Source organism: Microbacterium sp. GXF0217 (assembly GCF_054798195.1).
The window spans coordinates 394,236-508,509 of sequence record NZ_JBSJZG010000002.1; the positions used below are offsets into that span (position 1 = coordinate 394,236).

At 69.2% G+C, this 114,274-nt stretch carries 99 protein-coding genes and 1 tRNA gene (1 of these 100 running past the window's edge); 49 read left to right on the forward strand and 51 right to left on the reverse strand.

Translation table 11 applies throughout. From position 1 onward, the window contains the following. Positions 1–153 precede the first annotated feature (153 nt). The gene (locus tag ACWAT3_RS05175) at positions 154–1,698 is read right to left on the reverse strand and encodes a molybdopterin-dependent oxidoreductase (protein ID WP_460796443.1); all 1,545 of its coding nucleotides are present in this window, start codon (positions 1,696–1,698) and stop codon (positions 154–156) included. Between the two features lie 151 nt (positions 1,699–1,849). Here ACWAT3_RS05175 and ACWAT3_RS05180 point away from each other — a divergent pair, with 151 nt between their 5' ends. Next, entirely contained in the window at positions 1,850–3,076 is a 1,227-nt protein-coding gene (locus ACWAT3_RS05180) for a DUF1593 domain-containing protein (RefSeq protein WP_460796445.1), read from the forward strand. Positions 3,077–3,091: 15 nt separating this feature from the next. Here ACWAT3_RS05180 and ACWAT3_RS05185 read toward each other — a convergent pair whose 3' ends face one another. Further along, the gene (locus ACWAT3_RS05185) at positions 3,092–4,450 is read right to left on the reverse strand and encodes an MFS transporter (RefSeq protein WP_460796446.1); all 1,359 of its coding nucleotides are present in this window, start codon (positions 4,448–4,450) and stop codon (positions 3,092–3,094) included. Beyond that, positions 4,447–4,887 carry a MarR family winged helix-turn-helix transcriptional regulator gene (locus ACWAT3_RS05190; RefSeq protein ID WP_460796447.1) on the reverse strand — a complete coding sequence of 147 codons (441 nt, stop codon included), beginning with the start codon at positions 4,885–4,887 and terminating at the stop codon, positions 4,447–4,449. Before ACWAT3_RS05190 ends, ACWAT3_RS05185 begins: the two co-directional genes overlap by 4 nt. Positions 4,888–4,969: 82 nt before the next feature. On the opposite strand from ACWAT3_RS05190, the gene ACWAT3_RS05195 reads away from it, so the two are divergent. Genes ACWAT3_RS05195 through ACWAT3_RS05210 form a run of 4 tightly spaced genes read left to right on the forward strand, consistent with a single transcriptional unit; the run spans position 4,970 to position 9,655 of the window. Further along, positions 4,970–6,508 carry a glycoside hydrolase family 43 protein gene (locus tag ACWAT3_RS05195; RefSeq protein WP_460796448.1) on the forward strand — a complete coding sequence of 513 codons (1,539 nt, stop codon included), beginning with the start codon at positions 4,970–4,972 and terminating at the stop codon, positions 6,506–6,508. Positions 6,509–6,510: 2 nt separating this feature from the next. After that, on the forward strand, positions 6,511–7,527 hold the full coding sequence (locus ACWAT3_RS05200; RefSeq protein WP_460796450.1) for a LacI family DNA-binding transcriptional regulator: 1,017 nt from the start codon (positions 6,511–6,513) through the stop codon (positions 7,525–7,527). Further along, positions 7,524–8,339, forward strand: a complete 816-nt coding sequence (locus ACWAT3_RS05205) for a DUF6807 domain-containing protein (RefSeq protein ID WP_460796451.1) — start codon at positions 7,524–7,526, stop codon at positions 8,337–8,339. Before ACWAT3_RS05200 ends, ACWAT3_RS05205 begins: the two co-directional genes overlap by 4 nt. Then, positions 8,336–9,655, forward strand: a complete 1,320-nt coding sequence (locus ACWAT3_RS05210; protein ID WP_460796452.1) for a serine hydrolase domain-containing protein — start codon at positions 8,336–8,338, stop codon at positions 9,653–9,655. The genes ACWAT3_RS05205 and ACWAT3_RS05210 overlap by 4 nt, the downstream gene beginning before the upstream one ends. Positions 9,656–9,694: 39 nt before the next feature. Here the strand turns inward: ACWAT3_RS05210 and ACWAT3_RS05215 are convergent, their stop codons facing one another. The 8 genes from ACWAT3_RS05215 to ACWAT3_RS05250 form a co-directional block, all read right to left on the reverse strand. Continuing rightward, a complete protein-coding gene (locus ACWAT3_RS05215; RefSeq protein WP_460796454.1) occupies positions 9,695–11,161 on the reverse strand; it encodes a deoxyguanosinetriphosphate triphosphohydrolase family protein in 1,467 nt (488 codons plus the stop codon). 96 nt (positions 11,162–11,257) lie between these two features. Continuing rightward, the gene (locus tag ACWAT3_RS05220) at positions 11,258–12,193 is read right to left on the reverse strand and encodes a carbohydrate ABC transporter permease (RefSeq protein ID WP_460796455.1); all 936 of its coding nucleotides are present in this window, start codon (positions 12,191–12,193) and stop codon (positions 11,258–11,260) included. Then, positions 12,190–12,657 carry a hypothetical protein gene (locus ACWAT3_RS05225; protein WP_460796456.1) on the reverse strand — a complete coding sequence of 156 codons (468 nt, stop codon included), beginning with the start codon at positions 12,655–12,657 and terminating at the stop codon, positions 12,190–12,192. Before ACWAT3_RS05225 ends, ACWAT3_RS05220 begins: the two co-directional genes overlap by 4 nt. Continuing rightward, positions 12,654–13,946 carry a glycoside hydrolase family 28 protein gene (locus tag ACWAT3_RS05230; RefSeq protein ID WP_460796457.1) on the reverse strand — a complete coding sequence of 431 codons (1,293 nt, stop codon included), beginning with the start codon at positions 13,944–13,946 and terminating at the stop codon, positions 12,654–12,656. Before ACWAT3_RS05230 ends, ACWAT3_RS05225 begins: the two co-directional genes overlap by 4 nt. Position 13,947: 1 nt before the next feature. Continuing rightward, entirely contained in the window at positions 13,948–15,465 is a 1,518-nt protein-coding gene (locus ACWAT3_RS05235) for an extracellular solute-binding protein (protein WP_460796459.1), read from the reverse strand. Position 15,466: 1 nt separating this feature from the next. After that, positions 15,467–16,993 carry an extracellular solute-binding protein gene (locus tag ACWAT3_RS05240; protein WP_460796460.1) on the reverse strand — a complete coding sequence of 509 codons (1,527 nt, stop codon included), beginning with the start codon at positions 16,991–16,993 and terminating at the stop codon, positions 15,467–15,469. After that, positions 16,990–17,679 carry a YesL family protein gene (locus ACWAT3_RS05245; protein WP_460796462.1) on the reverse strand — a complete coding sequence of 230 codons (690 nt, stop codon included), beginning with the start codon at positions 17,677–17,679 and terminating at the stop codon, positions 16,990–16,992. The genes ACWAT3_RS05240 and ACWAT3_RS05245 overlap by 4 nt, the downstream gene beginning before the upstream one ends. Next, a complete protein-coding gene (locus ACWAT3_RS05250) occupies positions 17,679–18,662 on the reverse strand; it encodes an ABC transporter permease (protein ID WP_460796464.1) in 984 nt (327 codons plus the stop codon). The genes ACWAT3_RS05245 and ACWAT3_RS05250 overlap by 1 nt, the downstream gene beginning before the upstream one ends. A gap of 253 nt (positions 18,663–18,915) precedes the next feature. Here ACWAT3_RS05250 and ACWAT3_RS05255 point away from each other — a divergent pair, with 253 nt between their 5' ends. From ACWAT3_RS05255 to ACWAT3_RS05270, 4 genes are read left to right on the forward strand one after another with little or no spacing between them, the layout of a single operon-like run. Next, complete coding sequence (locus tag ACWAT3_RS05255) at positions 18,916–19,656, forward strand: copper homeostasis protein CutC (RefSeq protein ID WP_460796466.1); 741 nt, start codon at positions 18,916–18,918, stop codon at positions 19,654–19,656. Positions 19,657–19,708: 52 nt separating this feature from the next. Further along, the gene (locus tag ACWAT3_RS05260; protein ID WP_460796468.1) at positions 19,709–20,587 is read left to right on the forward strand and encodes an alpha/beta fold hydrolase; all 879 of its coding nucleotides are present in this window, start codon (positions 19,709–19,711) and stop codon (positions 20,585–20,587) included. Between the two features lie 37 nt (positions 20,588–20,624). After that, positions 20,625–21,674 carry a lipoate--protein ligase family protein gene (locus ACWAT3_RS05265; protein WP_460796470.1) on the forward strand — a complete coding sequence of 350 codons (1,050 nt, stop codon included), beginning with the start codon at positions 20,625–20,627 and terminating at the stop codon, positions 21,672–21,674. Next, positions 21,671–22,609: a DNA-methyltransferase gene (locus ACWAT3_RS05270; RefSeq protein ID WP_460796472.1), complete on the forward strand. Its 939-nt coding sequence runs from the start codon at positions 21,671–21,673 to the stop codon at positions 22,607–22,609. The genes ACWAT3_RS05265 and ACWAT3_RS05270 overlap by 4 nt, the downstream gene beginning before the upstream one ends. Positions 22,610–22,630: 21 nt before the next feature. Here ACWAT3_RS05270 and aztA read toward each other — a convergent pair whose 3' ends face one another. Further along, the gene (aztA, locus tag ACWAT3_RS05275; protein ID WP_460796474.1) at positions 22,631–23,299 is read right to left on the reverse strand and encodes a zinc ABC transporter ATP-binding protein AztA; all 669 of its coding nucleotides are present in this window, start codon (positions 23,297–23,299) and stop codon (positions 22,631–22,633) included. Positions 23,300–23,353: 54 nt separating this feature from the next. On the opposite strand from aztA, the gene aztB reads away from it, so the two are divergent. The 4 genes from aztB to ACWAT3_RS05295 all read left to right on the forward strand — a co-directional run bounded on the left by aztB (position 23,354) and on the right by ACWAT3_RS05295 (position 27,583). Next, positions 23,354–24,199, forward strand: coding sequence for a zinc ABC transporter permease AztB (gene aztB, locus ACWAT3_RS05280; RefSeq protein WP_460796476.1), 846 nt, complete (start codon positions 23,354–23,356; stop codon positions 24,197–24,199). Further along, positions 24,196–25,401 (forward strand): hypothetical protein, encoded by a 1,206-nt coding sequence (locus ACWAT3_RS05285; RefSeq protein WP_460796478.1) that lies wholly within the window; start codon positions 24,196–24,198, stop codon positions 25,399–25,401. Before aztB ends, ACWAT3_RS05285 begins: the two co-directional genes overlap by 4 nt. Beyond that, a complete protein-coding gene (locus ACWAT3_RS05290; protein WP_460796480.1) occupies positions 25,398–26,306 on the forward strand; it encodes a metal ABC transporter solute-binding protein, Zn/Mn family in 909 nt (302 codons plus the stop codon). Before ACWAT3_RS05285 ends, ACWAT3_RS05290 begins: the two co-directional genes overlap by 4 nt. Before the next feature lie 74 nt (positions 26,307–26,380). After that, complete coding sequence (locus tag ACWAT3_RS05295; protein ID WP_460796482.1) at positions 26,381–27,583, forward strand: hypothetical protein; 1,203 nt, start codon at positions 26,381–26,383, stop codon at positions 27,581–27,583. A 29-nt stretch (positions 27,584–27,612) separates the two neighbouring features. Here the strand turns inward: ACWAT3_RS05295 and ACWAT3_RS05300 are convergent, their stop codons facing one another. Together ACWAT3_RS05300 and ACWAT3_RS05305 are read right to left on the reverse strand one after the other, a co-directional pair. After that, positions 27,613–29,079, reverse strand: coding sequence for a carboxylesterase/lipase family protein (locus tag ACWAT3_RS05300; RefSeq protein WP_460796484.1), 1,467 nt, complete (start codon positions 29,077–29,079; stop codon positions 27,613–27,615). After that, positions 29,076–29,672, reverse strand: coding sequence for a TetR/AcrR family transcriptional regulator (locus ACWAT3_RS05305; protein WP_460796486.1), 597 nt, complete (start codon positions 29,670–29,672; stop codon positions 29,076–29,078). The genes ACWAT3_RS05300 and ACWAT3_RS05305 overlap by 4 nt, the downstream gene beginning before the upstream one ends. Positions 29,673–29,797: 125 nt before the next feature. On the opposite strand from ACWAT3_RS05305, the gene ACWAT3_RS05310 reads away from it, so the two are divergent. The 4 genes from ACWAT3_RS05310 (at position 29,798) to ACWAT3_RS05325 (ending at position 35,677) form a co-directional block, all read left to right on the forward strand. Then, a complete protein-coding gene (locus ACWAT3_RS05310; protein ID WP_460796487.1) occupies positions 29,798–32,053 on the forward strand; it encodes a glycoside hydrolase family 3 C-terminal domain-containing protein in 2,256 nt (751 codons plus the stop codon). A gap of 96 nt (positions 32,054–32,149) precedes the next feature. Continuing rightward, the gene (locus ACWAT3_RS05315) at positions 32,150–33,298 is read left to right on the forward strand and encodes an ROK family transcriptional regulator (protein ID WP_460796489.1); all 1,149 of its coding nucleotides are present in this window, start codon (positions 32,150–32,152) and stop codon (positions 33,296–33,298) included. After that, complete coding sequence (locus ACWAT3_RS05320) at positions 33,295–34,227, forward strand: polysaccharide deacetylase family protein (RefSeq protein ID WP_460796491.1); 933 nt, start codon at positions 33,295–33,297, stop codon at positions 34,225–34,227. Before ACWAT3_RS05315 ends, ACWAT3_RS05320 begins: the two co-directional genes overlap by 4 nt. A 97-nt stretch (positions 34,228–34,324) precedes the next feature. After that, positions 34,325–35,677 (forward strand): MFS transporter, encoded by a 1,353-nt coding sequence (locus ACWAT3_RS05325; RefSeq protein WP_460796492.1) that lies wholly within the window; start codon positions 34,325–34,327, stop codon positions 35,675–35,677. A 99-nt stretch (positions 35,678–35,776) separates the two neighbouring features. On the opposite strand, the gene galE is transcribed toward ACWAT3_RS05325, so the two are convergent. The 3 genes from galE to galT form a co-directional block, all read right to left on the reverse strand. Continuing rightward, on the reverse strand, positions 35,777–36,754 hold the full coding sequence (galE, locus tag ACWAT3_RS05330) for a UDP-glucose 4-epimerase GalE (RefSeq protein ID WP_460796493.1): 978 nt from the start codon (positions 36,752–36,754) through the stop codon (positions 35,777–35,779). A 69-nt stretch (positions 36,755–36,823) separates the two neighbouring features. Beyond that, positions 36,824–38,005: a galactokinase gene (gene galK / locus ACWAT3_RS05335; protein ID WP_460796495.1), complete on the reverse strand. Its 1,182-nt coding sequence runs from the start codon at positions 38,003–38,005 to the stop codon at positions 36,824–36,826. A 142-nt stretch (positions 38,006–38,147) separates the two neighbouring features. Further along, the gene (gene galT, locus ACWAT3_RS05340) at positions 38,148–39,326 is read right to left on the reverse strand and encodes a galactose-1-phosphate uridylyltransferase (RefSeq protein WP_460796794.1); all 1,179 of its coding nucleotides are present in this window, start codon (positions 39,324–39,326) and stop codon (positions 38,148–38,150) included. 143 nt (positions 39,327–39,469) lie between these two features. On the opposite strand from galT, the gene ACWAT3_RS05345 reads away from it, so the two are divergent. Further along, positions 39,470–40,426, forward strand: a complete 957-nt coding sequence (locus tag ACWAT3_RS05345) for a LacI family DNA-binding transcriptional regulator (protein ID WP_460796795.1) — start codon at positions 39,470–39,472, stop codon at positions 40,424–40,426. A 9-nt stretch (positions 40,427–40,435) separates the two neighbouring features. On the opposite strand, the gene ACWAT3_RS05350 is transcribed toward ACWAT3_RS05345, so the two are convergent. From ACWAT3_RS05350 to ACWAT3_RS05385, 8 genes are all read right to left on the reverse strand, one after another. Further along, positions 40,436–42,655: a beta-galactosidase gene (locus ACWAT3_RS05350; RefSeq protein ID WP_460796496.1), complete on the reverse strand. Its 2,220-nt coding sequence runs from the start codon at positions 42,653–42,655 to the stop codon at positions 40,436–40,438. 100 nt (positions 42,656–42,755) lie between these two features. Next, complete coding sequence (locus tag ACWAT3_RS05355) at positions 42,756–44,042, reverse strand: ABC transporter substrate-binding protein (RefSeq protein ID WP_460796498.1); 1,287 nt, start codon at positions 44,040–44,042, stop codon at positions 42,756–42,758. Between the two features lie 15 nt (positions 44,043–44,057). Further along, on the reverse strand, positions 44,058–46,133 hold the full coding sequence (locus tag ACWAT3_RS05360) for a beta-galactosidase (protein WP_460796500.1): 2,076 nt from the start codon (positions 46,131–46,133) through the stop codon (positions 44,058–44,060). A gap of 49 nt (positions 46,134–46,182) precedes the next feature. Beyond that, on the reverse strand, positions 46,183–46,836 hold the full coding sequence (locus tag ACWAT3_RS05365) for a DUF624 domain-containing protein (protein WP_460796502.1): 654 nt from the start codon (positions 46,834–46,836) through the stop codon (positions 46,183–46,185). Positions 46,837–46,839: 3 nt separating this feature from the next. Continuing rightward, on the reverse strand, positions 46,840–47,775 hold the full coding sequence (locus ACWAT3_RS05370) for a carbohydrate ABC transporter permease (protein ID WP_460796504.1): 936 nt from the start codon (positions 47,773–47,775) through the stop codon (positions 46,840–46,842). Then, on the reverse strand, positions 47,772–48,767 hold the full coding sequence (locus ACWAT3_RS05375; RefSeq protein WP_460796506.1) for a carbohydrate ABC transporter permease: 996 nt from the start codon (positions 48,765–48,767) through the stop codon (positions 47,772–47,774). Before ACWAT3_RS05375 ends, ACWAT3_RS05370 begins: the two co-directional genes overlap by 4 nt. Before the next feature lie 80 nt (positions 48,768–48,847). Beyond that, a complete protein-coding gene (locus tag ACWAT3_RS05380) occupies positions 48,848–50,143 on the reverse strand; it encodes an ABC transporter substrate-binding protein (RefSeq protein ID WP_460796508.1) in 1,296 nt (431 codons plus the stop codon). A 272-nt stretch (positions 50,144–50,415) separates the two neighbouring features. Continuing rightward, positions 50,416–51,417, reverse strand: a complete 1,002-nt coding sequence (locus tag ACWAT3_RS05385) for a LacI family DNA-binding transcriptional regulator (RefSeq protein ID WP_460796510.1) — start codon at positions 51,415–51,417, stop codon at positions 50,416–50,418. 104 nt (positions 51,418–51,521) lie between these two features. Here ACWAT3_RS05385 and ACWAT3_RS05390 point away from each other — a divergent pair, with 104 nt between their 5' ends. From ACWAT3_RS05390 to ACWAT3_RS05405, 4 genes are read left to right on the forward strand one after another with little or no spacing between them, the layout of a single operon-like run. Next, positions 51,522–53,042: an alpha-N-arabinofuranosidase gene (locus ACWAT3_RS05390; protein ID WP_460796511.1), complete on the forward strand. Its 1,521-nt coding sequence runs from the start codon at positions 51,522–51,524 to the stop codon at positions 53,040–53,042. Further along, positions 53,039–55,309, forward strand: a complete 2,271-nt coding sequence (locus ACWAT3_RS05395) for an alpha-L-arabinofuranosidase C-terminal domain-containing protein (RefSeq protein WP_460796513.1) — start codon at positions 53,039–53,041, stop codon at positions 55,307–55,309. Before ACWAT3_RS05390 ends, ACWAT3_RS05395 begins: the two co-directional genes overlap by 4 nt. After that, positions 55,279–56,298: a glycoside hydrolase family 43 protein gene (locus ACWAT3_RS05400; protein WP_460796514.1), complete on the forward strand. Its 1,020-nt coding sequence runs from the start codon at positions 55,279–55,281 to the stop codon at positions 56,296–56,298. Before ACWAT3_RS05395 ends, ACWAT3_RS05400 begins: the two co-directional genes overlap by 31 nt. Next, entirely contained in the window at positions 56,291–57,229 is a 939-nt protein-coding gene (locus ACWAT3_RS05405; RefSeq protein ID WP_460796515.1) for a glycoside hydrolase family 43 protein, read from the forward strand. Before ACWAT3_RS05400 ends, ACWAT3_RS05405 begins: the two co-directional genes overlap by 8 nt. 133 nt (positions 57,230–57,362) lie before the next feature. Here ACWAT3_RS05405 and ACWAT3_RS05410 read toward each other — a convergent pair whose 3' ends face one another. Beyond that, positions 57,363–58,430 (reverse strand): LacI family DNA-binding transcriptional regulator, encoded by a 1,068-nt coding sequence (locus ACWAT3_RS05410; RefSeq protein WP_460796517.1) that lies wholly within the window; start codon positions 58,428–58,430, stop codon positions 57,363–57,365. Positions 58,431–58,594: 164 nt separating this feature from the next. On the opposite strand from ACWAT3_RS05410, the gene ACWAT3_RS05415 reads away from it, so the two are divergent. The 10 genes from ACWAT3_RS05415 (at position 58,595) to ACWAT3_RS05460 (ending at position 72,677) form a co-directional block, all read left to right on the forward strand. Beyond that, positions 58,595–64,897, forward strand: coding sequence for a rhamnogalacturonan lyase family protein (locus ACWAT3_RS05415; RefSeq protein ID WP_460796518.1), 6,303 nt, complete (start codon positions 58,595–58,597; stop codon positions 64,895–64,897). 105 nt (positions 64,898–65,002) lie between these two features. Next, positions 65,003–65,422: a DUF4383 domain-containing protein gene (locus ACWAT3_RS05420; RefSeq protein ID WP_460796520.1), complete on the forward strand. Its 420-nt coding sequence runs from the start codon at positions 65,003–65,005 to the stop codon at positions 65,420–65,422. Positions 65,423–65,435: 13 nt separating this feature from the next. After that, entirely contained in the window at positions 65,436–66,035 is a 600-nt protein-coding gene (locus ACWAT3_RS05425) for a hypothetical protein (protein ID WP_460796521.1), read from the forward strand. A gap of 217 nt (positions 66,036–66,252) precedes the next feature. Continuing rightward, positions 66,253–67,413, forward strand: a complete 1,161-nt coding sequence (locus ACWAT3_RS05430; protein ID WP_460796523.1) for a Gfo/Idh/MocA family protein — start codon at positions 66,253–66,255, stop codon at positions 67,411–67,413. Further along, entirely contained in the window at positions 67,413–68,582 is a 1,170-nt protein-coding gene (locus tag ACWAT3_RS05435) for a dihydrodipicolinate synthase family protein (RefSeq protein ID WP_460796524.1), read from the forward strand. Before ACWAT3_RS05430 ends, ACWAT3_RS05435 begins: the two co-directional genes overlap by 1 nt. After that, positions 68,579–69,436, forward strand: a complete 858-nt coding sequence (locus ACWAT3_RS05440; protein WP_460796526.1) for a sugar phosphate isomerase/epimerase family protein — start codon at positions 68,579–68,581, stop codon at positions 69,434–69,436. The genes ACWAT3_RS05435 and ACWAT3_RS05440 overlap by 4 nt, the downstream gene beginning before the upstream one ends. A gap of 80 nt (positions 69,437–69,516) precedes the next feature. Next, complete coding sequence (locus ACWAT3_RS05445; protein ID WP_460796527.1) at positions 69,517–70,272, forward strand: sugar phosphate isomerase/epimerase family protein; 756 nt, start codon at positions 69,517–69,519, stop codon at positions 70,270–70,272. Between the two features lie 72 nt (positions 70,273–70,344). Then, on the forward strand, positions 70,345–71,379 hold the full coding sequence (locus tag ACWAT3_RS05450; protein ID WP_460796529.1) for a LacI family DNA-binding transcriptional regulator: 1,035 nt from the start codon (positions 70,345–70,347) through the stop codon (positions 71,377–71,379). Between the two features lie 3 nt (positions 71,380–71,382). After that, positions 71,383–71,574 (forward strand): hypothetical protein, encoded by a 192-nt coding sequence (locus ACWAT3_RS05455; protein ID WP_460796530.1) that lies wholly within the window; start codon positions 71,383–71,385, stop codon positions 71,572–71,574. After that, positions 71,571–72,677: a glycerate kinase gene (locus ACWAT3_RS05460; RefSeq protein WP_460796532.1), complete on the forward strand. Its 1,107-nt coding sequence runs from the start codon at positions 71,571–71,573 to the stop codon at positions 72,675–72,677. Before ACWAT3_RS05455 ends, ACWAT3_RS05460 begins: the two co-directional genes overlap by 4 nt. Before the next feature lie 117 nt (positions 72,678–72,794). Here the strand turns inward: ACWAT3_RS05460 and pgm are convergent, their stop codons facing one another. After that, complete coding sequence (gene pgm, locus ACWAT3_RS05465) at positions 72,795–74,438, reverse strand: phosphoglucomutase (alpha-D-glucose-1,6-bisphosphate-dependent) (RefSeq protein WP_460796534.1); 1,644 nt, start codon at positions 74,436–74,438, stop codon at positions 72,795–72,797. Positions 74,439–74,501: 63 nt separating this feature from the next. Between pgm and pheA the strand changes: the two genes are divergently transcribed. Further along, positions 74,502–75,452 carry a prephenate dehydratase gene (gene pheA, locus ACWAT3_RS05470; protein ID WP_460796535.1) on the forward strand — a complete coding sequence of 317 codons (951 nt, stop codon included), beginning with the start codon at positions 74,502–74,504 and terminating at the stop codon, positions 75,450–75,452. 24 nt (positions 75,453–75,476) lie between these two features. On the opposite strand, the gene ACWAT3_RS05475 is transcribed toward pheA, so the two are convergent. Next, a complete protein-coding gene (locus ACWAT3_RS05475) occupies positions 75,477–75,686 on the reverse strand; it encodes a methyltransferase (RefSeq protein ID WP_460796537.1) in 210 nt (69 codons plus the stop codon). A 153-nt stretch (positions 75,687–75,839) separates the two neighbouring features. Next, the gene (locus tag ACWAT3_RS05480) at positions 75,840–76,886 is read right to left on the reverse strand and encodes an LLM class flavin-dependent oxidoreductase (RefSeq protein WP_460796539.1); all 1,047 of its coding nucleotides are present in this window, start codon (positions 76,884–76,886) and stop codon (positions 75,840–75,842) included. A 172-nt stretch (positions 76,887–77,058) separates the two neighbouring features. On the opposite strand from ACWAT3_RS05480, the gene ACWAT3_RS05485 reads away from it, so the two are divergent. Beyond that, positions 77,059–78,825 carry a cation:proton antiporter gene (locus ACWAT3_RS05485; RefSeq protein WP_460796541.1) on the forward strand — a complete coding sequence of 589 codons (1,767 nt, stop codon included), beginning with the start codon at positions 77,059–77,061 and terminating at the stop codon, positions 78,823–78,825. A gap of 165 nt (positions 78,826–78,990) precedes the next feature. Here ACWAT3_RS05485 and ACWAT3_RS05490 read toward each other — a convergent pair whose 3' ends face one another. Continuing rightward, a complete protein-coding gene (locus ACWAT3_RS05490; RefSeq protein WP_460796542.1) occupies positions 78,991–80,412 on the reverse strand; it encodes a dicarboxylate/amino acid:cation symporter in 1,422 nt (473 codons plus the stop codon). 212 nt (positions 80,413–80,624) lie between these two features. Then, positions 80,625–80,972: a hypothetical protein gene (locus ACWAT3_RS05495; RefSeq protein WP_460796544.1), complete on the reverse strand. Its 348-nt coding sequence runs from the start codon at positions 80,970–80,972 to the stop codon at positions 80,625–80,627. A gap of 684 nt (positions 80,973–81,656) precedes the next feature. Between ACWAT3_RS05495 and ACWAT3_RS05500 the strand changes: the two genes are divergently transcribed. Continuing rightward, on the forward strand, positions 81,657–83,243 hold the full coding sequence (locus ACWAT3_RS05500; protein ID WP_460796546.1) for an HNH endonuclease signature motif containing protein: 1,587 nt from the start codon (positions 81,657–81,659) through the stop codon (positions 83,241–83,243). A 263-nt stretch (positions 83,244–83,506) separates the two neighbouring features. Here ACWAT3_RS05500 and ACWAT3_RS05505 read toward each other — a convergent pair whose 3' ends face one another. The 5 genes from ACWAT3_RS05505 to ACWAT3_RS05525 are packed head-to-tail and all read right to left on the reverse strand — an operon-like array spanning position 83,507 to position 86,298. Beyond that, positions 83,507–83,737 carry a helix-turn-helix domain-containing protein gene (locus tag ACWAT3_RS05505; RefSeq protein ID WP_460796548.1) on the reverse strand — a complete coding sequence of 77 codons (231 nt, stop codon included), beginning with the start codon at positions 83,735–83,737 and terminating at the stop codon, positions 83,507–83,509. Beyond that, complete coding sequence (locus ACWAT3_RS05510) at positions 83,734–84,477, reverse strand: hypothetical protein (RefSeq protein WP_460796549.1); 744 nt, start codon at positions 84,475–84,477, stop codon at positions 83,734–83,736. Before ACWAT3_RS05510 ends, ACWAT3_RS05505 begins: the two co-directional genes overlap by 4 nt. After that, entirely contained in the window at positions 84,477–85,082 is a 606-nt protein-coding gene (locus tag ACWAT3_RS05515; RefSeq protein WP_460796551.1) for a hypothetical protein, read from the reverse strand. Before ACWAT3_RS05515 ends, ACWAT3_RS05510 begins: the two co-directional genes overlap by 1 nt. Continuing rightward, entirely contained in the window at positions 85,082–85,687 is a 606-nt protein-coding gene (locus tag ACWAT3_RS05520) for a hypothetical protein (RefSeq protein ID WP_460796553.1), read from the reverse strand. Before ACWAT3_RS05520 ends, ACWAT3_RS05515 begins: the two co-directional genes overlap by 1 nt. After that, positions 85,687–86,298, reverse strand: coding sequence for a hypothetical protein (locus ACWAT3_RS05525; protein ID WP_460796555.1), 612 nt, complete (start codon positions 86,296–86,298; stop codon positions 85,687–85,689). The genes ACWAT3_RS05520 and ACWAT3_RS05525 overlap by 1 nt, the downstream gene beginning before the upstream one ends. 271 nt (positions 86,299–86,569) lie before the next feature. Here ACWAT3_RS05525 and ACWAT3_RS05530 point away from each other — a divergent pair, with 271 nt between their 5' ends. The 4 genes from ACWAT3_RS05530 (at position 86,570) to ACWAT3_RS05545 (ending at position 90,973) form a co-directional block, all read left to right on the forward strand. Beyond that, positions 86,570–89,098: an ATP-dependent Clp protease ATP-binding subunit gene (locus ACWAT3_RS05530; RefSeq protein ID WP_460796556.1), complete on the forward strand. Its 2,529-nt coding sequence runs from the start codon at positions 86,570–86,572 to the stop codon at positions 89,096–89,098. Between the two features lie 127 nt (positions 89,099–89,225). Next, positions 89,226–89,723 (forward strand): amino-acid N-acetyltransferase, encoded by a 498-nt coding sequence (locus tag ACWAT3_RS05535; protein ID WP_460796558.1) that lies wholly within the window; start codon positions 89,226–89,228, stop codon positions 89,721–89,723. Then, entirely contained in the window at positions 89,723–90,370 is a 648-nt protein-coding gene (locus ACWAT3_RS05540) for a hypothetical protein (RefSeq protein ID WP_460796560.1), read from the forward strand. The genes ACWAT3_RS05535 and ACWAT3_RS05540 overlap by 1 nt, the downstream gene beginning before the upstream one ends. Positions 90,371–90,565: 195 nt before the next feature. Next, positions 90,566–90,973 (forward strand): dehydrogenase, encoded by a 408-nt coding sequence (locus tag ACWAT3_RS05545; RefSeq protein WP_460796562.1) that lies wholly within the window; start codon positions 90,566–90,568, stop codon positions 90,971–90,973. 92 nt (positions 90,974–91,065) lie between these two features. On the opposite strand, the gene radA is transcribed toward ACWAT3_RS05545, so the two are convergent. Next, positions 91,066–92,436, reverse strand: coding sequence for a DNA repair protein RadA (radA, locus tag ACWAT3_RS05550; protein WP_460796563.1), 1,371 nt, complete (start codon positions 92,434–92,436; stop codon positions 91,066–91,068). Between the two features lie 87 nt (positions 92,437–92,523). Between radA and ACWAT3_RS05555 the strand changes: the two genes are divergently transcribed. Both ACWAT3_RS05555 and ACWAT3_RS05560 read left to right on the forward strand, forming a co-directional pair. Then, complete coding sequence (locus tag ACWAT3_RS05555) at positions 92,524–93,159, forward strand: helix-turn-helix domain-containing protein (RefSeq protein ID WP_460796565.1); 636 nt, start codon at positions 92,524–92,526, stop codon at positions 93,157–93,159. A gap of 37 nt (positions 93,160–93,196) precedes the next feature. Beyond that, positions 93,197–93,655, forward strand: coding sequence for an SRPBCC domain-containing protein (locus ACWAT3_RS05560; protein ID WP_460796567.1), 459 nt, complete (start codon positions 93,197–93,199; stop codon positions 93,653–93,655). Positions 93,656–93,685: 30 nt separating this feature from the next. Here ACWAT3_RS05560 and ACWAT3_RS05565 read toward each other — a convergent pair whose 3' ends face one another. After that, positions 93,686–94,462: a hypothetical protein gene (locus ACWAT3_RS05565; protein WP_460796569.1), complete on the reverse strand. Its 777-nt coding sequence runs from the start codon at positions 94,460–94,462 to the stop codon at positions 93,686–93,688. Between the two features lie 141 nt (positions 94,463–94,603). Between ACWAT3_RS05565 and ACWAT3_RS05570 the strand changes: the two genes are divergently transcribed. Together ACWAT3_RS05570 and ACWAT3_RS05575 are read left to right on the forward strand one after the other, a co-directional pair. Continuing rightward, the gene (locus ACWAT3_RS05570) at positions 94,604–95,647 is read left to right on the forward strand and encodes a hypothetical protein (RefSeq protein WP_460796571.1); all 1,044 of its coding nucleotides are present in this window, start codon (positions 94,604–94,606) and stop codon (positions 95,645–95,647) included. A gap of 58 nt (positions 95,648–95,705) precedes the next feature. Continuing rightward, positions 95,706–95,795: transfer RNA gene (locus ACWAT3_RS05575), tRNA-Ser, on the forward strand. A gap of 143 nt (positions 95,796–95,938) precedes the next feature. Here ACWAT3_RS05575 and ACWAT3_RS05580 read toward each other — a convergent pair. After that, a complete protein-coding gene (locus ACWAT3_RS05580) occupies positions 95,939–96,409 on the reverse strand; it encodes a GNAT family N-acetyltransferase (RefSeq protein ID WP_460796572.1) in 471 nt (156 codons plus the stop codon). Positions 96,410–96,571: 162 nt separating this feature from the next. On the opposite strand from ACWAT3_RS05580, the gene ACWAT3_RS05585 reads away from it, so the two are divergent. Then, complete coding sequence (locus ACWAT3_RS05585; RefSeq protein WP_460796574.1) at positions 96,572–97,183, forward strand: DUF1349 domain-containing protein; 612 nt, start codon at positions 96,572–96,574, stop codon at positions 97,181–97,183. A 10-nt stretch (positions 97,184–97,193) separates the two neighbouring features. After that, on the forward strand, positions 97,194–97,943 hold the full coding sequence (locus ACWAT3_RS05590) for an alpha/beta fold hydrolase (protein ID WP_460796576.1): 750 nt from the start codon (positions 97,194–97,196) through the stop codon (positions 97,941–97,943). A gap of 149 nt (positions 97,944–98,092) precedes the next feature. On the opposite strand, the gene ACWAT3_RS05595 is transcribed toward ACWAT3_RS05590, so the two are convergent. Next, entirely contained in the window at positions 98,093–100,162 is a 2,070-nt protein-coding gene (locus ACWAT3_RS05595; protein WP_460796577.1) for a bifunctional lysylphosphatidylglycerol flippase/synthetase MprF, read from the reverse strand. 102 nt (positions 100,163–100,264) lie between these two features. Then, positions 100,265–101,095, reverse strand: a complete 831-nt coding sequence (locus ACWAT3_RS05600) for a helix-turn-helix domain-containing protein (protein ID WP_460796579.1) — start codon at positions 101,093–101,095, stop codon at positions 100,265–100,267. 71 nt (positions 101,096–101,166) lie between these two features. On the opposite strand from ACWAT3_RS05600, the gene ACWAT3_RS05605 reads away from it, so the two are divergent. After that, the gene (locus tag ACWAT3_RS05605; RefSeq protein WP_460796580.1) at positions 101,167–101,979 is read left to right on the forward strand and encodes a phytanoyl-CoA dioxygenase family protein; all 813 of its coding nucleotides are present in this window, start codon (positions 101,167–101,169) and stop codon (positions 101,977–101,979) included. A 19-nt stretch (positions 101,980–101,998) separates the two neighbouring features. On the opposite strand, the gene ACWAT3_RS05610 is transcribed toward ACWAT3_RS05605, so the two are convergent. Next, complete coding sequence (locus tag ACWAT3_RS05610; RefSeq protein WP_460796582.1) at positions 101,999–102,790, reverse strand: DNA/RNA non-specific endonuclease; 792 nt, start codon at positions 102,788–102,790, stop codon at positions 101,999–102,001. Positions 102,791–102,949: 159 nt separating this feature from the next. On the opposite strand from ACWAT3_RS05610, the gene ACWAT3_RS05615 reads away from it, so the two are divergent. Next, positions 102,950–104,095, forward strand: a complete 1,146-nt coding sequence (locus tag ACWAT3_RS05615; RefSeq protein ID WP_460796584.1) for a calcium:cation antiporter — start codon at positions 102,950–102,952, stop codon at positions 104,093–104,095. 39 nt (positions 104,096–104,134) lie between these two features. Here ACWAT3_RS05615 and ACWAT3_RS05620 read toward each other — a convergent pair whose 3' ends face one another. The 6 genes from ACWAT3_RS05620 to ACWAT3_RS05645 all read right to left on the reverse strand — a co-directional run bounded on the left by ACWAT3_RS05620 (position 104,135) and on the right by ACWAT3_RS05645 (position 110,335). Next, positions 104,135–105,196, reverse strand: a complete 1,062-nt coding sequence (locus tag ACWAT3_RS05620; RefSeq protein ID WP_460796586.1) for a Gfo/Idh/MocA family protein — start codon at positions 105,194–105,196, stop codon at positions 104,135–104,137. Further along, positions 105,193–105,930, reverse strand: a complete 738-nt coding sequence (locus ACWAT3_RS05625) for a cupin domain-containing protein (RefSeq protein ID WP_460796588.1) — start codon at positions 105,928–105,930, stop codon at positions 105,193–105,195. Before ACWAT3_RS05625 ends, ACWAT3_RS05620 begins: the two co-directional genes overlap by 4 nt. Further along, positions 105,927–107,060 (reverse strand): Gfo/Idh/MocA family protein, encoded by a 1,134-nt coding sequence (locus ACWAT3_RS05630; protein WP_460796590.1) that lies wholly within the window; start codon positions 107,058–107,060, stop codon positions 105,927–105,929. The genes ACWAT3_RS05625 and ACWAT3_RS05630 overlap by 4 nt, the downstream gene beginning before the upstream one ends. 71 nt (positions 107,061–107,131) lie before the next feature. After that, on the reverse strand, positions 107,132–108,445 hold the full coding sequence (locus tag ACWAT3_RS05635) for an ABC transporter substrate-binding protein (RefSeq protein WP_460796591.1): 1,314 nt from the start codon (positions 108,443–108,445) through the stop codon (positions 107,132–107,134). A gap of 41 nt (positions 108,446–108,486) precedes the next feature. Then, positions 108,487–109,395 (reverse strand): carbohydrate ABC transporter permease, encoded by a 909-nt coding sequence (locus ACWAT3_RS05640; protein WP_460796592.1) that lies wholly within the window; start codon positions 109,393–109,395, stop codon positions 108,487–108,489. Continuing rightward, complete coding sequence (locus ACWAT3_RS05645) at positions 109,385–110,335, reverse strand: carbohydrate ABC transporter permease (protein ID WP_460796594.1); 951 nt, start codon at positions 110,333–110,335, stop codon at positions 109,385–109,387. Before ACWAT3_RS05645 ends, ACWAT3_RS05640 begins: the two co-directional genes overlap by 11 nt. A 146-nt stretch (positions 110,336–110,481) precedes the next feature. Between ACWAT3_RS05645 and ACWAT3_RS05650 the strand changes: the two genes are divergently transcribed. Both ACWAT3_RS05650 and ACWAT3_RS05655 read left to right on the forward strand, forming a co-directional pair. Beyond that, positions 110,482–111,477 carry a LacI family DNA-binding transcriptional regulator gene (locus ACWAT3_RS05650; RefSeq protein ID WP_460796596.1) on the forward strand — a complete coding sequence of 332 codons (996 nt, stop codon included), beginning with the start codon at positions 110,482–110,484 and terminating at the stop codon, positions 111,475–111,477. A gap of 31 nt (positions 111,478–111,508) precedes the next feature. After that, positions 111,509–112,750, forward strand: coding sequence for a hypothetical protein (locus tag ACWAT3_RS05655; RefSeq protein WP_460796597.1), 1,242 nt, complete (start codon positions 111,509–111,511; stop codon positions 112,748–112,750). Here ACWAT3_RS05655 and ACWAT3_RS05660 read toward each other — a convergent pair. The 3 genes in view from ACWAT3_RS05660 to ACWAT3_RS05670 are tightly spaced (each overlapping or abutting the next) and all read right to left on the reverse strand, a layout consistent with a single transcriptional unit that may run on beyond the window. Continuing rightward, on the reverse strand, positions 112,682–113,167 hold the full coding sequence (locus ACWAT3_RS05660; RefSeq protein ID WP_460796599.1) for a hypothetical protein: 486 nt from the start codon (positions 113,165–113,167) through the stop codon (positions 112,682–112,684). The genes ACWAT3_RS05655 and ACWAT3_RS05660 overlap by 69 nt on opposite strands. Further along, positions 113,167–113,724 carry a hypothetical protein gene (locus tag ACWAT3_RS05665; RefSeq protein ID WP_460796600.1) on the reverse strand — a complete coding sequence of 186 codons (558 nt, stop codon included), beginning with the start codon at positions 113,722–113,724 and terminating at the stop codon, positions 113,167–113,169. Before ACWAT3_RS05665 ends, ACWAT3_RS05660 begins: the two co-directional genes overlap by 1 nt. After that, a protein-coding gene (locus ACWAT3_RS05670) for a hypothetical protein (protein ID WP_460796602.1) crosses the window boundary here: on the reverse strand, positions 113,721–114,274 show its 3' portion. The gene runs 106 nt beyond the window's last position; only the last 554 of its 660 coding nucleotides appear in the window; its start codon lies beyond the right edge, outside the window — the gene reads right to left on this strand; its stop codon occupies positions 113,721–113,723. Before ACWAT3_RS05670 ends, ACWAT3_RS05665 begins: the two co-directional genes overlap by 4 nt.

Here is a 114,274-nt window from a genome sequence, read left to right on the forward strand (position 1 = left end):
GCGTTCGGTCTCCCACTCGTCGATGAGCTGCGGCATCCGCCGCGACAGGAAGCGGAAGAACTCCGACATCCTCAGCCGCGTCGCGGTGCTGGCTCGTTATGCCCTCACCCGGCCGGGTGCAGCTCGCGGCGGCGCATCAGCACGAGGCGATCCTCACGAAACTTTGACGGTGATGGTGTGCCAGCCTGTCGCGCCGTCGGGTGCCGGCGGTGCGGACGCCTCGGTCTGGGTCGTATCGTCGCCGCCGATCGCCCGGCACCGGATGCGGTGGTCGCCGGGTTCGGCGCTCCACGGCATCCGCCACTGCACCCAGGTGTCGTCCGAGATCGCCGGGGCGAGCTCGGCGCGCTGCCAGTCGCCGTCGTCGACCTGCACCTCGACGCCGGAGATGCCGGTGCGCGGCTGCCAGGCGACGCCGGCGATCACGGAGTCGCCGGACTCGACGTCCCGGCCCGAGCGGGGCACGTCGATGCGCGACTGCAGTTTGATCGGCCCGCGCTCCGACCATCCGCGATCGGTCCAGTACGCCCGCGCGCTGTCGAAACGAGTGACCTCGAGATCCGTGACCCACTTCGTCGCCGAGACGTAGCCGTACAGTCCCGGCACGACCATGCGCACGGGGAAGCCGTGTGCGAGGGGGAGCGGTTCGCCGTTCATGCCGATCGCGAGCAGCGCATCGCGACCGTCCGTGAGCGCCTCCAGCGGCGTGCCTGCCGTGAAGCCGTCCGCCGAGGTCGACAGCACCATGTCGGCGTCCGCCGAGGGCTTCGCCCTCGCCAGCAGCTCGCGGATCGGATACCCCAGCCACACCGCATTGCCGATCAGGTCGCCGCCGACCTCGTTCGACACGCACGACAGCGTGACGGTCGTCTCGATCAGCGGCAGCGCGAGCAGCTCGTCCCAGGTGAGCTCGATCTCCTCCGCCACCATCCCGTGGATGCGCAGCCGCCAGGATGCCGGGTCGACCGTCGGCACGACGAGCGCGGTGTCGATGCGGTAGAAGTCGCTGTTCGGCGTGATGAGCGGCGACAGTCCGGGGACCTCGAGCGCGGCGCCGGCCGGCGGGCTGGGCGCCGGGATCGCCGGGCGTGGCAGGCGGAGGGAGTCCCGCACGCTCGTGACGACCGTGGATCCGGCGCGAGCGATCGATCCGGCCACGGCGAGAGCGACCCCGAGCACGGCCGTGCCTCCGGCCCAGGCGAGGAAGCGGCGCCGGGTGGGGAGCTCGGCGTGCACCGCGGCATCCGGAGTCGGACGGCCGGGAAGGATGCCGATGAGCAGGTGCAGCGCCCACGCGGCCGCGATGCCAGCCGACAGGGAGGGCAGCCACGCGAGCATCCCGGCCTCAGGGCGGGTGAGAGCGAGACCCGCGACAACCGCACCGATCAGGACGACGGCGATCACTCCGCTGCGTCGCCAGCGCGCTTCACAGAGGCCGGCGACCGCGGCGGCGGCGATCAGCACGATGCCGATGCCCACCCGCAGCGCGTCCTTGTCCGCTGTGCCGAACCAGGCGATCGCGGTGTCCTTCGCCCACGCGGGTGCGGCGTCGATCAAGGCGCCGCCCACAACGGCGAACGGGCTCGATGAGGCCGCGACGAACGCCGCCAGGAGTTCGCCGGCACCGACTCCGGCGGCGGCCGCGGCGATGCCGGCGAACGCGGCCAGCAGTCGGGGGTGCGGCGCAGAATCGGTCACAGTCCTCAGGCTACGAGCACTGCGGCGTCCCGCGGGTGCCGGTCGCGGAATCGTAAGAACTCCGGCAGGCGATCGTGACGCACCGGCGTCTCGTCGTCACCGTCCGGTACGCTCGCGGTAACCGGTTTCCGAGTGAAAGGACCGGAAGACGATGCTGTCGACCGACCTCCCCCGTCCGACCGAGCGTGCCCGAGTGGTGGTGACGACCGACATCGGCGGCACTGACCCTGATGACTTCCAATCGATGGTGCATCTGCTGCTGTACGCCGACGTGTTCGACATCGAAGGGCTGATCTCATCGCCCTACGGCAGGGGGCGAGCCGCCGACATCCACGCCGTGGTGGACGCGTACGAGAGCGACCTCCCCCGCCTGCGCCGCCATGCCGCCTATCCAGGCGCCGACGCGCTGCGGGCCGTCATCGCCCAGGGAGCGCTCGCACTGCCGTCGGACTCCGGCGTGGACGCACCGACGGAGGGCTCGGAGCTGATCGTCCGTCGCGCTCGTGCGGAAGACGATCGACCGCTGGACGTCCTGGCCTGGGGCGGCCTCGAGGACATCGCGCAGGCGCTGCACGACGCGCCCGACATCGCCGACCGCATCCGGGTGCACTGGATCGGCGGGCCGAACAAGACCATGGGGGTGGATGCCTATCACTACATCGAGCAGCACCACCGCGGCATCCGATTCATCGAATCGAACACGACCTACCGGGGCTTCTTCCTCGGGGGGAGCGGGTCTCTCGCACCGGAGCGTTTCGTCGCCGAGCACGCCGCGGGGCGCGGTGCGCTCGGCGCCTTCTTCGCTCGGCAGCTTCCGCAGGCGAAGATGGGGGACACCCCGACCGTGACCTGGCTGCTGGGCGGCGCGCGCAGCCCTGAGGCCGACAGCTGGGGCGGACGCTTCGTGCGGCTCTGGGATGGGCGGAGGGCCGTCGTGCATCACCCGGCCTCGTCGTCGCACGACGTGGTCGAGGCGTACGGTGTGGTCGAGCTCCTCGTGGATGCCCCGGTCGACCTGCCGGACGACCACGTCACCGATCTCATGGTCGACGGCAGGACCCAGGGGCCGTTCGCCCCCGCCATCGACGTCGGAGGGAAGCTGCGCTTCCGGTTCGCCCCGCGCGACGCGCGGGCGATGGGGTACGTCGTCCGCAGTACGCACCCGGCCCTCGACGGGCTGACCGGGTCGTTCCTGAGCGCCCTGCCTCCCGAGGATCGCTGGCGACGGGCGTCATCGTCGTACGCGCACTGGTGGTGCGACGATCAGTCCGCGGAATTCGTCGAGCGCGGGATGCCGGGCTCCGGCACGCTCAGCCCCTGGAGGGATGCCGCGATGGCCGACTTTGCGGCCCGGCTGGATCGGTGCCTGCCGGGCTGAGCCGACGCCGCGGCGTCAGTCGTGCTCGCGCCGCTCCTGACGGATCGGCGTCGTCGCGGCGACCTCGTCGCTGAACTCGCTGGGCTCGACGCGGATCACTGACAGCGGTCGCGTCTCGTCGAGCGTCAGGAGGAAGCGCGCGTCCTCGCGCCGGTGGAGGCGGCCGGAGACGAGCATCCACCCGATGCCGATCGCCATGGCGAGGAGGCCGGCGAACCCGCCGACCGCGATCGCCGCACGAGGGCCGAACGCGTCGGTGATCCACCCCGCGATCGGAGCACCGACCGGTGTCGAGCCCATGATGACCGCCATGTAGAGCGCCAGCACTCGACCGCGCAGAGCGGGGTCCGTCGTCGTCTGGACGTAGCCGTTCGCGGTCGTCATCATCGTGACGATCGTGAAGCCGACGAATACGAGCGACGCGGCGTAGGTCCAGTACGACGGCATCGCCGCCGAGATGAGCGAGATCACGCCGAAGCCGCCGGCAGCGATCACGAACACGCGGATGCGCGCCCTGTCGCGCCTCGCCGCGAGCAGCGCCCCCGCGAGCGAGCCGATCGCGAGCACCGAGCTGAGCAATCCGTAGCCGTCGGCCTCGCGCCCGAACTCCAGCGCCATGGTCGAGGCGAAGATCGGGAAGTTCATGCCGAACGCGCCGATGAGGAACACCATCACGAACGTCACCGCCAGATCGCTGCGCCGCCAGGCGTAGCGGAACCCCTCGGCGATGCCGCCGCCCTTGCGGCTGTTCGCCCGGGGGATGAGCTCGCCGGAGCGCATGAGCAGCAGAGCGACGAGCATGGCGAGGAAGGTCACAGCGTTCGCGACGAACACCCAGCCGGTGCCGACCGCGACGATCAGGATGCCGCCGATCGCCGGCCCGAGCAGCCGCGCCATGTTGAACGAGGCCGAGTTCAGTGCGACCGCGTTCGACGCGTCGTCGATCGAGACCATGTCGGAGACGAAGGCCTGGCGCGCCGGTGCGTCGAACGCGTTCGTGACGCCGAATCCGAGGGCGAAGCAGAACATCAGCGGCAGGGTCATGACGCCGGTGAGAAGAAGGGCGGCGACGCCGAGCGCGAGCAGCATCAGCGTGATCTGGGTCACGAGCAGGATCCGGCGCCGGTCGAAGCGGTCGGCGACCCAGCCGGTCAGGCTCACCAGCACAAGCGGCGGGCCGAACTGCAGCGCCATGGTCACGCCCATCGCTGTGGCGTCGTTGTCCGTGAGCTCGGTGAGCACTACCCAGTCCTGCGCGGTCGCCTGCATCCATCCGCCGACGTTGGAGACGAGCGCGCCGAGGAACCAGATGCGGTAGTTGAACGTCGAGAACGAGCGGAACATCGCCGGGGTGCGGCGTGCGGGGGTGCTCATCGCTCGGCCACCTTCCGCATCAGAGCGCTGGCTTCGCGCAGCGTCTGCAGCTCGGCCTCGGTGAAATCGAGCTCGGCGAGTGCGCCGGAGAGCGCGGCATCGCGCTTGCGCACGGTCGCCGTGACGACGTCCGTCCCGGTCGTCGTGATCTCCACCTGGACCCGACGGCGATCCTCTTCGTCCTGTACGCGGGTCACGTAGCCGTCCTCGACGAGGGCGGCGACGGTCGCCGACATGGTCGGTGCGGTGACCCGTTCGCGCTGGGCGAGAGCGCCGACCGAGAGCGGGCCGTTCATCTTCAGGCAGGCGAGCACAGCGAAGTGGGCATCGCTGACGTGGTCGTCCGCGCGTTCGCGGCGGAGGCGGCGCGCCAGCCGGAAGGTGGCGAGGCGCAGATCGGTGGCGGTGTCGTGTAAGGATTCGTCCGAGGCAGTCATTGCTTAGGTAGTCTAACTAAATTTCGGATGCCGCGGGTGCTCCACTTGGACAGGAACCGGTTTCTCGACTACCGTGAGGGAGATGACACTCGTCGAAGACGCGAGCCAGTATCGCAACCCGATCATCGATGCCGATGTGCCGGATCCGGACGCCATCCGCGTCGGAGACCGCTTCTATCTCGTGGCGTCGAGCTTCCATCGCGCTCCGGGACTGCCGATCTTCGAATCCGAGGATCTCGTCACCTGGACGCGCATCGGCTACGCCCTCGAACGCAACGAGCCGGCGGCATGGTTCGCCCTGCCGCGGCATGGCGGGGGAGTGTGGGCGCCTTCCATCCGGCACCACGACGGGACGTTCTTCGTCGTGTACCCGGATCCCGACCAGGGGATCTTCGTCGTCACCGCCCAGGACCCGGCGGGGCCCTGGACGCCGCCGCGCCTGCTGCTTGCCGGCCTCGGATTGATCGACCCGTGCCCGCTGTGGGCCGAGGACGGCCGCACGTACCTCGTGCACGGGTGGGCGCGATCGCGATCGGGGCGCAAGAACGTGCTCACGGTCGTCGAGGTCGACGAGCAGCTCACCGAGACCAGGGGCACAGCGGCGGACGTCATCGACGGTGATCGCCTGGACGATTTCCGCACGCTGGAAGGACCCAAGTTCTATCAGCGCAACGGCGAGTACTGGATCTTCGCTCCGGCGGGTGGCGTGGCCACCGGCTTCCAGGCGGTGTTCCGCGCCGACAACCCCTACGGACCCTACGAGCACCGCATCGTGCTGGCGCAGGGGGACACTCCGGTCAACGGTCCGCATCAGGGCGCATGGGTGGACGACGGCGAGGGCGGCCACTGGTTCCTGCACTTCCAGGACCGCGGCGTGTACGGCCGGGTGCTGCACCTGCAGCCCATGGCGTGGCAGGACGACGGCTGGCCGGTCATGGGTCAGGCGGTCGCGGGTGGCCCGGCGGAGCCGGTGCTTCAGCATCCGTCCCTGCGCGGTGCCCCGCAGGGCATCCGGACGCTCGCTCGACCGGACGACTTCGCCGGCGGCATCCCGAGCACGCACTGGCAGTGGGAATCCGACCCGGATCCGAATGCCGTGGTCGGGCGCGGGCACGACGCCTGGAGCGACGACGCGCTCACGCTGCGGGGCAGCGTCGATGGCGGCAACGTGCGCACCCTTCCGCGCGTGCTGTCCCAGGCGCTGCCCGGCCAGCCGTCCACGGCGCGCGTCGACGTCGAGCTGGCGTCCACGCTGCCGGGCGACCGCGCCGGCATCGCCGTGCTCGGATACACGTACGTCTGGGCTGGTGTCCGGATCGGCGGGCAGGGTCCGGAAGCCGTCGTCGCGGTCCGAGAGCGCGACGACCAGCAGGAGCGCATCCTGCTGCACGCGCCGCTCGCAGGCCCTCGCGCCGTCGTCGTGCTGCAGACCGACGAGGAAGCGCGCGTGCGCATCAGCCTGACCGCCGATGGCGCACGCTTCGACGTCGACCCGCAGTTCCAGGCGACCGAGGGGCAGTGGGTCGGCGCCGGGGTCTCGCTGTTCGCGGCCGGCCGCTACGGTAGCGGTGGGGCTGTGGGCCGATTCCGCGGCTTCGACATCACGATGGGGGATGCGTGACGATGGCGACTCGACGAGTGCGGACGGCGCCGACCAGGACGACGACGATCAACGACATCGCTCAGACGGCTGGGGTGTCGAAGGCGACGGTCTCGCGGGTGCTCAACGGCATCCCGACGGTCAACGCCGAGATCGCGCAGCGCGTCCGGCAGGTGATCGACGAGCTCGGCTACACGCCGAGCCAGACCGCCCGATCGCTCTCGCTCGGCGTCAGCCGGACGGTCGGCGTGCTGGTCCCCGACCTCGGAAACCCCATGTTCCACCAGGTGCTGCACGGCTTCAACAGGGCGGCCGCCGCAGACGGCTATCACGTGGTCGTCACCGATTCGTTCGAGGATGCCGACGGCGAGCCGGATCTCGCCAGGGACCTGCGAGACCGCACAGACGCGGTCGCGCTGTTCTCCCCCCGCATGACCAGGCCCGATCTGCTCGAGCTGCTGCCCCGGATCGGACCGGTCGCGGTGTTCAACCGCACCACGGGCAAGAACGCCGGATCCGTGCTCATCGACTACCACGAGGGCGTGATCGTGCTCGCGAAGCACCTCATCGGCCTCGGGCATCGCCGGATCGCCTTCCTCGCCGGCCCAGCGTACGCGCGCGCGAACTGGGAGCGCGAGCGCGGTCTTGCGGAGATCCGCGAGAACGAGCCGGATGTCGAGATCATCGACGTGCCGTGCGGACACTCCTTCGAGGACGGCTACGACGCGTGGCCGGCACTGCGCGCCACGGGCGCCACCGCGGTGATCGCCTACAACGACGTCGTGGCGCTCGGCCTGTTGGGTCGGCTGTCGGAGGAGGGCGTCGCCGTCCCCGCAGAGATGTCCGTCGCCGGATTCGACGACATCCCGTTCGCGCGCTACTCGTCGCCGTCGCTCACGACCATGACCTCTCGGCTCGGCGAGATCGGCGAGCAGATCTGGGCCGTACTGCGCGCGGAGATGACGGCGGATCCGGAGCGCGAACCGATCATGTTCTCGCCCGAGCTGGCGCCGCGCGGAAGCACGAGGGAGCGGGCATGAGCATCGAGCTGCTGCGCCGTGGACCGGCCGTGGTGGAGTACCACGACGGCGCCGGAGTCGCCCCGCTGCTGTCGCCCCGGCCGTATCTTCTGGCCACGACGCCCTCCGGCACGCCGGTCACCGAGTTGGAGCCGGAGGATCATCTGCACCACCTCGGGCTCAGCGCTGCGTTCCCCGATGTCGACGGCACGACCTTCTGGGGCGGCCGCACCTACGTGCGCGACCGCGGCCCCACCCTGCTCGCGAACCACGGCACGCAGCAGCCACAGTCGCGCACCGTCCAGGACGGCACCGTCGAAGAGCTGCTGGTCTGGCTGAATCCGGACGGAGACGTCCTGCTCGAGGAGCAGCGCACGATCTCGGCGCGCGCACTGGACGACGCGTGGTCGATCACCTGGACCTCGGAGCTGCTCGCACGCGACCGCATCGTCACGTTCGGCAGCCCGCAGACGAACGGCCGCGATGGCGCGTTCTACGGGGGGCTGTTCTGGCGCGCGCCCTTCCCGTCGGCTCGTGTCCGGACCGCCGATGGGGCAGGAGTCGAGCTCGCGCACGGATCGCGCTCGCCCTGGATCGCACTCGAGGCCGACGACGCGGCCCTGGTCGCCGTCAGCACCAACGGCATGCCCTGGTTCGTGCGCGCTGAGGGCTACGTGGGATTCGGCCCGGCGATGGCCGTGGACGGACGGTGCCGGATCGAGCAGGGCGACACGCTGCGTCTCGACCTGGCTGTGTCGGTCTCCGATCGGGCACCGGCGGATCCTGCTGCCATCGCCGAGACACTGCTCGCGGGCATGCGGGACCCGGTGTGAGCGACCCGCTGCGGACAGTGCTCGCCGAAGCCGCGGCCGCCGGGATCACGTTGCATTCGCTCGAGGTCTCGATCTCCGGGCGCACGGTGATCCGATCCGGCATCGCGCCCTTCGGCCCCGACGTGCCGCACCGGCTGTACTCGGTCTCGAAGACGTTCACCGGTCTCGCCGTGCTGCTGCTGGCCGAGGAGGGCCGGCTGCAGCTCTCCGATCCCATCGCGACGCACTTCCCGGAGCATGCGCCAGTCCAGCCGTGGCTCGCGCAGACGCGCATCGACGACATGCTCGCGATGGTGGGCCCGCACAGCAGGACCACGTACGTCGAGGCATCCGACTCCTGGCTGCCGTCGTACTTCCAGGTGCCGCCGACGCATCGGCCGGGGGCTCTGTTCACGTACGACACCAGTGCGTCCTACGTGCTCGCCGCCCTCGTCGAGCGGCTCTCGGGTTCGACCCTGCTCGAGTACCTGCGCCCGAGACTGTTCGCGCCACTCGGCATCGGCGAGAACGCGCGCTTCCTGACCGGCCCCGAGGGCATCAGCCACGGCGGCTCCGGCCTCATCATGGCGCCGGCGGATCTGACGCCGATCGCCGAGACGATCAACGGCGGCGGGCTCTTCGGCGGCAGGCGCATCCTGCCGGAGCGGGTCGTCGCCCGGTTGATCGAGCGCCGCAGCGATCCGGCCACCCAGACGTGGGGCGCGGCTCTGCGGGCCGGTTACGGACGACAGGTCTGGCTGCCGGGCGGGCGCGCATGGATGATGTTCGGTCTCGGCGGGCAGATCGTCTACGGCGATCCCGACCGTGCGATCGTCGCCGTCGTCACGGCCGACTCCACTCCGCTGGTCGGCGGCGACCAGCGGCTCGCGGACATGCTCCTGCGCGCCCTCGCCGGATTGGATCCGGATGCCGTGACCACCGCCGAGCTCGTCGCACCCGCTCCCGTGCACGTCGAGGAGAACACTCGCCCTGTGCAATCCACGGCCGTACTGCTCACCGGAGAGGAGGCGCCGGTCGAGCTCACGATCGAACTCGACGGTGCCGGCGGACGCGTGCGGTGGGATGCCGAGCACGACGTTTCCTTCTCCACCCTGCAGCCGACGGCCGTGCGCTCCGTGCTCGGCGAAGCGGTCGTCACGGCCGGATGGAGCGCGGCCGGTGTCCTCGACGTGCACGCGAGCGCGGTCGGCGACGACATCGCGACCGTCCGCCTGCGACTGGTCGTCGCGGACGACGGCATCCTGACCGTGCTGGCGCAGGGCCACGGGCCGGCGATCGGCCCGTCCTGGACCTGGCGCGGGAGCTACCGGATCTGATCGGCGCCGGCCGTCCTGACGCGGGTGCGCGACCCGGTGCTACAGGCCCTGTCCGGCATCCCACAGCCGTTCGGTCTGCCCGGCGAGCAGTGCGTCGAGCGAGCCGGCCTGGGCGTCGGTGAGCGAGGCGACGTAATCGATGATGCCGCGGCCGCGGGCCAGACGATCATGGTCCGCACCGGTGTCCGGGCCGCCGAGGCGCCGGTGGTCATCCCTCGCGAGCTCCACCAGGTCGATCAGGCGGCGCGGCGCACGCCGGGCGTCGGCCGGGTCGTCGAGCCAGGCGGAGAACCCGTCTACGAGCCGTTCGAGCACGCTGGCCTGGCCGCGCTGGTAGACCGCCAGGTCGGGGCGCTCCAGGATGAACCGCTCGTGCAGGAACTTCAGCACCGCGACCTCGTGCCACGCGCGCTGGTCGAGGCCGACATGTCCGGAGCGGAGGTGCGGATGCCGGTGCACCTCGACCGAGGTCTGCAGCCGGGAGATCCACTCCGTGGTGAAGCGGGCGAGGGCGCGTTCGGTCGCGAGCGATCCGTCGAACGGCTCGGAGAGCAGCCCGTCGATGACCTCGGCCTTGACCCTGGCGACGGCCTCGTTGAACGCGTCTGGATCGGCGATCCAGGCGTCCTTCTCCTCCAGGCGCCGCCAGAGCAGCTCCAGCGAGTGCCCCGGCGTGCGGGCCTCAGTGCGCAGTACGGCGGTGTCGACCGTGCGCAGCCGGGCGAGGTCGCGATGCCAGGCGCGGAACTCAGCGGACAGCGTCACCGCGTTCAGCAGGCCGGCGCGGTAGAAGTCGTCGAGATCGTGCAGCGAATAGGCGATGTCGTCCGAGATGTCCATGATCGAGCACTCGACGGTCTGCTGCCCTCGTTCGATCAGCGGGTAGGCCGCGAGCGCGAGCCTGGCGTCCTGCTCGTCGACCGCGTAGAAGTTGAACTTGCTCCTGCCGCCGCGGCGCTCTCCGCCCTCTCCGCGCAGCCACGGGTACTTCAGGACCGCGGCCCGTACGGCGGAGGTGAGGTTGAGACCGACACCGGGGCGGTCGTGCTCGTCGAGGCGGGTGATGATGCGGAAGGTCTGCGCGTTCCCCTCGAATCCCTCCGCCAGTCCGAAGCGGCTGCGCGCCAGGCGATCCAGGGTCTGCTCACCCAGATGCCCGAACGGCGGATGCCCGAGATCGTGCGCGGCTGCCGCCGCCTGCACGACGACCGGGTGCGCTCCGCCGAGTTCGGAGGCGATCCGCCCGGTCTCGTCGTCACGGGCGGACAGATGCGTCGCGATCGCCCTCGCGACGGCCGCGACCTTGATCGAGTGCGTGAGTCGATTGTGCACCGCGAGCCCGGCGCCCGTCTGCGAGATCACCTGCGTGACGGCGGAGAGGCGGGAGTAGTACGGCGAGAACCGGATGCGCTCGACATCCACGCGGAAGTGCGGATGCCCCTCGGTCTGCTGGAACTCGTCGAGCGTCTCCGGCGCACGTCGCGCCTGGCGAGGATCTTCCGTCATCGGCCCAGTGTGCCATGCCGTGGCGTGCTCGCGATGATCGAGCAACCGGGCGCCCCGCCGACGCTCATGGTCGACGGGGACGATCCGGGCGGATGCTCAGCCCTTGACCGAACCGACCAGGGCGCCCTTGACGAAGAAGCGCTGCACGAACGGGTAGATGAGGAGCATCGGCAGCGTGGCGACGAAGATCACGGCCATGCGGATCGACTGCGCCGGCGGCACGATGTCGACCGCCGACTCGCTGGCGTTCAGCCCGCTGGCCACGATCACGATCTGACGCAGCAGCACCTGCATGGGCCACAGCTCCGAGCTGTTGATGTACAGGATCGCGCTCTGATACGTGTTCCAGTAGTAGACCGCGTAGAACAGGCCGATGGTGGCGATCGAGGCCAGCGACAGCGGAAGGACGATGCGCCAGAAGACGCCGAACTCCGAGCAGCCGTCGATGCGGGCCGCCTCCTCCAGGCTCTCCGGGATGCCCTGGAAGAAGCTGCGCATGATGACGAAGTTGAAGGCGTTGATCGCCACCGGGATGATCAGCGACCAGAGCGAGTCGATCATGCCCAGGCTCTTGACGACGATGAATGTCGGGATCATGCCACCGGCGAACAGCATCGTGAACAGCACCATGAAGTTGATGACCCTGCGGCCCTTCAGGTGCTTCTTCGACAGCGCATACGCCATGAACGCGGTCAGCACGAGCGAGATGAACGTGCCGCCGATCGTGACGATGGCCGAGACGCCGAGCGCGCGGAAGATCGTCGGCGTGGACAGGATGTAGCGGTAGGCGTCGAGGCTGAACGTCTCGGGCCACAGGATGAACGGGCGCGTGGCCAGTTCGCCTGGGGTCGCGAGCGAGCTCGCCAGCACGTTGACGAACGGCAGCACGCAGATCAGCGCGAAGGCGATCAGGACGATCGCGTTGACGATCGCGAAGACGCGGCGACCCGGTGTGACGCGGCGCTTGTTGCGGGCCGCGCGGCGCACCTGAATCGGAATCGTCGCGCTGGTGACGGGTACCGTGTTGGTCATTTCGAGCTCCCGGGGGTGGGCGTGCGCACCGCGAACAGCGCTGCGGAGAGGAAGAACAAGAAGGCGACGGGGTACAGCACGAGCTGCGTTCCGAGGAGGCAGGCCAGCCCTGCACCGGCGAACCACCAGCCCGTCGAGCGGCGGCGCGGGCGATACGTGGCGAAGAACCAGCCGACAGCGCACAGCAGGGCGATGAGGACGAGCGAGAACCCGAACCAGGCCGCGAGCGTGTTCAGCACGGTGTGCGCGTCGGCCGCCGGTACGTCCAGCCCTGCGGCGCCGAGTGCGGGGAGAACCGTCTCCTCGAGGGTGTCGGAATCCGCCCGGGTGATCACGAGCGCGAAGCCGCCCTGCAGCACGGCCGCGGCGGCGAATCCGACCGCGGCGATGATCAGCTCGATGCGGCGGCGGAAGGGAGCGGCGGCGTTGTCCTGGGGCTTCGGCGTCTCGGTCATGACAGTCATACCAGCGCACCTCCGCGCGTTTCCAGGCTCGCCGTGCCGTCCGTCACCAGGACGGGTCCGACAACGCCCTCGACGCGCAGGCCGGTGATGCGCAGGCCGGTCGCGAACTGCGCATGCACACCGGCCGAGGCCATCGCAGGGACGCCGTCGGCCATCGCGGGGACGGCCGGCACGGCATCCGGTGCGAACGAGACGACGAAGTCGTCGAGGGTGAGGTCGTCGACGGGGGCCTCGGGCAGGCCGGACACCCAGGCGGCGCAGGACGTGACATTCGTCGCGGTGATGTGGGCCAGATGGATGCCGCGGAAGCGCGGTGTCCCGGCATCCACCGGCTGAGCCGTGCGGTCGGACACGATCGGCTCCTTGCCCTCGGGTCCGCAGAAGTAGAAGGGGTTGATGACGAGCGGGCACATCACGGAATCCATCACGATGTTGGAGACGCGCACGTCGGCGACGGTGCCGCCACGGCCCCGTCGTGACTTGATGCGGATGCCGCGGTCGGTGCCCTGGAACACGCAGTTGGAGATCACGACGCCCCTGACGCCGCCGGACATCTCGCTGCCGATCACGACGCCGCCGTGGCCGTGCACCATGGTGCAGTTCGTGATGGTGATGTTCTCGCACGGCACGCGGTCGAGAGACTTCTCGCTTCCGGCCTTGATCGCGATGCAGTCGTCGCCGACATCGATGTGGCAGTCGCTGATGCGCACGTTCCGGCACGATTCGGGATCGATGCCGTCGGTGTTGGGCGAGTCGGCGGGGTTGAGGATGCGGATGCCGGAGATCCGCACGTCCTCGCAGAGCAGTGGGTGCACCGTCCAGGCCGGTGCGTTGCGCAGGGTCACCCCGGAGATCTCCACGCGCTCGCTCCGGTGGATGCCGATGAGGGTGGGGCGGGGGTAGGCGAGCGAGCCGCTGCGATGGGCGTCCCACCAGCGCTGACCGCTGCCGTCGATCTCACCGCGGCCGGTGATGGCCACATCGACGGCATCGCGTGCGTAGATGCACGGCGAGTGGATGGTGGTGGCAGCGCCCTCCCACCGGGCGGCCACGGGCGGGTAGAGGGCGGGGTCGGGGACGAAGCGCAGCACCGCCCCTGCCTCGAGGTGGAGTTCCACGCGGGAGCGCAGGCGCAGAGCGCCGGTCTCGTGCACGCCGGGTGCGATCGTCACGCGTCCGCCGCCGGAGTCGGCTGCCCGGTCGATCTCGGCCTGCAGCGCACGGGTGGTCCGCTGCACGCTGCTCGTGCCGATTCGAACGGTCTCGCTCTGCACCTGCGTCCCGCTCATGTCAGTTCGTCTCCGCGTAGGAGGCGCTGAGCTCTTCGATGATGGTGTTCAGCCCCTGGCCGTCGAGCTTCTCGATCGCCGCCTCGTAGCCGGCCATGTCGAGCTGGCCGACCATGTACTTGTTGTACGCGTCGTTCGCGGCCTGCTGGATCGTCGACCAGCTCTGATCGAACGCGTCGGACGACAGCGGCAGAGTCGGGTCGACCACCGCGAACTCGGTGTTCTCAGCGATCTTCTCGTTGCCCTCGTCGACGTACGGCGTCGAGCTCTTGAACGTCACGACGTTGTCGCTGGGGCGCGAGGACGAGTACGGCTGCACCTCTTGCTCCCACTTCGGCTGGTCGGCGATCGTGACGACGCCGTCCGCGTCGACCGTGTAGTGCTCGTCCTCGATGCCGTTCGTCATGAGCGTGAACGCCTCTTCGTCGAGCAGCTTGTCGATGAACGCGAGCATGCCTCGGAGGTCATCCTCGGTCTCGACCTGGCTCTTCGACATCGCCAGCCAGCCGCCGAAGCCGCCGTTGGTGTCGGAGAGGATGCGGCGCGGCACGTCCTCGAACGTCATGTCGTTGATCAGCGCCCACGACATCGGCGTGTTCGGGTTGGAGCTGACCGCGAGGTTCATGTACCCCTTCGGCTCGAACAGACCGGTCACGACGATGCCGCCCTTGCCCTGGGCGATCGCGTCGATCTGGTTCTGCTTCTGCATGGTGACGAACTCGCCGTTGATGGCGCCCTGCTCGTAGAGTCCGCGGTACCACTCCATGGCCTGCTTGAACTCATCGGTCTGGAAGGTCGGGATGACCTCGTCGTCCTCGACGACGAAGTTGTTCCCCGCGCCGAAGTAGCCGGCGAGGCTCTTGAAGCCGAGCTTGAAGCTCTCCAGGCGATCGAGGAAGCCCGTAGTGTCGTCCTTCCCGTTGCCATCAGGGTCCTGCGTCGCGAAGGCCACGGCGACCTCGCCGAGCTCTTCGATCGTGTGCGGGACCTCGAGTCCGAGGTTGTCCAACCAGTCCTGCCGGACGATCACGCCGTACCGGGCGATCGGCTTCTGGAACGGCACGCCGTACAGGTGGCCGTCCACGCGGGCGGACGCGATCGTCTGGTCATCGATCTTGGACAGGTTCGGGTAGTCCTCGAGGTACGGCTCGACGTCCCAGAACTGACCGGACTTCAGCGCCTGGCGCACCGACGTGTTCGTGATGTTGGTCAGCGAGGTGATGTCGGCGAGCGAGTCCGACGCGAGCGCGGCGTTGATCTTCTCATCGGCGGAGGCAGCAGGCACCCACTGGAAGTCGAGCTCGGCCCCTGTGGTCTCCTCCAGGGCGGTCTGGATGGGACCGTCCGCATCCGGAGTCGTCGGCGTGTGCAGGATCGCCATCCAGGAGATCTCCTCGGGGATCTCGGCGGATCCGCCGCCCTCGGAGGATGCGTCGCCGGATGCGCCGCATCCGACGAGGGCGAGTGCGGCGACGGCAGCGGACGCAGTGACGAGCGTCAGTCGGGAACGAGCGCGCATGTCAGTTGTTCTCCGCGTAGGAGGCGCTGAGCTCTTCGATGATGGTGTTCAGCCCCTTGCCATCGAGGTCGGCGATGGCCGCCTCGTAGCCGGCCATATCGAGCTGGCCGACCATGTACTTGTTGTACGCGTCGTTGGCGGCCTGCTGGATCGTGGACCAGCTCTGGTCGAACGCGTCCGAGGACAGCGGCTGGGTCGGGTCGATCACCGCGAACTCGGCGTTCTCAGCGATCTTCTCGTTGCCCTCGTCCACGTACGGCGTGGAACTCTTGAACGTCGTCACGTTGTCGGACGGGCGCGACGAGTTGTACGGCTGCACCTCCTGCTCCCACTTCGGCTGGTCGGCGATCGTCACGATGCCGTCGGCGTCGACCGTGTAGTGCTCGTCCTCGATGCCGTTGGTCATCAGCGCGAAGGCGTCTTCATCGAGCAGCTTGTCGATGAAGGCGAGGATGCCCTTGAGTTCTGCCTCGTCCTTCACCTGGCTGGTCGACATGGCCAGCCAGCCGCCGAATCCGCCGCCCGTGTCGGAGAGGATGCGGCGCGGCACGTCCTCGAAGGTCATGTCGTTGATCAGCGCCCATGCCATCGGCGTGTTCGGGTCGGCGCTGGTGGCGAGGTTCATATAGTTCTTCGCCTCGAACAGACCCGTCACCACGATGCCGCCCTTGCCCTGCGCGATCGCATCCTGCTGGTTCTGCTTCTGCATCGTGACGAACTCGCCGTTGACCGCGCCCTGCTCGTACAGCCCGCGGTACCACTCCATGGCCTCTTTGAACTCGTCGGTCTGGAACGTCGGGATGACCTCGTCGTCCTCGACGACGAAGTTGTTCCCCGCCCCGAAGAAGCCGGCCAGCGTCTTGAAGCCGAGCTTGAAGCTCTCCAGGCGGTCGATGAAGCCGGTCGTGTCGTCCTTGCCGTTGCCATCCGGGTCGTCCTGGGTGAAGGCCACGGCGACCTCGCTGAGCTCCTCGATCGTGTGCGGCGCTTCCAGGCCGAGATTGTCGAGCCAGTCCTGACGGACCAGGACGCCGTAGCGCGCCACCGGCTTCTGGAACGGGACACCGTACAGGTGTCCGTCGACGCGGGCGGAGGCGAGCGTCTTCTCGTCGATCTGGGAGAGGTTCTCGTAGTCCTCGAGGTACGGCTCGACATCCCAGAACTGACCGGACTTCAGGGCCTGTCGCACCGAGGTGTTGGTGGAGTTCGTCAGCGACGTGATGTCGGCGAGCGTGTCCGACGCGAGCGCGGCGTTGATCTTCTCGTCCTTGGAGGCATCCGGTACCCACTGGAAGTCGACCTCGGTGCCGGTGTACTCGGCGAGTGCCGTCGCGATCGGGCCATCCGCTTCCGGAGTGGTGGGGGTGTGCAGCATCGCCATCCAGGTGATGCTCTCCGGGGTGGTGACGTCGCCGCTGCTGCCTTCGTTGCTGTTCGCGGGGGCGTCGGACGCTCCGCACGCGGTGAGCGCGAGCGATGCGACGGCGACGGAAGCGACGGCGATTCCGAGCCTGGAGTGATTCCTCATTCTGATGTTCCTCTCGCAAGGTGGAGACGGGCCTGCACGGTCGCGCCGGCCCTGGGGGGTGAGGTCTGAGTGGCGGTGTCAGCGGCATCCGCGGCGAGCTGCCGGAAGACGATGCGCGTCACGAAGCCGACGGCGGACGCCGGGATCCCGATGCCGAACAGGACGAGCAGCGGGAGCGCGAACGAGGTCAGCAGCCACACCGTGACGCCGACCGCGGTGGCCGCGAGGATCGTCCAGTGCAGCGAGCCGACGCCGATCATGAGAGCCGCGGCGAGCTGGCGGGGGATGCCGCGGACGTCGGTCGCGGCCATCACGGGGAAGACGTAGCCGGCGATCACGCAGATCACGACGAGAGCGGCGACGTTGCCGAACTGCAGCAGCCAGGTCGACGCGGCGAAGATGTTCGTGATGACGATGGCCGCCGCGGCCGTGAGGATCCAGCCCATCGCCGCCGAGTGCCAGTAGTGCGCGCGCAGGTGGCCGATGAAGGCGCGGGTGACCGGCGGCGTCTCGCCGAAACGGAACCAGCGGTCGATGTAGGCCGCGACGGCGTACGAGGCAGGGCCGATGCCGAACACGACCAGGCCCAGCGCGGTCGCGGCGATCCACAGCAGGTTCAGGTACGCGATCCGGTAGACGCCGCGCAGGAACAGGTTGATGCGCATGAAGCCCTCGAACGAGAACATCAGAACACGCCTTCCTCGCCGAACTTCTTCGCGAGCCGGTTGGCCATGATCACGAGGACGAGACCGACCAGACCCTTGAAGAGGCCGACGGCGGTGGCATAGCTGAGCTGGCCGTTCTGGATACCCGCCGTGTAGACGTACGTGTCGAAGATCTCGCCGACTTCGCGGTTGAGCGAATTCAGCATGAGGAACATGTGCTCGAAGCCGAGCTCGAGGAAGTCGCCGATCGACAGGATGAACATCACGATGATGGTGGGGCGGATCGCGGGGAGCGTGATGTGCCAGGTCTGCAGCCAGCGCCCAGCGCCGTCGATCTCGGCCGCCTCGTACAGCTGGAGGTCGACCGCGGTCATGGCGGCGAGGTAGATGATCGTCCCCCAGCCGGCGCTCTTCCAGATCTCCTGCACCGTGTACAGCGGTCGCAGCCAGTTCGGGTCCGTCAGGAAGGGAACCTGCTCCAGGCCCCAGGACTCGAGCAGGTTGTTGATGCCGCCGCCGTCGGTGGTCAGCAGCACGTAGAACAGCGAGACCACGATCACCCACGACATGAAGTGCGGGAGGTAGATGACGGTCTGGATGCTGCGCTGGAACACCCGCGTGCGCACCTCGTTCAGCAGCAGCGCGAGGATGATCGGCACGGGGAACGCGAACACCAGCAGCAGGAGGGAGATGATCACCGTGTTGGTGAGCAGCATCATGAAGGTGTCTTCGGTGAAGAACCGGATGAAGTGCTCGAACCCGACCCAGGGGCTGCCGCCGATGCCGCGGAACGGCGAGTAGTCCTGGAACGCGATCACCAGACCGCCCATGGGCACGTACTTGAAGACGATGAAGTACACGATGCCCGGCAGAGCCATGAGGTACAGAGCCTTGTGGCGCCAGACCTGCTGCCACCACGGGCGGGCCGGGTAGACGGGAGGCGGTGCATCCGTCGTGTCCGGGACATTCGGCTGCGCGGTCTGGGGAGCATCCAGCACGGTCATGCCTGCATCCGCATCATCGCGAGTTCGGTCCGCATTCGAGGCCTCTTCCTGCGCTCATCATCGAGTTCGGGTGGCGGTCGCCAAGAGAGAAAACGCTTCTTCGGTAACCGGTTTCCCGAGACTAGCACGGGACGCGTTCGGCAACAACCGTTCGTTGCGACCGTGATTGAAGCGATGACCTACAACGTTAGAGCGGAGACGGCGAGGCCCGCGGCGTGCCGCACCGTCGGCCGGTCCCTGACGGCACGGGAGAATGGATGCCGTGACCCCAGCTCTCGAACTCGCCGTCCAGGACGTCGCCGGTGCGCGCATCGCCGGAGAGGTGGGCGCCGCACGCGTCGAACTCACGCAGGGCCTGGCGCTCGGCGGGCTGACGCCGTCGCCGGCGACGCTCGAGCTCGCGCTTGCCGAAGCGGCAGACGGCGGACCGGAGGTGCACGTGCTCGTGCGTCCGCGAGCCGGGGGCTTTCACTACGACGCCGATGAACTGGCGGTGATCGAGCACGATGTGCGCTTCGCCGTCTCCGCCGGCGCGGCCGGCGTCGTGATCGGCTGCCTTGACGCGTCCGGCCGGATCGATCGGGACGCGATGGCCCGGCTGGTGGATGCCGCGGGCGACGCGTCCGTGACCCTGCACCGTGCGATCGACGTGACAGCGGACCCGGTGGCCGCGATGCGCACAGCTCGCGAGCTGGGGCTCGCCCGTGTGCTCACCTCCGGTGGTGCGTCGGCGGCGATCGACGGCATCGACGTCCTCCGGCGCCTGGTCGAGGAGGCGGCGGGCGGGATCGAGATCATGGCGGGGAGCGGCGTGGACGCGGCATCCGTCGTCGAGATCGCGGCGACCGGCGTCGATGCGGTGCACTTCTCCGCCAAGCGCACCGTCAGCGCTTCCGGCGGCGTCCGGATGGGGTCGGCCGCGGACGGCGTCGGCGGCCATGAGGTCACCGACCGAGCGGCCGCGTTCGCTGTCCGAGCGGCGCTCGGGCTCTGACGCGAGTCGCGAGGGTGGGACAGCGGGCGGTCGCGTCCGTAGACTCTCTGCCATGGCCGACCCCCGAAACGCCGCGTCCCGCACTGCCGAGTACACGGATGTTCACGGCGTCACGATCGTCTACGACGTTCATCCGGCCGAGGGCGAGCTGCGCGGTGCCGTGCAGCTGCTGCACGGCGTCGGCGAGCACGCCGGACGCTACGGAGAGCTGATCGCGGCGCTGAACCGCGCCGGCTTCATCGTCTATGCCGACGATCATCGCGGACACGGACGCACCGGCATGCGTCAGCACGGCGACGCCGCGAAGCTCGGCCGCCTCGGCAAGGGCGGACTGCACGCCGCGAAGGACGCGATCTGGCAGCTCACCGGCATCATCCGCGACGAGAATCCGGACCTGCCGCTCGTGCTGTTCGGCCACTCGTGGGGGTCGTTCCTCGCGCAGATGCTGGTGAACGAGCACCCCGAGGCGTGGGATGCCGTCGTGCTGTCCGGGTCGGCGCTGCGGACCCCGTTGATGCTCAACGCGGCGCCGCTCAACGCCCGGTGGGAGGGCGAGAACGCCACCGGCTACGAATGGCTCAGCCGCGACGCCGCGGTGTGGGAGGAGTTCGACGCCGACCCGCTCACCACGAACCAGCCGCTGTTGAAGCTGTTCGGCCCCGTCGAGGCGCTCAAGCTGTACGGCCGGCCGAAGAAGCACCTGGGCCGCGACATCCCGATGCTGCTCATGGTCGGACGCGACGACGCCGTCGGCGGCCCGCGGAGCGTGCACCGCCTGGCCGATGAGTACCGCGAGCGCTCCGGGCTCACCGATGTCACGACGCTCGTCTACCCCGACGCGCGCCACGAGATCTTCAACGAGCTGCAGCAGGGCTCCGTGCGCGCGGATCTGCTCGCCTGGCTCGACAAGCACATCCCCGCTCGCGGGTAGCGGCTCGCCCCGCCCCGCCCCGGCGTAGGCTGGGAACGTGCATGGTGAGTACAAAGTCCCTGGTGGCAAGCTCGTCGTCGTCGACCTCGAGGTCAAGGACGGACGCATCGACGGATTCCGGCTGGCCGGCGACTTCTTCCTCGAGCCGGACACGGCGCTCGACGACATCGACGAGGCCGTCAACGGCCTGATGGCGGAGTCGGATGTCACGGCGATCGCCGCCGCGGTCCGCAGCGCGCTTCCCGACGGGGCCCAGCTCCTCGGCTTCACACCGGAAGCGGTCGGCACCGCCGTCCGGCGCGCCCTGGTCACCGCACCCGGCTGGCAGGACTTCGACTGGGAGATCGTGCACGAGAAGGCCGTGTCCCCGCGCATGAACCTCGCGCTCGACGAGGTGCTCACCGCGCGGGTGGGCGAGGGACGTCGCCGCCCGACCCTGCGCATCTGGGAGTGGGACGAATCCGCCGTCGTGATCGGCTCGTTCCAGTCGTACCGCAACGAGGTCGACCCCGAGGGTGCCGCGCGTCACGGCTTCGACGTCGTTCGTCGCATCTCCGGCGGAGGGGCGATGCTCATGGCCGCCGGCCAGATCATCACGTACTCGCTGTACGTCCCGGCATCCCTCGTGCAGGGCCTCACGTTCGCCGATTCGTACGCCTTCCTCGACGACTGGGTGCTGCAGGCGCTGCGGTCGCTCGGCATCGACGCGACGTATCAACCGCTCAACGACATCGCCTCCCCGACCGGCAAGATCGGCGGCGCGGCGCAGAAGCGTCTGGCCAACGGCGGCGTGCTCCATCACGCCACGCTGTCGTACGACATCGACGGGCAGATGATGACCGAGGTGCTGCGCATCGGCCGCGAGAAGCTCAGCGACAAGGGCACGACGTCGGCGGCCAAGCGCGTGGATCCGCTGCGCAGTCAAACCGGGCTCTCCCGCGCCGAGATCATCGAGCGCTTCACGGACACCTTCCGGTCCCTGACGAAGGCCGAGACCGGAGCGATCACCGCCGAGGAGTACTCCGCCGCCGAGGCGCTCGTGGAGTCGAAGTTCTCGACCGACGCCTGGCTGCACCGGGTTCCGTGACCCCCACGCCCCCCTCCGCGGATCCCGCCCCGCCGCGCCCCGATGCCGTCGGCTCCGTCTCGATCGTGCACGGAGACAGCCTTGAAGTCGCGAAGACACTGCCCTCGGCATCCTTCGCACTCGTCTACCTCGACCCGCCGTTCAACACCGGTCGCACTCAGGAGCGGCAGGTCGTCACGGCCCGCCGGTTCGCCGAGCAGCCGGAACTCGACATCGAGATCCCCGTCGCGGAGGAACCGGCCGAGCGGGAGATCCGGCACGGTTTCCACGGGCACGCGTACGAACGCGTCCGCGGCATGCTGCGCGCGTACGACGACCGCTTCGACGACTACGGCGCGTTCCTCATGCCGCGGCTCGAAGAGGCCTGGCGGCTGCTGACGGCAGACGGCACGCTCTACCTGCACCTCGACTATCGCGAGGCGCACTACGCCAAGGTCATGATGGATGCCGTCTTCGGCCGCGATGCGTTCCTCAACGAGCTGATCTGGGCGTACGACTACGGCGCGAAGTCCCGCCGCCGGTGGCCGACCAAGCACGACACGATCCTCGTCTACGCCAAGACCCCCGGCGCGCACTACTTCGACTCGGATGCCGTGGATCGCGAGCCCTACATGGCGCCGGGTCTGGTCACACCCGAGAAGGCCGCCCGCGGAAAGCTGCCCACCGATGTCTGGTGGCACACGATCGTGCCGACCACGGGGCGGGAGAAGACCGGGTATCCGACGCAGAAGCCGGAGGGCATCCTGCGGCGCATCGTGCAGGCGTCGAGTCGACCGGGCGACCGCGTGCTCGACCTCTTCGCCGGCAGCGGGACCACCGGCGCCGTCGCGTCGGCCTTCGGCCGCGACGCCGTGCTCGTCGACGACAATCCGGAGGCGATCCAGGTGATGCAGCGGCGGATGCCGCACGCCGCTGTCACGCCCTTCGTCCCCTGAGCGAGGGCGGCTGGTGCTCGCTCAGCCGACGAGAGCCGCGACCAGCCCGTCCTCGAGCAGGAGCCGATCGTCGATGCGGTGGAACTCGCCGGGGTCGTGCGTGACCGCCACCACAGAAGCGCCGGTCGACGCCAGCTGGTCGACGGCATCCGCGACGATCGTCCGCGAGTGCGCATCCAGCGCCGCCATCGGCTCGTCGAGCAGGACGAGATCGGCGCGCTGAACGAGTGCCTGCGCGAGCAGCGCCCGCTGACGCTGGCCACCGGAGAGGGCACCGATCCGTCGCCGTGACAGATCGGTGAGGCCGACGGCTTCCAGGGCATCCGCCACGGCGGCGCGGTCGGCACGCCTGGCCGGGCGCCAGGATCCCAGCCGCGCCCAGGTGCCCATCGAGACGAGGTCGGTCACGGTCAGCGGAAGGTGCGCGGGAAGCGGCGTCGACTGCGGCACGAGCGCCGTGCGGATGCCCGGCCGGACCTCGACCGATCCGCTGTGCGGAGCGAGGAGTCCTGCGGCGACGCTCAGCAGCGTCGACTTGCCCGATCCGTTCGGCCCGGAGACGACGAGCAGCCTTCCCGCGAACGCGTCCACGTCGATACCGCGCAGCGCGGGGTGCCCATCGTGGTCCACAGCGACGCCGCGCATCGACAGCACGCGGGTCGTGGGCAAGAGCGGTGTCGACGACTGCATGTCGTCATTATTGCAGATGATAATCGTTCTCAATAACTGCTACAGTCGCTCCCTGTGACTCTCCTCGACCCCTTCGCCATCGCGTTCGTGCAGCGCGCTCTGCTCAGCGGCTGCCTGGTCGCCGTGATCTGCGGCGTCGTCGGCACGTGGGTGGTGCTGCGCGGAATGGCCTTCCTCGGCGAGGCCATGGCGCACGGCATGCTCCCCGGCATCGCCGTCGCGACGCTCCTCGGGCTCCCCGGCATCCTCGGTGCCGCCGTCAGCGCCGCGGGAATGTCCGTCGGGATCGGCGTGCTGCAGCGCCGCGGCCGATTGTCCGCCGACACGAGCATCGGGCTGCTGTTCGTCGCGAGTCTCGCGCTCGGCGTCATCATCATCTCGGCCTCGCGCAGCTTCGCCACGGACGCCACCGCGATCCTGTTCGGCGACATCCTCGCCGTCTCGATCGAGGACATCGCGATGCTCGCGCTCGTCGCCGTCATCACGCTCGCGGTCGCCATGCTTGGACACCGCGCCTTCGTCGCGCTCACGGTCGACCCGCGTCAGGCGCAGCTGCTCGGGCTGCGGCCGCGGCTCGCGCACGTGCTCCTGGTCGGACTCATCACTCTCGCTGTCGTCGCCGCATACCAGGCGGTGGGCTCGCTGCTCGTGGTCGGCATGCTGCTCGGCCCGGCGGTCGCCGCGGGGCGGTGGACCTCGCGCATCCCCACCACCATGGCGCTCGCCGCTGCGATCGGCTGCCTCGCCGTCGCCGCCGGGCTGCTCATCTCCTGGTTCGCCGGCACCGCGGCGGGCGCGACGATCGCGTTCGCCGCGATCCTCGCCGCCGCCGTCTCCGCCATCGCCCACCGATTCGTCAGCGCTGGTCATCGACGTGACCTCGCAGAAAGGACCCCATGAGATTCCGCTTCGCCGCCGCATCCGGCATCCTCCTCCTGGCGCTCGCCGGGTGCGCCGCACCCGCTGAGCCCGCCGTTCCGCCGTCGTCGACGAGCGCAGCGGAGGAAGACGGGCACGGCCAGATCGAGGGGGCTCGTGAGCTGGCGGAGCCGGCCCTCCACCTCACCTCGATCGATCCCGCAGGGACCGTGCACCACCTCGACCTCCTCGACGAGGAGACGACCGAGCTGGCCGAGATCGAACCGGTCGAAGACGTCGTGACCGATGGGCGATACCTCTTCGGCATCCGAGACGGGTCGGTCACCGTGATCGACGGCGGCGTGTGGACCTGGAGCCACATCGACCACTTCCACTACTACGAAGCGCCGGCGCGCGTCATCGGCGAGATCGTCGGCCACGGGGCGCCGACGGTGGTCATGGGCGAGGTCGGCGTCGGGGTGCGCTTCGACGACGAGGCTGTCCTGATCGACGCCCCCGCTCTGCCCGACGGCGAACTCGAGGAGCTCTTCCGGATCCCGGCCGCCGACGGCCAGGGACTCGTCGTCCCGTTGGACTCCGGCGCCGTGATGACGGGTGCCGCTGGCGCCAGCGCCGGATCGCTGAGCGTGGTCGCCGCCGACGGCACGGTGGGCGGGAGCATCCCGTGCGAACGCGCGAGCGGAACGATCACCACGGTGGTCGGCGTCGTGATCGGCTGCGCGGATGGCGCCGTGATGTTCACGGGCGGCGACCCGGACGCGGTCGAGCGCATCCCGTACCCGGCCGACGCCGCCGCCGCGGCTGTCGACTTCGCCGCGCGCGAGGCGCGTCCCCGCGTGGCGGCGATCGCCGGCGAGACCGGTGTCTGGATCCTCGACACCCGGCAGCGGACCTGGACCCTGCATGATGCCGGCGAGCCGATCGTGCAGGTCGCCGCGATCGACGACGAGGACGGCCGCGTGCTGGTGCTGACGGCCGGGGGCGCCGTGCTCGTCCTCGCCGGCGGAGAGGTCGTCGCGCGGACGGAGCCGCTGGTGGCGGCATCCCTCGCGGATGCCGAGACCGCCGATCGCGTGCGCTTCGTCGTCGATCAGAACCGCGCCTATCTGAACGGACCGGCCGAGCAGACGCTGTGGGAGATCGACGCCGCCGACGACGCGCGCATCGCCAGGACGTTCGCGACGGCGTACACGCCGCTGCATCTCGCGGGGACGGGCCGATGATGCTCGCGCGGCGGACCGCGGCGGTCGTCGCGGCGATCGTGGCGGTCGCCGGCCTCGGCGGATGCGCCGCCGCCGAACCGGACCGGCCGAGCGTCTACGTCACCACCAACATCCTCGGCGATGTCGTGTCCGAGATCGCGGGGGAGCACCTCGACGTCGTCACATTGATGGCGCCGGGCGCCGACCCGCACTCCTTCGAGCTCGCCGCCCAGCAGGCCGCCGGCATGCGGTCGGCCGACCTCGTCGTCGCGAACGGGCTCGGGCTCGAAGAAGGTCTGTCCCACCACGTCACCGCGGCGGCCGACGAGGGCGTCGAGGTGCTCTTCGCGGGCGACCACGTCGAGACGGTGGAGTACGCCGACGGTGCGGGCCCCGACCCGCATTTCTGGACCGACCCGTCGCAGATGCTGCGCGTGGTAGATGCGCTCGCTCCCGTGCTGGCCGAACTCGCGGGCGATGCCGCGCCCCACGTGCAGGCCGCGGCGGAAGGCTACCGTGCGAAGCTCGCCGAGTTGGACGACGAGATGGAGACCGCGCTCGGGGCCGTGCCGGCAGAGCGCCGGGCGCTCGTCACGAACCATCACGTCTTCGGCTACCTCGCCCGTCGCTACGAGGTCACGCTGCTCGGGGCTGCGATCCCCGGCGGAACGACCCTCGCCGCTCCCAGCCCCGCCGATCTGCAGAGCCTCGTCGACGCGATCGATCAGGCGGGCGTCCGCACGATCTTCGCGGAGTCGTCCTCGCCCGACCGCCTCGTGCAGGTGCTGGCCGACGAGGCCGATCGAGACGTCGCCGTCGTCGAGCTCATCACCGAATCGCTCGCCGCGCCCGGCGAACCGGGCGACACCTACCTCGACATGATGCGCGTCAACACTGCGCGGATCGCCGAGGGCCTGACCCCCTGAATCCACGCCCGACAGGGCACCTCGCCCGCAAAGGGCACCCACCCCGCCCGACAGGGCGACGAAAGGAAGAGAAGATGACACAGCTCACACGAACGGCGCGCCTGGTCGCCGGCGTTGCCGGCGCAGCGCTCCTGCTGGCCGGATGCGCAGGTCAACCGGCATCCGACAGCTCGGGCGATACCCCGGCCGAGCAGCCGACCAGCACGGATGCCGTAGAAACGGGCCCGCGCATCGCGGTCGCCTACGAGGGCGGCGTCCTCATCGTCGACGGCGAGACGCTCGAGGTGATCGACGACCTGGCCTCGGAGGAATTCGTCCGGCTCAACCCCGCCGGTGATGACCGGCACGCCTTCGTCACGACGTCGCAGGGCTTCCAGCTGCTGGATGTCCGCGAGCCGGAGCTCACCGACCTCGTCGTCGGCGCGGCTGCCGCCGGCCACGTGGTCCGTCACGGCGGAAAGACCGTGCTGTACGACGACGCGACCAGCGACACGACCATCTTCGAGACGGCCGCGCTCGCCGAGGTCGACGGCGCGCTGCCGGATGCCGAGGTCATCGAGGGCGTCGATGCCCACCACGGCGTCTCGGTCGTGCTGGAAGACGGCACGTTCGTCACGACGGTCGGAGACGCGAGCGGTCGGACCGGTGTCAAGGCCGTGGATGCCGACGGCGTCGAGATCGCCGTGAACGATCAGTGCCCCAACGTCCACGGCGAGGGCGCTGCCGCGGATGAGGCCCTCGTCTTCGGCTGCGAGAACGGTGTGCTCGTCTTCGCCGACGGCGCGATCACCAAGATCGCGTCCCCCGACGAGTTCGGCCGCATCGGCAATGCGTACGCGTCCGAGGCCAGCCCGCTGGTCGTCATGGACTACAAGGACGACCCGGATGCCGAGGGTTACCTGCTGACGAACCTCGCACTCGTCGACACCGCAGCGAAGACCCTCGAGAAGGTCGCCCTGCCGGACGGCATCAGCTACACCTGGCGCGGCGTCACCCGCACCGAGGACGGCGACGCGGTCATGATCGGCTCCGACGGGCGCCTGCACGTCATCGACCCGACGACCGGCGAGATCACGGCATCGCACGACGCGATCGAGGCGTGGGAGAGCCCGACCGAGTGGCAGCAGCCGCACCCCGCGATCGCCACGAGCGGCGACGTCGTGTACGTGACCGATTCGGCGAACAGCACCCTCGTCGCCCTCGACCCGCACACCGGCGAGGAGATCGCGTCCGGCGAGCTGCCGCACGTGCCGAACGAGATCGTCGTCGTCGGCTGACAGCGATGCCCCCGCTCGGTGAGCGGGGGTCAGAGGAGGGCGAGGGTGTCGTCGTAGGCCGTGGTCGTGACCGGCAGCCCCTCGCCGCCGAACTCCCTCGCCGTCCCCGGCTCGGTCCGCCACGCGGGCCAGCCGGGGGCGCCGGAGGTGACGAATGACACCGCGGCGCCGTGCATGTCGTCCGCGAGGGACTGCGGCGGGTGAGGGCCGGCCAGGTCGGCGACGCGCTCGCGGTCGAGGCCGTCGAACCAGAACGGGACGTCGAGGCAGTGACATGACCACCCCTTCGTCGGCGACACCCAGCGGAACGCGTAGACCCAGGTCTCGGCATCCGCCGCAGTGCGCGCTTCGGCGACGCGCACGACCAGGCTGCGGAAGACGTGGTCGGTGACGAAGCGGCCGACCATCGCGGTCGATCCCTTCGCGCGTTGCGGACGATTCGCCCGCAGATAGGCGCGTCGGACGCCGCGGTCGCGCAGCACAGGGAGCAGGAGGGCGGCCGACGGCACGACGCGCAGCGCGCGCGGCGCCCGGTCGGCGATCATCGTGAACTCGTCGTCGGCGGCGCCGAGCACGAGCGGCTTGTCGGCGCCGATGCCGGCTGCCAGGGCATCCACGGCAGGGCGGGTGACGACTTCGCCGTCGACGATCGGGCCCCAGGGGAGTCCGTCCTCGACGAGGCCGGACAGCAGGCCGAGTCCTTTTCGGCCGCCGACCGCCTGCGGCTGGGTCTTGAGGATGCGGGACTCGGGCACCGAGCGGAAGCCCTCGGCCGTCGGCTCGATGCCGAGGATCCCGGCGAGACGCTCGCCGCGCTCCTGCGCCTTGTCGAGCGGGACGTCGGCGAGCGCCGAGGAGAGGGCGAGCGCGCTGTGGAAGAGATGCTGCGCCGAGGGCATGCTCAACAGCGTCAGCACCGCCCCTCCGCCAGCCGACTGCCCGCCGATCGTGACGCGATCGGGGTCGCCGCCGAACGCGGCGATGTTCTGCTGCACCCATTCGAGTCCGGCGATCCAGTCGAGCACGCCGCGGTTGTGGGGCGCGCCGTCGATCCAGCCGAATCCGTCGAAGCCCAGCCGGTACGACAGCGACACCGTCACGACGCCGTCGCGATTGAAGCGGCTGCCGTCGTACCAGGGGCTCGCGGGTGACCCTTCGGTGTAGCCCCCGCCGTGGATCCAGACCAGGACGGGCAGCGGGTTGGCCGGCATCGGCGTGAACACGTTGACGTTGAGGACCGAAGGCCCTGGGATCGGAGGCTCAGGGATCAGCGTCCCGCCGGGGTCGCGCCGCAGCGCCGTCGCGCCGTAGGCGGTCGCGTCGCGCACGTCGGTCCATGGTTCGGGCGGCACAGGGGCGGCGAAACGCAGCTCTCCGACCGGGGCGGCGGCGAAGGGGATGCCGAGGTAGGCCGCCGAGGCGTTCGGCGTCCCGGCATCCCGCCAGAACCCGCGGACCGGTCCGGATGCCGTCTGCGCGACGGGTGCGTCGGTCACGATGCTCCTCCCTCGGGGTGCGGAGCCGGACGCAGGACGTCCAGGAACCGTTCGATGTGCGCGGCCATGTCGATGCCGGCATCCAGCAGCCACATCGACTGGAGCCCGTCGGACAGCGCCTGCACGCTCGTCGCGACCCAGGTCGGGTCCAGATCAGCGCGGATGTCCCCGTGCTGCTGTGCGCGGACGGTGGCGGCGCGGAACTGCTCCTGCAGCAGCAGCGTCCGCTCGCGGAAGAACGCGTGCGCCGGATGCTCCGGATCGACGGCCTCGACCGCCAGCTGGGCGTACAGCTGGACGAGCCCGGGCACGGTCGCGTTGTGCCGGATGACGGTGAGGAGCATGTCGATGCCGGCACCGTCGGCGCCGTACACCGTCTGGTCGTGCTCGTCGCGCTTGCGGAGGATCGCCGTGAAGAGCTCTTCCTTGCTGTCGAAGTAGTGCAGCAACCCCGCGGCGCTGAGCCCGACGGCATCCGCGAGCTCGCGCACCGACGCGCGCCGGTATCCCTGTGCGGCGACCACGTCGAGTGCGGTCGTCAGGATCTCCTCGCGCTTGGCGATCCCCTTGGCGTAGGCCCCGCGTCGCGTCATGATGCCAGCGTATCGGCGCCACGGCATCCGCGGAAGTGAAAACCGAACACTGCTTGCTTTTTGATGCGGAACGGACGTATCCTGGCCGGGCGATCCATGGCGGAAGCGGCGAAAGGCGAACTCGGATGACCGACCCACAGCACCTGACTCTCGAAGACCTCACTCTCGAGGAGAAGGCCTCGCTCACCAGCGGTGCCGACTTCTGGACGACCAAGGGGATCAACCGGGTCGGAGTCCCGTCGATCATGCTCACCGACGGTCCGCACGGCCTGCGCAAGCAGGCGGCCGCGAGCGACCACCTCGGGCTCAACGACAGCGTCCCGGCCACGTGCTTCCCGCCGGCCGTCGCGCTCGGCTCGACCTTCGATCCAGAGCTCGCCGAGCGCGTGGGCGTCGCGCTGGGCGTGGAGTCCGCGATCGAGGATGTCGCGGTGATCCTCGGCCCCGGCATCAACATCAAGCGCTCGCCGCTGTGCGGTCGCAACTTCGAGTACGTCTCCGAGGACCCGATCGTCGCCGGTCGCATCGGCGCCGGGCTCGTCCGCGGCATCCAGTCGCAGGGCGTCGGCTCGTCGCTCAAGCACTTCGCGGCGAACAACCAGGAGGACGACCGGATGCGCTCCTCGAGCGACATCGACCCCCGTCCGCTGCACGAGATCTACCTCCGCGGCTTCGAGCACGTCGTCAAAGAAGCTCAGCCGTGGACCGTCATGTGCTCGTACAACCGCATCAACGGCGTGTACGCGTCCGAGGACCCGTGGCTGCTCGGCGACGTGCTGCGCGACGACTGGGGCTTCGAAGGACTGGTCGTCTCCGACTGGGGTGCGGTGAACGAGCGGGTCAAGGGCCTCGCCGCCGGCCTCGACCTCGAGATGCCCTCGAGCGGCGGGTTCACGGATGCTCAGATCGTCGCCGCCGTGAAGGACGGCTCTCTCGACGAGTCCGTCGTGGACACTGCAGCCGGTCGGGTGCTGTCGCTCGTGGCGAAGTCGCAGGCGCGTCCTGCTGTTGCGGGGCCTCTGGATGCCGAGGCCCACCACGCCCTCGCGCGCGAGGTCGCCGGCCGCTCGATCGTGCTGCTGCAGAACGCTCCCGTCGACGGCACGCCGGTGCTGCCCCTCGCCGAGTCCGCCTCCGTTGCCGTGATCGGCGAGTTCGCGCGCACGCCGCGCTTTCAGGGCGGTGGGTCGTCGCACATCAACCCGACCCGCCTCGACACCGCGCTCGACGCGTTCGGGGATCGGGCGTCGTTCGCTCCCGGATTCACGTTCGACGGCTCGGGCGATGCCGAGGCACTGCGCGCCGAGGCGGTGGCTCTCGCTGCGGCGAACGACGTGGCCGTGCTCTTCCTCGGTCTGCCGGACGCCGACGAGTCGGAGGGCTTCGACCGGACGCACCTCGATCTGCCCGCCGCCCAGCTCGAGCTGGTGGATGCCGTGCTCGCCGTGAACCCGAACGTCGCGGTCGTGCTGTCCAACGGCGCCGTGGTGGCGCTGCCCTTCGCCGAGCGCGTCCCCGCGATCGTGGAGGCCTGGCTGCTCGGCCAGGCCGGAGGATCGGCGACGGTCGACGTGCTCACCGGCGCGGTTAACCCGTCGGCGCGACTCGCCGAGACCATCCCGCACCGCCTCGAGGACACCCCGGCGTTCGGGAGCTTCCCCGGCGCGTTCGGCCACGTGCGCTACGGCGAGGGCGTCTTCGTCGGCTACCGCTGGTACGACGCGCGTCGGATGGACGTGGCCTTCCCGTTCGGCCACGGGCTGTCGTACACGACGTTCTCGTACGGTTCGCCGACCGCGACGGTGGTGGACGGCGGCGACATCCGTGTCGCAGTCGCGGTGACGAACACCGGCGCCGTCGACGGCCGCGAGGTCGTGCAGGTGTACGTCGCACCGGAGGCCTCGGCCGTCGAGCGCGCGCCGCGCGAGCTCAAGGCGTTCGCCTCTGTCGCGCTCGCCGCGGGCGAGACGCAGGAGGTCTCGGTCGTCGTCCGGCGCGAGGACCTTGCATACTGGGACATCCGCGTCGACCGCTTCGTGGTCGAGAGCGGCGCCTACCGCGTCGAGGCCGGCGCATCGAGCCGTGACCTGCGCGGTGCGGTGTCGGTGCAGGTCGCCGGCGACGAGGTGCGCATCCCGTTGACGGCCAACTCGTCGATCGGCGAACTGCTCGAGCACCCGGTCGTCGGCCCGATCGTCCGCGAACAGCTGTCCGGCGGTCAGGAGGCCGCTGACGGTGCGATGGATGCCGGGATCATGAGCGACGCGGCGATGGCGAAGATGATGGCATCGTTCCCGATCGGCCGGCTCGCCGGGTTCCCCGGCATGGGCATCGATCGCGCGCAGGTCGACCAGCTCATCGCTCTGGGCAACCAGGGGTAGTCGATCACCGACTTCTTCGGACGGGTATGACACAATGTGTCGAGAAGTACGACACTTCATGTCATACTCGATCTGAACGAAGCACGGGGAAGCGCAGTGACACGACCTCCAGCCGGGCCGCAGACCCTGCTGCGAAGCCTGAACGCGAGAGCGATTCTGGAGGCGCTGGCACGACGCGGCCCCCTGACCCGTGCGGAGTTGATGGGCGAGACCGGGCTGTCGCGAACCGCCGTGACGCAGGTCCTGCGGATGCTGGAGGCCGGGGAGGCTGTGGCATCCGCTGGGGTGGACCATGCGACACGGGGACCTGCGGCGGCCCGGGTCTCCCTGCACCCGTCCCTCGGGTGCGCGGCGGCCGTGCACATCGATCATCACTCGGCGAGCGTCGCGCTCCTGGACCCGACAGGGCGCGTCCTCGCTGAGGGGAGCGGCCCCTTCTCGACCGTCGGCGATCTCTCCGAGCGGGTCGATGCACTCACCGCACTGTTGACCGGCGTGCTGACCCCCGAGGCGGGCGCGCTGCGCGTCGCCGTCGTCGGAGTGCCGGGCATCGTCAGCCGGGACGGCTCGATCCGCGACGACGTCGGCCCGGACGGCGGAGCGTTCCGCTCTGCGCTCGAGGCCCGACTGGGATGCGACGTGCGCATCGAGAACGACGTCAACCTCGCGGCGCTCGCCGAGCTCTCCGGCACGGCGGCGTCCGGGCACGACAGCTTCGCGCTGCTGTCGATCGACGATGGCCTCGGAGCCGGCATCGTGATCGACGGGAAGCTGCGGCGCGGAGCCAGCGGCATCGCCGGCGAGGTCATGTATCTGCCGCAGCCGACGCTCCCGGTCGGCGCACCCGTCCTCAATGAGGTGGTGGTCGCGGATCTCGCCCTCACCAACGGGCGGGACCCCGCCGAGCCGCTGCAGGCGCACCTCGAAGCGGCTCTCGCCGGGGACGCGGCAGCGGTCGAGATGATGGCGGAGCTCGCCGGACGGCTCATCCTCGTCGCGGGGAGCATCACCCTCGTCCTCGATCCCTCGGTGTTCGTGCTCGCCGGGGATGCGGCGCATCCGGCCTTCGTCGGCGCTGTCCGCCAGGCGGCCGACGAGATGGCGTACCTGCTGCCGATGATCTTCGTGGTGTCGTCGTTCGGGCGGGAGGCGACGCTGGTCGGCGCCGTCGGCGAAGCCACATCCGTCCTGCAGGAGAAGATCTTCTCCGGCATCCTCACCCGGGCAGACAGGACCCAGCGATGACGCCGTCTCCGTCGGACCTCGCCACGCGCCTCGGGCTCGCGCCCGGCGCCAGGGCGATCATTCTCAACGCCGATGACTTCGGGATGTGCCACGCGGCGAACACCGCGATCAGCGCGCTGCTCGAGTCGGGGCATCTCGACTCGACCACCGTCATGGTGCCGTGCGCGTGGGCGCCGGAGGCGCTCGCGTTCGCGGCCGCGCGCACCGACCTCGACGTCGGCGTGCACCTCGTGCTCACCAGCGAATGGACCGACTACCGCTGGCGTCCGCTCACGGGCACCGCGTCGTCGCTCGTCGACGAGTCGGGGTTCTTCCCGGCGCTCGTGCGCTCGGTCGAGGAGCAGGCGGATGCCGGCGACGTCGCCGCCGAGCTCGCCGCTCAGCTGCGGGCCGCTGTGGATGCCGGAGTCGATGTCACCCACCTCGACAACCACATGGGATCCGTCTACGGGCTCGCCACGGGGCGCGACTTCCTCGCCGAGGCGCTGGGGCTGGCAGCCGAGCACGGCCTGCCGTTCCGTCTGCCTCGATTCATCGACGGGACCGAGGTGGATGCGTCGTTCCAGGAGTCCGCGACGCGCGCTGCGGCAGGCGCCGACGCGTTGGGCGTGGTGATCCCCGATCGCGCATGGACGCATCCGTTCCCGCTCGCGTACGAGGGGACGGACGAGGAGGAGACGTACGAGCAGGTCCGCGACGGCTTCATCGAGCTGCTGCGCACCGTGCCGGCCGGCGTCACCGAGATCTTCCTGCACCCGATGGTCGACGGCGACGAACTGCGCGCGGCCGTCGACTTCAGCGCGGCCAAGCGCGGATTCGAGCAGAGACTGCTCACGGATCCGCTCGTGGCCGCTACGATCGCGGAAGAACGACTCGTGCGCGTCGGCTGGCGCGCGCTGAGAGACCTGCAGCGGGGCCGACGGAGCTGAGAACGGTCGCCGTGCCACGGAGCGCGCCGGCAGCGGCGTCGCCTTCGATCGCTGGGGGTGTCTCGTCCGTCCGAGCATCCGATCGAGGGAGCACGCCGTGAGCCTGATCACCCGCATCCGCGACCGGCGACTCGCCGGCGCTCCCGATCGGGCGCAGACGATCGCCTTCGGCGCGTCCGGATTCCCGACGCAGCTCATGGCGCAGACCTTCTCGGCCTTCGTCGTCTACTTCTATGTCGCGCACCTCGGAGTGCCGGCGGAGTGGGTGGCCGGGGCGATGATCGCCCACGGCATCCTCAACGCCCTGCTGAACCCGCTGGTCGGCGCCGTCTCGGACCGCCTGCGCACCCCGTGGGGGCGCAGGGTCCCGTGGATCGGTCTGGGGATCGTGCCGTTGGTCGTGGCGTTCGCACTGGTCTGGATGCCTCCTTCGCTGCCCGCCGGCGGTCTGATCGTGTGGTTCCTCATCGTGGCAGCGGCGTACGACATCGCGTTCGTCGTGGTGGTGCTGAACATCTCCGCGCTGTTCCCGGAGATCTTCCGCACGACGGACGAACGTGCGCGGGGCAACGTTCCGCGGCAGATCTTCGCGATCGTCGGCATGGTGCTCGGCACGGCTGCTGCGCCCCTGCTGTACGACGCGATCGGCTGGCCGGGGATGGCGCTCGCCCTGGGGGCGGTGTGCCTGGTCATGCTGATCTGGTCGTTCGCCGGCGGCATGATCGAGCGGCGCGGCGAGGCTCCGGATGCCGAGGCCGCGATGGCGTGGGCCGACCAGCTGCGGTACACGTTCGCCAACCGGGCGTTCGTGCCCTACGTGCTGGGATCGCTGTTCGTGCAGACCGCGATCGCCGTGATCCTCGCCGCGATCCCGTTCTACGTCCGCTACTCGCTGCACGCGGCTGAGGGGGAGGGCAGCATCCTGCTCGGGGCGATCTTCGTCACCGCGATTCCCGCGATCGTGCTGTGGAGCGCGGTCGTCCGGCGCACCACGCCGCGGATGGCGCTGCTGTGGGCGGTGGCCGTCTTCGGGCTGGGGGTGATGGCGTATCTGCTGCCCGCGACGGTGCTCGGCGCCGCTGTCGTCGGAATCGCCGTCGGGGTCGGGGTGGGCGGGCTGCTGCAGCTGCTCGAAGTGGTGCTGTCGCAGATCATCGATGCGGATGCCGAGCGCACCGGACAGCGCCGAGAAGGCGTGTACTTCGGCGTGAACGGCTTCGTCGTCCGCGGCTCGGTCGTGCTGCAGGCGATCGTCGCTGCCTGGGTGCTCAACGCCAGCGGATTCGACGCGTCGCTCGGCGATGCGCAGCCGGAGAGCGTGGACGGCGGCATCCGGATCATGCTCGCCGTCGTGCCGATGGTGTTCACAGCTCTGGCGTGGGTGTGCTTCTGGCTCTACCCGATCCGTACGCAGGATCTGACCCCCGCCGCGGCGCTGCCCGTGCGGTGAGCGCGTGGTTCGTGCGGTGAGGCGTGGGTTGCGCGGTGAGGTGTGGCCGGAGTGGCTGAGCCTCACCCCGCAGCGTACGTCTCGCGCGAGGCGGGGAGCTCAGCCGGCGTTTCGGCGGGCTTCCCAGCCGGTGCGCACCATCTCGTCGACGGTGTAGCGCATCTTCCAGTCCAGATCGCGGGCCGCGAGGTCACCGGCGGCGACGATGCGGTCGGGGTCTCCGGCGCGGCGCGGTCCGATCTCGGGGGTGAAGTCGATGCCCGTGACGCGGGCCACGGCATCCATGATCTGCTTGACGCTCAGCCCGTCGCCGGAGCCGAGGTTGTAGGCGGGCTCGATCGACTCTCCACCGGCCAGACGCTGCGCTGCTGCCACGTGCGCCGCGGCGATGTCGCCGACGTGCACGTAGTCGCGGACGTTGGTTCCGTCCTCGGTGGCGTAGTCGTCGCCGTTGATCCGCGGCGTCTTGCTGGCCAGCAGCGCTTCGAACACGATCGGGAACAGGTTGTGCGGGCTGACGTCGTACACGCTCGGGTCGGCGGATCCGACGACGTTGAAGTAGCGCAGCGACGTGTGCCGCAGTGGTGTCTCGGATGCTGCGGTCGCCGTCGCCTCGTCGCGCAGCAGCCATTCGCCGATGAGCTTGGACTCGCCGTAGGGGCTGGCGGGGGCCTTCGCGGTGTCCTCGGTGACGAGCGCCACATCGGGGGTGCCGTAGACCGCGGCGGACGAGGAGAACACGATATTCGCCACGCCGGCGGCGGCCATCGCCTCGAGGACGATGCGCGTGCCCTCGACGTTCTGCGCATAGGTGTGCAGCGGGCGCTGGACCGAGACGCCGGCGTACTTGAAGCCGGCGACGTGGATGACGCCCTCGGCGTCGTGGTCGCGCAGCGCCTTCTCGACGAGATCGCGGTCGAGGATCGAGCCCTGGACGAACGGAACGCCCTCCGGGACGAAGGAGGCGACACCGCTGGAGAGGTCGTCGAGGATGACCGGCCGGAGTCCGGCATCCGCGAGGGCGCGGACGACGTGCGATCCGATATAGCCGGCGCCGCCGGTGACGATCCAACTCATGGTGCTCCTTCCGCGGCGCGAGCGCGCCTCGTACATTCTGTCAGGGGACGTGCGATTCGCGAGCCGGGCTCAGGCGTCGCGGCGTGCGCCGGCCGACGGTGTGACGGTGAACAGGGTCGGCTCACCGAACCCTGAGGCGGCGAATGCGGCGGTCACGGCCGCGGAGACGGTGTCGGTGGCATCCGCTTCGATCAGCGCGATCGCCGCGCCGCCGAAACCGCCGCCGGTCATGCGCGCGCCGATGGCTCCGGCCTCGAGCGAGGCCTCGACGGCCGTGTCGAGCTCGGGAACTGAGATCTCGAAGTCGTCGCGCATCGACGCGTGCGACGCGACGAGCAGGTCGCCGATCGCGCGCGGGCCGTCAGCCCGAAGGGCGGCGACGGTGTCGAGCACGCGCTGGTTCTCCGTGACGATGTGGCGCACGCGACGGAAGGTCACGTCGTCCATGAGCTCCGCGGCACGCGGCAGATCGTCGATCGTGACATCGCGCAGCGACGGGACGCCCATGATCGCGGCGCCCCGCTCGCACGCCTCGCGGCGGTCGCGGTATCCGCCGGTGGAGTGCGCGTGCTCGACGCGCGTGTCGATCACGAGGATCGCGAGCCCGGAGTCCGCGACCGCGAGCGGGATCTGCTGCGCCTCGAGCGAGCGGCAGTCCAGGAAGATCGCGGTGTCGACGCCGCCGATCATGCTCGCCATCTGATCCATGATCCCGGTCGGAGCGCCCACGGCCTCGTTCTCGGCGCGGCGCCCGATCCGGGCGAGCGCGGTCTTGTCGAGACCGGCGGACCACAGGTCGTTCAGGGCGGATGCCGCGGCACCCTCGATCGCGGCTGATGACGACAGACCGGCTCCGACCGGCACGTTCGATGCGATCGCGATGTCGACTCCGGTGCCGGTGATGCCGGCATCCTGCATCGCCCACGCGACTCCGAGCGGATACGCCGCCCATTCGGGGACCGCGGGTTCGGCGCCGCTGGGCGTGGGGAACAGCGTCCGCAGCTCGTCGAGGGCGACCTCGACGGGCTCGGCGGCGAAGGTCGAGGCGACGCGCACGCGGCCGCGACCGTCCTCGCGCGCGCCGACAGCGGCGACCGTGCGATGGGGGATCGCGAACGGCAGGACGAAGCCCTCGTTGTAGTCGGTGTGCTCGCCGATGAGGTTGACGCGGCCGGGTGCCGACCAGATGCCGTCCGGCTCGTGACCGGTCAGGGAGGTGAAGAGCTCGCGGGCGGTGGATTCAGTGGTCATGTGTGTGCTCCGGGTGGTGCGTCGTTGCGTGTGTTGCGTGTGTCGCGGTTGCGCGTGCGTGTCTTTGCGTCGGAGAAGTACGCGATGTCGGACATGGATGCCGGAAAGCATCCGACCGTGGGGATTTCTCCGACGGTGCGGGTCAGGGTGCGGGCGTCGGGACCGACGCGATGGCCTCGCGCAGCCGTTCGGCGGACTTCTCCGGCGGGATCTCGGCCGTCCACGCCCACATGGCCGACTCGCTGCCGGCCAGGAACTTCAGCTTGTCGGCGGCGCGGCGCGGGCTGGTCAGCTGCAGGTGCAGCCGCACGCTGTCCCGCCCGACGCGCACAGGCGCCTGGTGCCAGGCGGCGATGTACGGCGTCGGGGTGTCGTAGAGCGCGTCGACGCCGCGCAGCAGCCGGAGGTACAGCGGGGCGAGTTCGTCGCGCTCGGTATCCGTCGTCTCGGCGAAGTCGGCGACGTGCCGGTGCGGCATGAGGTGCACCTCGAGCGGCCAGCGGGCGGCGAACGGCACGAACGCCGTCCAGTGCTCGCCCTGCAGGACCACCCGATCGGACTTCTGCTCGCTCTCGAGGATCCGCTGGAACAGATCAGGGGCGGTGCGGTCGATGCTGTCGAGCACCCTGGTCGTCCGCGGGGTGACGTACGGGTAGGCGTAGATCTGGCCGTGCGGATGCGGAAGCGTCACGCCGATCGCCTCACCACGGTTCTCGAACGGGAAGACCTGCTCGATGCCAGGAATCTGCGACAGAGCGGCGGTGCGATCCGCCCACGCCTCGATGACCGTGCGTGCACGCGTGACGGTCTGCGTGCCGAAGGAACCGGAGTGCTCAGGGCTGAAGCAGACGACCTCGCAGCGGCCGACCGAGGTGCGGGTGCGCTCGAGGCCGAGGGCGGCGAGATCGTCGAGCCCCCGCGGAGGATTAGCCGCGACCGGCACCCCGCCGAACCCCTCGGGCAGTGCGGGGCCGAATGCGGGCGACCTGTTCTCGAACACCGCGACGTCGTAGCGCGAGGGGATCTCGGACGGATTCGTCGGCGTCTGCGGTGCGAGCGGGTCGGCGTCGGCGGACGGCATCATCACGCGGTTCTGCCGGTTCGCGGCGACCGTGATCCAGTCGCCGGTGAGGACGTCGAGGCGCATGGACGCGGTCTCGGGGCGCGGGTCGAGTGCCCGGGCGTCGACAGAGCGTTCGGCGCCGAGGGCCGTACCGGGGTCATCGAAGTAGATGAGCTCCCGGCCATCGGCGAGGGCCGTCGCCCGCTTGACGATGCCGGCGGCGAGTTCGGTCGTTCGCGACTCCGCGGATTCGTGCATGTTCACGTAAACACGGTACCTCCTGGCCGATGGTAACGTCAACACGGACGAGTGATGAACGGAGGACGACCATGACGGACGAGCACACCACGCCCGCGGGGCGACGCACGCCTTCCGGACGTACTCCGTCCGGACGCATCTCGATGGCGCAGGTCGCCGCGCTCGCCGGGGTGTCCAGCCAGACCGTGTCGCGCGTGGTGAACGACAGCCCGCGCGTGGACCCGGCGACCCGGTCGCGCGTCGAGCAGGCGATGGCCGAGCTCGGCTACCGCCCGCATCCCGCCGCTCGCGCGCTGCGCACCGGCCGTTCGCAGACGATCGGCCTGGTCGTCACGACCCTCGCCACGGTCGGGAACTCGCGGATGCTGCAGGCCACCGCTGAGGCGGCGGACGAACGCGGCTACGCGCTCATGGTCGTCACGGCGGCAGGCGCCGACGGCGTGAGCCGCGCGTTCCACCGTCTCGCCGACCAGGGCGTCGACGGGGCGATCGTGCTGAACGAGGCATCCGCGCAGGTCTCGGCATCCGATCGGCCGGATAGGCTCCGCCTCGTCGTCGTGGATGCCGCGGACGACGCCGGTCTCCGGACCGTGCGCAGCGATCACGCCGGCGGAGCAGCACGTGCCACCACTCGACTGCTCGCTCTCGGACACGCGCAGGTCCACCATCTCGCGGGTCCCGCTGACTCGTTCGCCGCCGCCGAGCGCGAACGCGGCTGGCGCGAGACGCTGACTGCGGTCGGTGTCGAGCCGCCCGCGATCGTCCGGGGCGACTGGTCCGCGGACTCCGGGTACTCCGCCGCAGACGCGCTCGCCGCGGCATCCGCCGTGTTCTGTGCGAACGACCAGATGGCGCTCGGATTGCTGCGGGCGCTCGCGGATGCCGGGCGCCGGGTGCCCGAGGACGTGGGGGTGATCGGCTTCGACGATGTTCCGGATGCCGCGAACTACCGCCCTCCGCTCACCACGATCCGGCAGGACTTCGCCGCCCTCGCGCACCGAGCCGTGGCCGCGCTGGTGGCGGAGATCGAGGGCGGCGAAACCACCGGCGGCGTGATCGGCACGACGCTCATCGAGCGGAAGAGCCACGCAGCGCGCTGACGCCGCGCGTCAGGTACGGATCTCGCTCCACAGCGCCCGCTGCGACAGCTCCACGGAATCGACAGCGCACAGGACCTCGGATGCCGAGGCCAACCGATCCGCGGCATCCACCGGCAGATGCACGCCGCTGTCACGGCGCAGGGGAAGCACGTGCAGCTCGACCACTGACCCGGCATCCGCGCCCACGTCCTGAAGATTCACGACGAGGTCCGACCCGTCCCAGAAGCGATCGGTCGCTGACCTGCCGTCCACGCGCAGCTGCGCGACGTCGCCGGCCCAGCGCACGATCAGCACGGCATCATCCGTTGTCCCCGAGGGTGCATCCAGCGCGAACACCGCGGCATGCGCAACGAACTCGGCATCCGACGGCGCGGCCTGCCGACCGGCGCGCGAGCCGTAGTCTCCCGACGGGGTGGACGCGGCGCGCACCTCCCGCACCGGCACCGAGGCCTCGATCGTCGACCCGGAGACGTGCTGCAGCGGCAGCTCGCGCCAGGCCGCGTCGGCGTATTCGCGGACATCAGGGCGAGCGCCCGAGCTCCGCACGGACACGGTCCCCTCGGCATCCCAGGTGAGCTCGTCCTCCGAGACGAGCAGCCGGCGCCCTCCGGTCTCGACGACCCAGACGCGGGCGGCGTCCTCAGCGGGGAGGACGAGCACATCGATGCCGCCGACCCGGGCGGCGGCGCCACCCGGCTCGATCTGCCGGACGACGCCGTCGTGCGCGATCTCCACGGGGATCCCGGCATCCTCGAGAAGCACGAGCGTCGGCAGGTCGCCGGGCAGCACGGTCAGAGCGGATGCCGTCGCCCACGTGATCTCGGTCCCCTCGATGTCGAGCGCGAGCGGCCAGCGGGCGAGCGTCCCGGCGGGGATATCGATCGGCATGCTCGGGAAGACGAGGGTCTCGGCATCCATGACCACCTCGAACCGAGCACGGAAGTACGTGGGCAGCGGCACATGCGGCTGATGCCAGCCGATGAAGGCGAAACCGCCGCGGACCGTCCAGCGCAGCGTCTCGGCATCCTCGACTCCGGTCGGCCGCACCCGAGGGAAGTGCGCCGTGGCGGGCGCGACCCGGTCGCCGAACGCGGCGGCGAACGCATGCTGCACCCGCAGCGCGGCGTGGCTGGCGGCTGCCCGGCCCGCTTCGCCGATCGGCGCGTGGAAGTCGTAGCTCATCCGCGTCATGTCGTTCGGATAGCCGGTCGACTGCGTCTCCTCGAGGCCGGGACGCGGGTTCGTCCCTCCGGTATACATGTAGTACCCCTGCCAGGCCGAGCCGCTGCCGAGCTTCGCGTGCGCGATCGCGGCGACGTCGAGAGCCGCGGGGCGAGGGCGGCGGTGATACGCGGTGGCCATGCCGCCGGCGAGCTCGCACGTCGCCGCGGGGAACCACTCCGAGAGCGTCGATCGATGCGACGCCTCTGCCCCGCGGACGTCGACGCCGATCCCGGGGTCGTCCCACTCATCCGAGAAGAAGTAGTGCGCTCGGAAAGTGGGATCCCACGGCTGGTCGGGGTCCACCCAGAACCCGTCGCCGTACCCGCCCCACAGCGGGAGGACCTCTTCGTCCGGCAGCTGCGCGCCGCCCCACGCGGTCGCGGCCCACAGCGGTGCGGACAGCCCGGCCTCACGGGCCAGGCGCTTCAGGGTCAGCAGGTGCCCCGGCTGGTCGTACAGTTCGTTGTCGAGCTGGATGCCGAGCAGCCGGTCGGGCCGCGCGCGGCCGTCGAGCGCGTCGCCGAGCGTCCGGAACCATTCGCGGACGAGCGCGAGGTAGCCGGGGTCGTCGGTGCGGTGCCGCACATCGGCATCCTGCACCCAATCGGGGAAGCCGCCGTTGCGCGCTTCGCCGTGCGCCCACGGCCCGATGCGCAGCACGACCTCCAGCCCCTCGGCATGGGCCGCGTCGATGAAGGCGGCGACGTCGAGATCCCCGGCGAAGGAGGCCTGCCCGCGGACCGGCTCGTGGTGCAGCCAGAGCACGTATGTCGCCACGACCGTGACGCCTCCCGCGCGCATGAGCCGCAGCCGCTCGGTCCAGCGCTCGCGCGGAACGCGGCTGTAGTGCATCTCTCCGGAGACCGGCAGCCACGGCATCCCCTCGCGCACCAGCGCACGGTTCGTGAGGTTCAGGCCCGGCCGGTGGTCGACGTCGTTCGCCATGCGCGGGCGGCGTTCGTCGCGGCCGTGGCCGGTCGCGTCGAGGTGCAGGGGGTCGAGCACGGGGTACCTCCAGGGAGAACGGAGAGGAAAGAGCAGTTCGACGCGGTCGCGCGCCGTCGCACTGTGCCGAACTGCCCTCTCGCGGGCGGGCTGTGGGGCCTCAATTGCCCAGGATCACGTCCGCTTCGGCGAAGAACTGCGTCACCGCGTCATCGATCGAGACGGCTCCGAGGCCGATCGACTTGCCGAGATCCCAGAAGGTCTGCTCGAGCGAGCCGTAGCCGACGACGGGAACCGGCGGAGCGTCGCCGATGCGGTCAGCCGAAGCCTCGATGTAGTCCGCGACCTGCTTGTCCGCGCCTTCCAGCGTCGTGCCCTCGAGCTTCGACGACGAGGCCGGGAAGCCGAGCGTCGTGCCGAAGATCTCACCGGCCGCCTCGCTGTTCACGACGAAGTCGAGGAAGATCGCCGCGGCCTCGGGGTGCTCGGTGTTCTCCGCGATCGCGACCTGGAGGCCCGCCTGGCGGTACAGATCCTTCGAGCCCTCCTTCGCGGTCGGCGGCGCGACGATCGAGATCGACGAGGATCCGGAATCGGCGAGGTAGCCGCCGAGGAAGTTGCTCCAGCTCATCTCGCTCGCCGTGATCCCGGCGCCGAAGCCGGACTTCGGCGAGAGCTCCTCGAGCCTCTGCTGCGGCACCGTGACGCCGTCGCGGATCGCCTCGCCGGACTCCCAGAACGCGCGCAGTTCGTCCTCGGTGAAGCCGAGCTCGCCGTCCTCGGTGTAGAGGTTGCCGCCCTCGGCGCGCAGCTGCAGCTCGAACAGCTGGATGCGCTGCGTGTAGTCGGTGCCGCCGTACACGGCGCCGCCGGTGGCATCCGTGACCGACGCCATCCACTCGTCGAACGCCTCGAACGAGGTGCCGGATTCCGGAGCCTCGACCCCGGCCGTGGCCAGCAGATCGTCGTTGACGAAGTTCGCCCACAGGCTGTAGCCGGTGGGCAGGGAGTACTGCACGTCGCCCAGCGCGCCGGTGCCGAGCAGTGAATCGTCGAACGTCGACATGTCGATGTAGTCCGAGACCTCCGCGAGATCCAGCAGGTTGCCGGACTCGCCGTACTGACGCAGGTAGCTGTCGGAGAACTGGAACACGTCGGGCAGACCGCCGCCGGCGGCTTCGGTCTGACGCTTCTCCCAGAAGCTGGGGAAGTCGGAGAACGACACGTTCACCGTGATGTTCGGGTACGCCTCGTTGAACGCCTCGATGAGGTCGTTGTACCGGGTCGCTCGATCGTCGTTGCCCCAGAAGGCGTAGTTGATCGTGACCTTCTCATCGGGGTCGTACGCGTCGGACGAGTCGGCGTCCGCGCTGCCGCAGCCGGCGAGCACGAGCGCTGCGCCGGACGCCAGCGCGACGGCGGCGAGAAGACGACGGGGTGTGGGCATGGTGTTCTCCTGGATTCAGCGATGGGCGGTGCCGGCGAGCGTGCCGGCACCGGCGGGGAGCGCCTCGATGGGTGAGAGGACGAAGGCGACGCCCTGGGACTCGAGCAGCACCTGCGCGACGGCAGCTCCGCTCTCGGCATCGGTTCCGCTGACGGCGACAACCACGGGGTCGTCCCCGTGGTTGATCAGGGTCACGAGCTCGCCGCGCCTGGCAGCCTCCACACCGTCGGGCAGGTCGCCCACGACAGGACGGACTCCGGATGCTGCGACGACCGCCTCCACGATGGCCGCGATGGCGTCGTGATCGGGCTGGGTCGCCACGTACCAGGCCTCGCCGGCGCCGAAGCGATTGCGGGTGACCGCCGGCGACCCGGCCTGCAGTCCCGTCGTGAAGGCGCCGAGCACCGTCGCTCCGGCCGCATGCACGCTTTCGGCGACGAGTCGACCCGTGTGCGAGGTGCCCTCGAACGAGAACGACGCCGTGCCGCGTGCCGCGGCCGACCGAGCGGCCTGGGCGGCATCGGCGCTCAGCGCACCCACGCCGCTGCCGCCGGTGGATTCGCCAGCGAGCGCGCCGAAGTCCTCGTAGCGGAGCCCCACCACGTCCCCGAGCAGCGTCAGGAATCCGCCGGTGCGGAACTGATCGTGCTCGTCGACGATGTCGGTGAAGGGGCCGGTGATCAGCGTCCCGCCGTCCTCGACGAAGCGCGCGATCGTCGCGGCGCCCTCGTCCCGCAGCAGGTACAGGACCGGCGCGACCACGAGGTCGTAGCCGGTTCCGGCATCCTCCGGTGCGATGATGTCGACCTGGATGCCGCGGTCGTGGAACGCGCCGTACCACTCCAGGGTGAGCGCGAGGTAGTCGATCTCGGTCGGGTGATCCCGCTCCTCGACGGCCCACCAGTTCTCCCAGTCGAACACCAGTGCGACCTGGGCGTCGCGCCCGGGTGCGGGCAGATCGCCGAGAGCCGCGAGACGAGCGCCCAGCTCGGTGACGGCGCCCCAGGTGCGCGTCTCGGTGCCGGCGTGCGGCAGCATCGCGGAGTGGAACTTCTCGCTGCCGGCGCGGGACTGCCGCCACTGGAAGAACATGATCCCGTCCGCACCGCGGGCGATCGACTGCGCGGTCTCGGCCATGAGGGCGCCCGGACGCTTGCCCGGGTTCCCAGGGCGCCAGTTCACGGCATCCGTCGCCTGCTCCCAGAGCAGCCACGGCACGCCGGGCTTGAGCGAGCGGATGAGGTCGCGCTGGAAAGCGGCATCCCTGATGCGGTGCGGATTGGCCGGGTCGGGGTAGCAGTCGTCCGCGATGACGTCCATGTGCGGGGCCCAACGGCGGTAGTCGGCCGGCTTGAACGGACCCATGAAGTTCGTCGTGATCGGCTGTGTCGCGCCCGCGTCGAGCAGGATCCGCCGTTCGGCGAGGTAGCACTCCAGCAGCATGTCGCTGGTGAAGCGGTGCCAGTCCAGCATGGACGACGGGTTGTGGCTGTAGGGCGCCAGTCGGGGCGGGAAGATCTCGTGGAACGCGCCGTACGTCTGCGACCAGAAGCTCGTCCCCCAGGCGGCGTTGAGCGCGTCGATCGTTCCGTACCGCTGGGTCAGCCAGTCGCGATACGCGTCGCGTGCGGCATCCGAGAAGTCCATCCAGAGATGGCAGCCGAACTCGTTGCCGACGTGCCACATCACCACGGCCGGGTGCTGCGCGTAGCGCTCGGCCAGACGGCGCACGAGCTCGCCGGCGAGCCGGCGGTACGTCGGCGACGACGGGGCGAAGTGCTGACGGCTGCCGGGCCAGTAGGATGCACCGTTCTCGTCGACGGGAAGCGTCTCGGGGTACGTCGCGCTCACCCACGGGGGAGGGGATGCCGTGGCCGTCGCCAGGTTCACCTGGATGCCGCCGGCGTGCAGCTTGTCGATCACGGTGTCGAGCCACCCGAAGTCCCAGACGCCCTCAGCGGGCTGGATGCGCGACCACGCGAAGATGCCGAGGCTGACGATGTTGACGCCGGCCTCCTGCATGAGGCGGACGTCTTCGTCCCACACCTCCTCAGGCCACTGGTCGGGGTTGTAGTCGGCTCCGTACAGCACAGCGAGCGCTCCTCGTTCTTGCGTGTCGTTCTTGCGTAGGGGTGGGTGGTCAGGCGCGGCGGCGGGGGCGCACGGGGACGGTGACGGCGGCGAAGGCGGCGCAGCCGAGTCCGGCGAGGACCAGGGGGATGAGCATCCAGGTCACGACGCCGACGAGGACGGCCGCGACGGCGAGATAGAGGGTGCCGATCGGATCGGATGCCGCGGTACGGAAGGCGGTGCTGATCGCGGTGCGCCATCCGGTCTCCGGGGTCCAGGCGCTCGCGGTGAGCAGCACTGCCGTCGCGGTGACGACGAGGCCGGCCCATCCGACGACGGCGATGGCGGTTCCACCGGGCAGGGCGCCTGAGCCGGCGACCTGGACGTCGATGATGAGCACTGCCGCGAGGAGTGCCGTCGCGGTGCCGACGGCGAGGCCGCCGGGCAGCAGTGCGCGCCGCCAGTCGGCCCAGAACGCGCTCGCGTGGGATTCTTCGGCGTCGATGTAGCGGCGCAGGTGCCGGATGCCGGCGGCGATCGCGGCCGGAAGAGTGATGATCGGGAGCCCGGCGATCGTGATCAGCAGACCGGTCCACAGCACCTCGCCGAACAGCGCGAACGCACCCTTCGCCCCGGGGAACCGCGCAGGGGCGTGGCCGTCGAGGGTGGGGCCGCTGCCGGAGGCCTCGGCGCGTCGGGCGGCGCGGTGCTGTCTGCGGTCCATGGGTCAGCCCTTCAGGCCCTGGGTGGCGACGCCGTCGACGAGGAAGCGCTGGAACACGAGGAAGAAGGCGAGGACCGGAAGCAGGGCGATGAAGGATGCCGTGACGGTGGCGCCGTAGTCGCTGGAGGAGGTCTGGTCGTTGTAGAGGCGCAGTGCGATCGGCAGCGGGTAGTTCTCGGGGCTGGTCAGGTAGAGCAGCGGGCCGAGGAAGTCGTTCCACGCCCAGATGAACGCGAAGATCGAGCAGGTGATGAGTGCCGGCTTGATGAGCGGAAGGATGATGGCCCAGAAGATGCGGATGTGGCCGGCGCCGTCGATGCGGGCTGCTTCGTCCATGTCACGCGGCATCTGACGCATGAACTGCACGAGCAGGAACACGAAGAACGCTTCGGTGGCGAGGAACTTCGGCAGCAGCAGCGGCCAGAACGTGTCGACGAGGTCGAGTTCGTTGAAGATGATGTACTGCGGGATGATCACGACGTGGAACGGCAGCAGCAGCGTGCCGATCATCGCGGCGAACAGGATGCCGAGACCCTTGAACTGGATGCGTGCGAAAGCGTAGGCGGCGAGGGCGCTGGAGAGCACGGTGCCGATCACGGCGCCGGCGGCGAGGATGAACGAGTTCAGGAAGAACCGCCACATCGGCACCCCGGCGATGCCCTCCATGACCTTGGCGTAGTTGTCGACGGTGGGGCTGTTGGGGAGCAGGCCCATGTTGGAGCCGAACTCGCTGTTCGGCTTGAAGGTCGAGAACAGCAGCCACACCAGCGGGTAGAGCACGATAGCGGTGACGGCGATCAGGACGACGAACCAGATGATCGTCTGCCAGGTCTTGCGCTTGATCGGCCGTCGCGAGGGGGCCTTGGGGGTGGTCTGCTGCTGCGCGAAGACCGTGGTCGACGCGGACGGCGAAGTCGGGGTCGTGTTCGAGATGCTCATCGGTTGTCTCCGGCGTAGTGGACCCAGGATCGCTGGGTGCGGAAGAGGATGAAGGCGATGATCGCGACGACCACCAGCAGCACCCATGCGATTGCGGCGGCGTAGCCCATCTGGCCATCCGAGAAGCCGCGCTTGTACAGGTACAGGGTGATGAAGTTCGTCATCCCGGCGGGACCGCCGGAGCCGTTGGAGATGATGTACGCCGAGCTGAAGACCTGGAACGCGCCGATCAGACCCAGCAGCAGGTTGAAGAAGATCACCGGCGACAGCATCGGCATCGTCACCGCCCGGAACCGGTGCCAGGGGCCCGCACCATCCATCTCGGCCGCCTCATACAGTTCCTTCGGAATCTGCTTCAGGCCGGCGAGGAAGATGACCATCGTGGCGCCGAACTGCCACACCGCGAGGAGGATCATCGCGGGAAGCACCAGGTCGGGGTTTCCGATCCAGCCGCCCAGATCGATGCCGAACAGGGACAGCGAGTTGTCGACGGGGCCGTCGTTGGCGAACATCGCCCGCCACACGATCGCCACAGACACCGAACCGCCGATCAGCGACGGGGCGTAGAACGCGGAGCGGAAGAACCCCGCACCCTTGTCGCGGTAGTTCAGCAGCATCGCGACCGCGAGGGCGGCGGCCAGCGTGATCGGTGTGCCCACCAGCACGTAGATCAGGGTGATCTGCGCCGACTGCATGAACGCCGGATCCGTAGTGAACATGCGGACGTAGTTGTCGAACCCGATCCACTTCGGCGGGGAGAAGATGTTGTAGCTCGTGAACGACAGGTACAGCGAGTAAGCCATCGGGATCAGCGTCAAGCCGAAGAACCCGACCAGCCACGGCACCAGGAACCCGTATCCGGCGACCGTCTCGCGCATCGCGCGTCGGCGAAGACCAGGACGATCATCGAGCTCAGGGCGGTTGCGGCGGAACAGAGACCGACTCGACGGCTTCTCACCGGTCACGATGACACGGGTGGCTGTGGTGCTCACGGGATACTCCGATACGGGAACGAGAGTGCAGGGGGCGATGGGATTCCGGGGCGGGCGCGACACCCGCCCCGGAAGACTCATCACTGGTTGAGAACGACGTCCATCTCGGCGAAGAACTGCGAAACAGCCTCGTCCACCGTGATCGTGCCGAAGTTCAGCTCGGTGCCGAGCTGGCGGAACTTCTCCTCGAGCGTGCCGTAGCCGACGATCGGCACGGGCGGGGCGTCGCCGAGGCGGTCGGCGATCGACTCCTCGTAGTCCTTCACCTGCTGGCTGATCGGGTCGAGCTCAGCCGCCTCGAGTGCGGTCTCGGATGCCGGCAGGCCGCGGTTGGTGCCGAAGATCTCACCGGACTGCGGCGAGTTCACGAGGAAGTCGACGAGCGTCGCCGCGGCCTCGGGGTGCTCGGTGTTCGCAGCGATCGTGTGCAGCATGGACGGCTTGAGGTACAGGTCCTTCGTGCCCTCCTCCGTGACCGGGGGAGCGATGAGGTTCAGCTCGGTGTAGCCCTCGCCGAGGCCGGCCAGGTAGCCGGAGCCGAAGTTGTCCCACGTGAGCTCGCTCGCGGTCAGCGCGCTGTCGAAGCCGCCCTTCGGGAGGACCTCCTCGACGCGCTGCTGGGGGATTCCGATGCCGTCGCGGATCGACTGGCCGGACTCCCAGAACTCGGCGAGGCGGTCCTCGTCGAATCCGGCTTCGCCGTCCTCGGTGAACAGGACCTCGCCCTCGGAGCGCAGCTGCAGCTCGAAGTTCTGGATGCGACCGGTGTAGTCGCCGCCGCCCCAGAAGGCGCCGCCGCTGGCGTCGGTGACCTCGCCCATCCAGTCGGTGTAGTCCTCCCACGAACCGCCGCCGAAGTTCTCGACACCCGCGGTCTCGAGCAGGACGGGGTTGGTGAACAGGCCCCAGGCGTTGGTCGACGTCGCGATGCCGTAGGTGGTGTCGTTGACCACGCCGATGTCGAGGATGTTCTGCGGCAGCGGGTCGGTCTGGATGATGCTGCCCAGGTACGGGTCGAGGTCGAGCAGCAGGCCGTTCTGCGAGTACTGGCGCAGGTAGGAGTAGTCGAACTGCATGACGTCGGGCAGGTTCTTGCCTGCGGCCTCGGTCTGGCGCTTCTCCCAGAACGCCGGGAAGTCCAGGAACGAGGCGTTCACCTTGATGTTCGGGTATTCCTCGTTGAACGCGGCGATCGCCTCGTTGTACAGCTCGGCTCGCACGTCGTTGCCCCAGAAGGCGAGGTCGAGGGTGACCTTCTCATCGGGGTCGTACGTCGCTCCGGCCTCGGGCTCGCTGCTGCTCGAGCAGCCTGCCAGGACGATGGCCGCGGTGGCGGCGAACGCGCCGGCCGCGAGCACACGCTTCTTGTTGAACATCTTTGTCCTCTCTGTGAACGCCTCTGTTCGGACCACGGAACCTCAGCGTCGGGGGTGGGTCTTGCTTGCGCTCCTTGGTGCAGGAAAGCGCTTACCGCAAACGTAGCTCAGATAAAAACGTTTCGCAAGCCTCGATCGTATAACGGTGTGCAACGTTGTAAACGTCGGACGGCGGTGACGAATCACGAACACGATGACGAATGACGAACGGATTCGGCCCATCGGACCGTGAAACGTCATCGGAGTCGTGAATCGTCCGATCCGGGCGGCTGTCAGGCCGTCGAGGCGCGGGCGCGCAGTTCGAACGGCGTCACGAACTCGCGCGCCGCATCGGGTGCCGTTCCGCGGATCCGTTCCAGCAGGAACGTCACGGCCGTCCGGGCGGTGACCTCGTGCGCGGGGGAGACCGAGCTCAGTCGGGGGGAGATGTAATCGCTCTCGGGCAGGTCGTCGAACCCGATCACGCGGATGTCCTCCGGAACGCGGATGCCGGCATCCGCGAAGCCGCGCAGCGCACCGATCGCGACGCCGTCGGTCGGGCAGAACACGCCGTCCACCTCTACGCCGGATTCGACCACCCGCTGGGCGGCACGGTGCCCCTCGGCCATCGTGAAGTCGGCGATGTCGAAGAAGAGTCGAGGATCGGGTTCGATCCCGGCATCCCGCAGCGCCCGCTCGTAGCCCTCGAGCCTCAGATCCCGCACCGTGTCGGAGACGGCGACGCGGGTGTCGAAGATCGCGATGCGACGCGACCCCTGGGCGATCAGGTGCGCGGTCGCCGCGAGCGAGCCCTCGACGTTCGGCATCGCGATGTGATCCAGCGGCCCGTCGAAGATGCCCTCGCCGAGCAGCACGACCGGATAGTCCACCCGCAGCAGGTGCTTGTCCGCAGGGCCGAGGCCGACGGTGGAGAGCAGCAGCCCGTCGTGCATGCGATTCTGCGACAGGGTCATCGCCTCGAGCTCGCGTTCGCGCACGGCATCCGTGTGCTCGATCTCGACTCGGTAGCCCGCTTCGCCGGCGATCGTGGCGACGAGGGCGGCCAGGCGCGCGAAGTAGTGATCGCCGATGTTCGGCACGGCGAGGCCGATGGTTCCCGTGCGCCCGGTGCGCAGGTTCCTGGCCGCGGCGTTAACGCGGTAATCCAGCTCAGCGACCGCGGTCAGGACCTTCTGCCGTGTGGACTCGCGCACGTGCGGGTGGCCGTTGAGGACGTTCGAGACCGTCATCGGCGAGACACCGGCGGCTTTGGCCACGTCCTGGATCGTCGTCATCCACCCATCCTTCCGCTCCGGTTGCCCTCCTCAGAATTGTATCGCTACAATTCCGGACGGGACCACCGACGATCCCGCCACCGACCATCCCTCGGAGAGACATCATGCCCAGCACCCGTGTCGTCATCGACCTCGATCTTCCCGGCGCGACGATCAGCCGCCACCTCTACGGACACTTCGCCGAGCACCTCGGCCGGTGCATATACGGCGGCTTCTTCGTCGGCGAGGACTCCGACATTCCGAACGAGGGCGGCATCCGCCTCGACGTCGTCGAGGCGCTGCGCGAGCTGAACATCCCGAACCTCCGCTGGCCGGGCGGATGCTTCGCCGACGACTACCACTGGCGCGACGGCATCGGCCCGCGCGACGAGCGGCCGCGCATGGTCAACTCGCACTGGGGTGACGTCGTGGAGGACAACTCCTTCGGCACGCATGAGTTCATGCAACTGTGCGAGATGCTCGGCGCCGACGCGTACGTGAACGGCAACGTGGGCTCGGGCACGGTGCGCGAGATGAGCGAGTGGATCGAGTACCTCACCCGCGCCGACGACTCTCCGATGGCGTCGCTGCGTCGCGAGAACGGCAGGGACGAGCCGTGGAAGGTGCCGTTCTTCGGCATCGGCAACGAGGCGTGGGGCTGCGGCGGCAACATGCGTGCGGAGGCCTACGCCGATCTCGCACGCCAGTACGCGACGTACGTCCGCAATCACGGCGACAACACCGTCTACCGGATCGCCGCCGGCGCGAACGTCGACGACTATGCGTGGACCGACGAGCTCATGAAGGCGCTCGGATGCCTCGGCTGCGACGGCCAGGGCTCCTCGCCGTACCAGGCGCTGTCGCTGCACTACTACACGATGAGCGGATCGTGGGAGGCGAAGGGCTCGGCGACCGAGTTCGACGAGGACGAGTGGTACCTCACGCTGTCGCGCGCGTACCGCATCGAGGAGCTGCTGACGCGGCACAGCACGGTCATGGACCGGCACGACCCCCGCAAGCGCGTCGGCCTCGTCCTCGACGAGTGGGGCACGTGGTGGGATGTCGAGCCGGGGACGAACCCCGGATTCCTGTACCAGCAGAACACCCTGCGCGATGCACTGGTCGCGAGCGTGCACTTCGACTCGTTCCACCGCCACTCCGACCGCCTCGTGATGGCCAACATCGCACAGACCGTCAATGTGCTGCAGGCGATGCTGCTCACCGATCCGGACACCGGAGCGCTCGTGAAGACCCCCACGTTCCACGTGTTCGAGATGAACACTCCGCACCACGACGCGCAGGCGCTCGCCGCGCACGTCGTCGACGGCGAGACGCGCACCGAGGGCGGCAGGGAGCTCCCGCTGCTGTCCGCCTCCGCATCCACCAAGGACGGCGCGGCCCTCGTGTCGCTGTCGAACCTCGACGCCGGACAGGCGCGCACCGTCGTGCTCGACCTGCGCGGCGCGGACGTCACCGGCTTCAGCGCCCGTGTGCTGACGGCCGACTCGACGAGCGAGCACAACACGCCGCAGAATCCGGATGCCGTGGCACCGGCATCCCACGACGGCATCCGTCGCCACGAGCGCGGGCTCGAGGTCGACCTGCCTGCGCACTCGTACGTGACCGTCTCGCTGGAGCTTGCGTGACCTTCGACATCCGGATCGGCGCGCCCACGGGCGCGTCGATCCCCGCCGACCTCTGGGGGCTGTTCCTCGAGGATCTCAACGATGCGCTGGACGGCGGCCTGAACGCCGAGCTGGTGCAGAACGGCGACTTCCAGTACTCCCGTGCGGATCGCGCGGAGTGGGGGCCGCTCACCTGCTGGCAGGTCCGCTCGGATGCCGTCACCCGCGTCGCGTGGGCGCGTGAGGAGGACCCCGTCCATCCGAACAACGCCACGCATCTGCGGGTCACCGGGCCAGCGGTTCTCGCGAACGAGGGCTGGAACGGCATCCCCGTGCGCGCGAGCGCTCGGCAGAGCCTGCGATTGTGGGCGCGGCAGGTCGACGGGGCGGCCGAGCTCGCCGTCGCCGTTCGACGAGGCGAGAACGCCCTCACGGATGCCGCCATCGTCGCCGTGTCCTCCGCGGAGTGGACCGAGTACGGCGTCGAGCTCGACGGACGCGCCGATGGCAGCGGAGAGCTCGAGATCGCGGTGCCCGACGGCGTCGTGGTCGACATCGACCTGGTGAGTCTGCGCCCGATCGGCGCGGACGGCGAGCCGCAGATCTTCCGGTCCGACATCGTCGACGCACTGCGCGCTCTCGAGCCGTCGTTCGTGCGCTTTCCCGGCGGATGCCTCGTGCACGGCACCTCGGTGGACAGCATCTACGCGTGGAAGAACACGATCGGCCCTCGTGAGACCCGGCGGCCGATGCCGAACCTGTGGGGCTATCACCAGAGCATGGCGATCGGCTACTTCGAGTACTTCCTGCTGTGCGAGCAGCTCGGTGCGACCCCGCTGCCCGTGGTCGCCGCCGGCGTCTGCTGCCAGAACGCGCTCGGCGGACAGCGTGCTGTTCCCGAGACCGAGATGGCCGCGTACATCCAGGACGTGCTCGACCTCGTCGAGTTCGCGGACGGTGCGGCGGACACCCGCTGGGGTGCCGTGCGCGCGGAACTCGGCCATCCAGAGCCGTTCGGCCTGCGATACCTGGGGCTGGGCAATGAGGACGCCATCACTCCCCGGTTCCGTGACCGCTACGCCCGGATCGAGGATGCTGTGCGCGCCCGGCATCCCGAGCTGACCGTGATCGGGACGGCCGGGCCGTTCGCCGACGGTGCGGACTTCGACGCAGGGTGGGACTTCGCTCGCGAGCGCGGAGTCGACATCGTCGACGAGCACTTCTATCGTGCGCCGCGGTGGTTCCACCAGAACGTCGACCGCTACGCGTCGTACGACCGCGGCGGGCCAGGTGTGTATCTCGGCGAGTACGCCGCGCGCAGCAACCGGCTGCGATCGGCGCTCGCCGAAGCCGCGTTCCTCATCGGTGTGGAGCGCAACGCGGATGTCGTCCGCCTCGCGTCCTACGCACCGTTGCTCGCGAGCGTCGGCCGTACCGCGTGGACCCCCGACCTCATCCACTTCGATGCCGAGGAGGTGCTGCCCAGCTCGTCGTACCACGTGCAGCGGATGTTCTCCGTGCACCGCGGGGAGACGGTGCTCTCGGTCGACGCCGACCTGCCGGTGGTTCCTGTCGTCGAGCCTTCGGCGGGGACCGTGCGGTTCGCGGCGACCGGCGGGGCCGTCGAGCTCGCAGACATCGTGATCGACGGCATCCGGCATCCGGATCTCGCAATCGGCAGCTCCCAGGATGCGGCCGCCGGCGCCGTCGATCCGCGCGCCGTCGAGGTGTCGTTCCTCCTCACCCGCACGTCAGACGATGGCGGGTTCGAGGTGCGCATCGGCGAGGACGAGCCGGGGGACGCGCTGGTGCTGCAACTGGGCGGCTGGCAGGGCGTCTCGACCGGGCTCATCCGGCATGCCGATGGCATCTCGGACGACGATGCCGAGCCGCTGCACTGGCAGGGTCTGCGCACGGCGCGGCCCGTGGCGGTGCGGATCAGTCTCTCGTCGCCGCGGGTCCGAGTCTGGGTCGACGGCGTGCTGCGTCACGATTACGAGCGCGATCTGCGCCCGGAGCAGCGCATCGTCGCCGGGGCGGCCGCGCGCGGCGATGAGACCGTCGCGCGCCTGGTCAACGCGACGCCGGAGGAGCGCACCGTGCGGGTCCAGCTGTCGTCCGAGGCGGCGGTCGAGGCGCGCGTGGAAGTGCTCACCGGGGACGGGCCGGACGACGGAGGACCAGGGATCCCGCATCCGGCTCCCGCCGTCTGGCGTGTTCCGGTGCGCGACGGCATCCTCGAACTGACCCTGCCCGCGTGGTCGTTCACCGTGGCGGTGATCCGATGAGCGCGTACCTGTTCGTGTACTTCACCGGCGAGTCGTATGCCGATGACGAGGCGATCCGCTTCGCCGTCACGGCGGGCGACGACCCGCTCTCCGGCTGGGTCGAGCTCGACGGCGGGCGACCGGTGCTCTCATCGGTGCTCGGTGAGCGCGGGCTGCGGGACCCGCACCTGGTCAGGCGGCCCACCGACGGACGGTACTTCCTCATCGCGACCGACCTGCGCATCCAGGGCCGCCCTGGCGGGTTCGCGGTCGCGCAGCAGACCGGCTCGCGCGACATCATGGTCTGGGAGTCGGCGGACCTCGTCACCTGGTCGGCGCAGCGTCGCCTCACGATCGCGCCGCCGGATGCGGGGAACGCCTGGGCTCCGGAGGCGGTGTGGGATGCCGATCGGGAGGAGTTCTTCCTCTTCTGGGCATCCGCGCTGTATCCGCCAGAGGTCGCGCCGGTCGATCGCCGCATCGAGGACTCCTACCAGCGCATGTTCTTCGCGACGACGACGGACTTCGTGACCGTGACCGAACCGCAGCTGTGGATCGACGAGCGTCGTGGCCCCGGTCGCGGTTTCATCGACACCACGATCGTCCAGGACGGCGGCGTGCACTACCGCTTCACGAAGGACGAGGCGACCATGCTCCCCGTGCTGGAGAAGAGCCCCGACCTGCACGCCCTCGCGTGGGAGCGCATCGCCGAGCGGATCGGACACGGGCAGCCCAACCCGTGGGGCGGGACGTTCACGGAGGGCGAGGGGCCGACCGCGTTCCGCTCGGACCGCGACGGCAGCTGGTACCTGTTCATCGACCAGCCGGCGTACCACGGCGGCGCGGGCTACCTCGCCTTCCGCATCACGGATCTGGATGCCGGGACGCTCGAAGCCGTGCCGGCCGAGCTGCCGACGCGACCGCGGCACGGCACGGTCCTGCCGATCACCGCTGCGGAGCGCGATCGACTGCTCGCCGCGCACCCGTCTGAAAGGCTCGCCCATGTCTGAGGGATATCTGCTGGTCCACTTCGTGGAGGACCATGAGGGGCACGGCGAGAAGATCTACTTCTCGCTCAGCGACCGCGACGATCCGCTGCGCTGGACGCGCGTGAACGGCGGTGCGGCGGTGCTGGAGTCGACGTTCGGCACGACCGGCGTGCGCGATCCGTACCTCGTGCGGGGGCCGGAGGAGGCGTTCATCATCGCGACCGACCTGCGGGTGTGGACGGGCGCCGAGCACGACTGGGACGGCTGGACCCGACACGGCAGCCGCTCGCTCGTCGTCTGGCGATCGAGCGATCTCGTGACCTGGTCGGACCCGTGGCTGGTCGAGGTCGCACCGCCGACGGCCGGCATGGCGTGGGCCCCGGAGGCGCTGTACGACGCGGCGACCGGTGAGTACCTGGTGTACTGGTCGAGCGCCCTGTACGACGCAGCGGATGCCGAGCACACCGGCGACTCCTACCCGCGGATCGTGGCGGCGCGGACGACGGATTTCCGCACCTTCACCGCACCGTTCGTGCTCGCGGACTTCGGGCTGGGGCACGGCGTCATCGACTTGACGATGGTCGAGCACGAGGGGCGGACGCACCGATTCCTGAAGTCGACCGACGAGCGCCGGCTGTTCCACGAGTCCGGTTCGTCGCCGACGGCATCGGACTTCGTGATGGTCGCTTCGCGCATCGCGGATGACCTCTACGAGCACGTCGAGGCGCCGCTGATCTTCTTCGATGCCGTGGCCGGATGCTGGTACCTCTGGGTCGATCAGTACTCGGACTGGCCGCAGGGCTACATCGCGTTGCGCACGGAAGAGCTGTCGTCGGGAGACTGGCAGCCGGTGCCGCGCGAGGAGTTCTTCCTGCCCGCGAACACGAAGCACGGCGTCGTCGTTCCGCTGCGCCCGGGTGAGTGGGATCGCCTGCGGGCCGCGTTCGGCTGAGTTCGCGTCTCGCGGTGGCACTCAGCGTCCCTTCGACATCTGTTCGGTCGGAGAAGTGCGCGGCGTCGGACGGATGCCGGCGAACCGGTCCGACGGACGGGATATCTCTGACGCACGCGACGCCGGCGCGGGGCTAACCGACGGCGGAGGTGGAGGCGCGGATCACGAGTTCGGGCTGGTAGACGACGCTCGTGAGGTCGGGGGACTCGGTGCCGCTGATGCGGGCGATCAGGATCTCGGCCGCGGCGCGGCCCATCTCCCGCGCGGGCTGTCGGACCGAAGTCAGCGGCACCTGAGCGATCGCCGCGAACTCGATGTCGTCGTAGCCGACGACCGCGATGTCCTCGGGTACACGGATGCCGCGGGCGATCAGCCCGTGCAGCAGGCCCATCGCGAGGTGGTCGTTCGAGGTGACGATGCCATCAGGACGGTCCTCCGGCCGACGGTCCGCGAGCTCGTCACCGAAGGCGAGGCCCCGATGCGTCGTCGCCGTGCTCGCCCAGATCGGTTCCAGCGTCGCGCCCTCGTGCGCCGCGACGGCGGCCTGCGCGCCCTCGAGGCGCTCGCGCACCTGCCTGACCTCCGAGCGTGCACCGACGAAAGCGAGGCGCCGTCGACCCGTCGAAATCAGATGCTCGGCGGCCAGTCGGCCGCCCGCGACATCGTCGAGCGATACCGACGGCAGCGCCCCGGTGTCGTCGACCGCATCGACGAGCACGACGGGCACGCCCTGGTTGCGCAGCCGCTCCTGCCAGGCATCCACCGGCCCGAACGGGCTCACGAGCGCCCCTTCGACCTGCACGCGTTCGAAGAGCTCGAGGTGGTCGAGCTCCTTCGCGGCGTCGTCGCTGGCATTGCCCACCAGGATGCGCAGACCGGCCGCGGCTGCGGCATCCTCCGCTCCGGCGACCATGTCGGCGAAGAACGGGTTGGCGATGTTGATCACGGTCATGCCGAGCAGGCCGCTGCGTCCGACCCGCAGCTGCTGCGCCGCCTGAAGCGGCACGTAGCCGAGACGATCACTGGCCGTGCGCACGCGCTCGACCAGTTCATCGCTCACGCGGCCCGGACGATTCAGCGCGTTCGAGACCGTGCTGATCGACACCCCCGCGAGGTCGGCGACATCCCGGATGCCCACCCGCTTCACATCGCCCTCCTCGGCGTTCGGCTCGCCCTCCTCGGCGATTGGCCCTCCGGCCATGGTAGGCGCTTTCCGCAGGGATTCGACCGAACGGACGAACTCGATCAAAAAACGTTTCGCACAATCCTTGCCTTGGCCGACCGCCGCGTGCGAGACTTCCGGACGAACGCTCGGAATGCGCTTTCCGTTCTTTCCTTTGCCGCAGACGTCAACAGGAGATCCTCGTGCCACACGTGCCCGCCCGCGCCGCCGCGCCCCTCGCCGATTCCGCACGAGAGAGAAGCTGGCGCCGCGTCGGCGCAGCCGTCGTCTCGGCCGTCGTCGTCGGATCCGTCTTCACCGCGATGCCCGCCGCCGCGACCCTCGCAGCCGCGGACGACGGGAGCTGGCGCTTCGACTTCGGCACGGCGACGGGCCCCGTCGCCGAAGCGCACCAGCAGGTGCTGAAGACGTCGCTCTACACGCCGGAGTCCGGCTGGGGCATCACGCTCCCCGCAGGCACGACGCTCTTCGACCGCGACCGCAGCACGGATGGCTCGCCCGCCGGCGCCATGGAGGACGACTTCGTCGCCGGCACGAACTGGGGCTTCGCGCTCGACGGCGTCCCGGAGGGCGAGTACGAGGTCACCGTCACGATCGGCGACGGGCTGAGCACGGCGTCAGGGACGAACGCGACCCTGACGCTCGAGGGCGTCGCGCAGACGCGACTCTCCTCCGGCGGAGGTGCGAACGCCACGGCGACGTATCCCGTCACCGTCACCGACGGACAGCTCACGATCGGCTTCGCCGGCTCGGGACTCGGCGCCTACATCAACGGCCTCGTCGTCGCGCCGCTGACGCCGGATGCCCCGGCCGACCTCGCCGCCGCGCGCGTCGCGTGGAACGGCGTCGACCTCACGTGGGCGGCATCCGAGGGCGCAGCGGGCTACCGCGTGCTGCGCGCCGAGGTCGCTGATGGCGCCACGGGCGAGTTCGCCCAGGTCGCCGAGACGACCGAGCCCGCGTACACCGATGCCGCGGTCGCCCCCGGCGCCGAGTACGCGTATGCGATCGTCGCGGTGAGCTCCTATGACCGGGCATCCGAGCACTCAGCGGAGATCCGCACCGGCGTCATCCCCGAGCTCGTCGCGCCCGTCTCCCCGGCGGACCTCGCGGTCGCCCAGGTCACCGACGAGGCCGTCGTGCTCACCTGGTCTGCCGTGCCGAACGGAGCGGCCTACCTGCTCGAGCGGGCTGGAGCGGACGGCGCCTGGTCCGAGGTCGCGACCCTCGAGACCCCGGGATACACCGACACGATCGACACCGCGCAGACATGGTCGTACCGCGTGACCGCGCGCAACGAGGCCGGGTCCTCTCCGGCATCCGGGACCGTGGTCTCCACGGTCTACTCCGCGCCGGCGCCGATGCCAGCGGGTGACGTCGTGACGTTCGACTTCGGCTCCGGTGCCGTCGCGGACGGCGCCCTGGGCGTCACCTCGGCGACGGCGTACAGCGCCGACTGGGGCTACGGATTCTCCGCAGCCCCGACCGCCGCACCCGCAGACGTCGATCGTGGCGGAGACGATGCGCTCCGCGGGGACTTCGTCGCCGCCGCGGGCGCGACCTTCGAGGTCGACCTCGGGGCCGGTGACTACTCCGTGCAGGTCGTCGCCGGAGACGCCGAGGCCGCGAGCACCACGACGATCACGGCCGAGAGCATCGCCAAGGTGCAGGCCAACCCGCAGGCCGCAGGCGCCCACCTCGAGATGGCGTTCCCGATCGCTCTCGTCGACGGGCGGCTGACGCTGCAGATCGCGGGGGATGCCGCGGCGCTGAACGCGCTCACCATCACCCGTCTGCCGGCCCGCACCGCCGGGGCCATCAGCACCGCCTACATCACGGGCGACTCGACCGTGCAGACGTACGACCCCATCGCCTACGCTCCGCAGGCCGGCTGGGGCCAGATGATCGACCGGTTCTTCGCCGACGACATCGCGTTCTCCAACCACGCGATCGGAGGCCGTTCGTCCAAGAACTTCATCACGCAGGGTCGGCTGGACGAGGTGCTCCGCGGCATTCGCCCCGGTGACTACCTCATGGTCCAGTTCGGGCACAACGACGCCACCCAGGGCGTCGATGACCGCTACGCGAGCCCGGAGGACTACAAGGAGTACCTGCGCACCTATGTCGAGGGCGCGCGCCAGCGCGGCGCGACCCCGATCCTGGTGACGCCGGTGTCCCGACGGTCGTTCAATGCCGATACCGGCGAGGCCAACGTGAGCTTCCCCGAGTACGTGGCGAAGATGACCGAGCTCGCGCAGGAGGAGAACGTCCTGCTCGTGGATCTCTCGGCATCCAGCAGGGCCTACCTGACCGAGATCGGTCCGGATGCCGCGAAGGCCGTCTTCCTGCATGTCGACCCCGGCGTGTTCCCGAACCGACCGGCCGGCACCGTGGACGACACGCATTTCCAGGAGTACGGCGCCATCCAGATGGCCCGCCTGATCGCGCAGGACGTCGCACAGCTCGACGACCCGCTGGCAGCGAAGGTCGCCGACGTCGAGCCGCCGGCCGCCGTGCCCGCCGCGCCGCAGAACGTCGTCGCCGGCGCCATCAGCAACGGCGGAGCCACCCTGCAGTGGGACGCGTCGCCCACCGCCGACATCTACAAGATCCACCGCCAGGCCGTGGCCGACCCGGAGGGCACCTGGACCCTGGTCGGCATGGTCACCCAGACCTCGTCGATCGTGCAGGGGCTCGCCGAGGGCACCGCGTACCGCTACCGCGTCGTCGCCGTCAACGGGCGCGGCGAGTCCGAGCCGAGTGCTGCCGTCACTTTCACGACCAAGCAGGCGCAGTACAAGTACGACTTCCAGCTCGCGGGCAACCCGCTCATGGCCGGCTACACCGAGGTCACGCCGGATATGGCGTACACCGAGGAACGCGGCTTCGGATTCGTCACGGCACCGGGCGCCGCCGCCGGCCGCGACCGCGGTGCGGCCGAGGGGTCGAACGATCTGATCCGCGACTTCGCACTCCCCGGAGACAGCGCGACCTTCGCGCTCGACGTCCCGAACGGCACCTATTCGGTGAAGACGTACTCGGGCGACTGGATCGGCTCGACGAAGACGAGCTTCCGCATCGAGGGCCGCGAGGCCGGTTCGGGCAACGCGGGCAAGGGCAGCGTCAACTCCACGCTGCGCGGGCCCTACCTCGTCACCGACGGTCAGCTGAACATCGAGGCGTACGGCGCGGCCGCGGGCACCCGCCTGAACGGTCTCGAGATCACCCCGATCCTCCTCGGACCGACCGGGCTCGAGGTCGCGGACGTCATCGCCGACCCCACGGCGCCGGCGATCTCGCTGGCCTGGGATGCCGAAGACGGCCTCACCTGGAACGTCTTCCGCACCTCGCCGTTCGACGCCAAGCCGGTCGGGCTCGGCACGACCGATGAGCCCGCATACGTCGACACGACGGCGCGGGTCGGACTGGACTACGACTACTACGTCACCGCCGTGGATCAGACCGGCCTCGAGTCGGTGCCGTCGGCGAGCGTCACGGCATCCCTCGTCGACGCGGATGTCGCGGTGCCGTCGGCTCCGACCGACCTCGCTGTCGAGACGATCGCCAAGAGCTCGGTCGAGTTCTCCTGGGCGCAGCCGCTGGGAGCGCTGTACTACCTCGTCTTCCGCTCGGAAGTGGAGGGCGAGCAGGGCGAGTTGATCGGCATCGCCGACACGAACCGCTACACCGACAGCGACGTGCTCACGACGATCCCGTACTTCTACACGACCGCCGCGGTCAACGCGGGTGGCGCTGGCGAGGCTTCGGAGCAGCTCACGACCGAGGCCGTCACTGTGCTGCAGCGCCAGGCCGAGTACCTGGATCGCGCACCGGTGGCCGTGGCCACGGATGGCGGGAACCTGGTGTCCTGGCGGATGCTCGGCACCGACCAGGACGACGTGGCGTTCCACGTCTACCGAGACGGCACGCGCATCACCGACGAGGCCATCGCCGACTCGACGAACTACGTCGACGAGGCGGGCACCGCGGCATCCGTCTACTTCGTGACGAAGGTACTGGCCGGGGTCGAGACCACGGAGACCGACGAGTTCGGCGTGCAGGACGGCGCATACCGTTCCGTGCCGCTGGACAAGCCGGCTGACGCGTACACGAAGGACGGGCAGCCGTACACCTACAACGCCAACGACACGAGCGTCGGCGATGTGGACGGCGACGGACAGTACGAGCTGATCGTGAAGTGGGACCCGTCCAACGCGAAGGACAACTCGCAGGGCGGGTACACCGGGAACGTGTACCTCGACGCCTACGAGATGGACGGCACGCGGCTGTGGCGCATCGACCTCGGTGTGAACATCCGCGCCGGAGCGCACTACACGCAGTTCCAGGTCTTCGACTACGACGGCAACGGCAGGGCCGAGGTCATCATGAAGACCGCGGACGGCACGATCGACGGGGCTGGTCAGCCGATCGGCACCGCCGGCGCCGACTACCGCAACAGCTCGGGCTACGTGCTCACCGGCCCGGAGTACCTCACGGTCTTCAACGGGGCGACCGGTGCGGCGATCGACACCGTCGACTACACGCCGGCCCGCGGCGACGTGGGTGCGTGGGGCGACACCTACGGCAACCGCGTCGACCGCTTCCTCGCCGGCACCGCGTACCTGGATGGCGAGCACCCGAGCGCTGTCTTCAGCCGCGGGTACTACACCAGGGCGGTCGTGGCGGCCTACGACTTCGACGGGACGAACCTGACGCGGCGCTGGGTGCTCGACTCGAACGACGCCGGCAGCGAGGGCCTGTACGGACAGGGCAACCACAACCTGGCGGTGGCGGATGTCGACGGCGATGCGAAGGACGAGATCGTCTTCGGATCGGCGACGATCGACGACAACGGCACGCTGCTGTACTCGACCGGGCTGGACCACGGTGATGCGCTGCACGTGTCCGACCTGATCCCGTCCCGACCGGGTCTGGAGGTGTTCGCCGCACACGAGCACGTTCCGGCCGAGAACGGCATGGGCGCGACCATGCGCGACGCGCGCACTGGAGAGATCCTGTGGTCGATCCCCGCGGTTCGCGACACCGGTCGCGCTGCGGCCGGCGACATCGATCCGCGCTACGAGGGCGCTGAGGGCTGGGCGATCGGCGGCGACTCGTCGTGGAACTCCGAGGTGGGGCAGCTCGTCTCGGCGGACGGCGAAGTCATCTCCGAGAAGATCCCTGCGGCGAACTTCCTCGCCTGGTTCGACGGCGACCCGCTGCGCGAGATCGTCGATCACACGTTCAATCAGGAGGAGTACTGGGGTTACCCGACGATCGCGAAGTGGAACACCGAGACCGAGCAGGCCGACGTGATCCTGGCCGACGAGGGTGCGCGCACCAACAACGGCACGAAGGGCAACCCGAGCATCCAGGCCGACCTGTTCGGCGACTGGCGCGAGGAGATCGCCTGGCGATCCGCCGACTCGAGTGAACTGCGCATCTACTCGACCACGGACGAGACCGAGCTGCGCCTGCGCACGCTGATGCACGACCCGGTCTACCGACTGTCGGTCGCCTGGCAGAACACCTCCTACAACCAGCCGACGCAGACGAGCTTCTTCCTGGGTGACGGGATGGAGCAGCCTGCCGCGCCGCAGATCCGGGTGACCGGCGACCCGACGGGAGCCGCCGACACGACGGCTCCTGTGGTCTCGGGGATGCCGGCCGACGGAACGCTGCTCGCGAGCACGTCGTCGTTCACCGTCGCCGTCACGGCAGCGGATGCCGAGTCCGGCGTCCGCACGCTCGACATCGCGTTCGACGGCCGCCCTGTCGCGCCAGGCGAGGTCATCGACCTCGCCGAGCTGGTCGGCCCGCACACGCTCAGCGTGAACGCGGTCAACCACGACGGACTCGTGACGTCGACGTCGGCGCAGCTGCTCGTGTTCGACGACGAGGGGGCGAAGAAGGCTCCGGCCCGCGGCGTGCTCTCCAGCGACAGCGGTCAGCGCGACGGGCTCAGCGACGGCACGTACACGGTGACGATGAACCTCTGGTACGGCGTCAACGGCGGAGTGTTCCGGCTGTACGAGAACGGCGAGCCGATCTCGACGAAGCTGCTCGACGCGCATTCGCCGGACGCGCAGGTGGCGACCGTCGATGTGACGGGCAAGGAGAACGGCACGTACGTCTACACCGGAGAGCTGATCAACGCGGCGGGCGTCACCGCCACGACCTCGGTCACGGTGAAGGTGCGCAACGCCACGCCTGCGGTGCCGGTGCTCTCGCACGACAACTGGGACAAGAACGGCGACTACACCGTCACCGCGAACCTCTGGTGGGGGACCAACGCGACCGCGTACCGGCTGCTCGAGAACGGTGTGGTGATCGATGAGCAGGCGCTCGCCGCGGCATCCCCGAACGCGCAGCGGGCGGCCACGCAGATCACCGGCAGGGCTCCGGGGAAGTACGAGTACGTGGCCGAGTTCTCCAACGCCGCAGGGGCGACGAGCTCGAAGGCGATCACCGTGACGGTGAAGTAGGCGGATTGCCCGGCCGGACACCCGGCCGGGCAATCCGATCGGCTGACCACTCCGAAGACTCCTGTAGATGCGGCACCGAGCCGCACAGGAACAAGGAGGTCACTCATGAGCTCTTCACCGAATCGTCTCGTCGGCACGGTGTTCGGCGCGGTCTACATCCTCGTCGGGCTGCTCGGCTTCGCCGTCACCGGGGGCGTGGGCTTCCTCGCCACTGAGGGAGGAATGCTCCTGGGCATCTTCATGGTCAACCCGCTGCACAACGTCGCGCACCTGCTCATCGGCGCTGCTCTGCTGATCGCCGGAATCGTGTCGGCGCGCGCGGCCAAGACCGTGAACATCGTCGTCGGAGCCGCCTATCTGCTGCTCGGCGTCGTCGGGTTCTTCCTCGTCGGAACCGCCCTGAACATCCTGGCGCTGAACACGTTCGACCACTTCCTGCACCTCGCGAGCGCGATCGTCCTGCTGGGCATCGGGATCGCGGCGGACCGCGCCGATGACCGCGTGACGCTCGGTCGCACGGCCTGAGCCGGAGAGCGTCATGGACAGCTCGACGATGACCGTTTCGTCGGAGTCCTCCGCCCTCCCGGAGCGGACCGCAGGGGCCCGCGCCGAGCGATCGACGGCCGCCGCATGGCCGTCGATCGCAGCGTGGAGCGGAGGGCTGATCCTGCTCGCCCTCGGTGCGGGCGCGCTCACGGCCCCCGAAGGTGCACCGGGGATCCGTGCGATGGGGGGTGCGCTCCTGGCGGCAGGAACCGCCGCCATCGGATGGGGAGCCGCGACGCTCATCCTCGGCCGCACGATCGCACCGCGCATCGGCATCGCCGGGGCGATGGCGAGTGCCGCGATCGCCGTGGCGGCGTTCGCGCTGGACCCGACACGGATGGGGATCCTCGCGGTGGCGCCGGCGGTCGCGATGCTCCTCGTGACCGGCGTCGCCTGCGCGCTCGAGCTGCGTGCTCTGCGAGCGCCGTCGCCCCTCAGGCGGAGCTCAGGGCGTGCTCGGGTCGCCGAGATCGTGATCGGCGCCGTCATCGCCGCGGCCATCGTGACACCGGCGCTCTCGAGTGTCGAATCGGGGTACCTCGCGCCCGCAGGGGGAGACGTCGTGATCCCCGACATCGGACACCACCACTGAGTCGGAGACGCGATCCTCGAAACAGGACGACCGCCCGAGATCAGGACGGATGCTCAGCATTCTCCTGATCTCGGGCGGTCGTCATGTTCTCGGTCGGGGTGATCCCGCGACGTCGGCGGAACGCGTGCTTGCACAGCCCCCAGCATCCGTGGCACACTAGCGGAAAGCGTTTACCCCAGCATCCCGAAGCGGATGCCGACCTCACGAACGGAATGCCATGTCACAGTCGACAACCCGCGAGATCGGGATCATCATGAACGGCGTCTCCGGGCGCATGGGCTACCGCCAGCACCTGGTGCGCTCGATCCTCGCGATCCGCGACCAGGGCGGCATCGAGCTGTCCGACGGAACGCGCGTCACTGTGAAGCCGATCCTCGTCGGCCGCAGCGAGCAGAAGCTCGCCGAGCTCGCCTCCCAGCACGGCATCGAGGACTACACGACCGATCTCGACGCCGCCCTCGCCGACCCGAAGTGGGAGATCTACGCCGACTTCCTCGTCACGAAGGCACGCGCCACCGCGATCCGCAAGGCGATCGCCGCAGGCAAGGCGATCTACACCGAGAAGCCGACCGCCGAGTCCCTGGAAGAGGCGCTCGAGCTCGCCCGCCTCGCGAAGGATGCCGGCGTCAAGACCGGCGTCGTGCACGACAAGCTCTACCTGCCCGGTCTGCAGAAGCTCAAGCGCCTCATCGATTCCGGCTTCTTCGGCCGCATCCTCTCGGTGCGCGGCGAGTTCGGCTACTGGGTCTTCGAGGGCGACTGGCAGCCCGCTCAGCGCCCGAGCTGGAACTACCGCACCGAGGACGGCGGCGGCATCATCACCGACATGTTCCCGCACTGGAACTACGTTCTGGAGAACCTCTTCGGCGACGTCAAGAGCGTGTACGCGCAGGCCGCGGTGCACATCGCCGACCGCTGGGACGAGAAGGGCGAGCACTACACCGCCACCGCCGAGGACGCCGCATACGGCATCTTCGAGCTCGAGGGTGGCATCATCGCCGAGATCAACTCGTCCTGGACCGTCCGGGTGAACCGCGACGAGCTCGTCGAGTTCCAGGTCGATGGAACGCATGGTTCGGCCGTCGTCGGCCTGTTCGGTGCGAAGATCCAGCCGCGCAACGCCACGCCGAAGCCGGTCTGGAACCCCGACCTCGAAGACACTCACGACTACGACGCCGACTGGCAGAACGTGCCGACGAACGACGTGTTCCTCAACGGCTTCCGCCAGCAGTGGGAGGAGTACCTGGAGTCCTACGTGCTCGGCACGGACTACGAGTACGACCTCCTCGCCGGTGCGCGCGGCGTGCAGTTCGCCGAGGCGGGCCTCGCGTCCAGCGCCGAGGGTCGCAAGATCGCCATCGAGCCGCTGTCGCTCTGATGTCGACGCTTCGCCTGCTTTCGGCATCCGGCGAGTTCTCGGATGCCGCGCTGAACGACTCCGGCGTCTACACGCGCCCGACGTCGCCGCTGCGCAGCCGCGTCGCCTACGCGGCCGCGCACGTCGTCCCTGTCGTCTGGGGAGACAACACCCCAGGACAGCCGGCCGACATCGACTGGGACTCGACGCTCGCGTTCCGCCGCAACGCCTACTCGTGGGGTCTCGGAGTCGCCGACGCCATGGACACGGCCCAGCGCAACATGGGACTGGATGCCGCGGCCACCCGCGAGCTCATCTCGCGCAGCGCCCAGGTCGCCCGCGAGGAGGGCGGCTCCGTCGTGGTCGGCGTCAACACCGATCACGTGCTCGAGTCGCACATCTCGCTGGACCAGGTGATCGACGCCTACAAGGAGCAGCTGCACTTCACCGAGGAGCAGGGCGCTGGCCCCGTGCTGATGGCGTCGCGTCATCTCGCACGAGTCGCGGCATCCGCCGATGACTACCGCCGCGTCTACCGGTCGGTGCTCGAGTCGGCGACGGTTCCCGTGGTGCTGCACTGGCTGGGCACGGCGTTCGACCCCGAGCTCGAGGGCTACTTCGGGGCTCCGGCCTGGCAGGCGGCGTCGTCGGTTCTGCTCGACATCATCGCCGAGAACCCGGGCAAGGTCGCCGGCGTCAAGATGAGCCTGCTGAACGCCGAGAGCGAGATCTCGGTGCGCTCGCGCCTGCCGGAAGGCGTCCGCATGTTCACCGGTGACGACTTCAACTACGTCGGCCTGATCGGCGACTCCGGCGAAGGGCCGCGCCCGTATTCGGACGCACTGCTCGGCGCCTTCGCCGCGATCACGCCCGTCGCCTCGGCGGCGATCCAGGCCCTGGATGCCGGAGACGCCGCGGCGTACGAACGCATCCTCGGGCCGACCGAGGAGCTCAGCCGCCAGGTGTTCGCCGCGCCGACGTTCTATTACAAGACGGGCGTCGCGTTCCTCGCCTGGCTGAACGGCCACCAGCCGGCATTCCAGATGGTCGCAGGGCTCCACTCGGCGCGGAGTCTTCCGCACCTGTCGCGGATCGTCGAACTCGCGAACGCCTCGCTCGCGCTCGAGCAGCCTGAGCTGGCGCGCGAGCGCTGGCACGGGATGCTGCGCCTGAACGGAGTCGAGCTGTGAGCCATCCGAGGCTGTCGATCAACCAGGCCACGATCAAGTACGCGAACCTCGCCGATGCGCTCAGCGCGACGGTCGCGGGTGGCGTCGAGGCGATCGGTCTGTGGCGCGAGCCGGTGAACGAGGTCGGCCTCGCGACCGCTGCCGAGATGCTCACCGATTCGGGGCTGCGGTTCACGACGCACTGCCGCGGCGGATTCTTCACGCTGCCTGACGGCCCCGCGCGGGTGCAGGCGCTGGACGACAACCGCCGTGCGATCGAGGAGACCGCGACGCTCGCCGCCGCTGGTGCCGAGGGCTCGACCTCGATCCTCGTGCTCGTCGCCGGCGGCCTGCCCGAGGGATCGCGCGACATCGTCGGGGCCCGCGAGCGAGTGCGCGACGCGATCGGCGAGCTCGTCCCTGAGGCCGCGGCCGCCGGTGTGACCCTCGCGATCGAGCCGCTGCATCCGATGTACGCGACCGACCGGTGCGTGGTCTCGACTCTCGGGCAGGCGCTCGACATCGCGGCGGACTTCGACCCGGCCGTGGTCGGTGCGACGGTGGACACGTTCCACATCTTCTGGGACCCTCAGGTCCTGGAGCAGATCGCCCGCGCCGGTCGCGAGGGGCGCATCGCCACGTATCAGGTGTGCGACTGGAAGACTCCGCTCGCCGCCGACGTGCTGCTGAGCCGGCACTACATGGGCGACGGCGTGATCGACTTCGGCAGCCTCACGCGCGCGGTCGTGGATGCCGGGTACACCGGCGACATCGAGGTCGAGATCTTCAACGAGGACGTCTGGGCGACGGACCCGCTCGAGGTCGTTCGTCGAACGGCCGCGGCCTTCGACGCGACGGTGGCCCCGCACCTCTAACCTGTTCGAATCGCTCGATCGGTCCCCGCCTCCCGGCACCGTCGGGACCGACCGAGCGAATTCGACCGCCAAGGAGAGTCATGACCATCCGAATCGGACTGTGCTCGGTGACGTTCCGCGCGCTGAGCGCAGAGCGCGTCGTGGCGCTCGCCGCGCAGAGCGGCCTCGAGTCGATCGAGTGGGGCGGCGACGTGCACGTGCCGCCCGGCGACGTCGCCACGGCTCGACAGGTCGCCGCGCTGACAGCGGATGCCGGACTCGCCGTCGCCTCGTACGGCTCGTATTTCCGTGCCGGCGAGGACGAGGACATCACCCCGGTGCTGGACAGCGCATCCGCACTCGGTGCGCGCCGGATCCGCGTGTGGGCGGGGTCCGTCGATGCGGCGGACGCCACGGAACACGAGCACGCCGGCACGATCGAGCGGCTGCGGAACGCGGCGGCCGCGGCATCCGACCGGGGGCTGGAGCTCGCGCTGGAGTATCACGGCGGCACGCTCGCCAACGCGCCGGCGACGACGCTGCGGGTGCTGGACGAGGTCGATCATCCGGCGCTGCGCACGTACTGGCAGCCGACGGTCGGGGCAACCCACACCGAGGCGATCGACGAGTACACGGCGATCGCCGACCGGGTCAGCGCCGTGCACGTGTTCTCCTGGTGGCCGCGCACCGAGCGCCGGCCGCTGGCCGACCGGGACGCGCTGTGGCGGGAGCTCTTCGCCACGGCATCCGCAGCGCCGCAGCCGCCGCAGGACGCCCTGCTCGAGTTCGTCCCGGACGACGACCCCGCGGTGCTCGTTCGCGAGGCTTCCGTGCTGAGGGCATACCGTGACGCCTGAGGCTGCTGTTGATGACTCCTCCTCGACGGCGCGTCACCGGGTGGGCGCTTATCGGACAGTAGGCTCGGCGTCATGACACACGCTCCGGATGCCGGACCCGCCTCACGCCCCGGCCGCGGTGCCACCCCCACGCTGCACGATGTCGCGCGCGAGGCCGGAGTCTCCCTGGCCACGGCTTCCCGTGCGCTCAACGGCTCGGTGCGCAACGTCAAGGGCGAGAACCGCGAACGCGTGCAGCAGGCGGCCGAGAAGCTCGGCTACACCACGAACATCCTCGCGCAGGCGACGGTCCGGGGGACCTCCTCCGTGATCGCACTGCTGGTCGCCGACATCGCCGACCCGTACTTCGGGCTCATCGCCTCCGGCGTCGCGCGCGGCGCGGACGAGCAGGGCCTCATCGTCACGATCGCCGTCACCGAACGCGACGCCGAACGCGAGCTGCGCCTCGTGCGCGCGCTGCGCGGTCAGCGGCCGCAGGGCCTCATCCTCGCGGCGTCGCGCGGCGCCGAGGACACTGCGATGCACGCCGAGGTCGAGGCCTTCTCGCGGCTCGGCGGCCGGGTCGTGTCCTTCGGCGGCAGCGTCGCGGATGAGCGCATCATCGAGATCGACAACGTCGCCGGTGCCCGGATGCTGGGCGAGGCGATGGCCGCCCGCGGATACCGATCCGCGGTCGTGCTGGCCGCTGCCGAGGGCATCCGCACCTCGGACGACCGTATCGCGGGGTTCCAGACCGGATTCGCCGCCGGCGGCGGGGACGCGACTCGCGTGTACCGGGCCGGCTTCGCACGCGAATCGGGTGCGACGGCCATGGCCGCGGCGCTCGCGGACGGCGTCGAGCCGGGAACGCTCGTGTTCGGTATGAGCGACGTCGTCGCGATCGGCGCGATGGCGTCGATCCGGGATGCCGGGCGCGAGATCGGCTCGGACATCGCCATCTGCGGGTTCGACGACGTGCCGGTCAGCCTGGACGTGAGCCCTGCTCTGACGACCGTGCGCGTGCCGTTGACCGAGATCGGCTACCAGGCGTTCCGTGCGACGGTCGACGAGGACTGGACCCAGGCGCCGCTGGCCCTCGAGGTGATTGTGCGTGAGAGCACCCCGTGACCGGTGCCGCCCGGCCGCGGCGCGCACGACTGGTCGCTGGATGCCATGACCGCGCACGAGGCGGAGTACCTCGCCGACAGCCGAACGGCAGCGTACGCCTCCGAGTTCCTGGAGATTCTGAACGGGGCCGCTCTCGACCCCGACACCGTCGCCGTCGTGGCGAACGACACTCTGAAATGGGGAGACCAGCAGTGACCAGACGCATCGTCATCGCACCGGACAGCTTCAAGGGATCGATCTCAGCAGCGGATGCCACGGCATCCCTCGCCGAAGGGTGGGCGTCCGTCGAGCACGGATCCGAGTTCCTGCTGCGCCCGATGGCGGACGGCGGCGAGGGCACCGTGGCGGCGTTCGAGGCCGCCGTCGATGGTGCGCTGCGGCATCCGGTGATCGTCGACGGACCGACGGGCGAGGCGATCGAGAGCAGCTGGCTGTGGCTGCCGCCGACGCCGGAGTCGCCCAGCGGCACCGCTGTGGTCGATCTCGCCTCGACCTCCGGCATCGAGCTGCTGCACGAGCTGCGCCCGTGGGATGCCGACACGACCGGCTTCGGTCAGGCGATCGCTGCGGCATTGGATGCCGGAGTCTCGCGCCTCGTGCTCGGCATCGGCTCCAGCGCGTCCACCGACGGCGGGATCGGACTGCTCACCGCGCTGGGCGCCCGTTTCCTCGATCGTGACGGGGAGCAGGTCGCGCCAGGTGCGGCAGGTCTCCGCGACGTGGTCGCCGTCGACCGGGGAGGACTGTGGCCGGCCCCCGACGTGCGGGTTCTCACCGATGTCACGAACCCGCTCACCGGCCCGCGCGGTGCGGCCGCCGTGTTCGGGCCGCAGAAGGGGCTGACCGCCCCGGACGACATCAGGACGGCGGATGCCGGTTTGGCGCACCTCGCGCAGCTGCTGCATCTGGACCCTGAGCACCCGGGGACGGGTGCTGCGGGCGGTGCCGGTGCGGCGCTGGTCGCGTGGGGTGCCCGGTTGACGCCCGGCGCCGAGGCGGTGGCCGAGCTGATCGATCTGGCGGGCGCGATCGCTGACGCCGATGTCGTCCTCACGGGCGAGGGGTCTTTCGACGGTCAGTCGGGAGACGGCAAGGTCCCGTCGTTCGTCGCCGATCTCGCCGCGGATGCCGGAGTTCCGGTGATGCTCGTCGCCGGTCGCATCACGTCGGATGCCGACACGAGCGCGTTCGCGGCATCCGCGTCGCTGACCGACCTCGCGGGGTCCGGCGAGGCGGCGCAGGCCGACGCGGCCGAGTGGCTGCGGGCCGCCGGCGCCGCGCTGGCGCGCGCGCTCTGACCGTCCGTCCCGCCCGTCCGCAAGACGTACTCTGCGGGGTGAGGCTTGGCCGGCCTGCGCACAGCTCACCGCGCAGCGTGAGTCTCGCGTCCTGGCGAAGTCGCCTGTCCGCGCGGGTCAGCCGCCGAGGGCTGCGCTGACGACGGCGCGCGCCTCCTCCTGCACCTGGGCGAGGTGTTCGGCCCCGAGCAGGCTCTCGGCATACAGCTTGTAGACGTCCTCGGTGCCGGAGGGGCGCGCGGCGAACCATGCGTGCTCGGTCTGCACCTTGAGTCCGCCGATTGCGGCGCCGTTGCCCGGCGCGTGCGACAGCTTCGCGGTGATCGCCTCTCCGGCGAGCGAGCCGGCGGCCACGGCATCCGGAGCCAGCTTGCCGAGCGCGGCCTTCTGCGCGGGCGTCGCCGGCGCATCCACGCGCTGATAGGCCGAGGCGCCGAAGGCCTCCTCGAGCTCGCGGTAGCGCTCGGACGGAGTCTTGCCCGTCACCGCGATGATCTCGGCGGCGAGCAGGCAGAGCAGGATGCCGTCCTTGTCCGTGGACCAGACCGAACCGTCCTTGCGGAGGAACGACGCGCCAGCGGACTCCTCGCCGCCGAACGCGACCGAGCCGTCCAGCAGACCCGGGACGAACCACTTGAACCCGACGGGCACTTCCAGCAGCCGGCGACCGAGCGACTCGGCGACGCGGTCGATGATCATGGACGACACGAGGGTCTTGCCGATCGCGGCATCCCGAGGCCACTCGGCGCGGTGCGAGAACAGGTAGTCGATCGCAACGGCGAGGTAGTGGTTCGGGTTCATGAGTCCGGCATCCGGAGTCACGATGCCGTGTCGGTCGGCATCCGCATCGTTGCCGGTGAGCACGTCGAAGTCGTCGCGGCGGGCGACCAGGGAGGCCATGGCCGAGGGGGAGGACGGATCCATCCGGATCTTCTCGTCCCAGTCCAGCGTCATGAACCGCCAGGTCGGGTCGACCTCCGGGTTCACGACCGTGAGGTCGATCTCATAGACCTGCTTGATGTGCGCCCAGTAGTCCACCGATGCGCCTCCGAGCGGATCGGCGCCGATGCGGACGCCGGCGCGCTTGATCGCGTCGATGTCGATGATCGTGGCGAGGTCGCGCACGTAGGCGTCGCGGAAGTCGTAGCTGGGCAGGGCGTCCCAGTCGATGTCGGCGAAGCGCTCGCTCTTGACACCCTCGAGACCTGCTTCCAGCAGGGCGTTGGCGCGGTCGGCGATCCAGCCGGTGGCGTCGGTGTCGGCGGGGCCGCCGTGCGGCGGGTTGTACTTGAAGCCGCCGTCGCGGGGCGGGTTGTGCGACGGGGTGACGACGATGCCGTCCGCGCGTCCGGCCGCGTCGGCGGCGAGGTCCTTGTTGAAGGCGAGGATCGCGTGGCTGAGCGCCGGCGTCGGCACCCAGGAGTCGCGGGAGTCGACGCGGAGGTCGACGCCGTTGGCCACGAGGACCTCGATCGCGCTGCGCTCGGCGGGGAGCGACAGGGCGTGCGTGTCCCGGCCGAGGAAGAGCGGCCCGGTGATGCCCTGCGCGGTGCGGTAGTCGACGATCGCCTGGGTGGTGGCCAGGATGTGGTTCTCGTTGAAGCTGCCGCTCAGCGATGAGCCGCGGTGGCCGCTCGTGCCGAAGGCCACGCGCTGCGCCGGGTCGGACGGATCCGGGTGCCGGTCGTAGTACGCGGCGATCAGTTCGTCGACATCGATGAGGTCACTTTCCTCCGCGGGGAGGCCGGCACGGCTCGTCATGTGAACAGTCTGCCCCCAAACTGCACGCGCGTGCACATTCGGGTCGACATCTTCAGGGCTAAGGTGAAACGCGTGACTGAACGGCGCACCTACAGCTATCTCGGCCCTGCCGGCACCTTCACGGAAGCGGCGCTCGACCAGGTCGCCGAGGCCAGAGGCCAGCAGTGGCGGGCCGTCCACAACGTCGGCGAGGCGCTCGCCGACGTGCTCGAGGACCGCAGCTACGCCGCGATGATCGCGATCGAGAACTCGATCGAGGGCGGCGTCTCGACGACGCAGGACGCGCTGGCGACGCTGCCGGGCCTGCGCATCATCGGGGAGTACCTGGTGAGGGTGAACTTCGTGCTCGTCGCCCCGCCAGGCGTTCGGCTCGAGGATGTGTCGGTGATCGCCGCGCATCCCGTCGCGTACGCGCAGTGCCACGGCTGGCTCGGCGAGAACCTCCCCAACCATTCGCACGTGCCGGCGTCGAGCAATGTGGCGTCCGCGATCGGCGTGCTCGACGGGACGAGCCCGGCGCAGGCGGCGATCGCCGCCCCCGGCATCGTCCAGCACTACGACGTCGACGTGCTGGCATCAGAGATCGGCGACAACACGCAGGCGGTCACCCGGTTCGTGCTGGTGACGCGCACGACCACGCCGCCCTCGCCGACCGGCGCCGACAAGACCTCGCTCATCGTCGAGCTGCCGCACGACCACCCCGGGTCGCTCCTCGAGATGCTCGAGCAGTTCTCGACGCGCGGAATCAACCTGTCGCTCATCGAGTCGCGGCCGATCGGCGACGAGCTGGGACGCTACCGGTTCGTCATCGACGCCGAAGGGCACGTGCAGGATGAGCGGATGGCAGACGCGTTGCTCGGCATCCGCCGGTTCAGCCCTCGCGTCGTGTTCCTGGGGTCCTACCCGCGTGCGGATCGGCAGATCGTGCAGTACCCCGACCGCTACTCGGACGACATCTTCGTCGAGGCGCGCGACTGGCTGCGCGGACTGCTCTCGGGCGAGCCCGAGGCGTAGGCGCCGCGCTGAACCCCGTCGGGCTCAGTGCTCCTGGAAACGCGGCCACTCGCTGCCTGGCGGCATGTGCGAGTGCAGCGCACCCTTGGCGGATTCCAGACTCGGGTACGTGCCGGTCGCAGCATCCGCTCCGGCCATCGTGACGACGTAGGCGTCGTCCTCGTGCCGGATGCTTCCGCATACGCCGTTCGTCCCGTAGGCGACCCACAGTGCACGTGTCTTCGTGGTGCTCATGGCGTTCCCCTTCTCCGATGCTCCTGACCGTACGCCTCGCGGCGCAGCCGCGCCAGAGGCAACGAGAAACCAGTCGCCGCGTGAGAAACCAGCGCGGAGGTGGTTTCTCGCGGCGGAAGTGGTTTCTCGCGCGAGCGGGTGAACGCGGCGGGGCTACTGCGCGGCGGAGATGAGTTCGAGCGTCTGGGCGCGGCCGCCCGCGGCCTCCTTCGGCTCGGATTCGTAGGCGCCGGCGACCGGCGAGAGCATGATCTCGTCGACGTCGTGCTTCGCGGCGAAGTCCGCGAGCTCGGCCGCGACCGACTCTCCGGTTCCGACGAACCAGCGCGCGCGGGCGGCTTCGACGACCTGATCGGTCGCGGGATCGGATGCCGCGGACAGCGCCTCCTCGACGGTTTCGAGTGCGGTCAGCGGCTTGTTCAGGCGGAGCCGCGACATCATGCGCAGCTGCGGCAGGGCACGGGCCTCCGCTTCCGCCTGAGTCGGCGCGGCGACCACGTTCATGGTGAGGAAGGTCCGCGGCGCAGGGTGCGCCTCGCTCGGCTGGTAACCCGAGCGGTAGAGCTCGAGCGCGCGCTCGAGGCCGGTCCCGGCGAAATGGTTGGCGAACACGTACGGCAGGCCCTGGGCCGCGGCGAGCTGCGCGGAGTAGTCGCTCGAGCCGAGCAGCCACACCTCGGGAACCCCGGCCGCGGCCGGGGTCGCGCGGACCGTGTACTCGCCGCCGGAGGTGAACTGGATCTGCGCGCCCTCGGCGGAGAGGAGCAGCGTGATGTCCTGCACGTGCCGGGGGAACTGCTCGACGTCGCTCGTGGTTCCCGAGCCCCGCAGCAGCTGGGTGATCACGGGGTCGCTGCCCGGTGCGCGGCCGAGGCCGAGGTCGATGCGACCTGGCGCGATCGCCTCGAGCGCCGCGAACTGCTCGGCGACGATGAGCGGCGCGTGGTTGGGCAGCATCACCCCGCCGGAGCCGAGGCGAAGCGTTGTGGTGCGGGTGGCGGCCGCAGCGATCAGCACGGGTGGCGTCGTGGACGCGACCGCCGGCATGTTGTGGTGCTCGGCGAACCAGTAACGGCGGTAGCCGAGTCGGTCTGCCGTCTCGGCGAGGGCGAGGGATGCCGCGATCGCCTCCGTGCTGGTCTGGCCGGTGCGAACCGGGACGAGGTCGAGGACGGAGAGGGCGGGGGCGGCGGAAGTCATCGCCGAATGCAACCCGAATGCTCGCCGATGCATTCCCCGCACGTCCGAGATCGGCCGCACGCCGCGCTCCGCACGCCGCGCTCCGCACGCCGCGCTCCACGTCGCGCCCCCCGCTCCGGCTACCGCGCGCCGGTCGCGCTGCGGTGAAGGACGCGGGCGATAGCCTGACGGCATGGATGCCGGACTGTTCTACGTCCTCGTCGGTGCGATCTCGGTGGCGGCCTTCGCCCGCTGGCGAGGATGGCCTGCCCCGTTGCTGGTCACGGTCGTCGCCCTCGCGGCATCCTTCCTGCCGTTCGTGCCGGAGCTGGAGATCGACGGCCATCTGCTGCTGAATCTCGTCCTGCCGCCGCTGCTGTACTCGGCGGCGCTGGATGTCTCGTTCGTCGGCTTCAAGCGCAGCCTGCCGCAGATCCGCCGGCTCGGGATCTGGCTGGTTCTCATCACCGCCCTCGTCGTCGGGCTCGTGGCGTGGCTGATCTTCCCGTCGCTGACGCTGCCCGGGGCGCTGCTGCTTGGTGCGATCGTCGCGCCGCCGGATGCCGTCTCCGCCGCTGCGATCGGGCGCAAGCTCGGTCTGCCGCGCCGAGTGATGACGGTGCTCTCCGGAGAGAGCCTCATCAACGACGCCACGTCGCTGACGATGTACCGGGTGTTCGCGGCGATCGTCGCCGGCGGGGCGTTCCAGCTCGGGGCGAGTGTCTGGGAATTCGTCGTCGCCGTGGTCGTGGGGGTCGTGGTCGGGCTGGTGTTCGGCATCCTGCTCCACCAGCTGCGCATCCGGCTGGATGACCCTGTGGTGATCGGCACGTTCGGACTGCTCGTGCCGTTCGGGGCGTATGCGATCGCCGAGCATCTGGGCGGCTCTGGGGTGCTCGCGGTGGTGGCGATGGGACTGTACGTCGGCTTCAATGCACCCCGCACCGACTATACGACGCGGCAGCAGGAGGCTCCGCTGTGGCTGTCGGCGGACTTCCTGCTGGAGAGCTTCGTGTTCGCCTACATCGGTCTGCAGCTGCCGCGGGTGATCAGCGATCTCGGGCGCGAGTCGGTGGGCGAGATCCTGGTGCTCGCGGGTGTCGTGCTGCTGGTCGTGCTCGTGGTGCGGCCGGTGTACATCTACCCCGCGCACGCATGGGCGATGTGGATGCAGCGGATCCGGCTGCGGCGCTGGGAGAGATCTCTCGCTTCGGGGGAGTGGGAGCGCAGAGAGCGGCTCGAGCAGGAGCGGAGAGAGCGGTTCGCGGCGAAGCATCCGGAGCGTGCGGCGACGGGCAGGCAGCGGCCGCATCCGACCGTCGAGGAGGTGCAGGCGCGTTTCACCGAGCCGGAACTCAGCTGGAAGGACAACGCGGTCATCTCGTGGGCCGGGATGCGCGGCGTCGTCACGCTGGCGACGGCGCTCGCCGCAGCCGACCTCGCCGCGCTCGACTCCGAGGCGTCGCACGCGATCGTCGTGGTCGCGTTCGCCGTGACGGTCGGGACGCTGCTGCTGCAGGGATTGACGCTTCCCGCGTTGATCCGGTGGTTGGGCGTTGCGAGCGACGTCGATGAGGAGCAGGATGCCGCGGAGCTCGCCGCCGTGCGAGCGCGGACGAGGCAGGCGGGCAAGGAGTTCATCGAGCACCGGCGCGCGGCGTGGGAGCAGAAGTACGGCACCGCCGATCTCGCCGTGTTCGACCGGTTCGCGAAGCGGATGACGAAGGTGGAGAAGGACACCGACCAGGCGCACGACGCCGAGGATGTCGCCCGCCCGACCTACGAGGATCTCGTCGCGCTGTCGAAGGGCTGGCTGCATGTGCGGCGCGAGATCCTGCTGGAGGAGCGGGATGCCGGAAACCTCGACGAGGAGCTCATGCGCGAGCTGATCACGGCGATGGATGCCGAGGAGCTCGCCCTGGACACGAGGGGTGCGGCGCGCCCGCAGTCACGCGCGTAGCTCGCGTTTGCCTGGTCCCTCTGCCCGTGCTCGGTCTCGTTCGTCGAGACCTCTCCGTGTCGGCGAACTTGCGTCGAGACCTCGGTATCGGCGAAACCCCGCCGTATTCACGTGGATACGGCGGGGTTTCGCAGTGCGCGAGAGGTCTCTCGGGAGGGGCGAGCGTCAGCGGGCCCCGGCGGGCTGTGCCTCGGCATCCTGCTCCGGAGCGTCCGAGTCGCCGGCGGAGTCGTCGGCGAACGGAAGGCCCTCGCGCGGTGCGTTGTAGAGCTCCTCGTCGAGGATGCCTTCGCGCTTGGCGACGATCGTCGGGACGAGCGCCTGCCCTGCGACGTTGACGGCCGTGCGGCCCATGTCGAGGATCGGGTCGATCGCGAGGAGCAGCCCGACGCCCTCGAGGGGCAGGCCGAGGGTCGACAGCGTGAGCGTCAGCATGACGACCGCGCCGGTCGTGCCGGCCGTCGCCGCAGAACCGAGCACCGAGACGATGACGATCAGCAGGTACTGGAAGAAGTCCAGCTGGATGCCGAAGAACTGCGCGACGAAGATCGCGGCGATCGCGGGGTAGATGGCCGCGCAGCCGTCCATCTTGGTGGTCGCACCGAGCGGCACGGCGAACGATGCGTACGAGGCGGGTACGCCGAGGTTGCGCTCGGTGACTCGCTCGGTGAGCGGCAGGGTGCCGATCGAGGAGCGGCTCACGAAGGCCAGCTGCACCGCGGGCCAGACGCCAGAGAAGTACTGCTTGATCGAGAGGCCGTTGGTGCGGACGATCACCGGGTAGACGACGAACAGCACGAGGGCGAGACCGATGTAGACGGCGGCGGCGAACCAGCCGAGGCCGACGAGCTTGTCCCAGCCGTACTTGATGACGGCGGATCCGATGAGGCCGAAGGTGCCGATCGGGGCGATGCGGATGATCCACCACAGCACGCGCTGGATGACCTTCAGCAGCGACTCGGTGAAGACGAGGAACGGCTCGGCCTTCTTGCCGGCCTTGAGAGCTGCGATGCCCACGACGGCGGCGACGACGATGACCTGGAGGATGTTGAAGCCGACGCTCGAGGTGAACGTGCCGTCGACGGCGCCCGGGCCGGTCGAGACCGTCAGGCCGAGGAAGTTCTGCGGGATGAGGCCCAGAAGGAAGTTCCACCAGGTGCCGACCGTGTACGGGTCGCCGGGCTCGAGGCCCTCGCCGGCGCGGGAGCCGGGCTGGATGACCAGGCCGAGCACGATGCCGATGATCACGGCGATGAACGCGGTGATGCAGAACCAGAGAATGGTCTGCCCGGCGAGGCGAGCGGCGTTCTGGACGCGGCGCAGGTTCGAGATGCTCGCGACGATCGCCGTGAAGATCAGCGGGACGACGGCCGCGCGCAGGATCGTGACGTACGAGCTGCCGATCTTGTCGAGCGTGTCCGACAGGATCGTCGGGTTTTCGGCAGAGGCGCCGAGCTGGCGGCCGATGAGTCCGGCGACGACGCCGAGGACCAGGGCCGCGATGATCTGGAAGCCGAACGAAGTAAGCAGCTTGCGCGCGGGGCTACGGGTATCTGGCGCCTTCTGGGCGCGAGAGGTGGTGCTCATGGAGACTCCAAGTCCTGGGCGTGCCGAGGCGCACGCCGATGGGAGTCAACGCTATGCCTATCGGCGTATTCCCAGGAATGGAGATGACGAACGGTGACGGTGCTTCGTCTGAAGCGCCGTCACCGTTCGTGGGTTCGTCGGCTAGATGAGTCTGCCGAAGCACGCTGACCCCCCGGCTCGCTGAGCCTGTCGAAGCGCGCTTCAGCAGGAGGTCACTCCGCGCTGTCGAGGATGCAGGTGGAGACTGCCTCGGTCATCGTCGTGGTGACGAGGTCCTTGGCTTCCTGCGACGTCTGCACGTCCTCGCCCTTGGCGATGTTGGAGAGATCCTCGTCGGAGATCTCCGAGTCGAGGAGTGCCTCCGACACGCACGTGATCTGGTCGTCCGTCAGGACGTCTTCCTGTCCGGTCGACTCGAGGATCTTCGAAATGCCGTCGTTGAGCTCGCTGGTCGAGGGACGTTCAACGGCCGCGCCCCCGCACGCCGCAAGGGAGAACACCAGTGCCGCGATCGGCACAGCGGTGAGAAGTCGGTTACGCAGTTTCCGGTCGCTGTTCATGGGGACAACGGTAGCGCGTTCCCAGCTGATTGATAGGTGCGAGCGGCGGGCAGAACTGCCCATGCTCAGCAGCGGACTTCCGGCCGTGCTGGAAGACAAACGTCGGCCTCGCCTCGAGCGGACTGACATTTGCCTTCCACCATCCGGCGGGTTCCGTCCTCGTCGTTCAGGCCTGGCCGTGCGTCATGCATCATGGACGCGCAATCTCGGGCTCAGAGGGCGTGGGCCACAAGAGAAGAGGACGGGTCAAGCGGAACGGCGCCGCCGATCGGACTCGTTGCTTCCGAACATGTCGGCCGTGACGACTGAGGACGTCGTCGAGACGGTCCGACTCAGGTGACCACAACCACCTGTCCTGCCGCCTCACGCCCCCGGATCGAACCACCTCAATCCGGCGAACCGTCCGAACCCGCGATCCCTCGTCGCCAATCAGGCCCCGTTCGCGATGCAGACCGCCGCGATATGGGCATCAGGAATGAGGTTCGCGCGGATGCCGGCATCCGACTCGGCGAGTGACACGAACTCGTCCCACGTTGCCGGACCCTGACGCAACCAGATATCTGCTTCCGATGTCGGAGGCCAGTGCGACCATGAACTATGGCAGTTTTCAGCGAGGTTGCGGCCCTGATCCCCACACTGTGTGGGCGTCCTGCGCCGGCCTGCGCTGAAGACCTTCCGGCCACGTTGGCTGCCCTTTCGGATTCTGAGATCCTCACGGTCTTCGAAGAATCGGCCGAGCTGGTGAAGCAGGTCGAGCAGATCAGGCTGCTCTCCATCGGGGTCATCGCGGTGCGGTCGAAACGCTCGCGCGGACATTCGGGGTTGGCGCAGTCCCGCGGTCAGCGGTCGACCGTCGATCTCGTTCAGAAGGTGACGGGCTCGACGAAGGGCGAAGCTGCACGAGAGGTGCGCGTCGGACAGACGTTGATCGAAGAGGTGGAGGCGCGGGCTGCTGCCGAGGCGGGGGCTGAGGCGGCGATCGGTGCAGAGTTCGGGATGGGCGCTGGGGCTCGCGGGGTCGGCATTGACGGGGCGGGCGGGACGTCGGGCGGAGACGATGACAGGTTCGTTCTCGGCGACGGCTTCGGTGGATCGGGCGGCACCGAATTGGGCCGCGACGGCGACGAGACATCGGGCGACCCAGGCGCAGACGACGCGGATCAGGCAGATTCCGCGGGTGTGCGGTCGGGATCGACCAGGTCGTTGCCATGGCAGACGTGTCTGCATGCCGCGCTCCAGGCCGCTCGGATCACGTCGGCGCAGTTCGACGTGATCCGCAGCGGCCTCGGCGAGCCGCCGCGCGGTGATGACGCGAGCGACGACGCCGCCCGCGATGAGTGGCGGTGCGCGGCTGAGCAGCTGATCGCTGAGGCAGGTGAGCGCACAGTGGAAGAGCTGCGGGTCGCCGCTCGTTCGGTGCGCGACATCCTCGATCCGGAAGGCGCCGCCGAGCGCTATCGGGCTCAGTTCGAGGCTCGATCGTTCCGCACCTACCGAGACACGTTCGGTCGCAAGCACGGACACTTCGTGTTCGACGAAGAGAGCGGAGCATTCGTCGACAGCGTGCTGGCATCCGCACTGAGGCCGCGCCGCGGCGGGCCGAGATTCGTCGACTCGGTCGAGAAGGTGCAAGCATCGCAGCTCGTCGATGATCCGCGTACGAACGATCAGCTCGCCTTCGACCTCATCGTAGACGCACTGCGCGCCGGAGTGCTCGCCGAGCCCGAGAACGTGTTCGGCACTCGGCAAGCCGGAGTGCGGCTCGTGCAGACGGTCGATCAAGCGGGCGCGCGGTCGAACGCGGTGCTCACGGAGGACGGGCTCATCGCCTTCCCCGCTGCGGTCGCCGATCAGCGCATCTGCGACACCGGGGCAGTGACGGTGACCGTTGATTCGTGCGGGAACCCGCTGGATGTCGGACGAGATCGTCGGCTGTTCACATCAGCGCAGCGCATTGCGCTGGCCGTCAGGGATGGCGGATGCCGATTCCCCGGTTGTGATCGGCCTGCATCGTATTGCGAGGCGCATCACATCGATGAATGGTCCGGTGGCGGGCGTACCGACATCGATCGCGGGATTCTGCTGTGCCGCTTCCACCACATGAATCTGCATCACGGTGGGTGGCGGATCACGCGGGAAGGCAAGGGCGGCTTCGTGCTGTACGACCCGGGTGGGGAGATGATCGTCCTGAAACCGCGAGCCGTCCTGCTCTACAGCTGGGGTGCGCTCGGAGTCGATCCGCCTCCGAAACGCTTCCGCCCCGCGGCGTGAGCAGCGACGGGGTGACCACGGTGCGGTGGCTCTTGTCCGTCGGGGCATCCGTCGACCGCGACCCTGGCGCGCCGCAGTATGCGCTCCACGCCGCGTCGGCGCCCACACCGCGTCGCTCCGCGCCCAGACCGCTCCGCGCAGCCCGCGTCGCGCAGCCCGCGTCGCGCAGCCCGCCACGCCGCGGCGCCCGACCCCGCATCCGCCGCGCTACCCGACGGCCGCGGCGCTGCACCACGACGTGCCACGCACAAAGCCCCGCCGCGCTACGCCAGCACGAGAAGCTCGCCCACCTCGCATTCGAGCGCATCGCAGATCGCCCGCAGCGTCGAATACCGGATCGCGCGCGCCCGATCGTTCTTCAGTACCGAGAGGTTCACGATCGAGACGCCCACTCGCGCGCTCAGCTCCGTCAGAGTCATTCCCCGCGAAACGAGCAGCTCATCCAGTCGGCAGTGGATGCCGGTGAGCTCGTCGTCGGAGTCCGCTGGAGTCATACCAGCCCCTCCGTCTCGCGCTCAAGTGCTTCCTTCTGCGTCTGAAGTCGCATGCCCTCGCGGAACACGGCCGCCAACGCGAGCAGCCCGAGTGCGGCGACGAACGGCAGAGGGGTGACGGTCAACTGGAATCGTGTCGGGTACCACTCGGAGGAGGCATCGAGCACCTCTCGCAAGCCCGTCGTCGCGGCGATGCTTCCGAGGAGGTCCGATGCGATCCCGATCCCGAGCACTGCGGCCGCGCCGATCGTCAGCACCCGCGTCACGGTCCGCGAGAACGGACGCCCCCGCAGCGTCTGGAAGCAGATCGCCGCGAGCATGGCCGCCGGAATCGTCATGAACACTGCCGCGCACAGCTGCGCGGCAGCCGCCAGCATTCGGAGCCCGAGTGACGCCCCGCCGACCGTGAATTCGGATAGCTCTTGTCCGCTGCATGTCAGCATCCCTGCTGCGCCGAACTCGGCGCACGGCAGACCATCCGGCCGGGGGAGCCAGACGTTCGTCGCGCCATCCAGCTCCGCCCAGTCCACGGTGAATGCCTTGACGACGATGATGATGACTCCGACGCCCGACATCATCACCCACCAGCTGGAGATCGCGAGTGCGGCATCCAGCGCGATCGTCGTGCTCCCACGCCGCCGTCCCCGCCAGACGACCACGCCGATGATTGCAGCGATGACGGCCAGCACCAGCGCCATCCATCCGAGCGAAGCCCACAGATCCCCACCGAACGTGATCATCAGACCAGCCCTTCCGTTTCCTTCTGCAGGCGGATGCCGCGCCGGAACGCGACGGCGATGAGGCCGACCGCGATGCCGCCAGCGACCACGGGTATCGCGGCCCAGAACTCGATCGGATGAGTGGGCTCACCCGCCCCGAATCCGGCCGCTACGAGCACGCCGTTGCGTGCGATGCCATCCAGGCCGACGATCACGAGCGGGGCGATCGTCAGCATCCATCCCATGATCGTGAACGCCAGAGCGTTCCCCCTCACGAAGACGCGACCGCGCAGGAAGTTCAACGCCACGAGCATGACGGCTCCGATCACGACGAGCGCCGTCACCGACCACAAGACGATGCCGCCGATGATCGCGGCGACCGCGCCTCCGCCCACACCCGACGCGATGATGAGCGCGTCCTGGGCGATGCCGTCGACCGCGAGGGCGCCCGACTCCGCCGTCGCCTGGATGGGCTGCTCGTCGATCGGAATCGTCCAGGCGATGCCCTCGTCACGGAAGACGTCGGCTGTGCGCAGCCAGGTTCCGATGCCGACGACGACTGCTGCGCCGACGCCGTACAGGAGGACGGTGAACGCATCAGCGCGCTCGGATCGTGTGGGTTCCATCAGACCAGCCCTTCCGTTTCCTTCTGCAGCGCCGCGCCACGGCGGAACACGATCACGAGCACGCCGACGGCGATCGCCGCGACATACAGCGGGATCGCGTCGCCGAACAGCAACCAGCGACCGTCGTCGAACGAGCCGCCGAGCGCCGCGAAGACCCCATTCAGCCCCATGTTCTCGAACCATGCGCCGAGCAGGCCGGCAGCGAGCAGGCTCATCGACATCCAGAAAGTCAGGCGCGTGTTCGTCGCATCGAACACGATCCCGCGGAACAGGCGACGGCACACGAGCACTCCGAGAACCGCGGCGGCGACCAGGGCGGACGTGCTCGCCACGATCGACACCACGAGGCTGGCGACGCTGACGCTGTTCACACCGCTCACCACGAGCGTCGCGAGGTCGACCGTGCCGGGTGCGCCGCTTCCGATGGCGACCGTGATCTCCTGCTCAGGAACCCGCGTGCGAACCGTCACGGCCCCGGAGGTCTCGAACAGCTCCACCAGCTGCCGAATGCCGTCGTACACGAGGAACGCGACCACGAGCGCCCCGACCGTGACCGCGAAGCTCAGATCGCTGCGATCGGACTTCTCTGCATTCTCCGCGTTCATCAGACCAACCCCTCCGTCTCCTTCTGCAGGCGCTGGCCCACTTCGAACGCGGTCGCGACCAGCGCCAAAGCGATGCCCCAGCCGACCGGCGCAGGATCCAGTTGATAGAGAAGCGTCCAGAACATGCCAGCATCGGACGCGGGCAGCTGCTCGACCACCTGCGCGCGAGCGATGGCACCCAGGAAGGGCGCGAACATGCCCGCGAACACCAGCGCGATCGCGGCCGTGCCGAGCACCGGCGCCATCGACCTGCGGAACGCGCGCTGACGGATCAGAGACAGCCCGAGCCACCACAGCGACATGCACACGACGACGGTGGCCAGCGCCGGCAGCGCGCTCTCGCCCCACAGCAGCCAGCGGGTCCCGGCGCCCAGTGCGTCGAACGACACCAGGGATTGCGTGTATTCCGCGGATGCCACGCCCGCGGCATCCGACACGGCATCCATCGGCGCATCGTGCACGGGGAGCGAGACGGGCACCGGCGATCCGAAGATCTCGACAGCGGTACTCGTCGCCCCGACGATCGCGGCGATCGCGATGCTCACCGCGCCCGTCGCGACGACCCCGATGGTCACCGCTTCGAGCCGGGAAGGCGTTGAATTGCGACTCATGCTCCACCCCTTATCGATAGTCGTTATGTTATCGATGTTCGTTAACATAACGACAGTCGATAAGGAGTGTCAACCCTGTCCTGACGCGACGAGGCGCCAGGCCGCACACGCGCACTCGCCGCGCAGTCCACACGCACACGACGACACCCGCCACCCACGCGCTATGCCCACGGCGAACACGGGCATACCTCCTCGCCTGCGTGGTTACTCTCGATGTACAAGCTTCGCCACGTGCGAGACACGCGAACCACGTGCGAACCAAGGAGTGAACATGTTCGAGAGATTCACGGACCGAGCCCGTCGAGTGGTCGTCCTCGCCCAAGAAGAGGCGAAGATGCTCAACCACAACTACATCGGAACCGAGCACATCCTGCTCGGCCTCATCCACGAGGGCGAGGGCGTCGCAGCCAAGGCGCTGGAGTCGCTCGGCATCTCCCTCGACGCCGTGCGCGAGCAGGTGCAGGACATCATCGGCCAGGGTCAGCAGCAGCCGACCGGCCACATCCCCTTCACCCCCCGCGCGAAGAAGGTGCTCGAGCTGAGCCTGCGCGAAGCGCTGCAGCTCGGTCACAACTACATCGGCACCGAGCACATCCTGCTCGGCCTCATCCGCGAGGGTGAGGGTGTCGCGGCCCAGGTTCTCGTCAAGCTCGGCGCCGACCTGAACAAGGTCCGCCAGCAGGTCATCCAGCTGCTCTCCGGCGCCCCGGGCCGCGAGCCCGCCGCCGTCGGCGCGCAGACGCACGAGACCCAGTCGGGCGCCCAGGGCGGCTCGCAGGTGCTCGACCAGTTCGGTCGCAACCTGACCCAGGCCGCGCGCGACAACAAGCTCGACCCGGTGATCGGACGCGAGAAGGAGGCGGAGCGGGTCATGCAGATCCTCTCCCGCCGTTCCAAGAACAACCCCGTCCTGATCGGCGAGCCGGGTGTCGGAAAGACCGCCGTCGTCGAGGGCCTCGCGCAGGCCATCGTCAAGGGCGACGTGCCCGAGACGCTGAAGGACAAGCAGCTGTACTCGCTCGACCTCGGCTCGCTCATCGCCGGATCCCGCTACCGCGGCGACTTCGAGGAGCGCCTGAAGAAGGTCACCAAGGAGATCCGCACGCGCGGCGACATCATCGTCTTCATCGACGAGATCCACACCCTCGTGGGTGCGGGTGCCGCTGAGGGCGCGATCGATGCGGCCAGCATCCTGAAGCCGCTGCTCGCCCGCGGCGAGCTGCAGACGATCGGTGCGACCACGCTGGACGAGTACCGCAAGCACTTCGAGAAGGATGCCGCGCTCGAGCGCCGCTTCCAGCCGGTGCAGGTCAACGAGCCGAGCCTCCCGCACGCGATCAACATCCTCAAGGGCCTCCGCGACCGCTACGAGGCGCACCACAAGGTGCAGATCACCGACGGCGCCATCGTGGCCGCGGCGAACCTCGCCGACCGCTACGTCTCCGACCGCTTCCTGCCGGACAAGGCCATCGACCTGATCGATGAGGCCGGCGCGCGTCTGCGGCTCAGCATCCTGTCGTCCCCGCCGGAGCTGCGGGAGTTCGACGACAAGATCGCCGCTGTCCGCACGCAGAAGGAGGCCGCCTCCGAGGAGCAGGACTTCGAGAAGGCCGCATCCCTGCGCGACGAGGAGAAGAGCCTGCTCGCCGAGCGACTCCGCCTCGAGAAGCAGTGGCGTTCCGGTGACGTCGCGACCCAGGCGGTCGTCGACGAGGGCCTGATCGCCGAGGTGCTCGCACAGGCCACCGGCATCCCGGTGTTCAAGCTGACGGAAGAGGAGTCCAGCCGACTCGTCTTCATGGAGAAGGCGCTGCACCAGCGCGTCATCGGGCAGGAGGAGGCCATCGCGGCCCTGTCCCGCACGATCCGTCGCCAGCGCGCAGGGCTCAAGGACCCGAAGCGTCCGTCCGGTTCGTTTATCTTCGCCGGCCCAACCGGCGTCGGAAAGACCGAGCTGGCCAAGGCGCTCGCCGAGTTCCTGTTCGACGACGAAGGCGCGCTCATCTCGCTCGACATGAGCGAGTTCGGCGAGAAGCACACCGTCTCGCGACTGTTCGGCGCCCCTCCAGGGTTCGTCGGCTTCGAAGAGGGCGGTCAGCTCACGGAGAAGGTGCGCCGCAAGCCGTTCAGCGTGGTGCTCTTCGATGAGATCGAGAAGGCCCACCCCGACATCTTCAACTCGTTGCTGCAGATCCTCGAAGAGGGTCGTCTGACCGACGGTCAGGGTCGGATCGTGGACTTCAAGAACACGGTCATCATCATGACCACGAACCTCGGATCGTCCGCGATCGCCGGAGGCCCTGTGGGCTTCCAGATCGAGGGCAACGCGCAGACCAGCTACGAGAGGATGAAGGGCAAGGTCGACGAAGAGCTCAAGCGGCACTTCAAGCCCGAATTCCTCAACCGCGTCGACGACGTCATCGTCTTCCCGCAGCTGTCGAAGGACGAGCTCGTGCAGATCGTCGATCTGTTCGTGAAGCGTCTCAGCGACCGTCTGCTGGACCGCGACATGACGGTCGAGCTGACGCAGGCCGCCAAGGAGCGTCTGATCGAGGTCGGCTTCGACCCGGCGCTCGGCGCCCGGCCGCTGCGCCGCGCGATGCAGCGGGAGATCGAGGACCAGCTGTCCGAGAAGATCCTGCACGGCGAGCTCAGCGCAGGCGACCACGTCAAGGTCGACTCGGCCGACGGCAAGTTCCTGTTCGAGACCAGCGCCCGCGGCGAGAAGGTCTCGGTCGGAATCAACACCGGCGGCACGATCCCCGGAACGCCCGACCTGGCCGTCGCCAGCGGAGAGTGATCTGATTCGGAGGGCGGATGCTTCGGCATCCGCCCTTCGTCGTACCTCCCCGCCGCCGCACCGGCTGGGACTCGGCACGCGGCGAAGTGCCAGGGTGGTCGCGAGCACCGCGCATAAGCTGGATGCCGTGAGCTACACCGTCCGCCCCGCACGCAGCGCCGACATTCTCGGCATCCATCGCCTGCTGGAGCCGATGGTGGACCGACGCATCCTGCTCGGCAAGGACCTCGCGGTGCTCTACGGCGCGACGCAGGAGTTCGTCGTCGCCGAACAGGACGGCGAGTTGATCGGATGCGGCGCCCTGCACGTGATGTGGGAGGACCTCGGCGAGATCCGCACGCTGCTCGTCCGCGATGACTGGCTGCACCACGGCGTCGGACGACGGATCGTCGAGGCGCTCGAAGAGCGTGCACGAGAGATCGGGCTCAGCCGGTTGTTCTGCCTGACCTTCGAAGTGGATTTCTTCACGCGGCGCGGCTTCGCGCCGATCGGCGAACAGGTCGTCGACCCCGATGTCTATTCGCAACTGCTGCGCAGCCCCGACGAGGGGGTCGCGGAGTTCCTCGACCTCGCGCACGTCAAGCCCAACACCCTGGGCAACACCCGGATGCTGAAGGACCTGTGATGGCCAGACGCACCGCCGCGGTGTACCGACGTCGACGGCTGGCCGTGCTTCTCGCGCTGATTCTCGTCGTCGCCGTCGTCGCGGTCGGAGTCTGGGCGCTGATCGCGCGTCCGTGGGAGCAGAAGGTGCAGGCCGACCCCACGCCGACGGTCGAGCAGACCACGGCCCCTCAGAGCGAGAGCCCGTCGCCGACCACTGTGGAGAGTCAGACGCCCTCGGCCACCGAGACGCCGGGGATCGTCGCCTGCGAGGCGCAGGACATCGAGGTCGTCGCCGTCACGGATGCCGAGTCCTACGCGCCGGAGCAGCTGCCGCAGCTGTCGATCTCGCTGACCAACAAGGGCGCGACGGACTGCACGATCGACGTGGGAACCGCGACCCAGAGCTATCAGGTGACGAGCGGCGACGACCTGTGGTGGCGCTCGACCGACTGCCAGGTCGAATCGAGCAGCATGATCGTGACGCTCACGGCCGGACAGACTGTGCCGAGCGCGACGCCGTTGCCGTGGGATCGCACGCGGTCGAGCACGACGACGTGCGATGATCCGAACCGCGAGCGCGCTCCCGCCGGGGGATCGTCCTATCACGTCGCCGTGTCGATCGGCGGTTTCGACAGCGCGAGCACGCGGCAGATCATCCTGCAGTGAGTAGCTGTTTTCCCAGAATGTTTGGGATACCATAGAGGTGACTCTCGGAAACTGATTCGGTGATTCATGCCATCCCCAGTGGCGTCGAATTCAGCGTCCCCAGCGCTTCGACACTCACCGATCGAGAGTCCGAGGGCCCTTTCGAGTACCCCAGTCCCCAATGGAGGACTCGAGAGGGCCCCATACACTTAAGCCATGGCCCGTAAGAAGAGCGCGAAGAAGAAGCCGGCACCCGAGGACTTCCGCTCCGAGGCACTCGCGCAAGCGCTCGAGAAGCAGGATGTCGCTGCTGTCGCGCTGGCGCTGCGCCACGGCATCACGGTCGTGCCGCTGATCAAGCCGGGCGCGCGGGACAACCCGCTCGACAGCGGCGAGGTCTGGACCTACCGAGACCCCGGTACGGGCGACGTCGCGCTGCTGCTGTTCAGTGACGCGAAGAACAAGCCAGCCAACCTTCCTCCCGGCGTCGGGATCTACTCGGCCGACTGGCTGCGCGCGTTTCTGACGAAGCATGCGGATGCCGTGACGACCGTGTTCCTCGACATCGCCGGCCCGCATCCCATGCAGGCCGACCCGCGCGAGCTGCTCAAGGCGCTCGAGTAGGCGGCGCGATCGCTGGAAGCGTCGCCGCACCCGCGGCGAGATCGCTGCTCGCGAGGTCACCGGATGCGTGAGCGTGCGCGGCGCCGAGAAGCTCAGAACGGTGGGATGTCGTCGACGGGACGCGGGCGGCGCCCATGTGCCCGGACGTCGTCGATCGCCGCGCGCAGCGTCTCAGATCTCTCATCGACGACCCGCGCATATCCCAGCCGTGCCGCTTCGCTGCGCCGTTGGGCCGCCTGCGTGACCGGGCGCACCTCACCGGCGAGGCTGAGCTCGCCGACCGCGGCGATCGATCGAGGCACCGAGATCTGCTCGATGGACCCGGCGACGGCCAGCGCGATCGCAAGATCGGCCGCCGGCTCGGTGAATCGCACCCCGCCGACCGTGGAGACGTAGACGTCCAGTTGCCCGGTCGGGATCTGCGCGCGCCGTTCGAGAATGGCCAGCACCATCGCCACGCGCGACCCGTCCAGCCCGTGCACGACGCGACGCGGATTCGGCCCCGACGCTTTGATGGTCAGCGCCTGGACCTCGACGGGCATCGCCCGCCGCCCTTCCAGCGCGATCGCCACGCACGTCCCCGGCTCTGCAGCGCCCTGCGACAGGAACAGACCCGACGGATCCGGCACCTCGCGGATCCCATCGCCCGCCATCTCGAAGCATCCGACCTCATCCGTCGGACCGAACCGGTTCTTCAACGCGCGCACGAAACGCAACGACGTCTGCCGATCACCCTCGAAATGGCACACGACGTCGACCAGGTGCTCGAGCAGCCGCGGCCCGGCGATCTGGCCGTCCTTGGTGACGTGCCCCACGATGATGATCGGCAGGCTGCGCTCCTTGGCCACCCGGATGAGCGTGGCGGCGACCTCGCGCACCTGGCTGGGCTGACCAGCCGCGCCGTCGATGAGCGACGATGCGATGGTCTGCACAGAATCCACGATCACGAGTTCTGGACGCACCTCGTCGATGTGGCCGAGGATCGTGGCGAGGTCGGTCTCGCTGGCGAGGTACAGCTCATCGTGCAGAGCGCCGGTGCGCTCGGCGCGCAGGCGCACCTGCGCAGGCGACTCCTCGGCGCTCGCATAGAGCACGCGGCGTCCGGAGCGCGCTGACTGCGCCGCGACCTCGAGCAGCAGCGTCGATTTGCCGACACCGGGTTCGCCGCTCAGCAGGATCGCCGCGCCGGGGACGATGCCGCCGCCGATTACCCGATCGAACTCGCCGACACCGCTCGTGCGACGAGGCGACTCGGTCGTGGTGATCTGCGTGATCGGGCGCGCGACCCGGTCGGCCGACGGCGCCAGGGCCGTCACCTGCGGGCGGGCGATGCCGACCGACGCCGCCTGCTCGACCACCGTGCCCCACTGCTGGCACTCGCCGCACCGGCCCACCCACTTCGAGGCCGTCCACCCGCACTCGGTGCAGACGAAGGCCGGGGGAGCGGGACGGGTCTTTGCCATGGTTTCAGGGTAGTCGCGGCATCCGACAGTAGTTATTCACGGCCCACCGCCCGGTGGGCTGTCAGCCGCTTCGGACACAATGGATCCATGGCGACCGCCAGACCCGCATACGGGCCGATATCGAGCTACTCCCGGGTGCAGATCCTGCACCTGGTGCAGGCGCGACCCGAGCGCTCGATCAGCGAGCTGCACGAAGCCACGGGGTTGCACGCGAACACGATCCGCGAGCATCTGCAGCGCCTCATCGAGGGCGGGTACGTGATCGCCTCGATCGAGCGACGCACCACCCGCGGCCGCCCGCGCACGCTCTACAGTGCGGCGACCGGCGCTCCGGACGCATCCAGTCCCGTGGCCCGCGAGAAGGTCTCCGCGGCGGCGCGCCGTGGCGATCTGCTGCGGCGGATGCTGCCGTCCACGACGTCCGACCTCGCACGCGATGCGACTCACCAGCTCGACGCACTCGTCGAGCACCTCGAGGAGAGCGGCTTCGAGCCGCTCGTCGATGACGAAGCCCTCACCGTCGACCTCACGCCCTGCCCGCACGCGGCGGGGCGGCCGGAGCATCGACCGGTGCTGTGCGCGGTGCATCTGGGGTTGATGCAGGGAGTCCTGACGGAGGCCGGCGGTCCGCTCATCGCCGACTGCGTGCTCGTGCCTCAGCGATCCGAGGAATGCACCGTGCGGCTGCGTCTCGCCGATGCGCTGACCGTCACAGCCGCCTGACCTGTCGCGCAGCGCGCCGCCGACGTACGGTGGAGTGATGGCGAGGACGGATGAGGCCGAGCGACTGATCGATGCGCCACCAGTGCGCGTGTACGACGCGATGACCGACCCGGATGCGGTGGTGCGCTGGCTGCCGCCGACAGGGATGACAGCACGCGTCGACAGCTTCGACGTCCGCCCCGGTGGAACCTGTCGCATCGTGCTGACCTATGCCGATCCGCAGGGTGCGCATGGCAAGGCGTCGGCGGCGGAGGACATCGTCAAAGGCGTGTTCGTCGCCGTCGTACCCGGTGTCAGGGTGGTGCAGGACGTCGAGTTCCCCTCCGAGGATGCCGCGTATTCGGGCATCATGCGGATGACGTGGGAGGTGAGCGCGGAGGGCGCGCGCAGCCTCGTGCGATTCCGGGCCGAGAACGTGCCGGAGGGCATCTCGGCGGAGGACCATCAGGCCGGGTTCCGCTCCACGCTGGAGAACCTCGCCGCTCTGGTCGAGTGAGCGGATGCCGCGGCATCCGATCGGTCGACGTCAGCCGTACAGCGAGACCGGCGGCTCCATCGTGATGCCGGCCGCCTCGAAGGCTCGGCGACGCTCCTCGATGCGCCGGTGCATCTCGACCTGCGCGTCGTCGACGAGCTGCTGATCGAGCTCGACGCGCGGGGCGTGCGGGTCGCCGTGCGCGCCGGCGATGTAGGCGTCCAGCTCCGGGCCCGAGGTCCACGAGGTGATGAGCGAGTAGCGGGGAGCAGTGCCGCGATGCCACACCGCGTGCCAGAACCGCTGCGTGTCGATGATCACGCGGGACCCGGCTGGCAGCGGCAGCCGCACCTCCGTGGCCGGATCGAAGCGGTCTTCGCGGAGGATCATGAGCGAGTCGGCATCATCCGTGAGGTTCAGCATGCCGCGGACCACCCAACCCGTGCCGTCCTCGTTGAGGCGGTTGTTGTCGTCCTGATGCAGGTTGTAGATCGCGTCGGCGTAGGTGTTGGGCTGCAGCTCGATGACGCGGCAGCGGCCGATGTTCGCGCCGGGCTCCTGAGCACGGGCGACGATGGTCGGCGCGCGTTCGACCTGCGAATCGATCCAGACGCCGTCCTTGTCGGTGCGCGGCGGGGTGTGGTTCCAGAAGCCGTTGCAGTCGACCTCGCCGGCGTAACTGGTGAGCGGGGCGAAGCGCGTGATGCCGGAGGAGCGCCATCCGATGTACTCGAGCTGCTCCCACTCGGCCGGGTCGATTCGTCGTTCGTCCCGGTCGAGGATCGCATACCCGGTCTCGTCGAGTGCGGGCGAGGTGACGAAGCCCATGGTGCACACCTCCTGCTCAGCGGAATCCGTTTAGGCCATCCTAACTTCCTGACGGGCGGGATGCGGGAGGTGCGGACCGGGGGACGCCGTTCAGGCGTCCACTCGCACGAGGACGGTCCCGCGCGCGGATAGCCTGAATGCATGACGATGCCGCAGGGCGCCCTTCTCGTGGGCAGTGTGAACTTCGATGACGCAGAGAAGACGATGCGCGTGGCCGCTGAGATGCTCGGCGACCGGCTGAAGCGGATTCCGGACGGAGAGGTCGGCAAGCGGTTCCACTGGATCATGTTCCAGCCGGACGTGCTCGGGCAGGCGGCGGGTCTCGAGCGTGTCGGCGCCCAGCCGATCCCGTTCCCCGCCGGGCTGGATGCCCGGCCGCTGCGCATCGGCGACGGCGTGGATGCGGAGCAGATCGAGCTGCCTCCGCTCGGCTATGCGGATGCCGCGATCGAGTCCTATGCGATCTTCGCGCGGCTGCGTGCCGAGGGCGCCGTGCCCGCCGGCATGCGCTTCCAGGTGTCGCTGCCGACGCCGGTCGCGGTCGTCTCATCGTTCTTCTCGGGCGACGACCGCGCCGCGATCGAACCGATCTACCAGGCGGCGATGCTGCGCGAGCTGGCGCGCATCGCCGAGGTGATCCCGCACGAGGACCTCTCGGTGCAGTGGGACGTCGCCAGCGAGATGGGGATCATCGAGCGGGCGGCCGGCTACGGCAAGGTCATGGACGCGTGGTGGCCGGGGAATCCGTTCGACGGTCTCGTCGCCCGGCTCGCGTCGCTGATCGATGCGGTCCCGACGGATGCCGAGGTCGGCGTGCACCTCTGCTACGGCGACGCGGGGGAGCAGCACTTCGTGGAGCCGACGGATGCCGGGAACCTGGTGCGGTACGCGAATGCCGTGATGGCGGCCTCGCAGCGGTTGACCTGGCTGCACCTGCCGGTGCCGATCGACCGCGACGACGAGGCGTACTTCGCGGCCCTCGCGTCGCTGGATCCGGTGGGCGAGCTCTATCTCGGACTCGTGCACCGCGAAGACGGCGCGGAGGGTGCGGAACGGCGGATCGCCGCGGCATCCGAATTCGCCCCCGTGTTCGGCGTTGCAACGGAGTGCGGCATCGGGCGGGCGCCGTCAGGGTCGACCGAGGGGATCCTGCAGACGCACGTCGAGGTCGCTGCGGCCTGGTGAACGGTGCGGTGCGGCGCTCGATTCGCGCGGATGCCGTGTCTCCCGTAAACTAGTCCGCGGTGACGTGTCCGAGCGGCCGAAGGTGCAACACTCGAAATGTTGTGTAGGTTCACCCCTACCGTGGGTTCAAATCCCACCGTCACCGCCATCCAGAACCCCCGCGATCCCTTGGAAACACTGGGATCGCGGGGGTTTCGTCAAGTTCGGCGTTCGATCGCCGCGACTCGGGAGCCGGAGCTGGCCGTCGACATCTCGCGGCGGTTCACAGATCGCGGCGCCACCGATCCGCATTCACTCGGCATCCCGGGTGAGTCGCTTGCGCATGAAGATCTGGGCTGTGCCGTCGCCCTCGTCGACGGTGTCGACGATCCGATAGCCGCAGTCCTGGTACAGCCGGATGTTCGCCTCGCTGAGGCTCCCGGTGAACAGCTCCGCCTGCGGAGCACTCGAGGAGCTCTCCGCGGCCTCCAGCAGGGTGCGTCCGATGCCTTCGCCCTGCAGATCCGGCGCGATCGCGATGCGGCCGATCAGCAGAAGATCACTGGTCTCCCGCGTGCGGATGGCGCCGACGAGCCTCGGCCCGATCCGGGCGACCCAGCCGTCCGCGTCGGTCAGCTCTGCGCGCAGCTCCTCCAGCGTCTGAGTCAGCGGCGGCATGTCGGCCGTGCCGTAGATCAGGGCTTCCGAGACGAACGCCGCACGTTGGATCGTCAGCACCTCGCCCGCGTCGGCCGACGAGATCCGGGACACCGTGATGTTCAAAAGACTTCTCCTCCGCTCGAATCTCGACGGACGCTCCGATCGGGATGCTGTCAGAAGTTATCGGCATCCGGCGGGCTTGACGAGGGGCTTGATTCCGGCGACCCCGCTGACCGCGGAGCAAACTCCTCGCGACGCACGGTGGATCTCCGCCAGACTGAGGGCATGCGACTGATGACGGCGTCCACACTCGAGTTCGAAGACATCGATGAGGCCGGATGGCGGGTGGACGACGGGGTGCTCAGCGTCAGAGCCCGCGCGCACAGCGATTTCTTCATCGATCCGAGCGGCGCGACCGGTACGGCGGCCGAGTCGATGCTGAACGCGGTGCGTCTGCTCGCCTCGCCGTCGTCGGGGGACTGGCAGCTGTCGGCCCGCGTCGAGGTGGATTTCACGGCGACCTTCGACGCGGGGGTGCTTCTCCTCTGGGTCGATGAGCGTCGATGGGCCAAGCTCTGCTTCGAGCTCTCTCCCGCCGGTCAGCCCATGGTGGTGTCGGTCGTCACGCGCGGGGTCTCCGACGACGCGAACTCCCACGTCGTTCACGAGGGCGCGGTCCACCTGCGCGTATCGAAGATCGGTCCCGTGTTCGCCTTCCACTCCAGCGTCGACGGCAGCACGTGGGACTTCGTGCGCGCATTCGCGCTGGACGAAAGGGATGCCCCGTTTCGCGTGGGCTTCGAGGCTCAGAGCCCGACAGGTGAAGGCTGCGATGTCCGCTTCGACAGCATCCGCTCCTCAGAAACCACGCTGTCCGACCTTCGCGACGGAACCTGACCACCGGAGCATGCACTCGATCTCCTACGGCTCCGATGCGAGCGACGCACGGACCGTCGTCCTGCTCCACGGCGGAGGCGTCGCCGGATGGATGTGGGAGCCATCGCTGATCGACGAGAACGCGGGGAATCGCATCATCGTCGTCGACCTCCCCGGTCATGGGCAGTCGGACGATGACCGGTACGAGTCCCACACAGTGACCGTGGACCGCCTCGCGTCTCTCTTGCGCAGAGACTCTCGGGATGCTCCGGCGACAGTCGTCGGGTTCTCTCTCGGCGCGCAACTCGCGATCCTCCTCGCTTCACGGCATCCCGACCTCGTCGACGGCATCGTCGCCGTCAGCGCGCAAGCCAAGAGCGCACCTTTCAGTGGGATCGCTCTCGGATTGCTGGGGTTGGCCGCGCCACTGGCTCGTCGGCGCTGGTTCGCGAAACTGCAGGCCAGGGAACTGTTCATCCCGTCAGCGCTCAGGGAGAACTACATCGCGACCAGCGCGTCCATCACGAGAGAGACCCTCCTCGCGTCCGTCGGCGAGAACATGCGATTCCGCATTCCCGACGGCTGGTCTGACTTCCGTGGCCGGAGCCTGGTGATGGTCGGTGAGCGGGAGCATGCGTTCATGCGTGAATCCGCAGCGTCGATCGCCGCCGGCAATTCCCGGAGCGAGCTTCTGATCGTCGCGGGGTGCGGGCACGGGGTTCCGCTCCAGCGGCCGGACTGGTTCCGCGAGCGCGTCGGCGATTGGATCGCGGCGGGATAGGCTCCGTCCGATCGGCTTCTCCTGTTTATCCGCGGGCAGGTGCCCTCGTCCGGCGCCACCGATGCGTTCAAGGCGCCAGCGCTGCTCAGGTAGCCGCGCCGGCGAACACGAACGGCGTGCGGGTCCGGCTTTACAGGGCCAGCGTCGGGTCAGTCCGCGCCGTGGCGCGCGACGTCGAGTCCGGCCGCCGCATACTGCCGGAGCGTCGCGTCCGGCAGGAAGGCCTGGGTCAGCGCCAGGCCGATCCGCGGCAGGTCGGCTGTCTCCCGGTACAGCAGGTGCAGAGTCTCGTAGCGAGGGTGGAACTTCTCCTTGAACCGGTGCAGCGACCGGAATCCGTACACCGGCTCGAGCAGGTCGGACAGCCGCGTGCTGAGCGCCGCGATCGTGCCCGCTTCGGGCGGGTACTCGTGGGTGAGCGGGGCGCCTGAGAGGGACAGGAACTCCGCGCCCTCGTCACGGAAGGCGGCAGCCGACATCCCGATCAGGTATTCCATCACCGGCGGGAATCCGTCTGGCCGGCGCCTCATCAGATCGAGCGTCCACCCGCGGACGGTACCGCCCGGCCCGTAGACAGGCAGCCAGGAGAGGAAGCCGTCGACGTCACCGTTGGCGGCCGTCGCGATCGCCACGCGCACGTGGGAGTCCTCTGCCTCGGCAAGCGTGCCGAGCGTGAACCGCATCTCCGGAAGCTCTTTGTCTCCCACCCACAGCTCTGAGATCGTGCGTAGCTGCGCACGGACGCCCCAGCGTTCGTCCGTCAGCCGTGACATCGTGAAGGTGACGCCTTCGCGGTCGGCGCGGTTGGTCGCCGTGCGGATCGCGCTCCAGCGTTTACCGGTGAACGCGAGCCCAGGCAGATCGACGATCGTGTCGTCTGCGACGACCAGGCTCTGCCAGCCCGTGGGCAGCGCCGCCAGAGTCCGATCGTCTGCGCTGAAGAAGCAGGGCGTGAGTCCCGCCCGTTCGGCGCGATCGATGAACTCGACCACAGCGGCCGATCGTTCAGCGGGGGCGCCGATCGGGTCGGCCAGCGCCAGCGCTACCCCGTTGTGCCGTTGGTAGGCCACGATCCCGCCGTTCGTGCGCAGGTACGCATTCGGTTCCCACGTCGTCATCCAGGACAGAGTGCCGCCGCCGTGCTGCTGCAGCGCGGAGACGACGTCGTCGCGGGTCGGTGCCGCGCCGCCGCCGAGTGGCGGCCGGCGCCGCCAGCGAAACGCGCGGCGCAGAATGACCAGCATGACCAGGAAGAGCACCCACAGGATGCCGGTGGCCACCGCCATCCGGGCGTTCAGGCCGAGATTCTCGATGTCCGCCTCCAGCGAGAGCAGCAGGGCGAGGACGATCAGCGCACCGGCCAGCACGTTCAGCGCGGCGTAGAGGAGCGAGAGGAGCCAGGCCCAGCGTCGGCCGCGACGCAGGCCGTTGAGCACGATCAGGGTCATAGCCGCATCGATCAGAACGCTCCACCGCAGCGTCTCCGATGGCTCAGTGGCACCGAAGGGGCCGGAGGTCGGAACATAGTCGACGATCGTTGAGATCGCGACGAGCACGATCAGGGCCAAGAAGGCGAGCAGGCGCTGCTCGCGCACCGTCGCCCGGCGCAGCTTCAGCGAACGATCGACGCACAGCACCAGTACGACCGCTGCGGCGTGCTCGAGATCCGCGATGTCGCCCCAGAACAGCAGGGCGACGAAGATATAAGCGAGCAGTGTCAGCCAGGCGCGGTTCCGCCATGGCGAGGGCAGCGTTCCGACCGCCGCGGCGATGCAGGCCAGCAGTCCGCCGCTGGGCCCGACGTCCAGCGCCGCTGCCTCATGCTGCACCCACGGCCAGGCCGGGGTGATGACCGTGAGACCCCAGAGCAGAACGGCCGTCGTGAGTATGGCGAACAGTTGGCCGCCGGCGAACCAGGCCAGCGCGATGCGCCAGCCGCGACGCCACTCCAGAAATGCCACGCCGGCCAGACAGACGACCAGAAGCAGGTACCCCAGCGGTTGCGCTGCGAGGAACGTACCGGTCAGGGGCGTCCACCAGCGGCCGCCGCGGAACGCGGGCAGACCGTAGGCCAGCTCGTTCCACAACGGATTGTCCAGGAACGGGCTCCACAGGGCGCCGGTCGCGAATCCTGCCCCGAGCAGGATGAGCAAGATGAGGATGCTGACGGGCAGACGTCGCACGACGCGGAGGAGACCGGGAGGGGCGAGGTCCGTCATCGGCGTGCCTTTCGAGGGGGGGCGATCCGAGAGTAACGGAGCGGAGGATTGGGGGGGAAGGAGATCGGGCCGCCGGACACGCGCCGTCCCCGCTGTCGTGCGTCAGCGTCCGGCCCACCGGGCGCGATACGTCGTCGGGCTCACGCCATGCAGCTTCGAGAACCGGCGGGAGAAGTACAGCGGGTCATCCCAGCCGACGTCGCGGGCGATCTCGTTCACGGCTCGGTCCGTCGAGGCGAGCAGCCGGGCGGCGCGGGTGAGGCGTTCGCGTTCCACGTACTGCTGCGGCGGCATCCCGAGGCTCTCGGTGAACAGGTGCGTCAGGCGTGACGGCGACAGGGTCGCGACGCGGGCCAGCGCCGGCGCACTGAGGTCGGCCGCGAGATCCGACCCGATGTGCTCGACGACCCGCAGGAGGCGTTCGTCCATGCGTCCCCGCAGCGGATTCTGAGTATCGAGCCACAGCAGCGCCGATTCCAGCGCGTTCATCGCGAAGAGTTCGGACTGCGGCAGCGAACCGGCCGAGGCATGCGCGCAGCCGCGCAGGCCTTCGAGCACGCGCGGGCGGATCCCGCCCGGCGCGTGCACGAGCCCCACCGCGCCCTCGTGCAGCGGCCAGTCCAGCAGCGGCATCCACTCGGCTCGGGGGTGGAAGTGCGCGAAGGCGAGCGACCATGCACCGGCGCCCTCCGCGGTCGCGTAGTCGTGGAGCACCTGCGGACGCAGCAGGATGCTGTCGCCGGCGTGCGTGACGACGTCGCCGTCCTGGCCGCCGATCCGGCCGGACCCCGCGATCGTGTGGATGATCAGCCAGTCGGTCGTGCCGTGCCCACGCCAGGTCGAGTAGTCGCGGCCGGCGGTGAACTCGCCGGCGACGACGCGCACGACCTGCGGATGGGGCGTGTCCCGTGGGTCAGGCGGCGACGCTGTCACAGCAGAATCCTCCATGTCATCGACCGATCATCCCATGGTGCGTCACGCCGATGGCGGCGAGAGTTGCAGCCATGTCCATCATCACCACTTCCGCTCCTCGCATCGCGGCCGACTACGAGCAGCACGGCGTCGTGCAGCTCAACGGCCTCCTGACGCCCGCCGAGATCGCCGAGATCCGCGACGTGTTCATGCAGCAGGTCGATCTCGACCGCAGCATCGCGCACGACGACAGCATTCCCGATGACGACGTCCTCGCCCGGTATCCGCGGTTCGTGCACCCGCATCGGCGCACCGACCTCGAGATCGGGCGCCTTGCCAGACGCTGGATGCTCGACCCGCGCATCGTCGGACCGGTGACCGATATGGTCGGCCCCGTCTACGCCGCGCAGTCGATGTTCTACTTCAAGCCGCCGACCGCACGCGGGCAGGCGCTGCACCAGGACAACATCTTCCTGCAGGCGCATCCAGAGACGTGCATCGCCGCATGGGTCGCGATCGACGACTGCGATGCCGAGAACGGCGGACTCAAGGTCGTGCCTGGATCGCATCGCTACGAGATCGTCTGCCCGGACGAGGCCGACCCGACGGAATCGTTCACCAGCACCGAGATCACGCTCCCCGACGGCTTCTCGACCCAGCAGACCGAGCTGGCCGCGGGAGATGTGCTCTTCTTCCACGGCAGCATGGTTCACGGCTCCGGACCCAACCGATCGAGCGACCGCTTTCGGCGATCGCTGATCTTCCACTACGTGCCCGTCGACAGCACCGAGATCTCGAAGTTCTACAACCCGCTGCTGCGCCTGGACGGCACGGAGGTCACGATCTCGGAGACGGCAGAAGGCGGCGCGTGCGGCGACGGCTGGGTGCCGGCCGCTCCGCACTGAGCCGCAGAGCCGGAGCCCGTCAGAGCACGACGTCGTCGAGCCGGTGCAGCGTCCGCCACGCGGACGGACGCGCCGTGCGTTCGGGGAGCACGTCCGCTGGGACCAGCGGACCGAGGTCCACGTCAGCGGCATCCGCGATGTCGGCGATCGGCACTTGGAAGGTGCGGAACGCACCCAGCGGCGGGGGAGCGAGCAGGCCCTCCCGCACGTCGATGAGCTCGGACTGGTCGAGGAGGAACCCCGCCGCGGCGAGGCCGTCCGGTCCGCTCCACGCCGCAACCTTCCAGAATCGCAACGGCACACGGATGCCGCGGTACGGCGGGTCCTTCTCCCCGAGCACCGGCGCGGTGAACACCGACACGCGTTGATCCGTCGCCTCCGCGTAGGCGAGCACGTGGTCTTCGAGGCCGAGCCAGAGTTCCTTCGACTGGTTGAAACCCGCGGCCTGCGGGGCGGCGTTCGGGTAGAAGAACGTCGCCTCCGTCGCCGCCCGCGCGTCGGCGGGCTCGCCCCACCCCGGATCCCGCCGGCGCACGAGGTGTCCGCGGTCGAGGTCGTTGCGCGCGTACACGTCTGGCCCCGCCTGCTCATCGGCCTCGACCCGCTCGTCGAGACGCCAGTCGCCCGTCCGCGACACCGCGAGAAGCCGCGCTCCGTCGATGTTGACCGCGGTCACGGCTGCGAGGCGCCGCGCAGGATCGAGCAGCACCGTGAAGCGCGGATACGGCAGATCGAGAACCGTGCCCGCCGGCTGCGGGAGGGGCACCGGCAGTGCGGCATCCAGGAAGGCGGAGTCGTAGCCGTCGGTCATGCCTCCCATCGTGCCCGACCGGGACCGGCGACACCACAACTGCGCACGGCCTGCCCTGAGCAGGCGCCCTGAGTAGAATCGGAGTCACCGCACCACCGACCGGGACGACCCGGATCGTGTCATTCTTTCGGGGACGGCCCCGCCTCGAAGGAGACAGCAATGCGCAGCCTCACCCGCTTGCCGTTCGTCGGCTCGGCGGATCTCGTCCGCATCGGACTCGGATGGGGCGCATTCGTCGTCCTGCTCCTGATTCATCCGATCCTGGCGGCGCCCGTGCCACCGGTCATCCTGATCGTCGCGCTCACCGGCATCGTCGCCGTCATCCTCGTCTGCGCGTTCGGCGTGGTCACGCAGGCCGAAGCCCTCGCCCATCGCCTCGGTGATCCGTACGGGTCGCTGGTGCTCACTCTGTCGATCGTCCTGATCGAGGTCGTGCTCATCTCGGCGGTCATGCTCGGGCCGGGCGATCACACGACCGTCGCACGCGATTCGGTGATGGCGGTCTCGATGATCATCCTCAACCTCGTCATCGGGCTCTGCCTGCTCGTCGGCGGGCTGCGCAACGGCGGCCTGCGACACAACCGCGTCGGCACCTCGACGTACCTCGCGATGCTCATCGTCCTCAGCGCGCTCGCCTTCGGGCTGCCCGCCGTCATCGGAGTGGATGGCGCGCTCACGACCGGCCAGGCGATCCCGATCATCCTGCTCACGCTCGCCGTCTACGGGTTCTTCCTCGCGCAGCAGATGGGTCCGCGGGCGATCGACTTCACCGAGCCGGATGCCGCGGCATCCGCCTCTCCCGCACAGGAGGCCGCGCCGCGCACCCCGATCGCGGACGTCCTGCGCGAGCACCGCCGCGAGATCGCCACCCGGCTCGTCCTGCTCATCGTCACCGTCGTGCCCATCGTGCTGCTGTCGCACGACATGGCGGCACTGCTCGATGACGGTCTCGGACGACTCGGTGCCCCGCCGGCCTTGGCCGGCGTGCTCATCGCGGCGATCGTGTTCCTCCCCGAATCGATCACCTCTGTGCGCGCAGCGCTCGGCGGAGAAGCGCAGCGGGTGAGCAATCTGTGCCACGGCGCCCTCGTCTCCACCGTGGGACTGACGATCCCGGCCGTGCTCCTGATCGGACTGTTCACCGGCCAGACCGTCGTCCTGATGGAGAGTCCGGCGGATCTGATGCTGCTGGGCGTCACGCTGGTGCTGTCGGTCGCGACGTTCGCGGCGAAGAAGGCGACCGCCATGCACGGTGCGGCGCACCTCGTGATGTTCGCCGCCTACGTCATCGTGCTGTTCAGCTGAGACTGCCGGCCGGCGAGGGCCCCACCGGCAGCCTCGAGCTCAGCCGGCCAGCACGCGGGCCGTGGACTGCGCCTGCAGGCTCAGCTCGGCGGCCTTCAGCGCGTGCGCCTGGGTCATCGCGTTCTCGGTGCGGTCGAGGCAGTCGCGGATCAGCTGCCCGAAGAACGGGAACCCCGTCTTCCCCGCCGCGTCGAACCGGAACTGGCCCTGCTGGTTCACCAGCAGCACCTGGCCCGCCCCGTTGTCGGTCGTGATGTCGATGTACTTGCGCATCTCGATGTAGCCGTCCGTTCCCAGCAGGATGGTGCGGCCGTCGCCGAACACGCCGATGCCGGCCGGAGTGAACCAGTCGACCCGGACGTAGCCGGTCATCCCGTTGTCGAGCACAACGTGCGCGTCGCCGAAGTCCTGCAGACCCGGCGTCTCGGGGTGCGCGTAGTTGGCGACCGTCGCGCTGACGATCTCGCCGTCGACGGCACCGGTGTAATAGAGCATCTGCTCGAAGTTGTGGCTGCCGATGTCGCACAGCACGCCGCCGTACTGCTCGGGATCATAGAACCAGGCCGGACGCCCGGTGCCGACACGGTGGGGCCCGAACGCGGCGACCTGCAGCACCGTGCCGATCGCGCCCTGATCGACGAGCTGCCCGGCGAGGATCGCCGCCTCGGAGTGCACGCGCTCGCCGTAGTACACCGCGTACTTCCGACCGGTTCTGGCGGTCGCCTCGCGCACGGCGGCGAGCTGGTCGAACGTCGTCAACGGTGCCTTGTCGACGAAGAAGTCCTTGCCTGCCTCGAGGACGCGCAGGCCCAGCGGCGCGCGTTCCGAGGCGATGTCGGCGCTCGCGACCAGCTGCACCTCCGGATCGTCCAGCACCTCCTGCTCGCTGGCCGCGACGCGCACCCCGGGGAACAGCGCCACGAACTCGGCGACCTTCCCCTCGTCGGCGTCGTAGACCCAGCGCAGGGTCGCGCCGGCATCCAGGAGTCCTTGCGTCATGCCGAGCACGTGGCCGTGCGCCAGCCCGACGGCGGCGAACACGAACTCGCCAGGGGCGACGACGGGCTCTGGAAGGCGATCGAAGACGTACGGATGGTTCACTGGGGACTCTCCTGCAGCTCGGTGGGGGTGGTGATGTCGTAGGTGCGCAGGCGCCCGCACATGCCGTAGGCCGGCTCGCCGGCCGAGGCCTCGGCACGCGACAGGCGCGCCTCGCCGAGGTGCTCGACCGATCCGCCCGCGATCGCCTCGGCGAGGGCGACGGCGCGTTCTGCCTGAGCGAGCGGGCCGTCGACGACCAGCGCCGGCCAGTCCTGCGCGCGCGATCGCACGCGTTCGACGGCCGCGGCGTAGAACGCCTCCAGCGGGGTGCGGTCTCCGGAGACCACCGCGTCGCGGAGCGTCTCGAAACCGGCGACCGCCAGGTCTCGGCGCGCGGATGCGCGCAGCTCGCGCCCGTCCGCATCTCCCAGCGCGGATGCCGCGGCGTACGCCTCCGCATCGGCGACGATGTCAGCGGGGAATGTCAGCACGGCATCTCCCGCCTCGGGGAGCCCGACGTTGCTCATCAGCACGATCACGCGGAGGTCGCCTTCGTTCACCGCGCGGTGCACGGTGCCTGGCGTGAACCAGACGACGGATCCGGCTTCGAGGGGGGTCTCGCGGTAGCCATCGCGATCGATCGTGTGCAGCGCGCCGCGTCCGGAGACGACCAGGTACGCCTCCGTCGAGGCCAGGTGCACGTGCGGACTGCCACCGCAGATGCCGTCCGGCGCGGCATCGCGGTACACATCCAGTCCGGTGAGTGACGTGCCACCGGGGAAGGTGGTGATCATGCCCGCACGGCTTCTGCGATCGAGCGCTGCTTCTCGTAGAAGTGCGGTGCGGAGGCGACCAGGTGGCCGGCGCGGTAGTAGGGGTTCGCCGGCGACAGCGGAAGCGCGACGACCCGGCGTTCGAAGCCCGACTCGTAGATCGCCGTGACGATCTCGACCGCGCTGCGGCCGTCCTGCGCGTCGGCCACCGGGGCGCGGCCCGTGCGGATCGCGTCCAGCACATCGCCGATCTGCCCCGCATGCCCGAGGTGCTCGAGCGGCGGCCGCGACGCGGCCACCTGCTCAATGCGCTCCACCAGTCCGGCGTCGCGCTCGAGTTCGGGGAACCCGTCCGGCCGCGCGCGTTCGGCCACGACCTTCCACGGCTGGGACACGCGTGCCCGCTCGCCTTGGATCACGATCTCCTGCTCCTCGCCGTGATGCACGACCGAGCTCGTGAGCTGTGCGAGACCCCGGCCGTAGCGGAAGACGGCGACAGAGAGATCCTCGACCTCGGCGTTGTCGTGCTGGGCGTTCGCCAGCATGGCCGTGATCTCGCTGGGCCGCCCGAGCAGCCACAGCAGCAGATCGATGTGATGGATGGCGTGGTTGAGCGTCGATCCGCCGCCCTCCTTCTCCCACGTGCCGCGCCACCACAGGTCGTAGTAGGGCAGGCCGCGCCACCACGCCGAGTCGACGCGGACGTGCGAGATCGAGCCGAGCAGTCCAGAGTCGACGACGGCCTTGAGCGTGGCGAGATCGTCGCGGAACCGGTTCTGCGCGACGACCGAGAGCACCTTCCCCGACCGCTCCTGTGCGGCGATCATCGCATCGCACTCCTCGAGCGACGGCGCCATCGGCTTCTCCACGAGCACGTTGACCCCGGCATCCAGCGCGGCGATCGCGAGCGCGGCGTGCGTCGACGGAGGGGTGGCGATACTGACGAGGTCGATTCCGGCATCCGAGATCATCGTGAGTGGATCGTCGTAGGCCACGGCGCCGTCCAGCCCGAACCCGGCGGCCTTCTGCGCGGCCTTGCCGGGGACGACGTCCGCGAGCGCCACGATCTCGCATTCCTCGCCGAAGGCGAGGTAGCCGTTGATGTGGGCATCTGCGATTCCGCCGGTGCCGATGATTCCGATTCTGAGCATGCTCTGCTTCCTTCAGGTTGTGCGGGGCGGGACAGAGGAGGGCGGCCTCCGGAGAGAGGCCGCCCTCGCGGTCAACCGGCCGCGTCGATCGATTTCTGCACGTCGGCGATGAATCCGGTCGCGGCGTCCTGCGGCGTCTTGCTGCTGAACAGGACGTCCTGCATGTAGCGCAGGAGGACGGCGTCGATGTCGGACGCGCCGTTCGGGACGATGGCCGGCGCCTCGCCGAGGAAGGGCAGGCGCGACTCGGAGAAGTCCACGGCCTTGACCTCTTCGGGCGTCAGATCGTCGCCGATGACCTCGAGCGTCGTCGAGATGGCGGGCAGGCCTCGCTCGCTGCCGATGATCTTGACGGCATCGGGGTCGTTGAGGAAGAAGTCGATCAGCAACGCGGCCTCGGCCGGGTGCTTGGACTGCGACGACACGGACCAGTACATGCCGGCCTTGAAGTAGTCGTAGTCCTCGACTCCGCCGTCCGTCATCGGGATCGGCACCAGCTCCAGGTTCGCCCCGGAGGCCTGCGTGTACGCCGAGACCTGCGTCGCAGTGATGAAGCTGGAGGCGACAGTGCCCACCGACAGCGGCAACTGGTCGAGTGCGAGGCTCGTCGATTCGACCCAGGCGGATGCCGGAGCGGAGGCGCCGTTCGTGGTCGAGTCGAGGGCGTTCTGGAAGAACGCGGCCAGTGTCTCGGGCGAGATGGCGATGTCGCCGTCCTCGAACAGGTTCTCGCCGTTCTGCCGCGCGAACAGCTGCAGCATGAACTCGTTCTGTGCGAGCGAGCCGCCGTAGGTCCCGCTGGGGGCGGCGTCGGTCACCGACTTCGACCAGGCCATGTACTCCTCCCACGTCCAGGTGTCGGTGTTGTCGGGGAGCGGGACGCCGATCTCATCGAGCAGGTCGGTGTTCACGATCGTCGACATCGCGGACGTCGAGATCGGGATGGCGTACAGTCCGCCTTCCGACTCGCCCATGCCGAGCACGCTGTCCTCCATGCCCGAGGTGTCGATGTCGTAGTCGGTGAGATCGACGAGGGTCCCGCGGTCGGCGTAGGAGGCGAGGTAGAGCTGATCCATCTGGATGACGTCGGGGGAGTTCTTCCCCGCCGTGGAGGTGGCCAGCTTCTCCCAGTAGCCGGTCCAGTCCGAGAACTCCGGTTCGACCGTGATGTTCGGGTACTTCTCCTCGAAGAGGTCGATGACCTCCTGGGTGCGCTGGTGACGAGCGTCGCCGCCCCACCAGTACATCCGCAGGGTGACGGGTTCGTCGCTGAGTTCGGCGGGTTCGTCACCGCCGTCCGCGGTTCCGAGGCCGCAGCCGGCGAGGCCGAGCGCGAGGATGCCGGCGACGATGCCGGCTCCGGCGCGAAGGGTGTTGCGCTTCATGATTCTCCTGGTGATCGAGACCTGATCGGTCGGTCGGATGCCTACTTGAGGCCGGTGGTGGCGATGCCCTTGATGAGGAACTTCTGCCCGAAGGCGAAGATGAGCACGAGCGGGATGATCGAGACGACGCTCATCGCGAACATCGCGCCGAACGACGACGTGGACTGCGCGTCGATGAACGATCGCAACGCGATCGGGACGGTGTAGTTGCCTGGGCTGGTGAGGAAGATGAGCTGCGAGAAGAAGTCGTTCCAGACCCAGATGAACGTGAAGATCGTCGTGGTCGCCAGCGCCGGTGTCATCAGCGGCAGCAGGATCTGGAAGAAGATTCGTCCGTGCCCTGCGCCGTCGATGCGTGCCGCCTCATCGAGCTCCTTCGGCAGTCCGCGGATGAACTGCACCATGAGGAAGATGAAGAAGGCGTCCGTGGCGAGGAACTTCGGAACGATCAGCGGCCAGAACGAGTCGTTCAGACCCAACTGGGCCCACAGGATGTACTGCGGGACGATCACGACGTGGATCGGCAGCATCAGCGTCACGAGCATGTAGGCGAAAGCCGGTCTCTGGAACCGGAACCGCAGGCGCGCGAACGCATACGCCGCGAGCGAGCAGCTGAACAGGTTGCCGACGATCGAGCCAAGAACGATGACGCCGGAGTTGAGCAGGTACTGCCCGAACGGGGTGCCGAGCGCGTTCCAGCCGTAGACGTAGTTCTCCCACTCGAAGTCGGTGAGGATCAGGGACGGGTTGGCGAAGATCTCGCCCTCCGGTCGCAGCGAGCTGACCACCATCCACAGCACCGGGTAGAGGGAGATGACGACCATGATGATCATCACCGTCTGCCGCAGGGCCCGACCCCACAGGGAGCGGCTCTGCTGGCGGTAGGGCTTCGCGCCGCGGCCGCGTGCCGGCGTGATGAGAGTTCTCGTCGAGATGTCTTCAGTCGTCATAGTGCACCCAGAACTTGGAGAGCCAGAAGTTCACGGCGGTGAGGACGCCGATGATGATGAGCAGCAGCCACGCGAGTGCCGAGGCGTAGCCCATCCGGAAGGAGCTGAAGCCCTCCTGGTAGAGGTACAGCGTGTAGAAGAGCAGCGAATCCGCAGGCCCGCCGGAACCTCCGGAGACGATGAACGCCTGCGTGAAGGCGGAGAACGAGTTGATCACCGCGAGAACGAGGTTGAAGAAGATGATCGGCGTGAGCAGCGGTAGCGTGATCGCGCGGAAGCGCCACCATGCCGGTGCTCCATCGGTGGCCGCCGCTTCGTAGAGCTCGGCGGGGATCTGTCGGAGGCCGGCGAGGAAGATCACCATGGGCGAGCCGAACATCCACACATGCAGCAGGATGATGGTCGACAGCGATGTGTCCGGGTTTCCGATCCAGCTCTGGTTGGACTCGATCCCGATCGCGCCGAGCAGGGCGTTGAGCAGGCCGTCTGCGCCGAAGATCAGCCGCCACAGCATCGCGATGGCGACGGATGCCCCGAGCAGGCTCGGCAGGTAGAACGCCGAGCGGTAGAACGACAACCCGCGCATGCCCTTGTCGAGCAGGATCGCCAGCCCGAGCGCGACGCCGAGCTGAAGGGGGACGCCGATCAGCACGTAGAGGAAGGTCACCATCAGCGACTGATGCAACCGGGTGTCGCTGATCATGCGCACGTAGTTATCGATGCCGACCCAGTTCGGATCCTGCAGCAGGTTGAAATCCGTGAACGACAGATACAGCGACATCAGGATCGGGCCGAGTGTCAGGATGCACGCGCCCAGCAGGAACGGCGCGAGGAAGACGAGCGCGGTCTTGTTGTCCGGTGCGGCCGCGCGTCTCTCCTCCTTCGTCCGCTTCCTCCCGGCGCGAGCATGCGACATGCTCCGCAGTTCGGCGATGCTCATATTCCTCCCCATCCTCATTGATGACAGTGGCGCTCGTTACTACGTACTATTAATACGTAGTACTAAGACGTATTGGCTACTATGGCAAAGCACGGATGCCGCGTCAACCGCTTTTTCGGAACGGCCGGCCGAGAGGGGAGCCGCGCATGGAGAAGAGGGCTACCAGTCGCGATGTCGCGCGACTCGCCGGGGTGTCGCAATCGACGGTGTCGTTCGTCTTCACCGGACGGGACGGGATCTCCGAACCGACCAGGGAACGCGTCATGCAGGCGGCGGCCGAGCTCAACTATCGGCCGAATCTCGCGGCGCGTTCCATGCGTACGCAGCGGACGGGGCGATTGGCCGTCGTGATGACCGTGTCGGCGCTGAACCCGCTCACGCTCCTGCACGGCGTGACGAACGCCGCGCGCGACAGCGGATACGCGGTCGAGGTCGTCTACGTCCCCGGAGAGCCGGAGGCGCGCGCGGAGCGGATGGCGGAGATCGTCGCCTCCGAGGAGTTCGAGGGGATCCTCTCGTTCACGCCTCTGCACGCGCCGGTGCCGCCGGTCGACCGGACGCGGACCGTGGTCCTGTCGCTGAGCGAGTTCGACGAGCAGATGCACGTCACCGGGGAGTTCACCGACGCGCGTCCCGTCGTCGAGATGATGGAGCGCCTGGTCGAGCTGGGTCACCGCCGGTTCCTGCACATCACAGGAGAGCTCTCCTACCCGTCGGCGATCGCGCGCCGTGACGCCTACCTCGCGACGATCGAGCGCCTCGGACTCGAGTCCATGGGGGTGATCACGGGGAGTTGGCTTCCTGGGCCTGGATTCGACGCGATCACCGCGCTGCCGGAGGACACTGCACCCTTCGCGCTGATCGCCTCGAACGACCTCGTCGCGACCGGCGCGATCCGCGCCGCGACGATGCGCGGCTGGTCGGTTCCGGGGCGGATGAGCGTGACGGGCTGGGACGACACCGACCAGAGCGCGTATCTGGTCCCGTCGCTGACGTCGGTGATTCAGGATCGGGAGTCGCTGGGTGAGAACTCGATGCGCCGCCTCATAGCCACGGTGCGGCGTGAGCCGGTGCCGCCGCCGGCGACCGGCCTGCAGCGCATCGTCTGGCGAGAATCGATCGGCGCTCCGACGGCATCCTGATCGCAGGACTCCGCCCGCTACCGTGGGAGTCATGTCGCAGGTCATCCGTACGTTCGGGCGCATCATGGCGCGGCACTGGGTCGCACTCGTGGCCTGGTATCTCGGCGGCGAGGCCCTGCATGAACTGCTCGTGCAGCTGGCCGGATTCGTCGGCGGCCACACGACGCTCGGGGGCCTGCTGCTGCTGCTGCCGCTCGCGGTGGCGGCGCGGCTGGCGTCGTACGTCGCCATGTACCTCTCAGTGCGCCCGTCGCTGCCGCACATCGACGCCCCGGCGCACCGCGGATCGCGCGAGTTCGGCGCGGCGATCCTGCCGGCGATCCTGCCCTTCTTCGCTTTCTACGCCGCGTGGGGGATGCTGACGGCCGACCAGATCGAGTTCATGAACATCGCTGCGCGCATCGCGCTCGAGCAGACCGCGCTCGACGCGACGCAACTGGGCGACCGCGGCGGTCTCATCACGGCAGGGGCCCTCCCGGTCGCAGTGCTCGTCGTCGCGCTCGCCGCGCGTTTCGCGTTCTCCCGCTACGGCGCGCGTCTGCCGGCATGGACGCTCATCATCGCGACCTACGCCGAAGTCCTCTGGACCTTCATGCTGTTCACGCTCGTCGGGCAGTGGTGGGCCGACGTTCTCGACTGGACGGCCACGACGGCCGGCGCGCACTGGTTCGACGGCGTCGGCGACTGGTTCGCGACGAACCTCTCGGTGATCGCGGTCGTGTGGGAGGCGGGCACCTGGGCGTTCGGCATCCTGGTCGCCGCCGTCATCGTGCCGGCAGCCTGGCTGCTCGTCGCCGGGGTCATCTACGGCACGGCATTCGAGAGCGCGGTGCCGCGGATGCTGCGCACGGCGACGGAGTCTCGCGGCTCGATGGCGATCCTCGCGCGCACTCTGACCAGACGGTTCGAGGATCTCTGGGCGGCGATGGCCGTCATCTGGCGCAGCGGCCCCGCGCTCTTCGGCGGCTACGCGCTGGCGTACTGCCTGTGGGCCCTCGCCGAGCAGCTGGGCACGCGCGGAGTGCTCGTGGCGATCGGCGGACGCGAGCCCGAGTTCTGGGAGGCCTTCCTGCCGCTCGTCCTGGTCGGCGTCGCCGCCGTGGCCGAGCCGCTGCGCGTCGCGATCGTCGCGACGGCGTACGACAGCGTCATCGCGCGCCCCGAGTCCGGGCTGGAGCCGCGGGAGCCCGGAGGGCACACCCTGTCAGAGCTCGACGGGGAAGCGGACGATGCGGCCATCCTCATCGGTGACATCGAACCAGAACGGCCCTGACGCGTCGTCGGGGACGACGAACACCGCGATGAGGTCGTACGGCGGTGATTCCGCCTGGCACCGGGATTCGCCGGCGTCGGAGGGGATGTCGAGCTCGGAGTTCGCGAGGGTCCACACGCGTTCCCCGTTCTGCTCGGCGAGCAGGAGCGACCGGCATCCGGTGGCCTCTGCCCCGCCGCGGGAGTGCAGTCGGATGCTGACGGTGTGCGCGTCCTCCGGCGCTGCGAACTCGTCCGCGCGCACCGAGCGAAGAGCGAGCTGCTGACCGGCGACATCGACCGTTCCTTCAGCGCTCACGACGGTCACATCGTCCGAATCGATCGTCGGAACCACGTCGAACCACACGTGCACCCCGATGACGGCGACGGCCGCCGCCAGCAGCGCGATCAGCGCGGCGCGGCGCCCTGACCCGCGCATCAGAGTCCCTCCCACTCGGGCGGCGAGATCTCGATCTCACCCTCGGACGGCAGGTCATCGAGCGAGAGGGGAAGCACGACCACATCGTCCAGTTGCGGCGTCGAATACGACGTGATCAGGCGCAGGTCGGCTTCCCCGGCATCCACGTCCGACGGCAGTTCGAACGCGAGCATTCCGACCGTGTCGACACCCACGCGGAGCGAAGTGCCCAGCAGGGTGCCGCGTGCCCGCTCGCTGGCGTGGAAGGTGCGGTCGCCGATCTGAAGCGCCGCGAAGACGATCGCTGCGTCCACCTCGGTCTGCGGGGCCGACGCCGCCACGGTCACGACGAGCCAGTTGCCGTCCGCGGTCCAGTCTCCGCCGCCCGTGGCGATGCGGTCAGCGAAGACGGCATCGCGGACCTGCGCGGTGAGCGTGCGGCCCGTCACCGCATCGCCTGCCGCACCACGGATCGAAATCGCCTGCGACAACGCGATGTCCGGGGGAGTGAGCGCCACGGCGGCGCCGGCCGCCACGACGAGCGCGGCGCCGATGGCCCACGGAGCAGCGCGCCTCACGACGCCTCCACCGGTACGCGGATTCTGGCGACGAGATCGCCGCGCTGCCACGTGATGTAGTCGGACGAGAAGATCACCTTTCCCGTCGTGACGTCGGGCTCGTGGACATCCAGCCGAAGGATGCCGTCGGCGAAAGCACCCTCGGGCACAGGCCAGGCGATCTGCACCACGGTCGGCACGTCGGGCTGCAGCACGATCCCGCCGGCGGAACCGTCGGTGCGCCACGACCGGGAGAAATCCGTCGGTTCCACGTCGACGAGCGCGAGCAGCGGTTCCGGGGCGTTCACGAGTCGAGCCTCGATCCGGTCCGTCGAACCGCCGAGCGCGATGGGACGGTCCGAGAGGTTCTCCACGCGCACCGTGAGCACCACGAGGGTTTCGCCTGGGTCGGCCTCGAATCGGTCCTCCACGACGTCGGTGGTCTCGGCATCCAGGACCGTGACGGCGTACAGCGACGTGCGGACTTCCTCGCCGGCGTCGAATTCGGTCGGCGAGGCGGATGCCGGGCGCAGCCCGCCCACGCCGACGAAGACCGCGGCGGCGACGGTCG

What these genes read in the sequence shown, in the direction of transcription:
- ACWAT3_RS05180 (WP_460796445.1), top strand. Translation starts at nt 1,850, where the DNA reads ATGCTGTCGACCGACCTCCCCCGTCCGACCGAGCGTGCCCGAGTGGTG.
- ACWAT3_RS05185 (WP_460796446.1), bottom strand. Translation starts at nt 4,450, where the DNA reads ATGAGCACCCCCGCACGCCGCACCCCGGCGATGTTCCGCTCGTTCTCG.
- ACWAT3_RS05190 (WP_460796447.1), bottom strand. Translation starts at nt 4,887, where the DNA reads ATGACTGCCTCGGACGAATCCTTACACGACACCGCCACCGATCTGCGC.
- ACWAT3_RS05195 (WP_460796448.1), top strand. Translation starts at nt 4,970, where the DNA reads ATGACACTCGTCGAAGACGCGAGCCAGTATCGCAACCCGATCATCGAT.
- ACWAT3_RS05200 (WP_460796450.1), top strand. Translation starts at nt 6,511, where the DNA reads ATGGCGACTCGACGAGTGCGGACGGCGCCGACCAGGACGACGACGATC.
- ACWAT3_RS05205 (WP_460796451.1), top strand. Translation starts at nt 7,524, where the DNA reads ATGAGCATCGAGCTGCTGCGCCGTGGACCGGCCGTGGTGGAGTACCAC.
- ACWAT3_RS05215 (WP_460796454.1), bottom strand. Translation starts at nt 11,161, where the DNA reads ATGACGGAAGATCCTCGCCAGGCGCGACGTGCGCCGGAGACGCTCGAC.
- ACWAT3_RS05220 (WP_460796455.1), bottom strand. Translation starts at nt 12,193, where the DNA reads ATGACCAACACGGTACCCGTCACCAGCGCGACGATTCCGATTCAGGTG.
- ACWAT3_RS05225 (WP_460796456.1), bottom strand. Translation starts at nt 12,657, where the DNA reads ATGACTGTCATGACCGAGACGCCGAAGCCCCAGGACAACGCCGCCGCT.
- ACWAT3_RS05230 (WP_460796457.1), bottom strand. Translation starts at nt 13,946, where the DNA reads ATGAGCGGGACGCAGGTGCAGAGCGAGACCGTTCGAATCGGCACGAGC.
- ACWAT3_RS05235 (WP_460796459.1), bottom strand. Translation starts at nt 15,465, where the DNA reads ATGCGCGCTCGTTCCCGACTGACGCTCGTCACTGCGTCCGCTGCCGTC.
- ACWAT3_RS05240 (WP_460796460.1), bottom strand. Translation starts at nt 16,993, where the DNA reads ATGAGGAATCACTCCAGGCTCGGAATCGCCGTCGCTTCCGTCGCCGTC.
- ACWAT3_RS05245 (WP_460796462.1), bottom strand. Translation starts at nt 17,679, where the DNA reads ATGTTCTCGTTCGAGGGCTTCATGCGCATCAACCTGTTCCTGCGCGGC.
- ACWAT3_RS05250 (WP_460796464.1), bottom strand. Translation starts at nt 18,662, where the DNA reads ATGACCGTGCTGGATGCTCCCCAGACCGCGCAGCCGAATGTCCCGGAC.
- ACWAT3_RS05255 (WP_460796466.1), top strand. Translation starts at nt 18,916, where the DNA reads ATGGATGCCGTGACCCCAGCTCTCGAACTCGCCGTCCAGGACGTCGCC.
- ACWAT3_RS05260 (WP_460796468.1), top strand. Translation starts at nt 19,709, where the DNA reads ATGGCCGACCCCCGAAACGCCGCGTCCCGCACTGCCGAGTACACGGAT.
- aztA (WP_460796474.1), bottom strand. Translation starts at nt 23,299, where the DNA reads ATGCAGTCGTCGACACCGCTCTTGCCCACGACCCGCGTGCTGTCGATG.
- ACWAT3_RS05285 (WP_460796478.1), top strand. Translation starts at nt 24,196, where the DNA reads ATGAGATTCCGCTTCGCCGCCGCATCCGGCATCCTCCTCCTGGCGCTC.
- ACWAT3_RS05290 (WP_460796480.1), top strand. Translation starts at nt 25,398, where the DNA reads ATGATGCTCGCGCGGCGGACCGCGGCGGTCGTCGCGGCGATCGTGGCG.
- ACWAT3_RS05295 (WP_460796482.1), top strand. Translation starts at nt 26,381, where the DNA reads ATGACACAGCTCACACGAACGGCGCGCCTGGTCGCCGGCGTTGCCGGC.
- ACWAT3_RS05305 (WP_460796486.1), bottom strand. Translation starts at nt 29,672, where the DNA reads ATGACGCGACGCGGGGCCTACGCCAAGGGGATCGCCAAGCGCGAGGAG.
- ACWAT3_RS05310 (WP_460796487.1), top strand. Translation starts at nt 29,798, where the DNA reads ATGACCGACCCACAGCACCTGACTCTCGAAGACCTCACTCTCGAGGAG.
- ACWAT3_RS05320 (WP_460796491.1), top strand. Translation starts at nt 33,295, where the DNA reads ATGACGCCGTCTCCGTCGGACCTCGCCACGCGCCTCGGGCTCGCGCCC.
- galE (WP_460796493.1), bottom strand. Translation starts at nt 36,754, where the DNA reads ATGAGTTGGATCGTCACCGGCGGCGCCGGCTATATCGGATCGCACGTC.
- galK (WP_460796495.1), bottom strand. Translation starts at nt 38,005, where the DNA reads ATGACCACTGAATCCACCGCCCGCGAGCTCTTCACCTCCCTGACCGGT.
- galT (WP_460796794.1), bottom strand. Translation starts at nt 39,326, where the DNA reads ATGCACGAATCCGCGGAGTCGCGAACGACCGAACTCGCCGCCGGCATC.
- ACWAT3_RS05345 (WP_460796795.1), top strand. Translation starts at nt 39,470, where the DNA reads ATGGCGCAGGTCGCCGCGCTCGCCGGGGTGTCCAGCCAGACCGTGTCG.
- ACWAT3_RS05355 (WP_460796498.1), bottom strand. Translation starts at nt 44,042, where the DNA reads ATGCCCACACCCCGTCGTCTTCTCGCCGCCGTCGCGCTGGCGTCCGGC.
- ACWAT3_RS05365 (WP_460796502.1), bottom strand. Translation starts at nt 46,836, where the DNA reads ATGGACCGCAGACAGCACCGCGCCGCCCGACGCGCCGAGGCCTCCGGC.
- ACWAT3_RS05370 (WP_460796504.1), bottom strand. Translation starts at nt 47,775, where the DNA reads ATGAGCATCTCGAACACGACCCCGACTTCGCCGTCCGCGTCGACCACG.
- ACWAT3_RS05380 (WP_460796508.1), bottom strand. Translation starts at nt 50,143, where the DNA reads ATGTTCAACAAGAAGCGTGTGCTCGCGGCCGGCGCGTTCGCCGCCACC.
- ACWAT3_RS05385 (WP_460796510.1), bottom strand. Translation starts at nt 51,417, where the DNA reads ATGACGACGATCCAGGACGTGGCCAAAGCCGCCGGTGTCTCGCCGATG.
- ACWAT3_RS05390 (WP_460796511.1), top strand. Translation starts at nt 51,522, where the DNA reads ATGCCCAGCACCCGTGTCGTCATCGACCTCGATCTTCCCGGCGCGACG.
- ACWAT3_RS05405 (WP_460796515.1), top strand. Translation starts at nt 56,291, where the DNA reads ATGTCTGAGGGATATCTGCTGGTCCACTTCGTGGAGGACCATGAGGGG.
- ACWAT3_RS05410 (WP_460796517.1), bottom strand. Translation starts at nt 58,430, where the DNA reads ATGGCCGGAGGGCCAATCGCCGAGGAGGGCGAGCCGAACGCCGAGGAG.
- ACWAT3_RS05420 (WP_460796520.1), top strand. Translation starts at nt 65,003, where the DNA reads ATGAGCTCTTCACCGAATCGTCTCGTCGGCACGGTGTTCGGCGCGGTC.
- ACWAT3_RS05425 (WP_460796521.1), top strand. Translation starts at nt 65,436, where the DNA reads ATGGACAGCTCGACGATGACCGTTTCGTCGGAGTCCTCCGCCCTCCCG.
- ACWAT3_RS05430 (WP_460796523.1), top strand. Translation starts at nt 66,253, where the DNA reads ATGTCACAGTCGACAACCCGCGAGATCGGGATCATCATGAACGGCGTC.
- ACWAT3_RS05435 (WP_460796524.1), top strand. Translation starts at nt 67,413, where the DNA reads ATGTCGACGCTTCGCCTGCTTTCGGCATCCGGCGAGTTCTCGGATGCC.
- ACWAT3_RS05445 (WP_460796527.1), top strand. Translation starts at nt 69,517, where the DNA reads ATGACCATCCGAATCGGACTGTGCTCGGTGACGTTCCGCGCGCTGAGC.
- ACWAT3_RS05450 (WP_460796529.1), top strand. Translation starts at nt 70,345, where the DNA reads ATGACACACGCTCCGGATGCCGGACCCGCCTCACGCCCCGGCCGCGGT.
- pgm (WP_460796534.1), bottom strand. Translation starts at nt 74,438, where the DNA reads ATGACGAGCCGTGCCGGCCTCCCCGCGGAGGAAAGTGACCTCATCGAT.
- ACWAT3_RS05475 (WP_460796537.1), bottom strand. Translation starts at nt 75,686, where the DNA reads ATGAGCACCACGAAGACACGTGCACTGTGGGTCGCCTACGGGACGAAC.
- ACWAT3_RS05480 (WP_460796539.1), bottom strand. Translation starts at nt 76,886, where the DNA reads ATGACTTCCGCCGCCCCCGCCCTCTCCGTCCTCGACCTCGTCCCGGTT.
- ACWAT3_RS05485 (WP_460796541.1), top strand. Translation starts at nt 77,059, where the DNA reads ATGGATGCCGGACTGTTCTACGTCCTCGTCGGTGCGATCTCGGTGGCG.
- ACWAT3_RS05490 (WP_460796542.1), bottom strand. Translation starts at nt 80,412, where the DNA reads ATGAGCACCACCTCTCGCGCCCAGAAGGCGCCAGATACCCGTAGCCCC.
- ACWAT3_RS05495 (WP_460796544.1), bottom strand. Translation starts at nt 80,972, where the DNA reads ATGAACAGCGACCGGAAACTGCGTAACCGACTTCTCACCGCTGTGCCG.
- ACWAT3_RS05505 (WP_460796548.1), bottom strand. Translation starts at nt 83,737, where the DNA reads ATGACTCCAGCGGACTCCGACGACGAGCTCACCGGCATCCACTGCCGA.
- ACWAT3_RS05510 (WP_460796549.1), bottom strand. Translation starts at nt 84,477, where the DNA reads ATGATCACGTTCGGTGGGGATCTGTGGGCTTCGCTCGGATGGATGGCG.
- ACWAT3_RS05515 (WP_460796551.1), bottom strand. Translation starts at nt 85,082, where the DNA reads ATGGAACCCACACGATCCGAGCGCGCTGATGCGTTCACCGTCCTCCTG.
- ACWAT3_RS05520 (WP_460796553.1), bottom strand. Translation starts at nt 85,687, where the DNA reads ATGAACGCGGAGAATGCAGAGAAGTCCGATCGCAGCGATCTGAGCTTC.
- ACWAT3_RS05525 (WP_460796555.1), bottom strand. Translation starts at nt 86,298, where the DNA reads ATGAGTCGCAATTCAACGCCTTCCCGGCTCGAAGCGGTGACCATCGGG.
- ACWAT3_RS05530 (WP_460796556.1), top strand. Translation starts at nt 86,570, where the DNA reads ATGTTCGAGAGATTCACGGACCGAGCCCGTCGAGTGGTCGTCCTCGCC.
- ACWAT3_RS05540 (WP_460796560.1), top strand. Translation starts at nt 89,723, where the DNA reads ATGGCCAGACGCACCGCCGCGGTGTACCGACGTCGACGGCTGGCCGTG.
- ACWAT3_RS05545 (WP_460796562.1), top strand. Translation starts at nt 90,566, where the DNA reads ATGGCCCGTAAGAAGAGCGCGAAGAAGAAGCCGGCACCCGAGGACTTC.
- radA (WP_460796563.1), bottom strand. Translation starts at nt 92,436, where the DNA reads ATGGCAAAGACCCGTCCCGCTCCCCCGGCCTTCGTCTGCACCGAGTGC.
- ACWAT3_RS05555 (WP_460796565.1), top strand. Translation starts at nt 92,524, where the DNA reads ATGGCGACCGCCAGACCCGCATACGGGCCGATATCGAGCTACTCCCGG.
- ACWAT3_RS05560 (WP_460796567.1), top strand. Translation starts at nt 93,197, where the DNA reads ATGGCGAGGACGGATGAGGCCGAGCGACTGATCGATGCGCCACCAGTG.
- ACWAT3_RS05565 (WP_460796569.1), bottom strand. Translation starts at nt 94,462, where the DNA reads ATGGGCTTCGTCACCTCGCCCGCACTCGACGAGACCGGGTATGCGATC.
- ACWAT3_RS05570 (WP_460796571.1), top strand. Translation starts at nt 94,604, where the DNA reads ATGACGATGCCGCAGGGCGCCCTTCTCGTGGGCAGTGTGAACTTCGAT.
- ACWAT3_RS05585 (WP_460796574.1), top strand. Translation starts at nt 96,572, where the DNA reads ATGCGACTGATGACGGCGTCCACACTCGAGTTCGAAGACATCGATGAG.
- ACWAT3_RS05590 (WP_460796576.1), top strand. Translation starts at nt 97,194, where the DNA reads ATGCACTCGATCTCCTACGGCTCCGATGCGAGCGACGCACGGACCGTC.
- ACWAT3_RS05595 (WP_460796577.1), bottom strand. Translation starts at nt 100,162, where the DNA reads ATGACGGACCTCGCCCCTCCCGGTCTCCTCCGCGTCGTGCGACGTCTG.
- ACWAT3_RS05605 (WP_460796580.1), top strand. Translation starts at nt 101,167, where the DNA reads ATGTCCATCATCACCACTTCCGCTCCTCGCATCGCGGCCGACTACGAG.
- ACWAT3_RS05610 (WP_460796582.1), bottom strand. Translation starts at nt 102,790, where the DNA reads ATGACCGACGGCTACGACTCCGCCTTCCTGGATGCCGCACTGCCGGTG.
- ACWAT3_RS05615 (WP_460796584.1), top strand. Translation starts at nt 102,950, where the DNA reads ATGCGCAGCCTCACCCGCTTGCCGTTCGTCGGCTCGGCGGATCTCGTC.
- ACWAT3_RS05625 (WP_460796588.1), bottom strand. Translation starts at nt 105,930, where the DNA reads ATGATCACCACCTTCCCCGGTGGCACGTCACTCACCGGACTGGATGTG.
- ACWAT3_RS05630 (WP_460796590.1), bottom strand. Translation starts at nt 107,060, where the DNA reads ATGCTCAGAATCGGAATCATCGGCACCGGCGGAATCGCAGATGCCCAC.
- ACWAT3_RS05635 (WP_460796591.1), bottom strand. Translation starts at nt 108,445, where the DNA reads ATGAAGCGCAACACCCTTCGCGCCGGAGCCGGCATCGTCGCCGGCATC.
- ACWAT3_RS05640 (WP_460796592.1), bottom strand. Translation starts at nt 109,395, where the DNA reads ATGACGACTGAAGACATCTCGACGAGAACTCTCATCACGCCGGCACGC.
- ACWAT3_RS05645 (WP_460796594.1), bottom strand. Translation starts at nt 110,335, where the DNA reads ATGAGCATCGCCGAACTGCGGAGCATGTCGCATGCTCGCGCCGGGAGG.
- ACWAT3_RS05650 (WP_460796596.1), top strand. Translation starts at nt 110,482, where the DNA reads ATGGAGAAGAGGGCTACCAGTCGCGATGTCGCGCGACTCGCCGGGGTG.
- ACWAT3_RS05655 (WP_460796597.1), top strand. Translation starts at nt 111,509, where the DNA reads ATGTCGCAGGTCATCCGTACGTTCGGGCGCATCATGGCGCGGCACTGG.
- ACWAT3_RS05660 (WP_460796599.1), bottom strand. Translation starts at nt 113,167, where the DNA reads ATGCGCGGGTCAGGGCGCCGCGCCGCGCTGATCGCGCTGCTGGCGGCG.